General features: G+C 44.9%; 107 protein-coding genes, 20 tRNA genes and 2 pseudogenes (2 of these 129 cut by a window edge). 65 read left to right on the top strand and 64 right to left on the bottom strand.

Annotation, left to right across the window (positions count from 1 at the left end; translation table 11 throughout):
- The 5 genes from rlmH to leuS form a co-directional block, all read right to left on the bottom strand.
- Positions 1-143, bottom strand: the 5' portion of a protein-coding gene (rlmH, locus tag AACU28_RS21015; RefSeq protein WP_004735246.1) for a 23S rRNA (pseudouridine(1915)-N(3))-methyltransferase RlmH. 328 nt of this gene lie to the left of the window's left edge; the window shows 143 of its 471 coding nt (coding positions 1-143); it begins with the start codon at positions 141-143; its stop codon lies beyond the left edge, outside the window.
- A 3-nt stretch (positions 144-146) separates the two neighbouring features.
- Positions 147-464 carry a ribosome silencing factor gene (gene rsfS, locus AACU28_RS21010; RefSeq protein WP_017080327.1) on the bottom strand — a complete coding sequence of 106 codons (318 nt, stop codon included), beginning with the start codon at positions 462-464 and terminating at the stop codon, positions 147-149.
- A 64-nt stretch (positions 465-528) separates the two neighbouring features.
- Entirely contained in the window at positions 529-1,560 is a 1,032-nt protein-coding gene (holA, locus tag AACU28_RS21005; RefSeq protein WP_121603537.1) for a DNA polymerase III subunit delta, read from the bottom strand.
- A 9-nt stretch (positions 1,561-1,569) separates the two neighbouring features.
- Positions 1,570-2,211: an LPS-assembly lipoprotein LptE gene (locus AACU28_RS21000; protein WP_061024084.1), complete on the bottom strand. Its 642-nt coding sequence runs from the start codon at positions 2,209-2,211 to the stop codon at positions 1,570-1,572.
- Between the two features lie 180 nt (positions 2,212-2,391).
- Positions 2,392-4,968 carry a leucine--tRNA ligase gene (gene leuS / locus AACU28_RS20995; protein ID WP_121603536.1) on the bottom strand — a complete coding sequence of 859 codons (2,577 nt, stop codon included), beginning with the start codon at positions 4,966-4,968 and terminating at the stop codon, positions 2,392-2,394.
- A gap of 265 nt (positions 4,969-5,233) precedes the next feature.
- Here leuS and AACU28_RS20990 point away from each other — a divergent pair, with 265 nt between their 5' ends.
- Positions 5,234-5,704 (top strand): zinc ribbon-containing protein, encoded by a 471-nt coding sequence (locus tag AACU28_RS20990; protein ID WP_004735251.1) that lies wholly within the window; start codon positions 5,234-5,236, stop codon positions 5,702-5,704.
- 125 nt (positions 5,705-5,829) lie between these two features.
- Here the strand turns inward: AACU28_RS20990 and lnt are convergent, their stop codons facing one another.
- The 5 genes from lnt to miaB form a co-directional block, all read right to left on the bottom strand.
- A complete protein-coding gene (lnt, locus tag AACU28_RS20985) occupies positions 5,830-7,347 on the bottom strand; it encodes an apolipoprotein N-acyltransferase (RefSeq protein ID WP_102566090.1) in 1,518 nt (505 codons plus the stop codon).
- Between the two features lie 32 nt (positions 7,348-7,379).
- Entirely contained in the window at positions 7,380-8,270 is an 891-nt protein-coding gene (gene corC / locus AACU28_RS20980) for a CNNM family magnesium/cobalt transport protein CorC (protein ID WP_004735253.1), read from the bottom strand.
- Between the two features lie 120 nt (positions 8,271-8,390).
- Complete coding sequence (ybeY, locus tag AACU28_RS20975; protein ID WP_004735254.1) at positions 8,391-8,852, bottom strand: rRNA maturation RNase YbeY; 462 nt, start codon at positions 8,850-8,852, stop codon at positions 8,391-8,393.
- Positions 8,853-9,974, bottom strand: coding sequence for a PhoH family protein (locus AACU28_RS20970; RefSeq protein ID WP_004735255.1), 1,122 nt, complete (start codon positions 9,972-9,974; stop codon positions 8,853-8,855).
- A gap of 164 nt (positions 9,975-10,138) precedes the next feature.
- Complete coding sequence (gene miaB, locus AACU28_RS20965; protein WP_004735256.1) at positions 10,139-11,563, bottom strand: tRNA (N6-isopentenyl adenosine(37)-C2)-methylthiotransferase MiaB; 1,425 nt, start codon at positions 11,561-11,563, stop codon at positions 10,139-10,141.
- A gap of 308 nt (positions 11,564-11,871) precedes the next feature.
- On the opposite strand from miaB, the gene AACU28_RS20960 reads away from it, so the two are divergent.
- Positions 11,872-13,047: a 2-octaprenyl-3-methyl-6-methoxy-1,4-benzoquinol hydroxylase gene (locus AACU28_RS20960; RefSeq protein ID WP_102487423.1), complete on the top strand. Its 1,176-nt coding sequence runs from the start codon at positions 11,872-11,874 to the stop codon at positions 13,045-13,047.
- A gap of 71 nt (positions 13,048-13,118) precedes the next feature.
- Here the strand turns inward: AACU28_RS20960 and AACU28_RS20955 are convergent, their stop codons facing one another.
- From AACU28_RS20955 to lolB, 25 genes are all read right to left on the bottom strand, one after another.
- Positions 13,119-14,165 (bottom strand): lactonase family protein, encoded by a 1,047-nt coding sequence (locus AACU28_RS20955; RefSeq protein WP_102487424.1) that lies wholly within the window; start codon positions 14,163-14,165, stop codon positions 13,119-13,121.
- 157 nt (positions 14,166-14,322) lie between these two features.
- Positions 14,323-14,407, bottom strand: a tRNA-Leu gene (locus tag AACU28_RS20950).
- 108 nt (positions 14,408-14,515) lie between these two features.
- Positions 14,516-14,590: transfer RNA gene (locus AACU28_RS20945), tRNA-Gln, on the bottom strand.
- A 29-nt stretch (positions 14,591-14,619) separates the two neighbouring features.
- Positions 14,620-14,704, bottom strand: a tRNA-Leu gene (locus tag AACU28_RS20940).
- 77 nt (positions 14,705-14,781) lie between these two features.
- A tRNA-Met gene (locus tag AACU28_RS20935) sits at positions 14,782-14,858 on the bottom strand.
- Positions 14,859-14,909: 51 nt separating this feature from the next.
- Positions 14,910-14,994, bottom strand: a tRNA-Leu gene (locus tag AACU28_RS20930).
- Between the two features lie 87 nt (positions 14,995-15,081).
- A tRNA-Gln gene (locus AACU28_RS20925) sits at positions 15,082-15,156 on the bottom strand.
- Between the two features lie 29 nt (positions 15,157-15,185).
- Positions 15,186-15,270 (bottom strand) — tRNA-Leu (locus AACU28_RS20920).
- An 87-nt stretch (positions 15,271-15,357) separates the two neighbouring features.
- Positions 15,358-15,432 (bottom strand) — tRNA-Gln (locus AACU28_RS20915).
- Positions 15,433-15,461: 29 nt separating this feature from the next.
- Positions 15,462-15,546: transfer RNA gene (locus tag AACU28_RS20910), tRNA-Leu, on the bottom strand.
- Between the two features lie 91 nt (positions 15,547-15,637).
- A tRNA-Met gene (locus AACU28_RS20905) sits at positions 15,638-15,714 on the bottom strand.
- A 51-nt stretch (positions 15,715-15,765) separates the two neighbouring features.
- Positions 15,766-15,850: transfer RNA gene (locus AACU28_RS20900), tRNA-Leu, on the bottom strand.
- Between the two features lie 87 nt (positions 15,851-15,937).
- A tRNA-Gln gene (locus AACU28_RS20895) sits at positions 15,938-16,012 on the bottom strand.
- A gap of 29 nt (positions 16,013-16,041) precedes the next feature.
- Positions 16,042-16,126 (bottom strand) — tRNA-Leu (locus AACU28_RS20890).
- Positions 16,127-16,194: 68 nt separating this feature from the next.
- A tRNA-Gln gene (locus AACU28_RS20885) sits at positions 16,195-16,269 on the bottom strand.
- A gap of 29 nt (positions 16,270-16,298) precedes the next feature.
- Positions 16,299-16,383: transfer RNA gene (locus AACU28_RS20880), tRNA-Leu, on the bottom strand.
- Positions 16,384-16,460: 77 nt separating this feature from the next.
- A tRNA-Met gene (locus AACU28_RS20875) sits at positions 16,461-16,537 on the bottom strand.
- 77 nt (positions 16,538-16,614) lie between these two features.
- Positions 16,615-16,689, bottom strand: a tRNA-Gln gene (locus AACU28_RS20870).
- A gap of 29 nt (positions 16,690-16,718) precedes the next feature.
- Positions 16,719-16,803 (bottom strand) — tRNA-Leu (locus tag AACU28_RS20865).
- A 68-nt stretch (positions 16,804-16,871) separates the two neighbouring features.
- Positions 16,872-16,948 (bottom strand) — tRNA-Met (locus AACU28_RS20860).
- 280 nt (positions 16,949-17,228) lie between these two features.
- Positions 17,229-18,320 (bottom strand): redox-regulated ATPase YchF, encoded by a 1,092-nt coding sequence (ychF, locus tag AACU28_RS20855; RefSeq protein WP_026012356.1) that lies wholly within the window; start codon positions 18,318-18,320, stop codon positions 17,229-17,231.
- 10 nt (positions 18,321-18,330) lie between these two features.
- Positions 18,331-18,921 (bottom strand): aminoacyl-tRNA hydrolase, encoded by a 591-nt coding sequence (pth, locus tag AACU28_RS20850; protein WP_010439162.1) that lies wholly within the window; start codon positions 18,919-18,921, stop codon positions 18,331-18,333.
- 223 nt (positions 18,922-19,144) lie between these two features.
- The gene (locus AACU28_RS20845; RefSeq protein WP_012603389.1) at positions 19,145-20,089 is read right to left on the bottom strand and encodes a ribose-phosphate pyrophosphokinase; all 945 of its coding nucleotides are present in this window, start codon (positions 20,087-20,089) and stop codon (positions 19,145-19,147) included.
- A 27-nt stretch (positions 20,090-20,116) separates the two neighbouring features.
- Entirely contained in the window at positions 20,117-20,992 is an 876-nt protein-coding gene (gene ispE / locus AACU28_RS20840; RefSeq protein ID WP_004736233.1) for a 4-(cytidine 5'-diphospho)-2-C-methyl-D-erythritol kinase, read from the bottom strand.
- A complete protein-coding gene (gene lolB, locus AACU28_RS20835; RefSeq protein WP_121603535.1) occupies positions 20,989-21,636 on the bottom strand; it encodes a lipoprotein insertase outer membrane protein LolB in 648 nt (215 codons plus the stop codon). Before lolB ends, ispE begins: the two co-directional genes overlap by 4 nt.
- 160 nt (positions 21,637-21,796) lie before the next feature.
- Between lolB and hemA the strand changes: the two genes are divergently transcribed.
- From hemA to ybaK, 8 genes are all read left to right on the top strand, one after another.
- On the top strand, positions 21,797-23,056 hold the full coding sequence (hemA, locus tag AACU28_RS20830) for a glutamyl-tRNA reductase (RefSeq protein WP_004736235.1): 1,260 nt from the start codon (positions 21,797-21,799) through the stop codon (positions 23,054-23,056).
- 28 nt (positions 23,057-23,084) lie between these two features.
- A complete protein-coding gene (gene prfA, locus AACU28_RS20825; RefSeq protein WP_004736236.1) occupies positions 23,085-24,173 on the top strand; it encodes a peptide chain release factor 1 in 1,089 nt (362 codons plus the stop codon).
- Between the two features lie 5 nt (positions 24,174-24,178).
- Positions 24,179-25,051, top strand: coding sequence for a peptide chain release factor N(5)-glutamine methyltransferase (gene prmC / locus AACU28_RS20820; RefSeq protein WP_121603534.1), 873 nt, complete (start codon positions 24,179-24,181; stop codon positions 25,049-25,051).
- A gap of 191 nt (positions 25,052-25,242) precedes the next feature.
- Positions 25,243-25,626 carry a SirB2 family protein gene (locus AACU28_RS20815; protein ID WP_004736238.1) on the top strand — a complete coding sequence of 128 codons (384 nt, stop codon included), beginning with the start codon at positions 25,243-25,245 and terminating at the stop codon, positions 25,624-25,626.
- 27 nt (positions 25,627-25,653) lie between these two features.
- A complete protein-coding gene (locus AACU28_RS20810; protein ID WP_121603533.1) occupies positions 25,654-26,463 on the top strand; it encodes a SirB1 family protein in 810 nt (269 codons plus the stop codon).
- Positions 26,464-26,485: 22 nt separating this feature from the next.
- Positions 26,486-27,340, top strand: coding sequence for a 3-deoxy-8-phosphooctulonate synthase (gene kdsA / locus AACU28_RS20805; protein WP_175400146.1), 855 nt, complete (start codon positions 26,486-26,488; stop codon positions 27,338-27,340).
- Between the two features lie 614 nt (positions 27,341-27,954).
- Complete coding sequence (gene ushA, locus AACU28_RS20800; RefSeq protein ID WP_004736242.1) at positions 27,955-29,616, top strand: bifunctional UDP-sugar hydrolase/5'-nucleotidase UshA; 1,662 nt, start codon at positions 27,955-27,957, stop codon at positions 29,614-29,616.
- A gap of 118 nt (positions 29,617-29,734) precedes the next feature.
- Entirely contained in the window at positions 29,735-30,208 is a 474-nt protein-coding gene (gene ybaK / locus AACU28_RS20795; RefSeq protein WP_004736243.1) for a Cys-tRNA(Pro) deacylase, read from the top strand.
- 127 nt (positions 30,209-30,335) lie between these two features.
- Here ybaK and rluF read toward each other — a convergent pair whose 3' ends face one another.
- The 3 genes from rluF to AACU28_RS20780 all read right to left on the bottom strand — a co-directional run bounded on the left by rluF (position 30,336) and on the right by AACU28_RS20780 (position 32,496).
- A complete protein-coding gene (rluF, locus tag AACU28_RS20790; protein WP_004736244.1) occupies positions 30,336-31,430 on the bottom strand; it encodes a 23S rRNA pseudouridine(2604) synthase RluF in 1,095 nt (364 codons plus the stop codon).
- A gap of 176 nt (positions 31,431-31,606) precedes the next feature.
- Positions 31,607-32,188 (bottom strand): DNA endonuclease SmrA, encoded by a 582-nt coding sequence (gene smrA / locus AACU28_RS20785; protein ID WP_017076135.1) that lies wholly within the window; start codon positions 32,186-32,188, stop codon positions 31,607-31,609.
- A gap of 167 nt (positions 32,189-32,355) precedes the next feature.
- Positions 32,356-32,496 (bottom strand): DUF3149 domain-containing protein, encoded by a 141-nt coding sequence (locus AACU28_RS20780; protein ID WP_004736246.1) that lies wholly within the window; start codon positions 32,494-32,496, stop codon positions 32,356-32,358.
- A gap of 255 nt (positions 32,497-32,751) precedes the next feature.
- Here AACU28_RS20780 and AACU28_RS20775 point away from each other — a divergent pair.
- Positions 32,752-32,828: transfer RNA gene (locus tag AACU28_RS20775), tRNA-Pro, on the top strand.
- A gap of 395 nt (positions 32,829-33,223) precedes the next feature.
- Here AACU28_RS20775 and AACU28_RS20770 read toward each other — a convergent pair.
- On the bottom strand, positions 33,224-33,646 hold the full coding sequence (locus AACU28_RS20770; protein ID WP_108152069.1) for a hypothetical protein: 423 nt from the start codon (positions 33,644-33,646) through the stop codon (positions 33,224-33,226).
- Positions 33,647-33,768: 122 nt separating this feature from the next.
- The gene (locus AACU28_RS20765) at positions 33,769-34,656 is read right to left on the bottom strand and encodes a TraB/GumN family protein (protein ID WP_102456950.1); all 888 of its coding nucleotides are present in this window, start codon (positions 34,654-34,656) and stop codon (positions 33,769-33,771) included.
- Between the two features lie 406 nt (positions 34,657-35,062).
- Between AACU28_RS20765 and AACU28_RS20760 the strand changes: the two genes are divergently transcribed.
- Positions 35,063-37,717: a beta-N-acetylhexosaminidase gene (locus tag AACU28_RS20760; protein WP_121603532.1), complete on the top strand. Its 2,655-nt coding sequence runs from the start codon at positions 35,063-35,065 to the stop codon at positions 37,715-37,717.
- Between the two features lie 536 nt (positions 37,718-38,253).
- The gene (locus AACU28_RS20755) at positions 38,254-38,946 is read left to right on the top strand and encodes an oligogalacturonate-specific porin KdgM family protein (RefSeq protein ID WP_004736127.1); all 693 of its coding nucleotides are present in this window, start codon (positions 38,254-38,256) and stop codon (positions 38,944-38,946) included.
- A 274-nt stretch (positions 38,947-39,220) separates the two neighbouring features.
- Here the strand turns inward: AACU28_RS20755 and AACU28_RS20750 are convergent, their stop codons facing one another.
- Complete coding sequence (locus AACU28_RS20750) at positions 39,221-39,661, bottom strand: DUF411 domain-containing protein (RefSeq protein WP_121603531.1); 441 nt, start codon at positions 39,659-39,661, stop codon at positions 39,221-39,223.
- Entirely contained in the window at positions 39,651-42,476 is a 2,826-nt protein-coding gene (locus AACU28_RS20745) for a heavy metal translocating P-type ATPase (RefSeq protein ID WP_121603530.1), read from the bottom strand. Before AACU28_RS20745 ends, AACU28_RS20750 begins: the two co-directional genes overlap by 11 nt.
- A 300-nt stretch (positions 42,477-42,776) precedes the next feature.
- Here AACU28_RS20745 and gltX point away from each other — a divergent pair, with 300 nt between their 5' ends.
- Positions 42,777-44,204 carry a glutamate--tRNA ligase gene (gene gltX / locus AACU28_RS20740; protein WP_121603529.1) on the top strand — a complete coding sequence of 476 codons (1,428 nt, stop codon included), beginning with the start codon at positions 42,777-42,779 and terminating at the stop codon, positions 44,202-44,204.
- An 86-nt stretch (positions 44,205-44,290) separates the two neighbouring features.
- Here gltX and AACU28_RS20735 read toward each other — a convergent pair whose 3' ends face one another.
- The 17 genes from AACU28_RS20735 to AACU28_RS20655 form a co-directional block, all read right to left on the bottom strand.
- Positions 44,291-45,514, bottom strand: a complete 1,224-nt coding sequence (locus AACU28_RS20735; RefSeq protein WP_019350481.1) for a beta-ketoacyl-ACP synthase — start codon at positions 45,512-45,514, stop codon at positions 44,291-44,293.
- Positions 45,511-46,236 carry a 3-ketoacyl-ACP reductase FabG2 gene (locus AACU28_RS20730; protein WP_017095982.1) on the bottom strand — a complete coding sequence of 242 codons (726 nt, stop codon included), beginning with the start codon at positions 46,234-46,236 and terminating at the stop codon, positions 45,511-45,513. The genes AACU28_RS20735 and AACU28_RS20730 overlap by 4 nt, the downstream gene beginning before the upstream one ends.
- Positions 46,233-46,697, bottom strand: a complete 465-nt coding sequence (locus tag AACU28_RS20725; RefSeq protein ID WP_121603528.1) for a hotdog family protein — start codon at positions 46,695-46,697, stop codon at positions 46,233-46,235. Before AACU28_RS20725 ends, AACU28_RS20730 begins: the two co-directional genes overlap by 4 nt.
- Complete coding sequence (locus AACU28_RS20720; RefSeq protein WP_121603527.1) at positions 46,690-47,889, bottom strand: beta-ketoacyl-[acyl-carrier-protein] synthase family protein; 1,200 nt, start codon at positions 47,887-47,889, stop codon at positions 46,690-46,692. Before AACU28_RS20720 ends, AACU28_RS20725 begins: the two co-directional genes overlap by 8 nt.
- A 5-nt stretch (positions 47,890-47,894) precedes the next feature.
- Positions 47,895-48,518: a DUF3261 domain-containing protein gene (locus AACU28_RS20715; protein WP_054542520.1), complete on the bottom strand. Its 624-nt coding sequence runs from the start codon at positions 48,516-48,518 to the stop codon at positions 47,895-47,897.
- Positions 48,515-50,887 (bottom strand): MMPL family transporter, encoded by a 2,373-nt coding sequence (locus AACU28_RS20710; protein ID WP_121603526.1) that lies wholly within the window; start codon positions 50,885-50,887, stop codon positions 48,515-48,517. The genes AACU28_RS20715 and AACU28_RS20710 overlap by 4 nt, the downstream gene beginning before the upstream one ends.
- Positions 50,859-51,557: a LolA family protein gene (locus tag AACU28_RS20705; protein WP_121603525.1), complete on the bottom strand. Its 699-nt coding sequence runs from the start codon at positions 51,555-51,557 to the stop codon at positions 50,859-50,861. Before AACU28_RS20705 ends, AACU28_RS20710 begins: the two co-directional genes overlap by 29 nt.
- On the bottom strand, positions 51,544-52,074 hold the full coding sequence (locus AACU28_RS20700; RefSeq protein WP_017093402.1) for an acyl-CoA thioesterase: 531 nt from the start codon (positions 52,072-52,074) through the stop codon (positions 51,544-51,546). The genes AACU28_RS20705 and AACU28_RS20700 overlap by 14 nt, the downstream gene beginning before the upstream one ends.
- A gap of 73 nt (positions 52,075-52,147) precedes the next feature.
- Positions 52,148-53,695, bottom strand: a complete 1,548-nt coding sequence (locus AACU28_RS20695) for an HAL/PAL/TAL family ammonia-lyase (protein WP_054542517.1) — start codon at positions 53,693-53,695, stop codon at positions 52,148-52,150.
- On the bottom strand, positions 53,673-55,496 hold the full coding sequence (locus AACU28_RS20690; protein WP_121603524.1) for a glycosyltransferase family 2 protein: 1,824 nt from the start codon (positions 55,494-55,496) through the stop codon (positions 53,673-53,675). Before AACU28_RS20690 ends, AACU28_RS20695 begins: the two co-directional genes overlap by 23 nt.
- Positions 55,489-55,851, bottom strand: a complete 363-nt coding sequence (locus tag AACU28_RS20685; protein WP_102497698.1) for an ApeI family dehydratase — start codon at positions 55,849-55,851, stop codon at positions 55,489-55,491. The genes AACU28_RS20690 and AACU28_RS20685 overlap by 8 nt, the downstream gene beginning before the upstream one ends.
- An 89-nt stretch (positions 55,852-55,940) precedes the next feature.
- Complete coding sequence (locus AACU28_RS20680) at positions 55,941-57,329, bottom strand: AMP-binding protein (protein WP_121603523.1); 1,389 nt, start codon at positions 57,327-57,329, stop codon at positions 55,941-55,943.
- 6 nt (positions 57,330-57,335) lie between these two features.
- Positions 57,336-57,893, bottom strand: a complete 558-nt coding sequence (locus tag AACU28_RS20675; RefSeq protein WP_017084500.1) for a COG4648 family protein — start codon at positions 57,891-57,893, stop codon at positions 57,336-57,338.
- On the bottom strand, positions 57,893-58,150 hold the full coding sequence (locus tag AACU28_RS20670) for an acyl carrier protein (protein ID WP_004739745.1): 258 nt from the start codon (positions 58,148-58,150) through the stop codon (positions 57,893-57,895). Before AACU28_RS20670 ends, AACU28_RS20675 begins: the two co-directional genes overlap by 1 nt.
- A 10-nt stretch (positions 58,151-58,160) precedes the next feature.
- The gene (locus tag AACU28_RS20665; protein WP_004736154.1) at positions 58,161-58,421 is read right to left on the bottom strand and encodes a phosphopantetheine-binding protein; all 261 of its coding nucleotides are present in this window, start codon (positions 58,419-58,421) and stop codon (positions 58,161-58,163) included.
- Between the two features lie 105 nt (positions 58,422-58,526).
- The gene (locus tag AACU28_RS20660; protein WP_017088083.1) at positions 58,527-59,297 is read right to left on the bottom strand and encodes a lysophospholipid acyltransferase family protein; all 771 of its coding nucleotides are present in this window, start codon (positions 59,295-59,297) and stop codon (positions 58,527-58,529) included.
- The gene (locus AACU28_RS20655; protein WP_183091204.1) at positions 59,294-60,043 is read right to left on the bottom strand and encodes a beta-ketoacyl synthase chain length factor; all 750 of its coding nucleotides are present in this window, start codon (positions 60,041-60,043) and stop codon (positions 59,294-59,296) included. The genes AACU28_RS20660 and AACU28_RS20655 overlap by 4 nt, the downstream gene beginning before the upstream one ends.
- A 72-nt stretch (positions 60,044-60,115) precedes the next feature.
- Between AACU28_RS20655 and AACU28_RS20650 the strand changes: the two genes are divergently transcribed.
- Genes AACU28_RS20650 through AACU28_RS20640 form a run of 3 tightly spaced genes read left to right on the top strand, consistent with a single transcriptional unit; the run spans position 60,116 to position 62,872 of the window.
- Positions 60,116-60,505, top strand: coding sequence for a hypothetical protein (locus tag AACU28_RS20650; RefSeq protein WP_121603521.1), 390 nt, complete (start codon positions 60,116-60,118; stop codon positions 60,503-60,505).
- Between the two features lie 28 nt (positions 60,506-60,533).
- On the top strand, positions 60,534-61,607 hold the full coding sequence (locus AACU28_RS20645) for a methyltransferase (protein WP_017095992.1): 1,074 nt from the start codon (positions 60,534-60,536) through the stop codon (positions 61,605-61,607).
- Between the two features lie 23 nt (positions 61,608-61,630).
- A complete protein-coding gene (locus AACU28_RS20640; protein WP_121603520.1) occupies positions 61,631-62,872 on the top strand; it encodes an NAD(P)/FAD-dependent oxidoreductase in 1,242 nt (413 codons plus the stop codon).
- Between the two features lie 141 nt (positions 62,873-63,013).
- On the opposite strand, the gene AACU28_RS20635 is transcribed toward AACU28_RS20640, so the two are convergent.
- Entirely contained in the window at positions 63,014-63,520 is a 507-nt protein-coding gene (locus AACU28_RS20635; RefSeq protein ID WP_017084506.1) for a hypothetical protein, read from the bottom strand.
- A gap of 139 nt (positions 63,521-63,659) precedes the next feature.
- Positions 63,660-64,793, bottom strand: a complete 1,134-nt coding sequence (locus tag AACU28_RS20630) for a flagellar assembly protein FlgT (protein ID WP_121603519.1) — start codon at positions 64,791-64,793, stop codon at positions 63,660-63,662.
- A 192-nt stretch (positions 64,794-64,985) separates the two neighbouring features.
- On the opposite strand from AACU28_RS20630, the gene AACU28_RS20625 reads away from it, so the two are divergent.
- Positions 64,986-65,621, top strand: a complete 636-nt coding sequence (locus AACU28_RS20625; protein WP_004736167.1) for a FlgO family outer membrane protein — start codon at positions 64,986-64,988, stop codon at positions 65,619-65,621.
- A 9-nt stretch (positions 65,622-65,630) separates the two neighbouring features.
- The gene (gene flgP / locus AACU28_RS20620) at positions 65,631-66,062 is read left to right on the top strand and encodes a flagellar assembly lipoprotein FlgP (RefSeq protein WP_004736169.1); all 432 of its coding nucleotides are present in this window, start codon (positions 65,631-65,633) and stop codon (positions 66,060-66,062) included.
- Positions 66,063-66,325: 263 nt separating this feature from the next.
- Here flgP and AACU28_RS20615 read toward each other — a convergent pair whose 3' ends face one another.
- The 3 genes from AACU28_RS20615 to flgA form a co-directional block, all read right to left on the bottom strand.
- Positions 66,326-66,751: a flagella synthesis protein FlgN gene (locus AACU28_RS20615; RefSeq protein ID WP_004736170.1), complete on the bottom strand. Its 426-nt coding sequence runs from the start codon at positions 66,749-66,751 to the stop codon at positions 66,326-66,328.
- Positions 66,752-66,817: 66 nt separating this feature from the next.
- Complete coding sequence (flgM, locus tag AACU28_RS20610) at positions 66,818-67,135, bottom strand: flagellar biosynthesis anti-sigma factor FlgM (protein ID WP_004736171.1); 318 nt, start codon at positions 67,133-67,135, stop codon at positions 66,818-66,820.
- 179 nt (positions 67,136-67,314) lie between these two features.
- Positions 67,315-68,061, bottom strand: coding sequence for a flagellar basal body P-ring formation chaperone FlgA (gene flgA, locus AACU28_RS20605; protein ID WP_017085300.1), 747 nt, complete (start codon positions 68,059-68,061; stop codon positions 67,315-67,317).
- Positions 68,062-68,138: 77 nt separating this feature from the next.
- On the opposite strand from flgA, the gene AACU28_RS20600 reads away from it, so the two are divergent.
- The 46 genes and pseudogenes from AACU28_RS20600 to AACU28_RS20380 all read left to right on the top strand — a co-directional run.
- A complete protein-coding gene (locus AACU28_RS20600) occupies positions 68,139-69,065 on the top strand; it encodes a chemotaxis protein CheV (protein ID WP_004736173.1) in 927 nt (308 codons plus the stop codon).
- Between the two features lie 11 nt (positions 69,066-69,076).
- Positions 69,077-69,904, top strand: coding sequence for a protein-glutamate O-methyltransferase (locus AACU28_RS20595; RefSeq protein WP_004736174.1), 828 nt, complete (start codon positions 69,077-69,079; stop codon positions 69,902-69,904).
- 255 nt (positions 69,905-70,159) lie between these two features.
- Positions 70,160-70,555, top strand: a complete 396-nt coding sequence (gene flgB, locus AACU28_RS20590; RefSeq protein WP_004736175.1) for a flagellar basal body rod protein FlgB — start codon at positions 70,160-70,162, stop codon at positions 70,553-70,555.
- A 4-nt stretch (positions 70,556-70,559) separates the two neighbouring features.
- A complete protein-coding gene (gene flgC, locus AACU28_RS20585; protein WP_004736176.1) occupies positions 70,560-70,973 on the top strand; it encodes a flagellar basal body rod protein FlgC in 414 nt (137 codons plus the stop codon).
- A gap of 17 nt (positions 70,974-70,990) precedes the next feature.
- Positions 70,991-71,704 carry a flagellar hook assembly protein FlgD gene (gene flgD, locus AACU28_RS20580; protein ID WP_004736177.1) on the top strand — a complete coding sequence of 238 codons (714 nt, stop codon included), beginning with the start codon at positions 70,991-70,993 and terminating at the stop codon, positions 71,702-71,704.
- Between the two features lie 50 nt (positions 71,705-71,754).
- Positions 71,755-73,059, top strand: a complete 1,305-nt coding sequence (gene flgE, locus AACU28_RS20575; protein ID WP_017076830.1) for a flagellar hook protein FlgE — start codon at positions 71,755-71,757, stop codon at positions 73,057-73,059.
- A 269-nt stretch (positions 73,060-73,328) separates the two neighbouring features.
- Complete coding sequence (locus AACU28_RS20570; protein ID WP_004736179.1) at positions 73,329-74,078, top strand: flagellar basal body rod protein FlgF; 750 nt, start codon at positions 73,329-73,331, stop codon at positions 74,076-74,078.
- Positions 74,079-74,099: 21 nt separating this feature from the next.
- Positions 74,100-74,888 (top strand): flagellar basal-body rod protein FlgG, encoded by a 789-nt coding sequence (gene flgG, locus AACU28_RS20565; RefSeq protein ID WP_004736180.1) that lies wholly within the window; start codon positions 74,100-74,102, stop codon positions 74,886-74,888.
- A 107-nt stretch (positions 74,889-74,995) separates the two neighbouring features.
- Positions 74,996-75,772 (top strand): flagellar basal body L-ring protein FlgH, encoded by a 777-nt coding sequence (flgH, locus tag AACU28_RS20560; RefSeq protein ID WP_102474006.1) that lies wholly within the window; start codon positions 74,996-74,998, stop codon positions 75,770-75,772.
- Between the two features lie 94 nt (positions 75,773-75,866).
- Entirely contained in the window at positions 75,867-76,958 is a 1,092-nt protein-coding gene (locus tag AACU28_RS20555; RefSeq protein ID WP_017076828.1) for a flagellar basal body P-ring protein FlgI, read from the top strand.
- A gap of 10 nt (positions 76,959-76,968) precedes the next feature.
- Positions 76,969-77,904 carry a flagellar assembly peptidoglycan hydrolase FlgJ gene (flgJ, locus tag AACU28_RS20550; RefSeq protein WP_004736183.1) on the top strand — a complete coding sequence of 312 codons (936 nt, stop codon included), beginning with the start codon at positions 76,969-76,971 and terminating at the stop codon, positions 77,902-77,904.
- A gap of 220 nt (positions 77,905-78,124) precedes the next feature.
- Positions 78,125-80,005 (top strand): flagellar hook-associated protein FlgK, encoded by a 1,881-nt coding sequence (gene flgK / locus AACU28_RS20545; protein WP_017093267.1) that lies wholly within the window; start codon positions 78,125-78,127, stop codon positions 80,003-80,005.
- A gap of 9 nt (positions 80,006-80,014) precedes the next feature.
- Positions 80,015-81,205, top strand: a complete 1,191-nt coding sequence (gene flgL / locus AACU28_RS20540; RefSeq protein ID WP_004736186.1) for a flagellar hook-associated protein FlgL — start codon at positions 80,015-80,017, stop codon at positions 81,203-81,205.
- A 423-nt stretch (positions 81,206-81,628) separates the two neighbouring features.
- Positions 81,629-82,765 (top strand): flagellin, encoded by a 1,137-nt coding sequence (locus tag AACU28_RS20535; RefSeq protein WP_017076826.1) that lies wholly within the window; start codon positions 81,629-81,631, stop codon positions 82,763-82,765.
- A gap of 714 nt (positions 82,766-83,479) precedes the next feature.
- Entirely contained in the window at positions 83,480-84,613 is a 1,134-nt protein-coding gene (locus AACU28_RS20530) for a flagellin (protein ID WP_004736189.1), read from the top strand.
- 637 nt (positions 84,614-85,250) lie between these two features.
- Positions 85,251-86,381: a flagellin gene (locus tag AACU28_RS20525; protein WP_004736190.1), complete on the top strand. Its 1,131-nt coding sequence runs from the start codon at positions 85,251-85,253 to the stop codon at positions 86,379-86,381.
- Between the two features lie 81 nt (positions 86,382-86,462).
- Complete coding sequence (gene flaG, locus AACU28_RS20520; RefSeq protein ID WP_004736191.1) at positions 86,463-86,888, top strand: flagellar protein FlaG; 426 nt, start codon at positions 86,463-86,465, stop codon at positions 86,886-86,888.
- Positions 86,889-86,910: 22 nt separating this feature from the next.
- A complete protein-coding gene (gene fliD, locus AACU28_RS20515) occupies positions 86,911-88,938 on the top strand; it encodes a flagellar filament capping protein FliD (protein WP_102487455.1) in 2,028 nt (675 codons plus the stop codon).
- 3 nt (positions 88,939-88,941) lie between these two features.
- On the top strand, positions 88,942-89,247 hold the full coding sequence (locus tag AACU28_RS20510; protein ID WP_004736193.1) for a flagellar protein FliT: 306 nt from the start codon (positions 88,942-88,944) through the stop codon (positions 89,245-89,247).
- Positions 89,248-89,259: 12 nt separating this feature from the next.
- A complete protein-coding gene (gene fliS / locus AACU28_RS20505) occupies positions 89,260-89,670 on the top strand; it encodes a flagellar export chaperone FliS (RefSeq protein ID WP_004736194.1) in 411 nt (136 codons plus the stop codon).
- 228 nt (positions 89,671-89,898) lie between these two features.
- Positions 89,899-91,365 carry a sigma-54 dependent transcriptional regulator gene (locus AACU28_RS20500; RefSeq protein WP_004736195.1) on the top strand — a complete coding sequence of 489 codons (1,467 nt, stop codon included), beginning with the start codon at positions 89,899-89,901 and terminating at the stop codon, positions 91,363-91,365.
- A 185-nt stretch (positions 91,366-91,550) separates the two neighbouring features.
- Entirely contained in the window at positions 91,551-92,591 is a 1,041-nt protein-coding gene (locus AACU28_RS20495; RefSeq protein ID WP_017076823.1) for a sensor histidine kinase, read from the top strand.
- Between the two features lie 33 nt (positions 92,592-92,624).
- On the top strand, positions 92,625-94,034 hold the full coding sequence (locus tag AACU28_RS20490; protein WP_065206827.1) for a sigma-54-dependent transcriptional regulator: 1,410 nt from the start codon (positions 92,625-92,627) through the stop codon (positions 94,032-94,034).
- 132 nt (positions 94,035-94,166) lie between these two features.
- On the top strand, positions 94,167-94,478 hold the full coding sequence (fliE, locus tag AACU28_RS20485; RefSeq protein WP_004736198.1) for a flagellar hook-basal body complex protein FliE: 312 nt from the start codon (positions 94,167-94,169) through the stop codon (positions 94,476-94,478).
- Positions 94,479-94,494: 16 nt separating this feature from the next.
- The gene (gene fliF, locus AACU28_RS20480; RefSeq protein ID WP_017076821.1) at positions 94,495-96,237 is read left to right on the top strand and encodes a flagellar basal-body MS-ring/collar protein FliF; all 1,743 of its coding nucleotides are present in this window, start codon (positions 94,495-94,497) and stop codon (positions 96,235-96,237) included.
- Positions 96,230-97,291: a flagellar motor switch protein FliG gene (fliG, locus tag AACU28_RS20475; protein ID WP_017076820.1), complete on the top strand. Its 1,062-nt coding sequence runs from the start codon at positions 96,230-96,232 to the stop codon at positions 97,289-97,291. Before fliF ends, fliG begins: the two co-directional genes overlap by 8 nt.
- Positions 97,292-97,416: 125 nt before the next feature.
- On the top strand, positions 97,417-98,217 hold the full coding sequence (fliH, locus tag AACU28_RS20470; protein ID WP_121603518.1) for a flagellar assembly protein FliH: 801 nt from the start codon (positions 97,417-97,419) through the stop codon (positions 98,215-98,217).
- Complete coding sequence (gene fliI / locus AACU28_RS20465) at positions 98,217-99,536, top strand: flagellar protein export ATPase FliI (protein ID WP_010439337.1); 1,320 nt, start codon at positions 98,217-98,219, stop codon at positions 99,534-99,536. Before fliH ends, fliI begins: the two co-directional genes overlap by 1 nt.
- 19 nt (positions 99,537-99,555) lie before the next feature.
- On the top strand, positions 99,556-99,993 hold the full coding sequence (fliJ, locus tag AACU28_RS20460; RefSeq protein ID WP_121603517.1) for a flagellar export protein FliJ: 438 nt from the start codon (positions 99,556-99,558) through the stop codon (positions 99,991-99,993).
- A gap of 182 nt (positions 99,994-100,175) precedes the next feature.
- Positions 100,176-100,589: pseudogene (locus AACU28_RS24595) on the top strand (flagellar hook-length control protein FliK); the annotation flags it as partial.
- Positions 100,590-100,658: 69 nt separating this feature from the next.
- Positions 100,659-102,281, top strand: a pseudogene (locus AACU28_RS20455) (flagellar hook-length control protein FliK); the annotation flags it as partial.
- 113 nt (positions 102,282-102,394) lie between these two features.
- Complete coding sequence (gene fliL, locus AACU28_RS20450; RefSeq protein WP_004736206.1) at positions 102,395-102,883, top strand: flagellar basal body-associated protein FliL; 489 nt, start codon at positions 102,395-102,397, stop codon at positions 102,881-102,883.
- A gap of 7 nt (positions 102,884-102,890) precedes the next feature.
- Positions 102,891-103,934 (top strand): flagellar motor switch protein FliM, encoded by a 1,044-nt coding sequence (gene fliM / locus AACU28_RS20445; protein ID WP_004736207.1) that lies wholly within the window; start codon positions 102,891-102,893, stop codon positions 103,932-103,934.
- Between the two features lie 29 nt (positions 103,935-103,963).
- On the top strand, positions 103,964-104,374 hold the full coding sequence (fliN, locus tag AACU28_RS20440) for a flagellar motor switch protein FliN (protein ID WP_004736208.1): 411 nt from the start codon (positions 103,964-103,966) through the stop codon (positions 104,372-104,374).
- Positions 104,374-104,790 (top strand): flagellar biosynthetic protein FliO, encoded by a 417-nt coding sequence (gene fliO / locus AACU28_RS20435; protein WP_017091071.1) that lies wholly within the window; start codon positions 104,374-104,376, stop codon positions 104,788-104,790. The genes fliN and fliO overlap by 1 nt, the downstream gene beginning before the upstream one ends.
- A complete protein-coding gene (gene fliP / locus AACU28_RS20430) occupies positions 104,777-105,706 on the top strand; it encodes a flagellar type III secretion system pore protein FliP (RefSeq protein ID WP_183091203.1) in 930 nt (309 codons plus the stop codon). Before fliO ends, fliP begins: the two co-directional genes overlap by 14 nt.
- An 11-nt stretch (positions 105,707-105,717) precedes the next feature.
- A complete protein-coding gene (fliQ, locus tag AACU28_RS20425; protein ID WP_004736211.1) occupies positions 105,718-105,987 on the top strand; it encodes a flagellar biosynthesis protein FliQ in 270 nt (89 codons plus the stop codon).
- Between the two features lie 6 nt (positions 105,988-105,993).
- Entirely contained in the window at positions 105,994-106,776 is a 783-nt protein-coding gene (fliR, locus tag AACU28_RS20420) for a flagellar biosynthetic protein FliR (RefSeq protein WP_004736212.1), read from the top strand.
- 9 nt (positions 106,777-106,785) lie between these two features.
- A complete protein-coding gene (gene flhB, locus AACU28_RS20415) occupies positions 106,786-107,916 on the top strand; it encodes a flagellar biosynthesis protein FlhB (protein WP_102462783.1) in 1,131 nt (376 codons plus the stop codon).
- 212 nt (positions 107,917-108,128) lie between these two features.
- The gene (flhA, locus tag AACU28_RS20410; RefSeq protein WP_004736214.1) at positions 108,129-110,228 is read left to right on the top strand and encodes a flagellar biosynthesis protein FlhA; all 2,100 of its coding nucleotides are present in this window, start codon (positions 108,129-108,131) and stop codon (positions 110,226-110,228) included.
- A gap of 27 nt (positions 110,229-110,255) precedes the next feature.
- Positions 110,256-111,857, top strand: coding sequence for a flagellar biosynthesis protein FlhF (gene flhF / locus AACU28_RS20405; RefSeq protein WP_121603515.1), 1,602 nt, complete (start codon positions 110,256-110,258; stop codon positions 111,855-111,857).
- A gap of 13 nt (positions 111,858-111,870) precedes the next feature.
- Positions 111,871-112,758, top strand: coding sequence for a MinD/ParA family protein (locus AACU28_RS20400; RefSeq protein ID WP_004736216.1), 888 nt, complete (start codon positions 111,871-111,873; stop codon positions 112,756-112,758).
- Positions 112,751-113,485, top strand: coding sequence for an RNA polymerase sigma factor FliA (locus AACU28_RS20395; RefSeq protein WP_017076812.1), 735 nt, complete (start codon positions 112,751-112,753; stop codon positions 113,483-113,485). Before AACU28_RS20400 ends, AACU28_RS20395 begins: the two co-directional genes overlap by 8 nt.
- A 42-nt stretch (positions 113,486-113,527) precedes the next feature.
- Complete coding sequence (cheY, locus tag AACU28_RS20390; protein WP_016767062.1) at positions 113,528-113,896, top strand: chemotaxis response regulator CheY; 369 nt, start codon at positions 113,528-113,530, stop codon at positions 113,894-113,896.
- A gap of 106 nt (positions 113,897-114,002) precedes the next feature.
- Positions 114,003-114,734, top strand: coding sequence for a protein phosphatase CheZ (locus AACU28_RS20385; RefSeq protein ID WP_004736219.1), 732 nt, complete (start codon positions 114,003-114,005; stop codon positions 114,732-114,734).
- 9 nt (positions 114,735-114,743) lie between these two features.
- Positions 114,744-115,343: the start of a chemotaxis protein CheA gene (locus tag AACU28_RS20380; RefSeq protein ID WP_121603514.1), read on the top strand. Its footprint extends 1,581 nt past the window's final position; only the first 600 of its 2,181 coding nucleotides appear in the window; it begins with the start codon at positions 114,744-114,746; its stop codon lies off the right edge, out of view.

The raw sequence follows: 115,343 nt of genomic DNA, 5'->3' as shown, positions 1-115,343 counted from the left end.
TCAGCATTTTTACCACGTTTTCCCGCAGTGATCTCAATGAGTTCTAATGGCATATCATGAGGGAAGCGGCGTTTATATTCTTTAAAGCCTTCTTCAACCCACTTTGGCATTTTTGTACCAACTGCGATTAACTGGATCTTCAACGCTTAGCCCCAAAGTTTTTCTAGTTGGTACAGCTCACGATGTTCTTCTTGCATAACATGAAGCATACTTGTTCCCATATCTAGAACAACCCACTCACCTTCTTGCTGTCCGTCCATGCCTAGTGGTTGCATACCAACTTTACGCACTTCATCGGCAACGTGTTGTGCGATAGAAGCAACATGGCGCTTAGAGGTGCCAGTACAAACAATCATGTAATCAGTAACACTTGATTTGCCTTCTACATCGATAGTAACAATCGATTCTGCTTTCATGTCGTCGGCTTTGTCTGCAAGAAAATCTTTTAGTTCTTCACGTAACACGGGGTGTTCCTTTAATCTGAATTTAGCTTTTTAGGATCTGTTGACCCTAGAATATACCACGCTTTTATGCGTGAAATGGGATTGAAGCTGAAGGGATACAAAACTCTACGCTTAACTGATGAATTAGTGGCCAAGGCGACTGTTCATATTGAGTTTTTGTCATCAACTCAGCTTGAGTCAGCAACGCAAACAACGAATGTAATTGAGAAATCGAAACTCTTGTTAGCGCAGCGTTATAAAGAGGCTTTTTAGATTGCCAGATACGGTGTTTTTCGAATACTTGGCCTTGGCCGATCGGCATCTGTTTCATTTGTTGCTGCATTTGTAATAGCAAGGCAAGTTCACGTTGTATGCTACGCAGTAAAATGACTGGCTCTACACCTTCAGCTTCCAGTTGTCTTAGAATTCGTTGTGCACGATTACCTTTTCCAGCCAGTAACGCGTCACTCCAATGGAAGGGAGTAAAGTGGTTGTGGCGGCTTAGTGATTCTTCTAAGCGTACTAGGGTAAGTTTTCCGTCAGGGTATTGGAGCGCAAGCTTTTCTAGGCTTTGAGTGAGAGCAAATAGGTTACCCTCGTGCCACTGTGCCAGCATTTGAATCGCTTCAGGGTCTGGAGATAAGCCTATTTGACGGCAGCGCGCTTGGACAAACTGAGGTAAGCGACTGACATCTGGCGTTAGGCAACTGACCCAGTGACCCTGATTAGACAGTGCTTTAAACCATTTAGCACTTTCTTGAGCCTTGGTTAGCTTCGTGCCAATCAAGACCAACAGAATATCGCTGTGGATATGCTCTGAGATTGCCAGTAACTCTTTGGCTATCGCAGCATTAACTCCGGACTCTGGCAGTTCAAGTTCGATGATTTGACGGCTAGAGAACAGGCTTAATGCTTGAGTACAGTCATAGACTTGATTCCAGTCGAGACTGTTATCAATAGCAAAGCGGTGACGTTCATCAAAGCCTTGCTTTTTTGCAACCTTTTGAATCGCTTCTCGACTCTCTTGTAACAGCAGAGGCTCGTTACCGAAAATGAGGTAAACATTACTTAGCTGTTTAGCAAGTTGCTCTGTTAAGCGGTCAGCAAAAATGCGCATCAAATAAACCTATTGTTCAGCCGATTCGACGGGCTCTGCCGTTTCCGTAGAGCTTGGATCTATTTCGACGTTCTTGATGTTGTATTGTTTCTCAAGCTCTTTCACTTGAACATGTTCTAGCGCATCCAGATCCATGCTATCAGCTGCGATGTTCGCTTTTAGTCGAGCCATCTGACGAAGGATTTGACTTGTTGCAAGCTTACGCATTTCATCTTCGATCATGTCGCGCTCAACCGATTTTGCTAATGCAGTTAACGGGTTGTCTAGGTAACTACGGGTTACGCTAGTCGAGAATGTTTTTGAGCCGAGGTCTGGTATCGTTACGCGGTATGAAGCATAGAATGTAAGCTCAATTTCAGCAGCGCGAGTATTCTGGTAAAGAGACAGGGTACGTTCACCTACGCCCTCACTAATTATGTGCAGGTTAGGTGTGTTCTCAGCGGGTGGCACAATTTCTACATCATTCATACGTAGCTGACCTTTCATCATACGTGTAAACGTGCTGTATTGGTCGTAACTGGTCACAGAAATCTTGTTGAGTTCTTCTGGTACAGAATAGTCACCACGCAGGTGGAAACCACAGGCACTCAGTAGGCTAACGGTTAAAACAACAACAGTAACTTTCAATGAAGATAGTGAAATCAGGCGCATTATTTGATGGCTCTCATGAAGGTAGAATACTTATTTAAAGGCTTTAGAGCTTTCGAATCGTAGGGCTCTCGGTCTAAAGCACTTAAATAAGTAGACAGGACAATGTTGCACCCTGTCTAAAGACTGCTTTTGATGAATTAAGTTCGTTAATTCTTTAGCAATTGTACTGTGCTAACGAAATTAGTTAGCAACGATGTTTAGAAGCTTGCCTGGTACGAAGATAACTTTACGGATAGTTAAGCCATCTAGGAATTTCTTAGCGTTCTCATCGTTTAGACCAAGCTCACGAACTTGCTCTTCTGTTGCATCAGCAGCAACGGTTAGTTTCGCACGTAGCTTACCGTTGATCATGACAACGATAGTTTTCTCGTCTTCAACTAGCGCTTTCTCGTCAAACGTTGGCCATGTTGCTGAGTCTACGTTTGATTCACCAAGAGCAATCCACATTTCGTAAGAGATGTGTGGAGTCATTGGGTAAAGCATGCGAACTACTGCTTTTAGCGCTTCATCAAGGATTGCACGATCTTGTACAGATTCTTGAGGTGCTTTCGCTAGCTTGTTCATCAGTTCCATGATTGCAGCGATGGCTGTGTTGAACGTTTGGCGACGGCCGATATCGTCCGTTACTTTCGCGATAGTCTTGTGGATATCACGACGAAGTGCTTTCTGGTCACCAGATAGCGCAGAAGCGTCAACAGCTTCAGCTGCACCCTTAGCAGAGTGAGCGTGAACCAGTTTCCAAACACGCTTAAGGAAGCGGTTTGCGCCTTCAACGCCAGACTCTTGCCACTCAAGCGTCATGTCTGCAGGCGATGCAAACATCATGAATAGACGTACTGTATCAGCGCCGTACTTGTCTACCATCTCTTGTGGGTCGATACCGTTGTTCTTCGACTTAGACATTTTGATCATGCCTGAGTGCTCAACGTCGCGGCCTTGGTTGTCGACAGCTTTTTCAATGCGACCTTTTGCGTCACGGTCGATAGTCACGTCAGTTGGAGCAATCCACTCTTTCGTGCCTTTCTCGTTCGTGTGATAGAACGCGTCAGCCAGAACCATGCCTTGACATAGAAGCTGCTTGAACGGTTCATCAGATGTCACGTAACCCGCATCGCGAAGAAGCTTGTGGAAGAAACGAGAGTAAAGCAGGTGCATACAAGCGTGCTCGATACCACCAACGTATTGGTCAACTGGCAACCAGTAGTTTGCTTTCTCTGGATCTAGAATGTCATCAGCTTGTGGTGAACAGTAACGTGCGTAGTACCATGAAGACTCCATGAACGTATCGAACGTGTCAGTCTCACGTAGAGCTGGTTCGCCGTTGAATGTTGTTTCAGCCCAAGACTTATCTGCCTTGATTGGGCTAGTTACGCCATCCATTACCACGTCTTCTGGAAGAATGACTGGCAGTTGGTCTGCTGGTACTGGGTGAACTTCACCGTCTTCAGTGGTTACCATTGGGATTGGAGCACCCCAGTAACGTTGACGAGAAACGCCCCAGTCACGTAGACGGAAGTTTACAGTCTTCTTACCTTTGCCTTCAGCTTCAAGTTTCGCAGCGATTGCATCGAATGCTTCTTGGAACGCAAGACCATCGAATTCGCCAGAATCGAACAGTACACCTTTCTCAGTGTAAGCCGCTTCAGACACATCTAGCTCAGAACCGTCTTCAGGTTTGATTACTGGGATGATATCGATGCCGTACTTAGTTGCGAATTCGTAGTCACGTTGATCGTGAGCAGGAACCGCCATTACAGCTCCTGTGCCGTAATCCATAAGAACGAAGTTAGCTACGTAAACAGGAACAACACGACCGTTAAGAGGGTGGATAGCTGTTAGGCCAGTATCCATACCTTTCTTTTCCATCGTTGCGAGTTCAGCTTCAGCCACTTTGGTGTTACGACATTCTTCAACGAATGCTGCAAGCTCAGGGTTGTTCAGTGATGCTTTCTCTGCAAGAGGGTGACCTGCAGCGATACCAACGTAAGAAACACCCATTAGTGTGTCTGGACGTGTTGTGTACACTTCTAGCGGCGCATCTTCACCGTTAACAGCGAAAGATAGTTCAACACCTTCAGAGCGACCGATCCAGTTGCGCTGCATGGTCTTAACCATTTCAGGCCAACCTTCAAGGTTGTCTAGATCGTCTAGCAGCTCTTGAGCGTACTCAGTGATCTTAATGAACCATTGTGGGATTTTCTTTTGTTCTACCGGAGTGTCACAACGCCAGCAGCAACCGTCTTCTACTTGCTCGTTCGCTAGTACAGTTTGGTCGTTTGGACACCAGTTAACAGAAGATGTCTTCTTGTAAACTAGGCCTTGTTCGTAAAGCTTAGTGAAGAACTCTTGTTCCCAACGGTAGTACTCAGGCGTACACGTTGCGAATTCACGTTTCCAGTCGTAACCAAAGCCTAAAAGTTTAAGCTGGTTTTTCATGTATTCGATGTTTTCGTAAGTCCACGGAGCAGGCGCTGTGTTGTTTTTTACAGCTGCGTTTTCTGCAGGTAGGCCGAATGCATCCCAACCGATTGGCTGCATTACGTTTTTGCCTTGTAGACGTTGGAAACGAGATACCACATCACCGATGGTGTAGTTACGCACGTGACCCATATGCAGTCGACCACTTGGGTACGGGAACATAGAAAGACAGTAGAATTTTTCTTTATTTGGGTCTTCACTTACAACGAAAGTCTCGCTGTCATCCCAGTGTTGTTGAACCTTTTGTTCAATATCTTGCGGGTTATATTGTTCTTGCATCGATGGTATCCGGTTATCTTGGAATTTGTGAGTTCGGTTAGAACAGAATCTTACAGATCGTCATAGAATACCTAAAGGAGCTTAGTACAACAATAGTTATACCCTTCATACTTGCAGTTGCAGCACGGTTGATTGCGTAAATTCAACCAAATTACTTAGGACAGCTATACTTAAGGGTATGAATTGCATTTGTTTGTTAGGAACTGGTCGCTTAACTACGGCCCCGTTCACTAAGATAAAGCTTGGTCATCTTAAGGAGGTCGTTATGCCGAAGAAAAAAGCACTCTATGAAGAAGTCGTCGAAGAGGTGATAGAAACGCTGAAGCATAGTCCTGAAGAGCTTAACAACAAAATCGAAACGTCAGGTAAGTATGCGAAAGCAGCCAATGACATGACCAAAGATGAGCTCTCATTGATCTCGGCCTATGTGAAGTCGGACTTAAAAGAGTTTTCCGAAAGTTATGAAGAGAGTAAAGGTGGTCCATTTTATTTGATGATCACAGACTCTATTTGGCAAGGATTGCTGGATATCACTGATCGCACTAAAGTGGAATGGGTTGAATTGTTCCAAGACTTAGAACATCAAGGGTTGTATCAAGCGGATGAGGTTATCGGGCTCGGGACGCTTGTCTGTGATGAGTGTGGACATCAAACCGAATACAACCACCCGACCAATATCATTCCATGTATCAAGTGTGGGGCGACAGGGTTTAGCCGTAAAGCACTTAAGCCGTAAACACTTAAGTCGTAAACACTATAGCCATAGCACCATCAACTTTACACCGCAGTAATAAAAAGGGTTGACCCAATCAGCCAACCCTCAAATCACTTTCTTCGAATCTCGAATCTCGAATCTCGAATCTAGCTCTTTGGCTTTCTAATTACCCAGCCAATCACCAAGCTGAGCATTGCCCAGATATACAGTGGCCAAGTACCAACTGCGTGAAAAGGCGTTTGCCCATCAGTTGAAATGAGCTCAGCTTTTAATACGGCCGTTTCAAACTGAGGTATTTGCTTGATGATGTTGCCTTTGTAATCGGTTACTGCCGTCACACCATTGTTGGTCGAGCGAATAACGGGCTTACCAAGCTCCAGAGCACGCATCTGTGCGATTTCCATATGTTGCAGTGGACCAATCGAACGACCAAACCACGCATCGTTAGAGAGCGTTAAAATAAAGTCCGTCTCATCAGTCACGCTTTGTCTAACTTGATCATTAAAGACGATCTCATAACACAACGCAGGCGCTAAGTGACGGCCATTTGCCACGATGTTTGGTTGAACAAAATCGCCACGGCTAAATGATGACATCGGCAAGTTGAAGAACGGTGCCAATGGGCGCAAGATATCTTCAAACGGCACAAACTCACCAAATGGCAATAGGTGATGTTTATGGTAGCGTTCGTCTGGATCGTAGCTGTATTCGCCGTATGGATTGACACCTAGAGAAAGAACGCTGTTGTAGTACTTCTTATCTTCAGACTGATTGAGTACGCCAGTGATGATTGAGCTGTTGTTCATCTTCGCTGCGCTATCTAAGTTACGTAAGAAAGATGGAATCTCAACTTCGAATGCTGGAATAGCGGCTTCAGGCCAAATGATGATATCGGCATCCCAGTTTTCTCTACTTAGATCTGTGTACTTCATCATCGTAGGCCAGCGGTGGCTTGGTAGCCATTTACTGTCTTGATCGACGTTGCCTTGAATCAATACCACTGAGGTTGTTTTTTCAGGGTTCGGTGTCACCCAATCGATATTTCGAATGCCAAAACCTGCACTGAATACGATCGCAGGGATGATGCCAACACTCCATGCTTTGTTGATAACCATATAAGCGAGTGCAGATGCAGAGACAATGACTGCCAGAGTAATTAACTCGACACCGCCAATCGGTGCAAACGAGCCTAGTGGAGAATCGATTTGGCTGTAGCCAAGCCAAAGCCAAGGAAAGCCCGTCATTACCCAGCCACGCAGCCAATCACTGATTAACCACAATGCAGGAGCCGCGAGGAAAAAGCGGCTTAGGTTATTAGCAGGGAAGTACTTGTTTAAGCTCCAGGTAAATAGGCCTGAATAAACCGCTAGGTAGCCAATGAGCAATGCCATCAAAAACAGGTTGGCTGCCAGTGGCATGCCGCCAAAATGATCGATGCTGACGTATACCCAGCTGATACCTGTTGCGAATTGGCCTAAACCCCATCCGTAACCAATCCAAAGCGCACTTTTAGGAGAACGGTTGTGGATCAGTAACAGCAACAAAGCTGGGCTGATAATAGCAAGAGGCCATATTGAATATGGAGCGAATGAAAGGGTTGTTATAGCGCCAACAAAAACGGCCGCAAGCGGCCGTAATAGGCGATGAATAAAGGTCTTAGTCATCTAATTTCTGTCATCTCTTTAGAGAGAAGTTGTTATTCTTCGATAGTCGGAAGAGGCTGCTCGTCAGGGATGGTTACCTGTAGCTGAATCACACGACGGTTATCTGCGGATGTTATTTTGAAATGGTAGTTTCCGATTTCTACAATTTCGCCACGAACAGGCAGGTGACCGAGTGCTGTCATTACCATACCACCCACAGTATCAACTTCATCATCACTGAAGGAAGTGTTAAACGTATCGTTGAACTCTTCAATGGTGGTTAAAGCTTTAACCGAATAGGTATGCTTACTCAGCTTACGAATATCTAGCTCTTCTTCATCGTCGAACTCGTCTTCAATTTCACCAACGATTTCTTCGAGGATATCTTCAATGGTTACCAGGCCAGAAACACCGCCAAACTCATCGACAACGATAGACATGTGGTAACGCTCTTCTTGGAACTCCTTGAGCAGGCGATCAACTCGCTTACTTTCAGGAACAACCACGACAGGGCGAATCACTTGTTCGATATCAAATGGGGCACTTTCTGAACCCAAATACTTAAGTAGGTCCTTCGCTAATAGAATGCCTTCAACATGGTCTTTATCTTCACTGATCACTGGGTAGCGAGAGTGTTGAGCATCAGTAATAAGCGCAATCAATGTATCTAAATCATCGGTGCGTTCAACTGTAACCATTTGAGAGCGAGGCAGCATGATATCGCGTACTCGCATCTCTGAAATTTCCATAACACCCTCGAGCATATCGCGCGTGTCGTGGTCAATTAGGTCATTAATTTCTGAGTCGCGGATTACATCTACGAGCTCTTGGCGATCTTTTACTTCACCTTGAAATAGTTGGCCTAGGCGTTCAAAGAAGGACTTTCTACTCGGACCTTCAGATTTTTTACTTCCCTCAGAAGTGGGGGGGTTACCTTCGTTCATGATTTCTCAAAAAATAACGCTATCAGAAGTGTGATAGCACACGTTACAACTCAGATTCCTGCGAAAATCACAGGTTCGATGAGTTATTGTTTCTCTGCAACCTACTTTACTAGAATCAATTTACTTTTCTAGAATATACGGGTCTTCAAACCCCATAGTTTGCATGATTTCTGTCTCGAGTGACTCCATCTCTTCAGCTTCATCATCTTCGATATGATCATAACCTAGCAGATGCAGACTGCCATGTACAACCATATGAGCCCAGTGTGCTAGCAGAGGCTTATTTTGCTCTTCTGCTTCTTTTTCGACAACTTGGCGGCAGATAATGAGGTCACCCAGTAGATCTAATTCCATTCCTGGTGGTACTTCAAATGGGAAAGACAGCACGTTAGTTGGCTTATCTTTTCCACGGTAGTCATGATTGAGCTGGTGGCTCTCTTCTGTATCAACAATACGAACGGTGAGCTCGGCATTCTCTTGAAACTGAGGAATTGTTTTGTCCAACCAAAGCTGAATATCTTGCTCAGTTGGAAGCCCTTGCTCATTTTCGACCGCTATTTGCAGGTCTAGTTCAATAGACATCTATTTATCACCTTGTTCTGTAATTACAGAGCTATTTTGTGTTGCTAATTGTGTCGTAACGGCTTGCTGAGCTTCAAGAAGTTTGGCTTCACGCTCTTCACGTTTGCGCTTTTCAAACTCTTTGCGTTCTTTCTGGTCTTTTGCTTCCCACTTCTCGTACGCATTCACGATACGAGCAACGACAGGGTGGCGAACGACGTCTTCAGACATGAAAAAGTTAAAGCTAATGTCATCCACTTCGTTGAGTACTTCAGTTGCATGACGCAGACCTGACTTAGCTCCACGAGGTAAATCAATTTGCGTAATATCACCTGTGATCACAGCGCGTGAGTTAAAACCGATACGAGTTAAGAACATCTTCATCTGTTCTACCGTGGTGTTTTGGCTCTCATCAAGAATGATAAACGCATCATTTAATGTACGACCACGCATGTAAGCCAGTGGCGCAACTTCAATCACGTTGCGCTCAATCAGTTTCTCAACACGCTCGAAGCCAAGCATCTCAAATAGTGCATCGTAAAGTGGACGCAAATATGGGTCTACTTTTTGGCTTAAATCACCCGGTAGGAAACCAAGCTTCTCACCGGCTTCAACAGCAGGGCGAGTCAGTAGGATTCGGCGAACCTCTTGGCGTTCAAGTGCATCAACCGCAGCCGCAACAGCTAAGTACGTTTTACCAGTACCAGCAGGTCCAATACCAAAGGTGATGTCATGAGTGACCATGTTCATTAGGTATTGAGCTTGATTTGGTGTGCGTGGTTTGATGACGCCTTTTTTAGTCTTAATGGTCACTTCTTTGCCGTAGTCGATTTCAGACTCGACCTGTTGCTCCAAAATACCAGACTCAGTGACCGCCAGATGCACTTGCTCTGGTTCGATATCGATTATGTTGCCTTTAACTGGAGCCGTTTCAACATAGAGGTGTTTGATGATATCTAAAGCTGCGGCAGTTGTGTGAGGCTTACCGACAATGGTGAAAAAGTTGCTACGGTAATTAATCTCTACACCAAGGCGACGCTCAAGGTGCTTGATGTTGTCGTCGAATGGTCCGCATAAACTTGCCAAGCGCTTGTTGTCTGCTGGCTCTAGATTTATCTCTAAGGTAACGATTTTATTGCTCAAATTAGCCTCTCATTTTGTGCCACTCACTCTTAAATAAAAAAAAGAGCAAGAAGCCCGATTTAGACCGGGCTTCTGGATGGTGATATCCCTATTTCTAAGATGGTCACTTAGTTAGGTAATTTCAAGCTTTGTGTTTGCGCTTTGTGCTCAAACAGTTGTATTGGCTATGGCGTAAATGTTGCTACACCTAGCTCGTCTTCACGTTTTGTTTTTTCCATCATTTCTGCTGGAGTCATTACAACGCGTAGACCCATGTCTTTTTCTGTGCGAACTAGCTCACCACGTAGTGAGTTGGTGTAAACCTCAGTGATCTTCACATCTACGAACTGTCCGATAAGATCAGCAGAACCTTCGAAGTTCACAACACGGCTGTTTTCAGTACGGCCACGCAGTTCCATTAGATTCTTTCTTGATGGACCTTCAACAAGGATACGCTGCTCTGTACCTAGCATTAGGCGAGAGAAACGCATAGCTTGTGTGTTTACTGTCTGTTGCAGCTCCCACAGGCGATCTTTCTTCTCTTGTGCTGGCACATCACATGGATAATCTGCGGCAGGTGTACCTGGACGAGGAGAGAAAACAAAGCTGAAGCTCATATCGAAATCAACTTCTTTAATTAGCTTCATTGTATCTTGGAAGTCTTGCTTAGATTCACCAGGGAAACCAACAATAAAGTCAGAGCTGATTTGAATATCAGGACGAGCTTTACGCAGTTTGCGGATAATAGACTTGTACTCGATTGCCGTATGCGGGCGTTTCATCATCGTAAGAATACGGTCACTACCACTTTGTACAGGCAAGTGTAAGAAGCTCACTAGCTCTGGCGTATCTTTGTAAACTTCAATGATGTCATCACCAAATTCAAGCGGGTGGCTTGTAGTGAAACGAATACGGTCGATACCATCGATAGACGCAACTAGGCGAAGTAGTTCTGCAAATGTGCAGATGTCGCCTTCGTAAGTAGGGCCACGGAATGCGTTTACGTTTTGGCCTAGTAGGTTTACTTCGCGTACGCCTTGCTCTGCCAGTTGTGCAACTTCGTAGAGTACATCATCCATTGGACGGCTAACTTCTTCACCACGAGTATATGGCACAACACAGTAAGTACAGTACTTAGAGCAACCTTCCATGATAGAAACGTAGGCTGTTGCGCCGTCTGCTTTAGGTTCCGGCAAGTTATCGAACTTTTCGATCTCAGGGAATGAGATATCCATTACTGGCTTTTCGTTAGACAGTGATGACTTAATCATCTCTGGCAGACGGTGTAATGTTTGTGGGCCAAAGATAACGTCTACGTACGGTGCTCGTTGACGAATGTGATCACCTTCCTGAGTTGCTACACAGCCACCCACACCGATCACCACACCTTCTTTTTTATCTTTAAGCGTTTTCCAACGACCAAGCTGGTGGAATACTTTTTCTTGCGCTTTTTCGCGGATAGAACAAGTATTCAATAGTAGTACGTCTGCTTCCTCAGGTACTTCAGTTAGCTCGTAGCCATTTGCAGCGTTAAGCAGGTCGGCCATTTTTGATGAATCGTATTCATTCATCTGACAGCCCCAAGTTTTAATTAGCAGTTTCTTACTCATTATATGTTCGCTCGATCGTTAGTTTAATTTAAGGGAGCAAATCGCCCATTATTCATCCGCCAGTATTATTTGTCATAATTCGGTATTCAATTTTATGACTGGCTCTAGCGGCAAGCGGCGTATTGTACTGGTTTCAAAACCGACTGACTAGTAGTCTGAACAAATCTCTTATGTAGTGGTTTTTATTATTGTTAACGCCATATACCATAAGGGATAACCCTTTTTTCGAATAAGGTTTTTGGTTACAAGTTAGTTATGAAAAAGTACAATCAAAAACAGTCAAAGAATCAAACTGATAAGTACAAAATATGAACAGTTACGATATTGTGGTAGTCGGTGGCGGCATGGTTGGCGCAGCAACAGCGGTCGGCTTTGCAAAGCAAGGGCTGAGTGTTGCGGTGATCGAAGGTTTTGCCCCACAAGCTTTTGATGAGTCACAAGCGATGGATACTCGTGTGTCTGCGATTTCTCAAGCATCGGTCGATTTACTTGAAGATCTTGGTGCGTGGCAAAGTATCGCAGCGATGCGCGTGTGTTCTTACAAGCGTTTAGAAACGTGGGAGCATCCTGAGTGTCGTACTCGATTTGATGCTGCATCACTGGATCTGCCTCGTCTAGGCTATATCGTTGAGAATAGGCTCATTCAACTAGGATTATGGTCTCAATTCGATGCCTACGACAATCTCGAACTGTTATGCCCAGAAAAGCTGGATGAGATTGAGTTTGGTGAAACCAATATCGTTAAGCTTCAATCAGGAGCTGAGTTATCAGCGAAGTGGGTGGTTGGTGCTGATGGCGCGAATTCAGCCGTTCGTCAGCAAGCTGGGATTGGTATTACCGCTTGGGATTACCGACAGCACTGCATGCTTATCAATGTCGAAACCGAGCAGCCTCAACAAGATATTACTTGGCAGCAATTCCTACCAAGTGGTCCTCGTTCATTTTTGCCATTATGTTCTCTAACCTCTGACGGTCAAGAAGTCGGGCAGGGATCGTTGGTCTGGTATGACTCCCCATCTCGCATTAAGCAATTATCATCGATGACCCCTGAAAAATTGCGAAATGAAGTACTTGCTAACTTTCCTAAAGAGCTAGGTGATATCAAGGTATTGAATTCTGGATCTTTTCCTCTGACACGACGTCATGCTCAATCATACTCGAAGAATAATTGCATTTTAGTCGGTGATTCAGCGCATACGATTAACCCTTTAGCAGGGCAGGGCGTCAACTTGGGCTTTAAAGATGTTTCAGTACTATTGGATGTCACCAATGAAAAAGGCGAATTGAATCAATCTGTAGCAAGACGCTATGAAGTGATGAGAAGAAGTGACAACTTAATGATGCAGAGTGGAATGGACTTCTTCTATAAAACTTTCAGTAATGACATTGGCCCTCTAAAGTTTGTACGCAATGCTGCACTAAAATTAGCGGAAAGCTCAGGGCCGATTAAAGCTCAAGTATTGAAATACGCCTTGGGCCTTTAAAACGGCTAGATCAGGTTATTTATATAGAGAAGGAGAGCTGATGCTCTCCTTTTTTGTTTTTGTTGTAATGCTTATTGTTGCTGAGTGACACAAACTGGTGCATCAAGATCTAACGAGTAACCGGTATAGGTCAGAGAGCCATCTTCAATGTTACGCTTGAATGAGGTGATGTTGTTGGAGTGCTGGTTGGCGGCGATAAGCCATTTCCCATCGTCAGTTATATGGAAGTCTCTTGGGAATTTACCTTCAGTGTCGTAGCTATCAATGAAAGTCAGTTTTTGAGCCTCAGAGTCGACACTGAAGCTGCTGATTCTTGATTGGTGTCGACATGACACATAAAGGAATTGCTCATCGGGCGATAGCTTAATGGCGGCTGTAGCCCCTCCCTTCTCCATATTAGGTAAGGCATCAACCTCATCCACTATATTCCAAATACCTAAAGACTTTTCCAAAATCAATATCGTTTCAGAGAGCTCACAGATTACATAGGCTTTGTCTTCAGCTTTGTTGAAGATTAGGTGACGAGTTCCATTTCCTGCGGGCGCTTTAATAGACTGCATTGGCTCATCAAGGAACTCTTCTTGCTCTTCGTCAAAGCAATAGAAGTTGATTCGATCGGTGCCGAGATCGACAGTCACAAACTGTGGTGAGTTTTGTAAGAACAAACATTGATGGGCGTGTGGGCTAGTTTGTCTCTCTTTGTTCGGCCCTGAGCCAACCATTTTGATTGTTTTGAGTCGTTTATCGACGTTGCCATTGATACTTAAGCTAAAGATATCAAATGTACCTGACGAGTATTGGGAAGTGATAGCAAATTTATTGTGTGGATCTATCGCAACGTGGCAGGGGTGATCTCCCGAGATTAGGCCTGTATTGGACGCGATTTGTGAATCAACATTAGGTATATGAATGAGTTTCGGCAGTTTCTTTTGCTCAACCTCAGATGCTGTATAGATTCCAGACTTTGTCGCGGTGATAAAAGAGGGGTTATGACATTTGGCAATAAGCTCTAGAGGTAATAGTTTTCCTGTTTCTAGATCTAACTGAGTTTGATAGACACCTTGGCTTTTACTTGGCGTATCCGTGTAGCAACCGATCGTTAATGGGAGGGTTTTCATAGGTAGTCATACTCAATTAGAAAGTGGAGCAGACATTGTCTTATAAAATCGTATTAAAAGTGAGGTTATAGAAGAGAATACTTGGTGACTTGGCTAGCAGAATTGCATATTCCAGATAAAACAAAACCCAGCTAAAAAGCTGGGTTCTATTCAATGATGGTGCGGTCGGAGAGACTTGAACTCTCACACCTCTCGGCGCCAGAACCTAAATCTGGTGCGTCTACCAATTCCGCCACGACCGCAGCAAATCTTTATAGTTATATCGACATTGGTGATTCGATGTAACGTTGTGCTCTTGGTTTGCTATTTAGCTTAAAAACAAGCTAAGTAAAAACAAAGAGTTTAAATAGTGGCTGGGCTACCTGGATTCGAACCAGGGAATGCTGGCATCAAAAGCCAGTGCCTTACCGCTTGGCGATAGCCCAACAGGATATCAATTAAGATATCTAAATAATGGTGCGGTCGGAGAGACTTGAACTCTCACACCTCTCGGCGCCAGAACCTAAATCTGGTGCGTCTACCAATTCCGCCACGACCGCAGCAAATCTTTATAGTTATATCGACATTGGTAATTCAATATAACGTTGTTTGTACTTTTTCTTTCATAAAGAAAGAATGGTGGCTACTGCGGGATTCGAACCTGCGACCCCATCATTATGAGTGATGTGCTCTAACCAACTGAGCTAAGTAGCCAATAATGAATTTTATGTATTCACTATTTTATCTCTAATTAAAGAGAAATAATGGTGCGGTCGGAGAGACTTGAACTCTCACACCTCTCGGCGCCAGAACCTAAATCTGGTGCGTCTACCAATTCCGCCACGACCGCAGCAAAGCTTTCCTCTCAACTAAGCAAAGAGCTTAGCGAAGAGTATATAGTTAAGAAGACTTATGGTTTGTCTAAGTAACGTTGTAATGGCTGGGCTACCTGGATTCGAACCAGGGAATGCTGGCATCAAAAGCCAGTGCCTTACCGCTTGGCGATAGCCCAACAGGATATCAATTAAGATATCTAAATAATGGTGCGGTCGGAGAGACTTGAACTCTCACACCTCTCGGCGCCAGAACCTAAATCTGGTGCGTCTACCAATTCCGCCACGACCGCAGCAAAGCTTTCCTCTCAACTAAGCAAAGAGCCTAGCGAAGAGTATATAGTTAAGAAGACTTATGGTTTGTCTAAGTAACGTTGTAATGGCTGGGCTACCTGGATTCGAACCAGGGAATGCTGGCATCAAAAGCCAGTGCCTTACCGCTTGGCGATAGCCCAACAGGATATCAATTAAGATATCTAAATAATGGTGCGGTCGGAGAGACTTGAACTCTCACACCTCTCGGCGCCAGAACCTAAATCTGGTGCGTCTACCAATTCCGCCACGACCGCAGCAAAGCTTTTACTCTAGCGAAGAGTATAGTTAAGAAGACTTATGGTTTGTCTAAGTAACGTTGTTTGTTCTTCTTTCATAAAGAAAGAATGGTGGCTACTGCGGGATTCGAACCTGCGACCCCATCATTATGAGTGATGTGCTCTAACCAACTGAGCTAAGTAGCCAATAATGAATTTTATGTATTCACTATTTTATCTCTAATTAAAGAGAAATAATGGTGCGGTCGGAGAGACTTGAACTCTCACACCTCTCGGCGCCAGAACCTAAATCTGGTGCGTCTACCAATTCCGCCACGACCGCAGCAAAGCTTTCCTCTCAACTAAGCAAAGAGCTTAGCGAAGAGTATATAGTTAAGAAGACTTATGGTTTGTCTAAGTAACGTTGTAATGGCTGGGCTACCTGGATTCGAACCAGGGAATGCTGGCATCAAAAGCCAGTGCCTTACCGCTTGGCGATAGCCCAACAGGATATCAATTAAGATATCTAAATAATGGTGCGGTCGGAGAGACTTGAACTCTCACACCTCTCGGCGCCAGAACCTAAATCTGGTGCGTCTACCAATTCCGCCACGACCGCAGCAAAGCTTTTACTCTAGCAAAGAGTATAGTTAAGAAGACTTATGGTTTGTCTAAGTAACGTTGTAATGGCTGGGCTACCTGGATTCGAACCAGGGAATGCTGGCATCAAAAGCCAGTGCCTTACCGCTTGGCGATAGCCCAACAGGATATCAGTTAAGATATCTAAATAATGGTGCGGTCGGAGAGACTTGAACTCTCACACCTCTCGGCGCCAGAACCTAAATCTGGTGCGTCTACCAATTCCGCCACGACCGCAGCAAATCTTTATAGTTATATCGACATTGGTAATTCAATATAACGTTGTTTGTACTTTTTCTTTCATAAAGAAAGAATGGTGGCTACTGCGGGATTCGAACCTGCGACCCCATCATTATGAGTGATGTGCTCTAACCAACTGAGCTAAGTAGCCATCTGAGAGCGAAGTAATATAATATAATCTCGCTTCCAATGCCATTATCTTTTTAAAGATAATTACACTTTAAATTGTGGCTGGGCTACCTGGATTCGAACCAGGGAATGCTGGCATCAAAAGCCAGTGCCTTACCGCTTGGCGATAGCCCAACAATGATATCAATTAAGATATCTCAATATGGTGCGGTCGGAGAGACTTGAACTCTCACACCTCTCGGCGCCAGAACCTAAATCTGGTGCGTCTACCAATTCCGCCACGACCGCTTTACTTTCCTAAAAACTCTTTGTTGTTAAGAGACAGATGTTTAATAACAAACAGAGTGCTTAGGAAATGGTGGCTACTGCGGGATTCGAACCTGCGACCCCATCATTATGAGTGATGTGCTCTAACCAACTGAGCTAAGTAGCCATTTCCAAATTGTTGCTCATTTCGAGACGTTGCCGCTTCGTTGTGAACGGGGCGCATTATGCGGAGTTGAGCGAAACCCGTCAACTTTTTTTTTGAATAAATCGCGAATAAACATCTGTTCGGTTTCTTTTTAGGCAAAGAGGTGTATTTGTCGACAAAAAACAGGTCTAAAAGGCGATATATATAGGAAGTTAAGTTTTGGATGTGGGGCTATTTCTAAAGGGGGAAAACAAAAAGGCCAGTGAATTCACTGGCCTTTTTTCTAGATGTTTAATCAGAATTATACGTTGAAGCGGAAGTGAACTACGTCACCATCTTTAACGATGTATTCTTTGCCTTCAAGACGCCATTTACCTGCATCTTTTGCTCCACTTTCACCGCCAAATTCGATGAAATGTTCGTAGCCAACTACTTCTGCACGGATGAAACCTTTCTCGAAGTCGGTGTGGATCTTACCAGCTGCTTGCGGTGCTGTTGCACCAATAGGAATAGTCCAAGCACGAACTTCTTTAACACCGGCAGTAAAGTAAGTTTGAAGAGTCAGTAGCTCGTAACCAGAGCGGATCACTCGGTTAAGGCCTGGTTCTTCAATACCCATGTCAGCTAGAAACTCTTCACGATCTTCATCGTCAAGCTCAGAAAGTTCAGATTCGATTGCAGCACACACAGCAACAACAACGTTGTTCTCTTTTTCTGCATATTCGCGAACGGCGTCTAGGTAAGGGTTGTTTTCAAAACCATCTTCAGCAACGTTTGCAATGTACATTGTTGGCTTAAGCGTTAGGAAGTTAAGGTAGTCGATTGCTGCTACTTCTTCTTTGCCAAGTTCAACAGTACGAGCCATACCACCTTCAGTCAGGATAGGTAGAAGCTTTTCAAGAACTGTAGTTTCAAATTTAGCGTCTTTATCTCCGCCTTTTGCTTTTTTAGCATTACGGAAGATTGCACGTTCACAGCTATCTAGATCGGCAAGAGCAAGCTCAAGGTTGATCACTTCGATATCTTCGATTGGAGATACTTTGCCTGAAACGTGAACGATGTTTTCGTTTTCAAAGCAGCGTACAACGTGACCGATAGCATCAGTTTCGCGGATGTTAGCTAGGAATTTGTTACCTAGACCTTCACCTTTAGATGCGCCAGCAACTAGGCCTGCGATATCTACGAATTCCATTGTCGTTGGAAGGATCTTCTGTGGATTAACAATTTTTGCTAATGCATCTAAGCGTAGATCTGGAACCGGAACGATACCTGTGTTTGGTTCGATTGTACAAAATGGAAAGTTTGCTGCTTCGATGCCTGCTTTAGTCAGTGCGTTAAACAGAGTTGACTTACCAACGTTTGGTAGACCAACGATGCCACATTTAAAACCCATGATATAAACCTTATTCTGCTTTGAACGTATGTAAGCGATTTTGTGCTTTTGGTAGGCCATCTTTTAATAAGATGTCTAGGCTACGAACCGATTCGTCAACGACAGCCTCGATACACTCTTGCTCTTTCGCAGGAGCTTTGCCTAATACATAACCTGCAACTTTATCTTTGTGTCCTGGATGGCCAATGCCTAATCTAAGACGATAGAATTCTTTATTGTTACCCTGCTTGCTGATGATGTCTTTCAGACCATTATGTCCACCATGACCACCACCTTTTTTAAACTTTCCAATACCAGGAGGAAGATCTAACTCATCGTGAGCGACCATGATCTCTTCTGGTTTAATTTGGTAGAACTTTGCTAAGGCAGCAACAGCTTTGCCTGACAAGTTCATAAAAGTCGTTGGGATCAGCAAGCGAAGATCTTCACCATGAACCATGATACGACCCGTTAGGCCAAAGAACTTTGGTTCGTTCTTTAGTGTCACGTTATGTACACGCGCTAATTCTTCAACTACCCAAGCACCCGCATTGTGGCGAGTTTTGGCGTATTCTGGACCTGGATTAGCCAGTCCAACGAGAAGTTTTATTTGTTGGCTCAAGGTATGGATCTCTCTTGGGATTTCAAAAAGCGCCGTATGATATCACAGTTTATGAAAAAGGTGCGAGCTAGCTGATAGCAACACGATGATTCCTGACTGTGGTGAATTGCGGCTTAATATTGGTTAGACATAAAAAAAGCACTTCATTCAATGAAGTGCTTAATATGTATCTCTCACGAGTTCTAAAACAAAGCTTTTCTACAACAAAGCTATAGAGCTTTGATTAGTTAAACATCGCTGAGATTGATTCTTCGTTGCTGATGCGGCGAATTGCTTCAGCAAGCATGCGAGAAAGGCTTAGCTCAGTAACTTTGCCTGTCGCAGCCATCTCTGGAGAAAGCTTGATTGAATCTGTAACAATAACTTGGTCTAGAACTGAGTTACGGATGTTTTCTGCAGCAGTACCAGAGAATACAGCGTGAGTAGCGTAAGCGAATACACGCTTAGCACCGCGCTCTTTAAGCGCTTCAGCTGCTTTACACAGTGTGCCACCAGTATCGATCATGTCATCAACGATAACACAGTCACGACCTTCAACATCACCGATCAGGTTCATTACTTCAGAAACGTTAGCACGTGGACGACGCTTATCAACGATAGCGATGTCAACATCACCTAGCGCTTTAGCGGTTGCACGAGCACGTACAACACCACCAAGGTCTGGAGAAACCACTACTGGGTTTTCTAGGCCACGGTTAGCCATGTCTTCTAGAAGAACTGGAGTGCCGAAGATGTTATCAACAGGTACATCGAAGAAGCCTTGGATTTGCTCTGCGTGTAGGTCGATAGTAAGAACGCGGTCAACACCAACGTTAGAAAGGAAATCTGCAACAACTTTTGCAGTAATAGGCACACGAGCAGAACGTACACGACGATCTTGACGGGCATAACCGAAGTAAGGGATTACAGCAGTAATACGGCCAGCAGAAGCACGGCGCATTGCGTCAATCATTACCACCAATTCCATAAGGTTGTCATTGGTTGGTGCACAAGTTGATTGAATCAGGAATACATCGCTACCACGAACGTTTTCATTGATTTGAACAGCGACTTCGCCATCAGAAAAACGGTCTACAGTAGCATCGCCAAGAGAGATGTATAGACGATCAGCAATACGTTGGGCTAGTTCAGGTGTTGCGTTACCAGCAAATAGCTTCATATCAGGCACGGTGGAAACCTCGGGTTGCGTCCAGTTTTAAATAGATTGTGGGTGGGCTGATTGGTATTCAGCCAAAGTTTCTTTCAAAGGCGAAATGTTTCGTCCTCTCGCGACAAACGCGGAAACTGTGTCAGGCAGTTGCTCTAGCACCGATTCGGCTTCTTTTTTGCTGCTAAATTCAGCAAAAACGCATGAACCCGTACCAGTCAATCTCGACGGCGCGTATTGTAGCAGCCATGAAAGTTGCTTATCAACCTCTGGGTACAGCATTCGCACAATTTTTTCGCAATCGTTTACGTATTCTTGCTCTAGAAGCGTTGCTAGTGCTCGCTTCGGCGTATTTCGAGTTAATTCTGAATGTGTGAATATGTCTACAGTTGCTATGCTCACTTGAGGTTTGACGACGAGATACCATTTTTCATCCGGATTAGCCGGCTGTAGCTGTTCTCCAACCCCTTCTGCAAAGGCGGCGTGGCCTCGAACGAAGACAGGAACGTCTGCGCCAAGCTGCAAACCGATTTCGGCAAGTTGATCATCAGAGAGATTGAGTTGCCATAAATAATTAAGCGCGACTAGCACGGTTGCTGCATTTGAAGAGCCTCCACCAATGCCACCTCCCATTGGCAACACTTTCTTGAGTTCAATATCCGCACCGAAAGACGTTGAGGTATATTGCTGCAGCGCAGTAGCGGCTTTCCAGATCAAGTTGTCTTCAAGTGCTACCCCAGGAATTTCTGGTGTGATTGTTATCGAGCTAGTTTCTGAGTTTGCACTAACCGTCAGTTCATCGCCAAACTCGACAAACTGAAATAAGGTCTGAAGTTCGTGATAACCATTATCGCGTCGGCCAGTGATATAGAGAAATAAATTCAGTTTAGCCGGAGAAGGCCAGTGGGTTGGCGTTGTTATCATTTTTTCAGTGTCCACTTCGAAACTACAATGTTGATTTTGTTCTCGTCTTGCTTGAATGACAATCGAGTAGGGAGTGGAATTGTCTCTACCTTAGTGTTGTCTTCACCAGATAATAGTGTACTCGGCATCTCTGTATTTCGATAGTTATCAAAATTCAGTGTCCATAGTTGGTTGCTAACTTGTTTGGTGAGAGATTCAAGCGTGTTGGTGGTGTTCAATTGGTAGTTATCGGCTTGGTCTGGAATGCCAAGGAACCATTGTGGTAGATGGTCAATGGGAATCTGTAATCCAGTAAGTTGTTCCACAAGAACGGAAGCACTTGCATGAGTAAAAACTTGGTCATCATAAGTGACTACCTTGGCACCCGATGGGTCAATGGTGAGGTTCAAGGCGGTTTGACCAAGGAAAGTGGTCAGTCTTAATTGACTCTGATTTGGGGAATGCTTCCAAATGAAATTTAGGCTTTGGCGTTGCTCTGGAGAAATGTAAGCGAGCTTGCCTGAGGCTTGATAGTTTTCTATCTGTAAAAGCCGATCTTGATGACTTTGCCACTCGACGCTGGTCGGTTGTTCTGGGATAGACGAGCAACCCACCATAATTATGGTTATAAAAATAAGAGACGTGATTTTACGAAGCTTGCTCATATTTGCTCACAACTTGTTCAAATTTATCTAAAAAACGTCTCAACTATAGCATTGAATTCACGAAGTCAGGAAAACAAATCCCGCTTGCTCTTTAAATAGAGCCATGCATCAAGTAAAATTCGCCCCTTGTTTCCATTCCCTGATCGAGAACTTCTGATACATGTCTTTGCTTGCCGTAGGTATCAATCACAATACAGCGTCGGTTGAATTGCGAGAAAAAGTCGCTTTTGGTCCAGATAAATTATCTGAGGCACTCAAGCAACTTAACGCAAATGCACACGTAAATGGAAGTGTCATACTTTCTACCTGTAATCGAACTGAAGTGTATTGTGACGTCAAAGGCGTGGCAAAAAACAAGCTCATCGATTGGTTGTCAGTTTTCCATCAAGTTAGCCCTGAAGAGCTAAAACCCAGCATTTATATCCATGAAGAGCAGGCTGCGATTAAACATTTAATGCGCGTAGCTTGTGGTTTGGACTCCTTGGTATTGGGTGAGCCGCAGATCTTAGGTCAGGTGAAGCAAGCTTATACGGACTCGCGAGAGAACAAATCTGTTGATGCTTCAATGGAAAAACTGTTCCAGAAATCATTTTCTGTCGCCAAGCGTGTTCGAACTGAAACTGAAATTGGCGGAAGCGCGGTGTCTGTTGCTTACGCAGCCTGTACGTTAGCTAAACACATCTTTGAGTCGATTGCCGATTCAACCGTGTTATTGGTTGGTGCGGGTGAGACGATTGAATTGGTGGCTAAACACCTTTCTGCGAATGGCTGCACTAAGATGATAGTGGCTAACCGAACTCGTGAGCGTGCTTTAGGGCTAGCTGAAGAGTTTGGTGCTGAAGTGATCAGCCTGAATGAGATTCCTGACCATTTGCATAGAGCGGATATCGTGATCAGCTCAACTGCAAGCCCGCTGCCTATTATTGGTAAGGGCATGGTAGAGACCGCACTTAAGACAAGAAAACATCAACCTATGTTGTTGGTTGATATTGCCGTTCCTCGTGATGTGGAATCTCAGGTCGGCGATCTGAATGATGCTTACCTATATTCCGTTGACGATTTGCAGTCGATCGTTGATGGCAATATTGAACAACGAAAAGTAGAAGCGATTCAAGCTGAAGCAATAGTTAGTGAAGAAAGCGCCGCGTTTATGAGTTGGATGCGTTCACTGCAAGCGGTAGACAGTATTCGTGATTACCGTAAATCGGCCAATGAAATCCGAGAAGATTTATTAAGTAAGAGTTTACAATCACTTGCCGCTGGCGGTGACCCTGAGAAAGTCTTACTTGAGCTAAGTAATAAGCTCACAAACAAATTGATCCATGCTCCAACGCGTGCACTTCAAAGTGCAGCTGAGCAAGGAGAACCTGCAAAATTAATGGTCATTAGACAGAGTTTGGGCTTAGAAAACCCTCAATAATATTCGACCTCCAACAGAATAAGACATTATGAAAGCCTCGATTCTAATAAAGCTTGAAACACTTGTTGAACGCTATGAAGAAGTTCAACATCTACTTGGTGATCCCGGTGTACTTGGGAATCAAGACAAATTCCGTGCCTTGTCAAAAGAGTATTCTCAATTAGAAGAGGTGACGGGGTGCTTCAAATCATACCAGCAAGCTCAAGAAGATTTAGAAGCTGCTGAAGAGATGGCAAATGAAGACGACGCAGAAATGCGCGAAATGGCTCAAGAAGAGATCAAAGATGCGAAAGCGAACATTGAACGTCTGACTGATGAGCTGCAAATTCTTCTGATTCCAAAAGATCCAAACGATGAGCGTAACTGTTTCTTAGAGATTCGTGCCGGTGCTGGTGGTGATGAAGCGGGTATTTTTGCGGGTAACCTTTTCCGTATGTACTCTAGATTTGCCGAGAAAAAAGGTTGGCGCGTTGAGGTGATGAGCAGCAATGTTTCAGAGCAGGGCGGCTTTAAAGAGATGATCGCTAAAATCAGTGGCGACGCTGTTTACGGCACAATGAAGTTCGAGTCTGGCGGTCACCGTGTACAACGTGTACCTGAGACTGAGTCTCAAGGTCGTGTTCATACATCAGCATGTACCGTTGCGGTTATGCCTGAGATCCCAGAAGCAGATCTTCCAGAGATCAAAGCTGGCGATCTTAAGATTGATACTTTCCGTGCATCTGGCGCGGGTGGTCAGCACGTTAACACCACGGATTCAGCAATCCGTATTACTCACTTACCAACAGGTACCGTAGTAGAGTGTCAAGACGAGCGTTCTCAGCATAAAAACAAAGCGAAAGCGATGGCTGTTCTTGCGGCTCGTATCGTTCAAGCTGAAGAAGAGCGTCGTGCTGCTGCGATTTCAGATACACGTCGTAACCTATTAGGCTCTGGTGACCGTAGTGACCGTATTCGTACGTACAACTACCCTCAAGGTCGTGTTTCTGATCACCGCATCAACTTAACTATCTACCGCCTGAACGAAGTTCTGGAAGGTGATATGCAAAGCCTGCTTGATCCTGTTCTACAAGAGCACCAAGCCGATCAACTAGCAGCACTTGCTGAGCACAACTAATTACTATGCAGTCAGCATATACGGTTGAAAGTGCTTTAAAGTCAGCAATCGTACAGCTTCAAGAGGGCGATAACACATCGCCCTCGATTGATGCTGCGGTACTGCTTTGTCACGCTTTAGATAAACCTAGATCTTACCTACTGACTTGGCCTGAGAAGCATCTCACTTCAGAACAAGAATCCGAATTCCATACCCTTCTAAAACGTCGCTTAACCGGTGAGCCTGTGGCTTATATTGTTGGTGAACGTGAGTTTTGGTCGCTGCCGTTAAAAGTTTCTCCTTCTACTTTAATCCCGCGCCCGGATACCGAGCGTTTGGTTGAAGTCGCTTTGGATAAAACCTATGGCAAGCAAGGTGCGATTCTCGATTTAGGAACTGGTACTGGTGCGATTGCTTTGGCATTGGCGTCTGAGATGCCGAATCGACCAGTGACGGGTATTGATCTTCGCCCTGAAGCGCAACAACTTGCTACAGAAAACGCTCAGCGATTAAATCTCACTAACGCCACTTTTTTACATGGCAGTTGGTTTGAGCCTTTGAACTCTGCGAGCTGTGAAGAAGAAGCTGTGAAGTTCTCGTTGATTGTTTCTAACCCACCTTACATTGAGAAGAACGATCCTCACTTATCTCAAGGTGACGTGCGTTTTGAACCGATTACCGCGTTAGTTGCTGAAGAGAAAGGTTTAGCTGATATTCGATACATCTCTGAAAACGCACGCGGTTTTTTAGAAAACGAAGGCTGGCTAGCATTTGAACACGGCTATGACCAAGGCTTGGCGGTACGTGAGATAATGCAACAACTGGGCTACTTGGATGTGGTTACAGAAAAAGATTACGGTGGTAATGACCGAGTGACATTGGGTCGTTACTGTTCATAGGCTGCTGTTAATCATCTTGTGAGCAATAGATGATGAACTTGCTAAATTGATACCTTTAACTCGACAATACACTTAACTCGATAATGCATTTAACGCGGAAATACAGAGAATTAACGCAGAAATACAGGGCATTAACGGGTATTGTTTGGCTCGTGTTAACGAAAGCACATATAAAAATATAAAGGAATACCATGTACGAAGGTTTAAAACATTTTCACCTACTAACGATTGCTATCAGCGCGCTACTTCTTTCGATTCGTTTCGCTCTGATGATGGTTAACTCACCAAAGCTTAAGCATCCTTTCTTGCAGCGTTTCCCTCATATCAATGACTCGTTGCTACTGCTATCGGGTATTGGTTTGATTTTTATCACTGGCTTTATTCCATTTACACCAGCAGCGCCATGGTTAACCGAAAAACTAACTTGTGTTATGGCTTACATCGCACTGGGCTTCTTTGCACTTAAGTTGGGTAAAAACAAGCTATTGAGAGTTTTCTCTTTCTTTGGTGCACTTGGCTGGTTAGCGATGGCAGGCAAAATTGCAATGACGAAGACACCAACATTTTTCGGTTAATTATCTCCTTATTTCGGTTAGTTACGTATGTACGAATTTTTTGATGAAGACTTTGACCAGCTAGAGTTAGCTGAAGGTGCATTGATCTTAAATAAAGCGATTAACCCAGAAACTCAAGACAGCTGGGCTGAGCAAGAACTGGCGAGATTGTTAAAAGACGCTGAGTTTGCTTTGGTTAATGAAACCGACGAGCAACAGAAGTTTGAATCTTTTATTCGACTATTCTTTTATGAGTGGGGCTTCGCAGGCGATAAAGACGCTTACTTCTCATCGGAAAACGCGTTTATCGATAAAGTGCTCGAGAGAAAGAAAGGCATCCCTGTCAGTCTTGGGGCAATCTTCCTTTTTCTTGGTCGCAAGCTAGGCTTCCCTGTAGAGGGTGTCTCTTTTCCGACTCAGTTTCTGCTTAAAGTGAGTTGGTACGGGCAAGCAGCCGTCTATATTAATCCTTACAACGGTGAGTATGTTGGCGTGCAAACTTTACGAGCTTGGTTAATCGGACATGATGGCCCACTCGCTAGGGTGAAAGCGGAGCACTTAGAGGTTGCCGACCACCCAACGATTATTGGTAAGTGGCTAGCGTTGCTTAAGAGTGCATTACTGCGAGAAGAGCGTTATACGCTTGCATTGAAGTGTACCGATCTTGCGTTAACGTTTGTGCCGGATGATCCGTACGAAATCCGTGACCGTGGCTTTATTTATCAGCAGCTAGACTGTCATCAAGTTGCAGCAACGGATTACCAATACTTTATCGACCAATGCCCAGATGACCCTGCATCTGAGTTACTGAAATCTCAAGTGAACGTCATGAACGAAAAGACAGTGGTTGTTCACTAATTAATAATTATTTAGAGAGAATATGATGGAACAGAAAACAGTTCACATTGGTGACATGCCAATTGCTAACGACAAGCCATTTACGCTATTTGCAGGCATGAACGTTCTTGAATCTCGCGATCTAGCTATGCAGATCTGTGAGCATTACGTGAAAGTCACAGAGAAGTTGGGCATCCCTTACGTATTTAAGGCGTCTTTCGATAAAGCAAACCGCAGCTCAGTTCACTCATACCGTGGTCCAGGTATGGAAGAAGGTCTTAAAATCTTCCAAGAACTGAAAGATACCTTTGGCGTGAAAATTATCACGGATATCCACACAGAAGCACAAGCTCAGCCTGTTGCAGATGTGGTTGATGTAATCCAGCTTCCAGCGTTTCTTGCTCGTCAAACTGACCTTGTTGAAGCGATGGCTAAGACCGGTGCTGTAATCAACGTGAAGAAGCCTCAGTTCATGAGCCCAGATCAAGTGGGTAATATCGTTGATAAGTTTGCTGAGTGTGGCAACGACAATATCATTCTTTGTGAACGTGGTTCTTGCATGGGTTATGACAACTTAGTTGTTGATATGCTTGGTTTCGGTGTAATGAAAAAATCATCAAACGGCAGCCCAATCATCTTTGATGTGACTCACGCGCTTCAAATGCGTGATCCATCAGGTGCTGCCTCTGGCGGTCGTCGTGAGCAAACGGTTGAACTAGCTAAAGCTGGCATTGCGACGGGTATTGCTGGTCTGTTTCTTGAGGCTCACCCTAACCCAGATCAAGCACGCTGTGATGGCCCATCGGCGCTACCTCTAGATAAACTAGAGCCGTTCTTGAAGCAGATGAAAGCACTTGATGACCTTATCAAAGGCTTCGACCACATCGATATCAAATAGCTTTGGCTGATGCTAAATAACGAGCATTAAATCGCTAATGTTAGTGAGTTTAAGTGGTTATTTAACAGCATAAGATAAACGCCCAACTCTTAGAGTTGGGCGTTTTTTTTAACGGGACATCCGTTCAGTTCACTGAAGCCTCGGCCTATTTTGACGATGACCAAGTTGTTTTTCGATGACTAAGTTGTTTTGACTATGACTAAGCTATTTTTCGATGACTAAGCTGTGTAGTCGTTAGCTAACCTGTTTTTCAAAGTACTAATCAACGGCAGATGATTAAATCTTTGTTAACAGAACCTTTGATTCCCTAAGAAAGTGGTATGGGTGTGTGAGGTCTGTCCTGTTTATAGTAAATTACTGATGTTCATCACACTTTATAAGTAAACGATTGCCTGTGATGCAGGGGAAGTTTGAGTGTAATCTCATAATTTTGTTACACTTAACTGCCGATCTATGCGTGACCAATTCGACATAAATATGAAATCGTCGTGTTACATCTAGAATGTTAATTTAAGATTAGTCATGTTGAAGTCTTATTGTTCGAACTCCAGGAAAGGGGTCGCAATAGATTATAAAAAGCAGTGGATTCCCCTAAAAAGTTCAAAGGTATGACAATGAAGCAACGCCTTATTCTAAAGACAGCACTAAGTGCTGCAATCCTAGCTACTCTAGCTGGATGTGCGTCTCAATCAACTCAAGATTGGAACCAAGACGAAACTTACAAGCTAACGGTTCTACACACTAACGACAACCATGGTCGCTTTTGGCAGAACAAATACGGTGAATACGGCATGTCTGCGCGTAAAACGCTTGTTGACCAACTTCGAGCTGAAGTTGAAGCAGAAGGCGGTAGCGTGTTGCTTCTATCTGGTGGTGACATCAACACCGGTGTGCCAGAGTCAGATCTTCAGGATGCAGAACCTGATTTCAAAGGTATGAATAAAATTGGTTACGATGCAATGGCATTGGGTAACCACGAGTTTGACAACTCTTTAGACGTACTACAAAAGCAGATCGACTGGGCTAACTTCCCAATGCTATCTGCAAACATCTACGACAAAGCAACAGGTGAACGCAAGTTCCAAGCTTACGAGATGTTTGAAAAGCAAGGTATCAAGATTGCTGTTATCGGTCTAACCACTGAAGATACGGCAAAAATCGGTAACCCTGAGTTCATCGCGAGCATTGACTTCCGTGACCCTAAAGAAGAAGCGAAGAAGCTAATCGCTGAACTTAAAGAAACAGAGAAGCCAGATTTAATCTTCGCTGTGACTCACATGGGTCACTACGAAAACGGCCAACGTGGTGTTAACGCACCGGGTGATGTAGCACTTGCTCGTTACCTAAACGAAGGCGACCTAGACATGATCGTTGGTGGTCACTCTCAAGAGCCTGTATGTATGGAAGGCCCTAACGTTGCGAAGAAAAACTTCAAGCCGGGTGATGAGTGTAAACCAGACGTACAGAACGGTACTTACATTGTTCAAGCTCACGAGTGGGGCAAGTACGTAGGTCGTGCTGATTACGAATTCCGTAACGGCGAGCTAGAGATGGTGAGCTACGATCTGGTTCCAGTTAACCTTAAGAAGAAAGTTAAGATTGACGGTAAGAAGCAACGTGTTCTTATTCAAGATGAGATCGCACAAGATCCAGAGTTGCTTGAATTCCTACGTCCTTTCCAAGAGCAAGGTCAAGCACAGCTAGAAGTTCAAATTGCTGAGACAAATGGCAAGCTTGAAGGCGATCGTAACGTGGTGCGTTTCCAACAAACTAACCTAGGTCGTTTGATTGCGACTTCTCATATGGAGCGTGCACAAGCAGACTTCGCTGTGATGAACTCTGGTGGCGTTCGTGACTCAATTGAAGCGGGCAATGTCACTTACAAAGATGTACTGAAGGTACAACCTTTTGCAAACATCCTGACTTACACAGACATGACAGGTAAAGAAGTTCTAGATTACCTAAACGTTGTGGCTACGAAACCAATCGATTCTGGTGCTTACGCGCAGTTCGCTGGCATTTCAATGACAGTAGCAAACGGTGAAGTATCGAATGTATTCATCGGTGGCAAACAGCTTCGTTTAGACGAAACATACCGTTTCACAGTGCCAAGCTTCAACGCGGCTGGTGGCGACGGTTACCCTAAACTGTCAGATCACCCTGGTTACGTGAACACAGGTTTTGTTGATGCTGAAGTACTGAAAGAGTACCTAGAAGCGAACAGCCCAGTTGACGTGAACAAGTACGCACCTTCTGGTCAAATGGTTTACAAGTAATTAAACCCAGTTGCTAGAGTTAATAGGTGCTAAATTAGATTGACTCTAGCACCATGATAAATTTAACTAAAGCGACGCCTCGGCGTCGCTTTTTGTTTATCTATCGTTTGGATTTGTTATGACCCCTGCAATCAATCTCGCCAAGAAAAAGAAAATCGCTCATAGCGTGCATCAATATCACCACGATACGAATAACACGAATTATGGATTAGAGGCTGTCGAAGCGCTTGGTCAAGATCCCAAACGTGTATTTAAAACGCTTTTGTTCTGTTTGAATGGCGTCGCTAAAGATTTAGCTGTTGCCGTTATTCCCGTTGATCAGAAGCTAAACCTGAAGCTTGCGGCAAAAGCGGCAAAAGGCAAAAAAGCAGAGATGGCGAATCCTGATATTGCTCAGAAAACCACGGGTTATGTGGTGGGTGGGATCAGCCCTCTTGGTCAGAAAAAAGCCTTGCCTACCTTTGTTCATTCCAGCGCGACAGATTTTGAAACGATATGCGTGAGTGCAGGGAAGCGCGGGCTAGAAATTGAGCTCGACCCGAAAGACTTAGCGCTACTGACTCGCGGTCAGTTTGCTGATCTATGTTTATAGATTGTCGTCGTCATGATGATACAACTACCGAATGACAAACAAAAACGCCCGCTAGATTAACCTAGTGGGCGCTTTTATATTGAGTGTCTATCCTGAAATGTGCTTGTACATTGAGAACGAATTATGACTACTTCTTCAGACCTAAAGTACCACCAACACGCTTCGGTGCAGGCTTACCGCTTCGACGATCGTTATTGTTGCGATCTGTGCGGGTGCGATCCGAACTGTTTCGATCAGAATTAGAACGCTCTGAACGAGAGTTCGATTTCCAGTTTTCGGTATTGCCACCGCTTTCACCATTCGATGAGTTACGGCCACGTTTCGAGTTAGGCGCATGACGGAATTCATCCGCATTATTACCGCGATAGGTGCGAGTACGGTTCTCGTTTTGATTACGGCGCGCTGTGGAAGTTTGGTTTTCTTCACGGCTATCAAAAAGTTTTGCGTCTGTCGCTTTGCGAATGCGTTGACCTTTCGCGTTCATTTTTGATGCATCTTCAGTACTTACAGAGCCTTCACACATCGCTAAAATTTCAGTGATCTCTTCGTCGCTCAGGTAGCGCCATTTCCCGTTAGGAATGCCGTCTAGTGAGATGTTCATAATACGAACACGGCGCAGCTTAAATACCTCGTAACCCAATGCTTCACACATACGGCGAATTTGGCGGTTAAGGCCTTGCGTTAGTGTGATTCGGAACGAAAATTTGGTTTCTTTCTCGACCTTACATGGCAAGGTAACAGTATCGAGAATATGAACGCCAGCCCCCATTTGCTTCAAGAACTCAGTCGTAATCGGCTTATCTACACGCACCACGTATTCTTTCTCGTGGTTGTTACCGGCACGTAGGATTTTGTTTACGATGTCGCCATCGTTGGTCAAGAAGATAAGACCATCAGAAGGCTTATCTAGACGACCAATAGGGAAAATACGTTTGTGATGGCCGATAAAGTCGACGATGTTGCCCGGAATATCACGTTCAGTAGTACAGGTGATGCCTGTTGGTTTATTAAGAGCAATGTAGATCGGCTTCTCTTTTGAGCGAACAGGTTTATTGTCGATCTCAACATCATCACCGGGCAAGACTTTAGTACCCATTTCAGGGATCTTACCGTTAATAGTAACTCGGCCTGCATCAATGAGTTTGTCGGCTTCGCGGCGTGAGCAAAAACCAGTTTCACTGATGTATTTATTAAGGCGTTTAGCTTGGGATTCTTGTGACATGATATTCTCTTAGCGTTTCACAACGGAAATATAGATAAACAAAAAGCAACCTTTGGATAGTTGCTTTGAGTTGGGATTCGTTAACTGAGGACAATTTTAGCACTTGGTGTGAGTCTAGGCACGAAATATCGATCTTGATGCAACTCGCTATCAGTGTACTTATCTGTTTCAACCAGTTAACTGGTGCGTTTTTGATGGCGCTCTCTGTTCTCTAGCTTTTTCTCATTACTCTTTCTGAGCATAACGTAGACTGCGCCAGTACCACCATGAAATTGCTGAGCAGAATGAACACATTGAACGTCGTTAATTTGCGTGAGCCAATTCGCCACGTAGCTTTTCATCATTGCTGGTGGGTTCGAGCGCTCACCTTTACCGTGAACAATGATAACGGTGCGAACATCCATTCTTAAACACTGGCGTAAAAATGAGAGTACTTCGTTACGAGCGTCTTTCAGTGTTTTCCTATGAAGGTCGAGTTTGGCCTGAATAGGGTATTTGCCTAAGCGCAGCTTTTTATATACGCCTTCTTGTACACCATCTTTCTTGTAAGCAATGACGTCGTCTGGCTTGATCATTGGTGAGTAGTCTAATGATAAGTAGTCTTTCTCGTCGTCAGACAGCCACATAGCGGCTTCACGCTTAGCAAGGTGAGATTCTGTGACTCGGTGTACTTTCTGGTGTTCGGCGGTGTCATGGTCGATACGTTTAACATCGCCCATCATTTCTTGGAATAGATCTAAGTCGTCATCATGAGACATAGTGTGTATCTCAAGTTGGAGAAGGATAGGGTAAGTATACCTAAGTTGAGGCCGGGTTTAAAAATGAAAAAACCGGAGAAGACAATAAGTCTGCTCCGGTGCAAAGCGTTTTTACATCCACCCAAAGAAAATGATACTTAAAAGTAGATGACTTAGGCTGAGCGATTCTAGTGAGGAGATTTTTCAGTCATAACTTTGTAGATGAAGAAGCCTCCATAGAACATCATGAGACCCAGAGCCCCGAATATTACTATCATTGAAGATAGCCCCACTGCATTACCAAATAGGAGTTCTAGCCAAAAGTCCATGTGTATACCTCAAAGTTATATGACATGGCTTAGTGTATTAAGTAGCGTTATCAATTCACTGATCTGGATCAATCCTGTTTCATAAGTTAAATACTTGTTGTTGAGTGTGTGTTTTTCGTCACATTAGCCGTTAGGTTGTACGTCTTTTGTTCGAACGATTCGATATTGTAAAAAAGAGTGAAAAAAGCTCTTGCGCATAAATTCAGAATCCGTATTATACGCTTCATCGACAGGCAATCAGCCAGTTAGATATCTCGGTGAATAGCGCAGCTTGGTAGCGCATCTGGTTTGGGACCAGAGGGTCGGGGGTTCGAATCCCTCTTCACCGACCACATTAAGAAAAAGGCTTCTCAGAAATGAGAAGCCTTTTTTGCATTTCAGGATAAAGATAATCACTTGGTCAACGGGTTCGCCTGATGTTCAAAATAATCTCTTCACTGACCGTATTAAAGAAAGCCTGCTCATTGAGCAGGCTTTCGTCGTTTCAGGGTATGGGAAATAGGGTTTGAACCTAAGTGGGGTTCGCCTGATGTTCAAAATAAGCTCTTTACCGCCACATAAAATAAAGCCGTAGCACTCTCTGTAATAGAGGGGACTACGGCTTTTTTGCGTTCTGGTATATGTGTCATTGCCTAGAGTGACGAATGAGCGAGTAGAGAATTTATTGTTGTTCTAAACACCTTGCTTAGAGACAAGGACTGACCCAATAAGCCAGTCCCAAAACTATTTACTTCACATCGCATGTAATGTCTTTTATTGGTGTTTCCGAGGTAACAAAGCAAACATAAGCTTCAACAGGGTTATTTGGACCAATTCGAATGTAGCCTGCCTGTACTTCATCTTCGTTAAAAGTCACCGAGTGAGAGTTACCCGTCTTGCCATCGTAAAAGCTTGCTTCAAAATTACCATTCATTTGGCTTGCGATACGGTTGCGTGTCGTAGACGTCGTGAACGTAATATTCGCGCATCGCATGGGTGGCTTTTCAGTAATCAAAAACTGTCCGCTTTCTTTATCTAGCACGCCGCCTTTTGTATCTGGCTGAATGTCGATGGCTTGAAATTGTTCGATGGTACAAGTTTCTCTGGCAGAGGCTGTCGTGGGCATCAGGATCAAGAGAGCTAAAGGTAAAGCGAAGAGAACTGGTTTCATGAGAACAACACCGTGTATAAAAAGAGCGAAAGATAATAGCACCGCAATGGTGCTATTAAATGTAAAAATTCTGTTATTAAGGAAATGCTTTTATAACGAGAATACAATAAGGTTGAGCATCGTTAGCTTTTTTGGCTAGCCTCAAATTGACACTGAGCCTGCTGGCTTTGTGATTGTTGAGTGACATTAAAACCTTTCTCTTTTAACAACTGTAAAAGGTTACCTTCGCCAACTAGGTGCAAGGCGCCAACCACGATCAAATAATTCCCATTTGAATCGAGTTTCCAATCATTGGCGGATAGCTTGTTTGCCCAGTCGATATTGCGATCAGTTAAGAATGCTTTCTCGAGTTCAGGCGACATCTCAGACAGCTCTGCGAAGGCTTCCAGCTTCGCTAAATCACCCGCTTTCCAGCTTTCAATTAGGCAGTGAACCACACGATCAGTTTGGTCAAATTCCTCAAGGCTACTGACTAACCATTCCTTACCGTCATCCTTTTGTTTTGTCATCAGGTCTATTTGGAATTGTAGTGGTTCTAAACTGATAACCGGAACATCTTGGATAGTCGCTTTGTAAGCTAGCGTCGCATCAACGCCGCCGGCGGAGCCATAACCAAGGTTTTTTAGCTGCTGCATCTGTATGGAGAGAGAAGTCGCCCAAGGCGGTGAGCTGAGCAGTTGTTGCGTCGGCATCTCCAACGATTTTGATATGTCGGTTAATAATTGCAGTTGTTCTTCATTGAGCACATCGGCTGTGGTGAGTTTGTTGTGGGGATATACAACGCCATCAGACTTTCTGATATCCGTTTCGATAACTAACCCATCACTGTTTTTTAGCGCGTCGGTGATCGCTGAAGGAAGTGGGTACATACTCTCGTCCCCAACGTGCACGGAACCTAAGATAGTGAGTGTCAGTTCATCCTTTTTTGCTTGCCAATAAAGGGGCTCGGCGACCGCTTGCCTAGCTGAAAAAGCGAGAACGAATAAAACCATGTATAAGAATGGGCGCAAAGGGAGCTCCTTTAGGAAGTCTTAAACTCGTTAAAATCGATTTTGACGGTGTTTTTTAACGGTTTTTTTTGAGAACGATGTCACGTTGTTTGTACGAAAAGTATAACAACACCAACAAACTCTTAAACCTTTCTCAGTAACAACGACACGATTTTATGAAATCCTTTCAAAAGATTGTGATTCAATTCTCAAATATTACGTCAAAATAAAACTGACGGAACTGTCGATGTCGGTAACTTTATGATTTTAATAAGGTTAATTTTATCAATATTTTTTGGATTTGAAGTCGATCACTTTATTAACTTGATTTAATTCACGGCGAAAAATAAGACCATATAGTTAATCTAACTTTTGAAGCGTTCTATTTTGCTTCTGACTCAATTTTTTAAATTTATGGGTGAATACGATGTTGAAGAGAAACTTACTATCTGTAGCGGTACTTGCTGGTTTAACGGGTTGTGCGGTAACACAAGCACCAGAACAAAAGGTGGTTAATGCACTGGCTGACAACCTTGATGTGCAATACGAAATCTTGACGAACCACGGCGCAAACGAAGGCATGGCTTGTCAGGATTTAGGCGCAGAGTGGGCATCATGTAACAAAGTGAACATGACTCTGACCAATGACGGTGAAGCGATCGATTCGAAAGATTGGACTATCTACTTCCACAGTATTCGCCTTATCTTAGATGTTGATAATGAGCAGTTTAAAATCACTCGTGTAACAGGCGACCTACACAAACTAGAACCTACAGATAAGTTCGATGGTTTTGCCGCTGGTGAAGAAGTGATTCTTCCACTAACAAGTGAATACTGGCAACTGTTTGAAACCGACTTTATGCCGGGTGCATTTGTAACGGCGCCAAATGCTGAACCTAAGATGATTGCTTCATTGAATACGGAAGATGTCGCGTCGTTCGTAACCGGTTTGGAAGGAAACAACCTTAAGCGTACACCTGATGACAACAATGTCATGGCAACAGCGGTTACTCGCTTTGAAAAGAATGCTGATCTGGCAACGCAAGATGTATCAACCACTTTACTACCAACGCCAATGTCGGTAGAAGCGGGCGAAGGTTCAGTGAGCATTGCTGGTGGTATTGCCCTACCTAAAGACGCATTCGATGCTGAGCAGTTCGCTGCAATTGAAGAACGTGCAGATGTGGTAAACGTAGATGTGAGTGGCGACCTACCTGTTAGTGTTGCTGTTGTTCCTACTCAGTTTACGGGTGATTTAGCGAAATCTGGCGCTTATGAACTAAGCATCTCGGAAGAGGAGATTGCGATTAAAGCGTTTGATAAAACAGGTGCTTTCTACGCAGTTCAGTCTATTTTTGGCCTAATAGACAGTCAGAACGCTGAATCATTACCACAACTGTCGATCCAAGATGCGCCACGCTTTGATTACCGTGGTGTGATGGTGGATGTTGCTCGAAACTTCCATTCAAAAGATGCCATCCTAGCCACGCTAGATCAAATGGCAGCCTACAAGATGAATAAACTGCACCTTCACTTAACGGATGATGAAGGCTGGCGTTTAGAAATTCCGGGTTTACCAGAGCTAACGGATGTAGGGTCTAATCGTTGTTTCGATTTGGAAGAGCAAAGCTGTTTACTGCCTCAGCTAGGTTCGGGTCCAACAACAGACAACTTTGGTTCTGGTTTCTTTAGTAAAGCGGATTACGTCGAGATCTTAAGCTACGCAAAAGCGCGCAGCATCGAAGTGATTCCAGAAATTGATATGCCGGCACACGCTCGTTCTGCTGTGGTATCAATGGAAGCGCGTTACACTCGCCTAATGGCGGAAGGCAAAGAAGCTGAAGCAAGTGAATATCGCTTGATGGATCCACAAGATACTTCAAACGTGACGACGATTCAGTTCTACGATAAGCACAGCTTCATTAACCCATGTATGGAATCATCGACTCGCTTTGTTGATAAAGTGATTACTGAAATTGCAGCAATGCACAATGAAGCGGGCATGCCGCTAACGACTTGGCACTTTGGTGGTGATGAAGCTAAAAACATCAAGCTAGGCGCAGGCTTTCAAGATGTTGATGCTCAAGATAAAGTGGCATGGAAAGGTAACATTGAGCTAGACAAGCAAGACAAACCATTCCAACAGTCTCCACAATGTCAGTCTTTGATTGCTGATGGTTCAGTGAGTGATTTCGGTCACCTACCAGGCTACTTTGCAAAAGAAGTATCAAAAATTGTTGCAGACAAAGGAATTCCTCACTTCCAAGCTTGGCAAGATGGCTTGAAGTATGTGGAAGAGGGTGAATCTGGCTTCGCTACTGAAACGACTCGCGTTAACTTCTGGGACGTTCTTTACTGGGGCGGTACTTCATCAGTGTACGACTGGTCTGCGAAAGGCTATGACGTAATTGTTTCTAATCCAGATTACGTATACATGGATATGCCATACGAAGTAGATGCAGCAGAACGCGGTTACTACTGGGCAACGCGTGCAACCGATACTCGTAAGATGTTTGGCTTTGCTCCAGAGAACATGCCACAAAATGCAGAAACGTCATTAGACCGTGACGGTAATGGCTTCAGTGGTAAAGGTGAGATTGAAGCGAAACCTTTCTACGGTTTGTCAGCGCAGCTTTGGTCTGAAACTGTACGTACTGACGAGCAGTATGAATACATGGTGTTCCCTCGTGTTCTTGCTGCAGCAGAGCGTGCATGGCACCGAGCAGATTGGGAAAACGACTACAAAGTGGGCGTTGAGTACTCTCAAGATACTGACTTAGTGGATAAGCAGGCTCTAAACAGCGACTTTAATCGCTTCGCGAATATTGTTGGTCAACGTGAGCTGGCTAAGCTCGAGAAAGCGGGTATTGATTACCGACTACCAGTTCCAGGTGCTCAGGTTGTTGATGGTAAGCTAGCGATGAACGTTCAATTCCCAGGCGTAGAGCTTCAATACTCTGCTGATGGTGAAAACTGGCTGACTTATGATGAGCAGCAACGTCCTTCGGTTTCTGGTGAAACGTATATCCGCTCTATCTCTGAAAGTGGCGAGAAAGTAAGTCGAGTAACTTTGGTAAAATAATCGACAAGCAACATTAACAGAAGAGCTCCCTAGCTTTTATCTGATTCAGATAAGAGTGGGAGCTTTTTTTTCGTCCAAATCAAGTTAGCCACTTCTCTTAAACTGAAACATATAGAAATAGCCTTTATGTATATCGTCAACAATGTACATAAGGTGAGTTACATCGCAAAAGTGACGCGCTTCTCATTATTCTCTTCAAAAAATAAGTCCCTCATCAAAAACTCTAAATCAGGTGTGATTCAACCAACTAAATCTAATTTCGCACCGTAAAATAATGTGATCCTGATCTGTACTATTTTTAATCTTGAGTTTTTTATCAATTTTTATGTTTTTAAGTAACTGATTTTAATGTGTTAAATAACTTGTTCTTTTTTGATAGTGAGAGGGATCACTCTGCTCATTCTTTTATTTTGAAACGCAAATTAATTCGAGCAACATAGATTTCATGCCAGGGAGGCAACTAACTACTCAAGCGGTGAAGGTGAATGATGTACCGAAGATGTGCCGCTGAAAAAATCAAACTAAGGCAGTTTACTATGAAAAAAATTATCGCTCTAAGTGCACTTTCTCTTGCTTTTGCTTCTAGTGCTTTTGCTGGTTCTTCTTACGTTACAGGTAACATCCAAATTCATGACGATGGCCGTATCCACGGTTCTGATATGACTTCTACGCTAGAAGCTGGTCACACGTTTGACAACTCTCTAGGCGGCTTCACGGTTTATTCTGAGTTTGATGGCATCCAACTTGGCAAACTTGAATCTGAAAATGGCGGTGCAGGTAATACTACTCCAGGCATCACTGTCGGTGGTGAGCAATCTTTCAACATTACTGACAAATTATGGGTTGCTGCTGGTTACCAACACCTATTCTCTGCAGGTGAGAGCATTCAGTTCCGCCCATTAGTTAAGATCGGTTACAACTTCGATAACGGTATCTCTATTAGCAACCGTACTCGTGCACACATCGATGATACTTCGGCTAATGCTGACACAGACTACCGCATGGATAACCGCATTGGTTACACAGTGAATGCTGACCTAGCACTTAGCTACAACAACGTATACATGATTGATGCTGAAGCGATGGACCATGAGTTACGTGCTACATGGACTCGTCAAGGTGTTCAACCTTACTTTGAGTTCCGTAGCCAAGCTAACGGCGTAGATTTCGCAAACGGCGATTCTAAGCAGAACAACGCATTCGTATTCGGTGCTTCTTACGGCTTCTAAGCCGATTCACTTGGCTGCTTAGTCGATTAGATTATTAGCCGAGTGAGCTTCTTCGCTAAATAGCTTTTTTGTTAAATAGCTTTTTGCTCAATAGCTTCTTAGCCAATTAGCGAGAAATATAGCGGCACTAACAGCCCGGTTGGTACCGCGACAAGATTTGCTTTACTGTCCAAAAGCAAAGAGCCTAGCAAGTAAACCACAGTCTTGGGTTTACTCATGCTAGGCTCTATTTTTATGACTTCTTTTAATTGCTTGGCGTTGGTCTAGTTAAGCTTTATTTTCCGTTGTAATGACGGTACTCAAACACCTGACCTTCTTCATTAAACGCATACACAGAATACTCGTCTTTCTTATCGCCATATTCCATGCCCGGAGAGCCCATTGGCATGCCTGGAACTGCCAAGCCAATCGCATTACGTGGTGGATTTTCTAAAAAGGCTTTCACGTCCTCTGCTGGAATGTGCCCTTCAAATACGTAACCGTCGATCTCTGCAGTGTGGCAAGAGGTTAGTTTTTGCGTTATCCCTAACTTCTGCTTTATTGGATTCATATCATCGTGGAGCTTCTCTATAACATCGAACCCAGCATCTCGCATATGTTCTGTCCATTCTGTGCAGCAGCCACAGTATGGAGACTTATGGTTTAGAACATCAGTCGCGAGAGCTTGTCCTGAAATTGCAGCGAGTGCTGTAAGAGTCATAATTTTACGAATCATGGTTAACCTCATGAATATGGTTTTTGTTGATATTAGAATGTGTGGGTTTGAAAAGTCTTAATCTGTTGGCATTGCTTACTACCGTAATTGACGACATCGCCATCGCAGCGCCTGCAACTACAGGACTAAGCAGAAATCCGAAAAATGGGTAGAGCACACCGGCTGCGATAGGAATACCAAGCGAGTTATAGATGAAGGCACCAAACAGGTTTTGCTTCATATTTCTTACGGTCGCTTGGGACAACTCGATCGCATTGCTTACTGATAATGGCGATGAGTTGAGTAGTGTCATTTGCGCACTTTCAATCGCGACATCACTGCCACTGCCCATTGCGATTCCTATATCTGCTTGAGCAAGAGCTGGTGCATCGTTAATACCGTCTCCGACCATAGCAACACTCTTATATTGTTGTTGAAGCTGAACAATATGCTGAGCTTTCTGCTCTGGAAGCACCTCCGAGATAACCTCGTCGATACCGACACTTTTACCAATCGCTTGAGCAACAGAATCGTTGTCGCCTGTTAATAGCACGGTGTGAATTCCGGCGGATTTTAGTTGAGCAATGGCTTGTTTGCTATCTATTTTTAATGCGTCTGAAATGCCCAATATGCCTTCGAGTTTTTGGTCAATAACAATGAAAATAGGCGTCCACGCTTGCGAGCGGCAAAGTTCGATAAAATCCGCGCCAATCTCAGTATTGATGCCTAACTGGGTTAGGTATTTAAGCGAGCCAACTTGCACGTTCTTGCCGTTAATTGTTGCCTGTACGCCAAGCCCTCGTTGGTTTTCGAACTCGCTATGAGGTAGTGCTGAAACTTGTAGGCTCTCTGCATATTGGCAAACGGCTTTGGCGAGTGGGTGCTCAGATCCCACTTCTACTGAATAAGCATAAGCCAGTAACTCTTGCTCCGTTAGATTAGAGTAAAAGGCCTGTTGAACGGTTGGTTTTCCTTGGGTCAACGTACCTGTTTTATCAAACACAACAGCATCGATCTTGCTGGCAGACTGCAATACATCCGCATCTTTAATTAGAACGCCAAACTCAGCCGCTTTACCTACGCCAACAGTAATCGAAAGCGGTGTGGCTAGGCCTAAGGCACATGGACAAGCGATGATCAGCACTGTGGTTGATACCACTAACATGTAACTGGCACTTGGTTGTGGGCCAACAAAAAACCAAACTAAGGCGGCAGCAACTGCGATTGCGACCACAACCGGAACAAAAACGGCTGAGATAGAGTCAGCAAGCTTAGCAATCGCAGGCTTGCTGCTTTGTGCTTGGCGAACCATCTGAATGATTCGAGCCAGCATGGTGCTTGAGCCAATTCCAGTCGCTTCAATGATCAGGCTGCCATCACCATTAATGGTACCTGCTGAAACGCCATCATTAATCGATTTAACGTTGGGCAGTGGTTCACCGGTCAGCATCGACTCATCGATATAAGATTCACCCGCTGCCACGATACCATCAACCGGGACTTTTTCTCCGGGTTTTACTCGTACCTGCATACCGACTTGAATCGCCTCTACGGCGATGGTTTGTTCTTTACCATCGACGATAACCACGGCTTTTTGAGGTTGTAAATTAATCAGTGCCTGCAAAGATTTGGTGGTGCGTGCTTTGGCTTTAGCTTCAATGTAGTGCCCTAAAGAGATAAGGCCGACAATCATTGCACTTGCTTCAAAATAGACATGACGCGATGGTTCTGGGAACCATGATGGAATCAGCACAACCAGCATAGAGTAGAACCACGCTGCGCCCGTACCTAAAGCAACTAACGTATCCATGGTCGCACGTTTATGCATGAGTGATTGCCAAGCGTTAGTGAAGAAGCTGCGTCCTGAAGTCGCAAGCAGTATCAAACAGACCACACCAACTAATCCCCAAGCTAATTGGTCGTTAAATGTAGCAATGGTCATGCTGCCACCGAACAGACCCCACGCCATCAGCGGAGCACCGATAAACAGCGCGCTTACTGAATTCTTTAGGAAAGCTTTTTGGGTACGAAGTTGTTGTTCTCGCTGTTTTTGTTGTTGAGTTGCTGCGTCATCAACGAACTCGGCGCCGTAACCTGCGGTTTTCACCGACTCTATTAGAGTTGTTTCGATGACGTCACGTGTTTTAGAGGTGAATACCAAGGCTGTCTGTTCAGCGAGGTTGATCTGAGCTTGGTCGACGAACTCATTCTTTTTCAGCGCTTTCTCTACCGAAGAAACACAACTTGCACACGTCATTCCCTCAAGAACAAGGTGATAAGTATATTGGCTAGCTGCAGGTTTAGCTTGTGTCGGTTCAGCCGTCGTTGGTTTTTTATTTTCTTCTGAATCTGAATCTGAACCTGAATTAGATAAAAGGTTATTGGCTTCAGAGTAGGGAGCTGCGTGATAACCCACACTTTCGACTAGCTCAATAATCTCGGATTCTTCAAGCAGAGTAACCAACGACAATTCATGTTTGGTGACGTTTAGATTTGAGGCTTGCTCAGTTTGTTGAATCGCCTGAGTCAGTTTGCTCACGCACTTACCGCAGCTAAGACCAGATAGCGAAAGGTGCAGTTTATTACCCATGCTATAACCAAGCGTCGCTAGTTGTTCGTTGAGTTCAACGTAACTAAAAGGAGTGGAAATATCGATGTATGTCGGCGATATGTCGTTGATCTTCGTATTATCGAGACCATCAAACAGTGTGCGGACTTTCTTCGCACATCCCATGCAATTTAGGCCGTTGAGCGCGGTGGTGTAATGCTTCATATCGATACTCCAATTCTCATCTACGCCTAACATAAACCTTACCGTAAGGGTAAGGTCAAACATAAATTCAAGAATTTGATCTTAGTAGCATATGAATGGTGGGTTAAGTTTGTGGGATAGGCGAGAGTTAAAGAAAAGTATGGCTATAATTTACTGGCTCAGGCTATAGATTTGCTACATCGAAGCTGGATTTGGCCTTTCTACAGTCGCTTTCGCACAAGATCCGCGCATTAATCATTCACTACTGATTGTAGATTTAAGCGGTGGTGATAAAATAGCGCCCAAAATTTAGTGATATTTTTCTGTTGCAGGCTTTGTAATGGCAATCACTAAAAGAATCACCTACATAATCAAGGTATTTAAATGACGGTTAAAACTCGTTTTGCTCCTAGCCCAACTGGCTATCTTCACGTTGGTGGTGCACGTACTGCACTTTACTCTTGGCTATTCGCTAAGAATCAAGGTGGTGAATTCGTTCTGCGTATCGAAGACACGGACCTTGAGCGTAACTCTCAAGAAGCGGTTGATGCAATTCTAGAAGGCATGCAATGGATGGGTATGGAATGGGATGAAGGTCCTTACTACCAATCTAAGCGTTTTGACCGTTACAACGAAATGGTTGATAAGCTACTTGCTGAAGACAAAGCATTCAAATGTTACGCGTCTAAAGAACTGCTTGATGAGATTCGTGCAGTACAAGAAGAAAACAAAGAAATGGCTCGTTACGATGCGAACCACCCTAAAATTGTTGCAGCAAACGAAGCAGCAAAAGAAGGTGATGCATGCGTTATCCGTTTCCGTAACCCTAAAGAAGGTAGCGTAGTATTTGATGACCAAATCCGTGGTCGCATTGAAATCGCAAACAGCCAACTTGATGACCTAATCATTCGTCGTACAGACGGTGCTCCAACTTACAACTTCGTGGTTGTAGTGGATGATTGGGATATGGGTATTACACACGTTGTTCGTGGTGAAGACCACATCAACAACACACCTCGTCAAATCAACATCTACGAAGCACTAGGCGCGCCAGTTCCAACTTTCGCTCACTGTGCAATGATTCTTGGTGATGATGGTGCGAAACTTTCTAAGCGTCACGGTGCCGTTTCTGTAATGCAATACCGCGACGAAGGTTACCTACCAAATGCACTAAACAACTACCTAGTTCGTTTAGGCTGGTCTCACGGTGACCAAGAGATCTTCTCTCAAGAAGAGATGATTGAATTCTTCAGCCTGAACGCAATCAGCAAGTCTGCATCTGCATTCAACACTGAAAAGCTACTTTGGTTGAACAACCACTACATCAAGACTTCTGAGCCTGAGTACGTTGCAGAATACCTGCAATGGCACCTAGACGCACAGAAGATCGATACAACAAACGGCCCGGCTATCACTGAAGTGATCAAGCTAGTTGGCGAGCGTTGTAACACCCTTATCGAACTTGCTGAGCAATCTCGCTACTTCTACGAAGATTTCTCTGAGTTTGAAGCTGGCGCAGCGAAGAAGCACCTACGTGGTGTTGCTAAAGGCCCACTAGAGCTTGCTCTTGCTAAGGTTGAAGCACTTGAAGAGTTCACTACTGCAAACATCAAAGATGGTGTGATTGCAGCTGTATGTGAAGAGCTAGAGATCGGCATGGGTAAAATCGGCATGCCACTTCGCGTAGCAGTAACGGGTGGCGGTCAGTCTCCTTCTGTTGATGCAGTGATGGAGCTTGTTGGTAAAGAGCGCGTAATCGCTCGTATCAAGATGGCTCTTGAGTTTATCGCTGAGCGTGAAGCTAACGCTTAATTGAGCTTTTGCTAGATTCAAAAAAGGGTCAGTAACTTGGTTACTGACCCTTTTTATTTGTCTCGAGTTTTAGCTAACAAATAAGCTTAAATCTTTTTGAAGATGATTGAGGTGTTAATTCCGCCAAAGGCAAAGTTGTTGCTCATCAGATATTCAACATCCAATTCGCGACCTGAGCCCGTGATGTAATCAAGCTTGCCGCAGCGTTCGTCGATGTTCTCAAGGTTTAAGGTTGGGCTGAACCAGCCTGAATGCATCATCTCTAGGCTTAACCAAGCTTCGATCGCACCACACGCACCAAGCGTATGACCAAAGTAGCTTTTCAATGAACTGATTGGCACTTCACCGAAAATGTTCGCGGTCGCATTACTTTCCGCAATATCGCCTTTTTCAGTCGCCGTTCCGTGCGCAGAAACATAGCCAATTTTCTCAGCAGGAAGTTGTGCGTCTTTCAGTGCTTTCTCCATACAAATTTGCATGGTTTCCATTTGAGGTTGGGTCACATGAGCGGCATCGCAGTTGCTGGCAAAGCCGATGATCTCAGCGTAGATTTTTGCGCCACGAGCAACGGCATGTTCATATTCTTCAAGAACAAGCGTGCCGGCACCTTCACCGATAACGAGGCCATCGCGCTCGCTGTCGTAAGGGCTAGGGGATTTTTCTGGCGTGTCGTTTTTTAAACTGGTAGCAAAAAGGGTATCGAAAACGGCAGACTCAGTTGGGCATAGCTCTTCACCGCCGCCGGCAACCATTACGGTTTGGTAGCCGTGTTTGATCGCTTCATAGGCGTAACCAATCGCTTGGCTTCCTGAAGTGCAGGCACTGCTGGTGGGAATTACACGACCGCGTAGGCCAAAGAACAATCCTACGTTGACCGCAGCGGTGTGTGGCATCATTTGAACATAGGTGGTTGCTGTAATTGCTCGTGTCGATTTCTCGTTAAGCATTACGCCGAATGCGCCAACTGCATCGGTACTGCCGGTTGAAGACCCGTAGGCAATGCCAGTTTCGCCGTTAGTCAGAACATCATGTCCAATCAACCCGGCTTGTGTTAAAGCATCTTCAGTCGCGACAGTGGCTAAGCGAGAAACCCGACCCATGCCTCGAACCTGTTTGCGTTTGTAGTGTTTTGGCAACTGGAATTCATCAATAGGCGCAGCTAGCTTAGTGTTGAGGCCATCATACTGCTCAAAGCTTGGCATATATTGAGTGGCGTTTTCACACGCTTTCAGTTTCGGCTCGATTTGCTGCCAGTCATTACCAAAGGCAGTAACACCAGACATGCCAGTTACAACAACGCGGCGGGTCATACTAAGCCTCCATTAACTGAAATCACTTGGCGAGTGACGTAGCCTGCAATATCAGACATTAGGTAGCTGACTAGGCCTGCGACTTCTTCTGGCTCGCCCATGCGGCGCAGTGGCACTTGAGGGAGTGCATGATCTTTTACGTGCTCATCAACCATGCCGGTATCAATTAAACCTGGAGCGACACAGTTTACTGTGATTTTACGTTTCGCGAGCTCTAAAGCCAGAGATTTAGTTGCGCCAATCACGCCCGCTTTTGCTGCGGCATAGTTGGTTTGACCGCGGTTACCCATGATGCCGGATACAGAAGCCAAAGTAACGATTCGACCGCCTTTGCGTTTTTGAACCATTGGCATCACGCACGGGTGAAGTACGTTGTAGAAGCTGTCGAGATTGGTATGGATCACGCCATCCCACTCTTCTTCCGTCATGGCTGGGAATGCTGTGTCACGAGTAATACCCGCATTGTTCACCACACCATAGTAAGCGCCATGCTCGGCAATATCTGACTCAAGCGTTTCGCGACATTCGCTGCGATTGCTGATATCAAACTGGATGAGACGTCCTGCGCCACCCAGTTCGGTGATCGACTTTAACGTGTATTCAGCACCTTGCTTGTCACCCATGTAATGAACGGCAATTTCAAATCCGTCTTTCGCGAGTTGAATAGCGATCGCTTTACCAATGCCTTTGCTGGCACCTGTGACTAAAACCTGACGGCTCATGATGGGCTCCTAGTTTTCATTTCTTGTAATTTTTGTTCGGTCGGCACGTAGACGTTGAGTTGGCATTGAGCCACTAACTGACCTTGGTCTTCGACTCTGGCGGTAAACACTGCCATCCCACTGTCTTCCATCAATTGCTCGGCGTAGATATCAAGAGTTTGACCTTGAGTAAACTCATCACACAGTGACTTGTAACGGCGAGAACCGAGTAAGAAGCCGATTGGGGGAGTGGTACCGTTTTTCAGTGCATGATATCCAGACCATGCAGCCACAGATTGCGCCATAAATTCGATACCGACATAAGCCGGTACGGTTTGATATTCAGCATTAAAGAACAGATTATGAGCTCCAATATCGACCTGACAGTGAATCGACAACGCCTCTACACTGATAGCACGATCGATTAATATCATCGGATCATCGTGTGGAAGAAGTTGGTCTACAGAAGGGATATCAGTCATTTACTACACCAAAGATCAGGCTAATGTTGTTGCCACCAAAAGCGAACGAGTTGCTTAAGATGTTCTTTACTTTAAGTTTCTGGGAACAGTTTACCAAATCAATCTCAATATCTTCAGCTTTATCCTGACATTTTTGTAAGGGAAGCGGTAAGTCATATTTTAAAATATGCCATGCTATTGCAGCCTCTATCGCACTTGCGGCTCCAAGAGTATGCCCGGTCAGAGGCTTGGTGGAACTGACGGGAACCTTGTTTGCAAAAATACGATGAATGGCTTTGCTTTCCATTGAATCATTGAGTGGGGTTGCGGTGCCATGAGCATTGATATAACCGATGTCTTCAGCTTGTAACTGTGCAGAATCTAACGCTTTTATCATCGCTTGCTCAGCGCCGTTCCCTTCAGGGTGGGGCGCTGAAATATGGTGTGCGTCAGAGCTATCGCCACAGCCTAACAAGGCAATGTTCGACGTGTCTTGCGTTGTATTAACATCGACTCGCTTTGTCTTGCTGAGCAACATAAACGCCGCCGCTTCACCGATGTTGATGCCATTTCGAGAGGCACTAAATGGCTGGCAATGTGTGGTCGAAAGTGCTTCCAGGCCATGAAAGCCATTGAGCGTCAGCTTACATAAGGTGTCTACACCTCCAACCAACACAGCATCAGCCATTCCAGAATCTAACAAGCGTTGAGCGGTAAGAAAAACACGGCCGCTTGATGAGCAGGCGGTCGAGATTGCGTAGCTTGGGCCTGTCAACGAGCAATATTGACTAACAAACTCTGAGGTATTCCCTAGCTCTTGTTTGGAGTAGTGATAATGCTCAGGAAACTCACCGTTTGCCAATTTATGTTTGAAAGCGACTTCACCATCAGAAATCCCCGAGGTGCTTGTGCCGATAACCACAGCAATTCTATCTGCGCCAAATTGTGACTTTGCTTGCTCGATAGAGTCTTGGATTTGATTTAGAGCTGATAACGCCAGTTGATTGTTACGAGTGGCGTATTGTGCGAGATTGGATGGAACATCAGGCAGTTCGCCCGCGACCTTACCCACGATAGTGTGCTTACCATCATTCAGCATATCGCTTACTTCGACCATGTTTGATTCACGCGCACCTTTGAGGCAGCCATGAATGTCAGCAACGCGTGAGCCTAATGCGGAGTGGAAACCACAGTCTTGGATATAAATAGGCATAGTATTCAGCTCTTACTTGGGTTATCGACAATCGTTGAGTTCAACGTTTGTATGGTGATGGTGTAGCCTTGAATCAAATGCTTGAAAACAATGTCTCCAGAGAGCTTCGGTTCATTAGCTTTTGCTTGATACTCGATACGAATAATGGCTTGTTGGTCGTCGTCAAACACGGTTCTTGTATTGTCAGTATCGACTAGGTGCCAACCTATGGTTTGCAAAGGCTGAGTCCAGGCTTCAGTCGGCCATAAGGTCAGCATCAAATTAAACAGCACCTGTTCAGGTTGTGGCAAAGTTGCGCCAAGCCCAGACAAAACCTGCGTATCAATCACTTGATTTTGATATTGCAGCGATAGGATGCGAGTACCCCAAGAAGAAAACCCCGCCAAAACCACTTTATCCGCTGTCACTTCGACTTGAACCGGAAGTTGCTGCGTATCGGTTTCCCACGTAGCGCTGATGAGCTGACTGGCCGTGAGGGAGTATCCCAGTTCAGCTGGCAATGGTAGTGCTAGCTCGGTGTCATTGTTGATAGACACACTTGCACCAGTTGGCTGCTGAGAAACCATCGAGCAGGCACTGAGCATTACACCCACTAGCGTGACGAAGGTGATTTTTAATGTCCTGATCATCTAAAAACCTCTCGAGAAGTTGGTCTTTCTACGTTTTTGCTATTGTTGATTGCGAGTGGCGAAAGTAGCCACGCGACAAAGATCCCTGTCAGAACAGTAACACCGAAGCTATGAATGGCATGAGTCTGACTTAGTGACAATAAGCCAAATGAAAGCAACGTTGTGAGACCCGATAGGGTAATCGCTAATAAGGTGCTTAGCGATTTTTTCTGCTCAGCAAAGAACAGGGTATAGTCGATACCAATCCCTAAAATTAGAATCAGCCCAAGCAGGTTAAACAGATTCAGTGTCGAGCCTAAAATGCCCGTGACCGCTAAACCTGCGACTCCGGCAATCAATGAAGGCAACAGCATTAATAGGCTTTGCTTCACACCGTAGCGCCAACCTAAAACCATCCCAATAGCGGCCAAAGCTATCAATAATAGCTCGGTGATCTTGACTCTGTATTCCGCAAAGAGAGCGGAGATTTCATCGGCTTTATTAAGGTATTTAACACCTTGTTGCTGAGCAAAGCTTGAATCGAGCCATTGAGAGAACAGTGCTGAGTTTGTAACGTCTTTGATCAAAATGACTGACGCCGCTTGTCCATCGATAGGTTTTAACCAAAGTGGCCGAACAGGTTCTGACACCGGTGATTCTAAAAATCCAGATACCGTGATTGCTTCGAACTTAGGTAATTCTGGAAAGCTAGGCCAACCAAGAGTGTTCTGTAAGATATGGCTTTGCTGGCGATAGAGTTGTTCAACCAATTGATAGTTATCATGCTGGTCTTGTTTACTTAACAACTGCTGATTGATGCTGCGATATCCTGAGATACCTTGGCTATCGATTAAAGAGTCTAAGCTCGCGGTGATTTTTGCCAGTTTTTTGAGTAGCTTCTGGTCGCTCTTAGCGGTCACCAGCAGCATATTTTGACCACTGCCTAACCCTGAGATTTCCGTAATGGCTTGCTCTTGCTGTTTGAGTTGCTCTGGCATCGCCTGAAGTTGGCGAATATCGTCGTCGTAGCGAATTTGACTGAGTGATATCAAGCTAACGACAGTCACTATTAATGGTAAGCCAATTCTAAACTTTTGGTTGCTCCAGAGACTTAACCAAGTATGCCAAAGCTTCGACAAGGGAAGCGGGCGTTCTTGACTTGGTTTTGCAGCTAAAACTGGGTACCAACACACCACGCTGGCGTAAGCCGCAATAAGCCCAATCGACGAAAACAGAGCCAGTTGCTGTAAACCCGGGAAAGGTGCCACCAACAGACCTAGGTAGCCAATCAAGCTGGTGATCAGACCCAAGGTGATCGCAACGATAATATGTTTCAACCCTTTGTCGCTTTGCCATTGATTACCCGCCGCCAAACGATCGGTTAGGTAATGGAAAGAGTAGTCGATGGATACGCCAATCAAGCTGGCACCGAACACCAAACTAAATAGGTGAACCTTGCCGAAGATAGCGACGGTGCTTGCCAGCGCAACCAACAACCCAGTGCTGATGGAAAGCAAGGATAAGGCAAGTGGTAGGGCACTACGAAACGTCAGCCACACCAATAAAATAACACCGGCTAATGAGCCCAAACCAATAGTACTGATTTCTGATTTCGCGCTTTCGGTGCCGTAATTTGCGTAGAACACCACACCGGTATGCTGCACTTTGACGCCAAACTGCTTTTCGACCTCGCGCTCAATTGAATCAAGATCGGGAAGTTGCTCTTGAATGGCCAAGCTATAAGGTGAACCCGCCAGAGTCGCCGTGACCAAAATATGAGTTTGGTCATTAGATTGAGCGGTGAGGTAGCCCTCTTTCAGAACAAAGTTACTTGATTGAACGCCAACTGCGCTGATGTAGTCGCGAAATAGTAGAAATGGGTCCATCGACAGTTCGGCTGCAGTGACGCCTGAGAACGGATTGTACAGAGACTGAATCACATATTGAGATCGTGAATCAGGCGAGTGTGTCAGTGTCTCTTTTTGTTGTTGGGTCAGCAGTTGAGATCGGTGACGAAAATAGAAATCGCTCCACTGGCTTTGAGTGCTGGCGTTGATTTTTCCTTGAACTTGTTTAAACAGAGTTGGCTGGCTTGAGAAGGTTCTTTGATTGAGCTTTTTTTCAAAAGCGTCAGTCGCTGTCATGGCTTTTTCGATGTCGGGAGCGCTGATGATAAATACGACTTGCTCGCTCATCGAGCTGGATATTTGCTGAAAGGCTTGCTCTACCATTGGGTCTTGCTGGTTTTCTGGCAGCAATTTTAGGATGTTGCTTTCAATCGGTACCGACGAAGAAAAAGTGAATTGTTTTATTAATAATCCGCTAAATAGCATGACGACAACAAGCCAAACAAGGGCCAGACTAGAGTTGGAATTGTTGCGCTTCAGCATCTGATAATACTTCCGGTAGATGGTTTAACTGACTAAATTCGATCACAGTGCTGTCTCCACGAATCTCTCTCAGTTCAATGCGTTCAATATCATTTTGACCTTGCAGCGTAATGGCTTCAAATACCGCGTTCATCGGAGCACTTTTCGGCTTTAGAGTGAGTGTCCATCGTGTGTCTTCTGAACTTGAGTTTGCACTTGCATTAGAGCTTTGCTCAATCGCTGGTTCAAATGACAGTGAGAATTGCTCTTGAAGTTTTTGCGTATCTCCGTGAAACACTGACAAGAATATATGGCTGAAATAAAACGCCATTGGGTTTTCTTTGTCGGTAATGATCTTAGCGGGTTGATCGGCAAACCTTTGGCTCAGTTTGTTATCGGTTAGCACCAAGCTAACAGGGAAGGGGGTAGTTTGTGTCCAAAGCAAACCATTCGACTTGTCTAACAGGAAAGTACCTTGTGATGTTAGAGGCTGGGCGAACATTTCCATGTTGCGCGTTTGGGTGAACTCACCACGCACTATGTTGTTTGCGCTTAATACTGTTTGCAGATCTGAAATAGAACCAACCGTAGTTGTACTTTCATTAGCAATAACAAAACTACTCGCCATCATTGAGGCAAGCCCTAGTAGTGCGATGCTGATGTGTTTGCGACTGCGTTTAAACAGACTCATGTTTCACCTGCTGCTGTGTGTTAGATACTTGAGGTTGATCTGATTGTTGGTCGCTTGGTTGCTGCTCAGTTGATTGGGGTAAGCAGCCAAACTGGTGCCAGTGCTCGACTTTATCGGTAAACACTTTCGGTGAAGCGAAGCACATCTCTTGTTCTTCAATGGTCACCGCAACCTGCATTGTGTGGGCGCGTGTCATGCGAGCACCTGTGTTGGCATCGTGAATTTCGTAGTCAACACGCAGGCGGTTTTCCCATTCAGTCAACTTAGCCGATACCTTGATCTGATGATTGAACGGTATCGCCTTAATGTACTTTACACGCGTGTCGATGATCGGCCACATGTAGCCTGAGTCCTTCATCTCATGGTAGTTGTACTCAATCTTATCCATCATGATGCGCCTTACTTCTTCAAAAAATCGGAAGTAATTACCGTGATAGATCACGCCCATCGGGTCGGCATCTTGGAATGAGGTAATCAGAGTCACCTCAGATTGTAATGGATGAAGGATTTCAGACATAAATCGCTCTCAACAATATTGCGTAAAAGGTTAGCTACTTCATGAGGTTCGCTACTTTATGAAGTTAGCTACTCTATGAGTAAAGTGACCAGTGCTGACTTTGAATACGAGCAATGAAGTGGCGTAGATCGCCTTCAAGTGGTCGATCTTCTACGATAAATTCAAACTCTTTAAGCACTTCGTCGCGAATGTACTTTAGGTTTTCACTCATGTGGTGCTCATCAAGTTCATTGTGGCGTTTACGAAGCTCAAGCGCTTGTGTACCCGCCAGAAGAGATGCTGCCGCAACTTGTTCAGTCAGTTCAAGAACACGTAGACAATCACGAGCCGCAATGGTGCCCATGCTGACTTTGTCTTGGTTGTGACACTCTGTTGAACGAGAGAACACGCTTGCTGGCATGGTGTGTTTCAATGCCTCTGCTGTCCAAGCTGAAACGCCAATCTGCACCGCCTTGAAGCCGTGGTTGATTGGCTTACGTTCGCCTTCTGCGCCTGTTAGGTTAAATGGCAGACCGTTATTGAACTTGTAGTCCATCAACTGCGCCATTTGACGGTCAAGTAGGTCTGCAAGGTTGGCTACCGCTGTTTTTAGTGTATCCATTGCCATTGCGATATGGCCACCGTAGAAGTGTCCACCGTGCAGTACGCGCTCATTGTCGCCATCGATAATTGGGTTATCGTTAGCGCTGTTCAGTTCGTTCTCAATCATTTGGCGTAGCCAAGGTAGAGAGTCTTGAACCACACCAATAACATGTGGAGCACAACGCAGTGAATAACGATCTTGTAGGCGATCACTGTTGCGTGGCGGGCGATCGGCTTGCAGGTCATCGCGCAGCCATGCAGCAACTTGTTGTTGACCTGGGTGAGGTTTCACTGCGAACAAGGCTTCATCGAAGTGGAAGTCGTTGCCTTGCATACCCACAGACACCATTGCCGTGATCTTAGTCGACAGCTGAGCTAGGTATTCTGCACGTTTGTAGGCGATACAAGCCAAAGCCGTCATTACTGACGTGCCATTCATCAATGCTAAGCCTTCTTTTGGCTTAAGCTTGATAGGGTTAATCCCTAGCTCTTTGTAAACGTCACTAGTAGGGCGAACTTCACCTTTGTAGATGACATCGCGCTCACCAATCAGTGCAGCTGCCAGATAAGACAGCGGCGTTAAATCGCCACTGGCACCCACCGATCCTTCTTGAGGAATACGTGGTGAGATATCTTGGTTGATCAGAGTAACGATCTGGTTGAGCAAATCGTGAGTCACCCCAGATACACCTTGTGACAATGAACAAAGGCGCGTTGCTAATACTGCACGAGATTGCTCGTGAGACAGTATTTCGCCTAAACCACAGCCGTGAAAACGTGTTAAATGCAGCGGTAGCTCGTCAACTAGGTTCGGCGGAATCGCAACGGTACATGAGTCACCGTAGCCCGTTGTCACACCATAGATCACGCCTTCTTCTTTCAATAGGCGTTCTAAAAAAGCGACACCGCGGTCGATTTTTGATGTGAACTGGTTACTTGAGTTCATCGAGGCTTTTGCGCCTTGTGAGATAGCGACAACGTCCTCGATAGTGAGGCGTTCGGCACCAAAGGTGATGCTATTTGGGTTCTTTTTCGTCATGGTGCTTGCTCAATGTCCAAAAATTAAAAAAGTTGTACCACTGAAGCGGTGCTTTCAGTGTGTAGTGCTGAAGTCGGTTCGCATATTTTTGCACGACTTGCTGTAAAGATTGTTCACGTGTCTTTCTTGGTAGCTCGATCTTGTCGCTAAAATGCTCGAAATAGACATTAAAGTGCGGCTTAACTCGTGAGTCATCACGTAGCCCAAACAATAGGAACACGGGTGCTTTGAGAACAGAGGCTAACATAAATGGCCCTTGAGGGAAGGGCGCTTCCTTACCCAAGAACTCTGCCCATACTGAACGGCTCTCTTTGCTGGTGGAGGTTCTATCGCCAACAATCACAATCCACTCACCTTGTTCCAGTTTCTGTTGCAATAAGATAGCCGTATCAGGCCCCATCGAGGTCACTTGAATCAAGTTTAAGTCAGACTGCGGGTTGACCGCTTTCATCACTGAATTGAAACGCTCAGCGTGCTCGGTGAAAACCAGCGCATTGATTTTGATGTTCGAGTGTCTGCGGCCTAAAGCGCGGCATAATTCGATATTGCCAAGATGAGAACCCAGAATCAGCACACCTTGTTGGTTTGCCACCATGCTCTCAAATTGTTCTTGACCATGAATGCTCAGGTTATCGACTGAAAAATCCCCTTTCCATGCCGCCAACTTGTCTAGCATGGTATGGCCAAACGAGAGTAGATGGTTATAACTGGTTAATTCAGCGGGTAACTCTATATTCTGTTGTTCAGCGTATGCCTTAAGCTGAAATAGGTACTGTTCTGAGGCGTTTCGTGCACGTTTGCCCGTTAGATGGTAGTAACGCATCACACCGCGTAAAATCAGATTAAATACGCCTCGGCCTAACAAGGTATAAACGGCCAATAACAGTTTGATTCCCAGCACAGTGCCGCGTTCTTGAGTACGTGACCAATGGGGTTGTTCTGAACCTATCTGTTCGGAATTTACCTGTCTTGAATCTGCCGAGGAATCTTGGCTATTTTCAGCCGATAACTTCTTCGCTGAATCCGACTTGAAATGACGCGCGATCAGTTTTGGTGCTCTTGGCAGCATGCCGAAGAACAGTCGCGTGTGCATCCAACTGATTTTTACGTTGTCCCACAGTGCATCGAAATGAGAGATACCATTCTCTGGGTAGATAACACGCGTTTCAACGAAGTCGATATCGCAGCCTTCCCAATACAGGCGAACCAGAATCTCGATATCAAAGTCCATTCTCGAACCGACATCGTATTTATTCAGTACGGTTTGCGTCTTATCGATTGGATACGCTCTAAAGCCACACATGCTGTCTTTAATTGATAAAGAAAGGGTTTCTATCCATACCCAGATATGTGTCGCGTAGCGTCCGTAGAGCCTTGCCTTAGGCACGCTCTCGTCATAGACCGGCTGACCCGAGATAAGTTGCTGGGGCTTAGTTTGTGAAGCTTGGATTAATGCGGGTAGGGCGTCTAGGTCATGTTGCCCATCAGCATCAATCTGAATGGCATGACTAAAGCCGAGCTCTTGCGCTCGCTTAATGCCCGCCTTTACTGCGCCGCCTTTGCCTTGGTTCTGATGAAGTGTTACCAAAGTCACGCTTGGGCTATCGGCAAGTGGAGTCAGAAACTGTTTGGTCTCGAGTTCACTGCCATCATCAACAATAATGATCGGAATTTCGAAATTAAGAAGTGATGAGACCACCGAGGGCATGGTTGCGCCGTGGTTAAAGCACGGAATTAGGAAGCAAGCCTTGTAGTTGCTTTCTTCAAGTGCGTGTTGAGAAACCGCCTCAGCGCTATTCACTTTTCTCTCCCAGCTTCATTTTGCCTGAAGAGTGAGTTTGTTCGCCATTGTTCGACGTGTAACTAAAGCTCAATTTATCTTTGTCAGCATCCCACTTGAGTGACAGCTGAATGGTCGAATCAGGCAGGATCGGCTCTTGGAACTTGATGACTTCCATGCCTTTAAAGTAACCAGGGACATTCAGCTCTTGAACTGCATAGTGAAGTGCCCAATCGATCTGTGTAACACCCGGAAGAATAGGGAAGCTCTTGAAGTGCCCCTTAAAATCGGTGATGTCCCCAGTAACATGGAGTGTCAAAGTCGATTCTTTCTCTACAGAGTCAACAGCAATGACGTTTGGTTTTCTCTTATCCATAGCGCGTGCTTAGAATCCTTGGGCTGAAAATGGGTGTTGTGACAAAAATATAAAAAGACAGTCTCAGTGTAAAACACGATAAGCGATTTCTATGATTTTACGAGCTGCTCTATGTGAGAGGTTAACCGCTTACCTTGGCTGTTGAGGGGAATTTCGTCAACAACACGATATTTTCTTGGGATAGCGATCGGTTCTAACCACTTTCTCAACTCTGAACGCAGCATCAACCAGAATTTACCTTTACTCATGGTTGCGAGTTTCGCTTGGCCTTGATCTGATAATACCAAAACCGATGCTAAGATTAAGCGCTCAGGTTCTTCAAATGGAATCACCACGCACTCACTGATCCAAGGAAGTTGCTCTAGTCGCTTTTCGACTTCAACCAGTGATACTCGTTTTTCTTCTATCTTGATCACTCGATCGGTTCGGCCTTTCAATATGAATTGATTGCTCGAGACCATTTCGCACTCATCAGCGGTTTGATACCAGTTGTTTTTGTCGATGTACGGCGACAATAACTTAATGCAATTCTCACTGTTGAGACTAGCCTCAATACAGTCAAAAAGCTGCCAAGGTGTTTGAGCGCTCTCTTGCTGACGAAATGCGATACCGCCGGTTTCTGTGCTACCAAAAACTTCGATGGGCAAATGTCCTAACAAGTTAAGAGCTTGGTGGGCCGATTCGGTTGGTAAAGGGCCACCAGAAGAAAACACACCAGCTAGCTGTGCAGACGCTGTCTCGTGTTTTAATCGTTTGAGTAGCGCAGGACTACTGATCAGCACGCTCTGTTTGTTAGCGTGAGATAGGATTTGTTCAGGGTACTCAAGATTGTGTCGAGCAAATGGAACACCAGAACAAAGTGGCCATAAAATTCGGAACAACAGACCATAGATATGTTGGTGTGAGACCGTACTGTGGACTCGGTTGCCCTTAAGTAAATCGCCCCAGTTTTTATCTAACTGAGCAGTTTCAATATCTAGGTGTTCTAATGTTTTATCTATCGCTTTTGGTGTGCCACTTGAACCTGAAGTAAACAGGGTCAATTGGATGGCTGCCAAATCCATGGTCGCGAGATTATCGATTAGAGGTTGTTGTGCTTTGGGGTTTGAGTCCAATAAGTTTTGGATATTGCGAACGTTACTAACCTCAACTTCACCAATCGAGTCATCAACTAACAGGCAGTCAAAATGTTCACTCAGCTCGGCAAGTGCACAAGGTTGATAGTTACCCGGTAAGATGATGTGTTTTTTGCTGACAGCACATGCCAAAAAGGCCACCGAAAATAGGCAGCTGTCTTGGGTACAAATCGCAACTCGTTGAAAATGGGATGAAGATAAAAGGTTCACGAGTTGAGATAAGTCGTCGTTAAATGTTTGCCAAGTAATCTCACTATTGTCGTCAAAGCAGACAATAGATTCAGGAGCTCGGTTTTGACTGAGGAGTTCAGACAATGAGATGTAAGAGACGGTTTGGGTCATAACAATTTAACTCTGACGAATGCGCTGTCTTACCACCCACTCTCCTGCAAAGAGTAACCCGGCGAACAAATAGCTGAGTAAGCCATTGTATAGGGTCCAGATTTCAAGAGACTGGAAGCAGGTGTAAAGGGCGATAGAGCCATTGATAACAAAGAATAAACACCAAACCTTGGTGACTTTTCGTGTGTAATCAACGCCACTTTGCGGAAGTTCAGGCTCTTGGAGTCGAGCAAGACGCTCGATAATCGTTTGCGGTTGCCATAGGCTTGAAGCGAATACAGCCAACATACAAACATTAACGATGACGGGATAATAGGTTAACCAGCCATGCTGTTTGAAGGCTAACCCTAATGCCAGTAGAACAATTCCGGCACTTCCACTGATCCAAGCTAGGTGTTTTAGCTCTTTGATCTTAGCCTGACCGCCGGTGAAAATGCGGACAGCAAAGATAGCGGCTAAGACGATACCAACGGTTTGTAGGCCAAACTTGTTGAGTCCAAAGTAAACCGCTATTGGATAAGTGAAAAGTATGATTGCCGACAATAAAGTCAGCAGAGGACGCATTAGGCGTCCTTCAATAGTTCAACCACAGACTCCACAACGTCATTAACGGTGCGTACTGCTTTGAACTCTTCAGGTTTGATCTTCTTACCCGTTACGTTCTGTAAATGAACGACCAAATCAACCGCATCAATACTGTCTAGGTCTAGGTCGAGATAAAGGTGTGCTTCAGGCGTGATATCTTCGGCATCAAGCTCAAACAGCTCAATAAGCGCATCTTTAACCTGATTGTATACTTCTTGTTGGTTCGCTTGTGTCATAAAGATCTGTCTAGTTGTTTGTTTGAGAAGAGATGTAGTTCGCTAGATTTTCAACTGACGCAAAGTGCTGTCGAGTGTTTGAATCGTCGGCATCGATAACAATGTTGTACTTTTTCTTGATAGCAAGACCAAGCTCAAGTGCATCGATAGAATCTAGTCCAAGTCCATCACCAAATAGTGGAGCTTCTGTTTCAATCTCATCAATGCTCATGTCTTCAAGGTTCAATGCGTCGATGATCAGTTGTTTCAGTTCGTTGTGTAATGTTTCCACTTTGGCCTACTTAATGCTTTATCTGAATGCTGCTTTAAGGGGGCGATTCTACATTATGCGATGTATTTTCGAAATGCCGATATCGCCGGTTGTTTTATTGATTAGCTAAATGTTTTCTTCGGAAGGGAATATAGTATGTGCAAGATGATGATTAAGGCGTCTTGCTGCCGAAGTTAAGTTATTTGCATTCTCAATAAATGGTGCGACTTCTATTTTACCTTTCACCGCGATATGAAAAAAGGGTTTCGTAGCAGGAACTTGATACCATTTTTTCTCTTTCGTTAAGAATGTCGGAGAAACCGTAATATGAATCACGCGTAAATCGGTTTGTGTTCGAGTAGCAATTTGCGCCGCACCACGTTGTAAGGATGGTTCAATTCCTGGCGTTGTGCGAGTTCCTTCGGGAAAAACCAGCAGTACATTGCCACGTGAAAAGCGTTCTTCACAACGTTCTAAAAGATCATCAGGTGCTTGATTGGGTATGTAACCCGCCGCTTTAACAATCCTCTTCATAAATGGGTTTTCCCATATAGCTGCTTTAACTAGGCAATCACATTGAGGAAGTTGAGAGGCGATCAGCACATAGTCGATTAAGCTCGGATGGTTGGCAACGATGATGCAGTTGCGATCTTCGCGTAGCAGTTCGGCACCATCAATTCTGTAATCAATTGCGCCGGTGAACTTCATGATTTGGCAAAAGGCGTTGAATGAGAAACGAATCAATCGCTGAACTTTGAGCTCTCTTTCAATGGTATTGGGTGTCGTTATCGCAATAGAAGGTAAGATTATGAAGCTTAATACTAAGCCTCCCAGCCCAAAGGTGGTAAAGCAGAATCCTGTCGCAAACACTCGCCAATATTGGTCTAACTTGCTCATTGCTGTGTTCCTGCCTTGGCGTTATTTATCCACGACCAAGCTCGGTGCTTGCCAGCAACAGTCCACTTATTTGTACCCAATAAGATATGCTGGAGCGTTTGTAGCCCTTGTGGTAACCCGGAAGATGCTTGGTTGGCTTCTACTGTTCTAGTAATAGAGTATTCACCGCCAGTCGTGAGCACTAAGCCCAGAGCATAATCAGCATAGTGTTGTGTTTCGTATTCTTGGTAAAGCTCAGGCAAAGGCTGGTCGAAATCAATGACGAGCACACGATGTGACGGATACTGATGTAGGTAAAGATAAGCTTCGATCAGAGCATTGTGGAAAGTATCTTGCCCAGCAGCGATAGAGGTCAGTGGAATCGGCGCTTTTGCGGCAATCGTTGTGAGACCAGCAGCGGTATTGTGCACCGACTGCGAGAACGCCATTGGTGAGGCGTCATCACCTTCTAAGATTGATTGAATCAATGTGGCAGTTCGGTGCAGCTCACCATGTCGGCTGGCAAAAACCAGAAAATCAACCGAGGTGTCTTTTAATAGAGTCAATGCAGTTTGGACGGCAAGCTTACTTTGCAGGCTCATTCGGCGACGCATCATCGGCGGGATGGCTTTAAATTCAGTTGAGCCATCTTGTGACCAATCTAAATTTGTGCTCCATGTTTGCCATTCGGCAACGGAATTGAGCCCCGCAGAATTTGCAGACCATTTCTCAATATTAAACGACATTAATTGGGATTGATTTGACATAGAGTATTGATTTGCTTTGGGTCTAACTAAATACTATGCGTGCTTATAAATAAACACAGGTAAGGAATTTAAATGAAATTACTAAAAATAGCCGTTTCAATGTTATTCATATTCGTTCTTGCAGGGTGTGGACGTGTCCAACCTGTAATGAATGTTGAGGATACTCCAGTTGCACTTAATCTTCAAAGTAAACAGGTGAAATCAGCTATTTATGAGTCTGCTGAAAACCGAGGCTGGTTGGTTTCAGAAATAAAGCCTAGCTTGATCCGTGCAGAACTGTATGTTCGTTCACACCATGCTGTGATTGAAATTCCTTATAGTGACAAGTTTTACTCTATTCTTTACGTTGAATCAGAGAATTTGAAGTACGACGATGGTGAAATACACCGTAATTACAACCGTTGGGTTAATAACTTAAACGTTGATATTAAACGTAAGCTTGCACAAATGGCAGCTGAGTAATCCTCTATTATTTAAAGTTAGGTTTTTCGTGTCGGAATATAAATTAGATCCATTCAACGCATTAGAAGCAAAAACAGAAGCGCAGAAATTGTCTTTCGCTCCCATTGTTTTTCATACTGCCCGTACACTTCGTGATTTAGGTATCTTGAAAGCGTTAGATGACGCGGGTAATGATGGTTTACCTGCAGAGACTCTTTCGGAAATAACGGGCGTATCTGAGTACGGCGTAAAAGTTCTGCTTGATATGGCGTTAAGTGCTCATATTGTTACTTGGGACAAACCTAACTATAAAATGGCCAACCTTGGTTTTTACCTTCTGCACGATGGTATGACCAACGCAAACATGGATTTCACAGCCGATGTTTGTTACGCAGCGATGATGCATCTAACCGAAGCGATTGAAGAAGGCACACCTGCCGGCCTGAAAGAACTGGGTGATTGGGAAACCATTTACCAAGGCTTGTCTCAATTGCCAGAAAAAGCCAAAGAGAGTTGGTTTAAGTTCGATCACTTCTATTCGGACCGTTCGTTCCCTGTTTTGCTTGAGAAAGTCTTCAGCAAGAAACCTAAATCGCTGGTGGATATCGGTGGTAACACCGGTAAGTGGGCAATGCAGTGCTGCAACCATGACTCCGACGTTGAGGTTACGATTGTTGATTTGCCACAGCAACTAGAAATGGCAATGGCAAACGCGACACAACATGGCCATCGAGACCGAGTGACTCCATTCCCAGCCAACATGCTCGACAAACAACAAGCGTTGCCGACAGGCGCGGATGTGTGGTGGATGAGCCAGTTCCTTGATTGCTTCTCGCCAATGGAAATTCTGAGCATATTAAAGCGTGTTCGCTCTCATATGTCAGAAGACGCGACTGTCTATATCCTTGAACTGTTTTGGGATGCACAGAAATACGATGCGGCTTCTTATAGCTTAAACGCGACGTCTCTCTACTTTACCTGCTTGGCAAATGGCAACAGCCGTTTTTACCGTAGTGAAGATTTCCTAGAGATCGTTGAAGAAGCGGGCTTTGAAGTGGTAACTCGTACCGACGACATCGGTCTTGGTCACACGCTTCTTGAATTGAAAGCTGGCGCGCAATAAAAATAACAAACATGGCTTAAATAATGAAAAAACTGTCAACTCAAGTAGTGATCATCGGAGCTGGGCCATCAGGGTCTATTGCCGCGTCTTTGCTTCACAAAAAAGGCATCGATGTTCGAGTGATTGAAAAGAGCCTTTTCCCGCGCTTTTCTATTGGTGAAAGCTTGTTACCGGCTTGCATGGAAGTGATTGAACAAGCTGGCATGAGCGAAGCGGTGGCTGACGCTAACTTCCAATTCAAAGATGGTGCCGCTTTTCGTAAAAATGGCGTGTACACCGCGTTTAATTTTGAAGATAAGTTCTCTGCTGGGCCGGGAACCACGTTTCAGGTTCAGCGAGGTGCCTTTGATAAGGTGTTAGCAGACACGGCTGAAGCGCAAGGTGTGACCATCGATTATCAACATGAGTTGATGGGTATTAACTTCACTGAAGACAGCACCATTTTAGACGTACAAGTGCTTGATGGAGAACGCTATCAGCTAGAAGCTCAATACGTGCTGGATGGCAGTGGTTTTGGTCGCGTGTTACCGAAGATGCTCGATTTAGAAGAGCCATCATCGCTTCCTCCACGCAAAGCTATTTTTACGCACATTAACGATCATATTGCAGAAATTGATACCAATCTAGAATATGACCGTAACAAAATCCTGATCTCGGTGCATCCAACCAACCCTGATGTTTGGTACTGGTTGATTCCATTTAGCAACGGTGTTTCTTCGTTTGGTATTGTCGGGGAGCCTAAGTTCTTTGAATCATACCCACAAGATAAGATTGCCGCGATTAAGCAACTGGCAACAGAAGAGCCGGGTTTGGCTGAGATACTGGCAAATGCAGAGTACCCGAACCCTGCGGGCGAAATTGGTGGTTATTCTGCCAACGTAAAACACCTTGCAACAGACAAGTATGCGCTCTTGGGCAATGCCGGTGAGTTCCTTGACCCTGTGTTTTCATCAGGCGTGACAATTGCGATGAAATCGGCTCAGTTTGCGGTTGAGTGCGTAGAAAAGCAGTTCAATGGTGAGAAGGTTGATTGGGATCGTGATTATGCAGATCCATTGATGACCGGAGTCAACACCTTTAGAACTTATGTTGAGGGATGGTACTCAGGTACTTTGCAGGATGTGATTTTCTATCAAGATCCCAACCCGAAGATTAAGCAAATGGTGTGTTCTATTTTGGCTGGTTACGCATGGGATCAAAGTAACCCCTATGTGAAAGAATCAAAACGCCGACTGACGACACTGTCGGAGATATGCCGAAGCTAGGTGGTCGATTAAGGTGTAGCAATCTGCTAAAGCACCATAATGATAAAGCCTATAAATCAAAACAGCCGCAATGCGGCTGTTTCTGTATCTGTTAAATATGGGAAGCTGATTCTTAGCTTACTCGCTTTACTGAAGTTGATGCTACTTCAGGTCGATGCTGTTCAATCGTCCCATAAAGATAAGTAACTCAATCACATCTTTGTGGGCTTCAAGCAGCGCTCGTTTGGTTTGGCTGTAGGCGGCGAGTCGCCCGTGCTTCCTTATAGAGCATACTTTGGTTCTGTATTTGTATTCACCACTTTCAGAGAATACGCGCCACTTAGCGATGTAGCATTCATCTCGATGTTCGGGATCTGTCTGAGTCGGGTTTGGTTTGAATACTATTTTAGGTTCTAAACTGTGCGGTAAACGCGTCATCAGATAGGGCTCTCTAAGGACTTTTGGCCAAAACTTTCCCCAGAGCTTTCTGCCAAGCTCATCTCTTAACTTGATGGTTTTCTTTAGTGCTTTGTCTTCACCCATACGAACAAAACCGACAGAACGATGTAACACCGTATCTTCGGGAGTATGGATGTGGATTTTAAAAGCGGTTTGGCCTTTCGATATAAATCGATAACCGGTCGCACCAATTAGATTATTCTGGCTCATAGTTTGCTAAATGATGATTATGTTATTAATAAGGTTACGACAAATACGTTAAAACCGAAACTAATCATCATGAAAAAAATAAAGCCTTAACAAAAGTGCTAAGGCTATATTAGAAACTATGAAGTGAGCTTGTCGCTAACTACATGATTTTCTGCATTACATCACCAATTTGAATGCTTCCAGCAAGGCTAGGTTGATCAATCGTGAGTTCAGCTTCGTTCTCATAAACGCGAGAAACCGTTAGCGTGATATCACTTTGAGATACCTTGTTACGCGGTAAACCTCGTTGGTCGATAAACGAACCGGTGTGCCACAGTTGCAGTTTGTCACCTTGTTGAACGCCATGCATTCGACCTAAATCAATGGTCACCGTGTTACCAAATACTGCAGCCACCTCTGGAAGCGTGATTTTACATGATACTTCTGATTCTAAGTCCAACATAATATTGCGGCTGACGCGAAGCATCATACTGCCGTAGGTTGATGCCCAGAAACGAGCACTGCGCGTATCAACCTCACTGGTCTTAGCAAAAGGCCATTTTGCCACTTCACGATAGCTACGGTTATAAACCTGATGACCTGTTTTGCCATCGAAGACTTGCATTTCTAAGGCAAACTGGCGGTTTATAATGTCGTCTTTAAGAAGCTTGGATTCAATGGTCGCAGTTAAATCGGTGATATCACCACCAATGATGTACTGTGCTCCCGTGTCTTGTGCGATCATTTTGATCACTTCCGGTCGACGCTTGTCGATGTCGTAATTGGTTGTGCCAACTGAAACAAAGCTGCGAGATTCTTGCGCCAGTTGTCGGTCAACGACATGGCTAAAATCATCACCAATATTATAGATTCTGCCCATTACAGCTTGCTGAGGGGAGGTCACATCAATGTTGCCGACCAAAAATGTCTTCTTATATTGGCTCTCATGGCAAGCATTTGCCGAAGGATAGATGTCGATCCTTGCGGTGATCATTATATTGCCACTGCGTTTTTTCTCTTTTTCTACCAAGATGTAGCGCACTTCATGGTTGGTAAATTGAAACTCTTTCTTGTTTGCGTCGAGGTAGGGCGTGAGGTTGGCAATGCTACCAATGTCGGCTCCTGAGAACTGGATCGCTTTATATACCGCGTCTTCCAGCGCATGGACTCTTGCGGCTTCTTCTGACGATACGATGGTTGCTGTACCGGTAACTTCATACCAAGAGGCATGAGCACTGAAGCTTATGGTTATCAGTGAACTTATTGAAAATAAGTAAGAAATTATTTTTTTCATCTATTTGTTACCAGTTGGGTATAAATATTGCTTAACAAATAACTATAAGCTTGAAGCTGACTTAAGTGCGTTTTTCTTAATCTGAACCATTAATGAAAAGCAAAGACTGTTCCAACATTGTAATCCATTGAAAAGAATAATGGTGAGAACATATTGGAATAGGTAGCACTAAACATATCTGGAGATTAGAGAATGAAAAAATGGCTCGTAGTAATGAGTGTCATGTTACTGACATCATGCGCTTATTCGCCGATCTATAACGGCAAGTCTGAATATTCAGGCAGTCAGTTTATGTTGATGGACAGCCCTCGTCATACCATGGACTTTTTCGTGGAAAGTATGACTGAAGATTTGATCATTTCGAATACGAGTATTTCAGCAAGAACCCCAATTGCGATTACTTCGTTTGTTGACCTGCAACACATGGACACAACAAACTGGCTAGGTAATTCAGTTTCAGAAGGTTTTATTCATCAGTTTCAGCGTCGTGGCTTCAAGGTGGTTGATTTTAAAACAACCGGTTCGATCCAAGTGACTCACCAAGGTGATTTTGCATTAAGCCGTGATTGGAAAGACTTAGCTCAAGAGCAAGATGTCCAGTACGTGCTGACAGGCACTATGCTTCGTCAAGAGGGCGGTGTTCTAGTTAATGCTCGTGTGGTAGGCATGCAAACTCGTATTGTGGTTGCTTCCGCGCAAGGCTTTTTGCCAGCGGATCGTATTGGTCGAGATCTAGATACTCTGAACAGCATTCGAACTCAAGATGGTGTCATTATTCGTTCTGATCCAACGATGACTCAGCCTTACACCGTTATTCTTCGCCCCTAGGAGTTCGAGATGAAGAAGTTAATATTTGTTGTTGCCGCTTTGCTGCTTGTTGGATGTCAGCCTCTGCAAAACATGAGGCCAGACGATTACTTAGTTGCCGTTGGTTACGCGAGTATCAGTGAGCAAAAGGGACGTAACGACGAGGAAAGGCGCATTCGTGCGATGAGAGCTTCCAAGATCGATGCTTATCGTGAACTTGCTGAACAAGTGTATGGCATGAGAGTGAGCGGCCGAGCAGAGCTTGAAGATCAACGCCTTGGCACTGAACGTACTTCTGGTGCAGTTGATGGCGTAATCCGTGGCGCAGAAGTAGTGCGCAGCTACCCAGTGGGTGATAGCTATGTAACAGAGCTCCAATTAGATATCCGTAAGATGGAACAGCTACGTAATTACGGTGAAGTTCAGGCAGTGCCTGAGAAGAGACAACAAACGTTGTTCTAGTTTTAGGAGCATCCAGTTATAGCTTACCTAATTATATTGGCTGCCACTCGCTTTCCAGATGGCGTATCGGCAACCAATAACGGTTATGACTAAGAAAGCGGCAAGTATGAAAATACTTGCCGCTTTTTTGTGTTTATCGTTTATTAGGAGCATTTACAGGTTTAGAGAGACTTTGACGGTGTAGCGAGAAGGGTAGGCTGAGATACAGATACAGATACAGATACAAGCAAGAAGGGTGTTGTGGCGAAGAAGATTAAGACCAATTAGGCTTTTACATTGGTTCCCAGCGTAGAAATCGTATGCGTTTGGCCACCGGCATTGTAAGTCATACCAATTTTACCATGGCTTTGCTGCATCATATTGCTGAGTTTTTTGAAACTGAGGTGTGCTCGATTCAAGGCTTCGCCATTGACTAGGTTCGCTTGGTGGCAGTCGTGCACTATGGACTTGATGGTCGCGACTAATTGAGCAAGTTCAGGGTTCTCGGTCAATTCTGAGATATTGGTATGGGTAGCAATTCGTTGATCGGTTGATCTTAGCTGTTCAACAAGGACCACTTTTTCTTTGGCGATTCGCTCAATATCGTTTGATTGTCGGCTCGTAATAGCGGTTTTCTCTGAACTTAGTAATTCAGATAAGGCTTTGGCATTTTGAAGTTGAAAATTAACTAAATCTGCTAGTGCCGCCATAACGTAAACCTATTCATAACCTCGTGTACTTTAAGACAATAACTTCAATGAAAAGTTAGTGTTTTCTTAAAGGCCTTTTAATTCATCTTCGAACTTGATCATGTTGTCAGCCAGTTTCTCTGGATCGACAGTGTATGAACCATTCGCAATTGCTTCTTTTATTGCAGCAACTTTTACAGAGTCAAAGCTTGGTTGTGCTGCCATGTCTTGATGGAGCTGACCAATCGCTTTGCCTTGTTGGCTTAGTGAAACCGCGTCTTTGCTTGCTGGTGATTTAGTTGACACATCAGAACGTGATGCCTCAGAGCTAGAATCAGAGCGTACTGTTGGTCGGTTAGTGGTCGTTAGGGTTTGCCCTGAACGAATATTATCAATGCCTGCCATAGTTAAGCCTTTTTCTTCAAAAATGGGAACCTGTACAGTCAATATCGACCAAGGGTTCGAATACTTTAGCAATTTTTAGCTCAATAGTCGAAAAGGGACAAAACACCGCAGCCGTTATATTTTGGCGTTAAAGTTGAGAGCAAAATAACTAACGATACCGTCAATTTAGAAGTAAAGAGTTAAAAGTAAACCGTGACTTCAGACATGCTGGTAACAATACCTTCAATTATACGCTGTGATTTATCATTTTTCACTCTTACTTGATCACCCATTGAGCCATCCGTAAGCGCAGTCCCTTTGGTGGTAATGGTCATGCCACCTTTTACTGCCTGTATGATAACTTTCTCGTTTCGGCATACGACACAGATATCGCCTCTTTCGACAACATCACCTGGCCTCAGGTTCTTTTTTACCTTAGCGCCGATCACTTGTTGGGGAGCGGTGAAACCTTGGCGACGAAACTTGTTAAGCGAAATCATAGCGGTGGTGACATCGTATTGACCTACGATTTCGCCTCTTGCTAATGAGCGTGTTGTTGTGACTAGTGGTACTGACATTGAAAGACGTACCGGCACGTAAACTCGCCATTCATCAGGAACACATTGCACTAAAACCGTAATACTACTGCGGGTATTGCTGGTGGTTGAGGCGCTGGTATCTAGAGGAATAGGGCAATCTGTTGCTTTGATTCTAGAGTCCACATTTGCTGAGTTAACAAAGAGTTCGCCGCCTTGTGGCTGCTCAACTGTCTCTAGGATGTGTTGTTCCGCCGCAGACTGAATCATTTCAATTTGCTCTGGAGTCGCAGCTTGTACAAAAAAACTAAACAATATTGATAAAATGCCGATAAACTTAGCGACAGTTTTAAAAGTAGCTCTACACATTGCTATGGAAAAAAGCGGCAGATTTGTTTTATGATATATCATTCCGTTTCTCTAGTGGTTCGTAGCCTGCAGTAGACTAACACTTTTTATACAAAAAAGTTTGATATGGAGATGAGCTCATGACGGGTATTCTTGATTCGGTGAATCAGCGTACGCAACTCGTCGGTCAAAACCGATTAGAATTACTAACCTTTCGCCTAATGGGGCGTCAGCGTTACGGCATTAATGTTTTTAAAGTAAAAGAAGTACTTCAGTGCCCTAAACTGACAAAAATGCCAAACTTGAACCCACTGGTTAAAGGTGTAGCACACATTCGTGGCCAAACGATCTCTGTAATCGATTTGAGCTTAGCGATTGGTGGCCGTCCTACAACGGATGTTGAAAAGTGTTTTGTGGTTATTTCTGAGTTTAACCGAACCATTCAAGGTTTCTTGGTCAGTTCAGTAGAACGCATTATTAACATGCACTGGGAATCGATTCTTCCGCCGCCAGATGGTGCAGGCAAAGCCCATTACCTGACTGCAGTCACCAACATTGATAATGAGCTGGTAGAAATTCTTGATGTGGAAAAAATTCTAGCGGAGATTTCTCCTGTTGATGAAACAATGGACAGCAAAATTGCTGAAGAAATCGCAGAAGTAGAACAAGGTAAAGAATTGGTTCGTCGTATCTTGATTGCTGATGATTCAACGGTTGCTCGTAAGCAGGTTCAGCGTGCGATTGAGTCGATTGGTTTTGAAGTGATTTCGGTGAAAGATGGTAAAGAAGCCTATGAGAAGCTGGTGGAGATGTCATCAGAAGGCAGTATTTATGATCAGATTTCATTGGTGATTTCAGATATCGAAATGCCAGAAATGGATGGCTATACGCTGACTGCTGAGATTCGTCGTCACGCCGAACTTAAAGATCTATACGTAATTTTACACTCATCATTGAGTGGTGTATTTAACCAAGCCATGGTTGAGCGTGTAGGAGCTAACTCCTTTATCGCGAAGTTCAACCCCGATGAGCTTGGTGCAGCGGTAAAAGCTGCGTTAACTAACTAAAAGAGACATTAATGACTGCTATAACAATAAGTGATCAAGAGTATCGCGATTTCAGCCGTTTCTTAGAATCTCAATGTGGCATTGTATTAGGTGACAGCAAACAGTACTTAGTGCGCAGCCGTCTAAGCCCATTAGTAACGAAGTTTAAGTTAGCTTCGTTGTCTGATTTGTTGAGAGATGTAGTAACAGGTCGAAACCGTGAGCTGCGCGTGGCTGCAGTCGATGCCATGACGACGAACGAGACACTTTGGTTCCGTGATACTTACCCGTTTGCTGTGCTTGCGGATAAACTTCTACCGGAAATAGCGGCAAATAAACGTCCTATTAAGATTTGGTCTGCGGCAAGCTCTTCAGGCCAAGAAGCATACTCAATGGCAATGACGATTCTTGAGACTCAAGCTCGTAAGCCAGGTATGTTGCCAAATGTATCGATTACCGCAACTGACATCTCAGCAAGTATGTTGGATATGTGCCGCACTGGCGCGTACGACAACCTTGCATTGGGACGTGGACTTTCTCCTGAGCGTCGTCGTACTTTCTTTGAAGATGCGGGCGATGGCCGCATGAAAGTGAAAGATAACGTTAAGCGCATGGTGAATTTCCGCCCTCAGAACCTGATGGACAGCTATGCATTGTTAGGTAAGTTCGACATCATCTTTTGTCGTAACGTGCTGATTTACTTCTCGCCTGATATGAAATCAAAGGTACTTAACCAGATGGCAAACAGCCTGAATCCTGGTGGTTACCTATTATTGGGTGCGTCTGAATCGTTAACAGGCTTAACGGATCGTTTTGAAATGGTTCGCTGTAATCCAGGCATCATCTACAAATTAAAGTAATGAGTGGCACCAGTACTAGGTGCAACGTTACTGTCTAACTTCAAAACCCAGCCAAGTGCTGGGTTTTCTTTTTCCGGCTTAACCTATATCTTTAAGTCAGAGTGACATTCCAATTTACTCTATTTTTTGGCTTGTATATTGCAAGTTTACCCACGAGTAACCTGTAAAAGTATTGATAGCCCGCTTTGTTTAAAAAGTTGGTATATATATTGCTTTGGTTATCTCATAACAGTCAGTTCTTGAGTTGAGGTTTACATGGCTATTTCTTTTGACAATGCTTTAGGCATTCACCAGCACACAGTTGGTGTACGTGAGCGTAACGCTGAGGTGCTTTCCACCAATATCGCGCAAGCAAACACGCCTGGGTATAAAGCAAAAGGATTAGACTTTAAGAAATCGCTGCAAGCGGCAAGTTCTGGGGCAAGCATTGGTCTTAGCCGTACAGATGGTCGGCACATTTCTGCCTCAACAACGGTGAACGGGGAAACGAAGTATCGAATTCCTACCCAACCTGATACAGGAGATGGCAACACGGTTGATTTGGATTTGGAAAGAAACCTTTTCATGCAAAACCAAATTAGGCATCAAGCCTCTCTCGACTTCCTAGGAAGTAAGTTCAAGAATTTAACTAAAGCGATTAAAGGGGAATAATTAGATGAGTTTATTCAATGTATTCAATGTGACTGGTTCTGCGATGAGTGCTGAATCTGTTCGTCTAAATACGACCTCGAGCAACCTTGCGAACGCGGACAGTGTAAGTAGTTCTGCTGAAGAAACTTACAAGGCTCGCCACGCAGTGTTCGGCGCTGAGTTAAATAAAGCACGCAACAGTGGTCACACTGTGCCTGTGAAAGTATTAGGTATTGTGGAAAGCGATAAGCCGTTGAGCGCGGAGTACAACCCAGATCACCCATTAGCGAATAACGAAGGCTATATCTACAAGCCTAACGTGAACGTTATGGAAGAAATGGCAAACATGATTTCGGCATCACGCGCGTACCAAACAAACGTGCAGGTTGCTGACTCGAGTAAACAAATGCTGCTGCGTACGCTGCAGATGGGTCAATAAGGATAAGGAGGTAGCACATGGCTGGAATCAACAACAATGTTGGTCAAAGCGGCTTGTCCTATGTTGACCAGCTGAAGAGTCTTCAAGATGGCGCGAAAAAGCCCGACGAAACAACAGGTAAGCAGGATCTTAAACAAGAAGACTTCTTATCTTTGTTGACTAAGCAATTAGCCCAACAAGACCCTTTTAAGCCGGTTAGCAATGACCAGATGATTGCGCAAATGGCTTCATTTGCGACCGTAGATGGCATTGGCAAAATGAATACACAGTTTGAAAGCTTGAATTCATCAATGACTTCTAACCAAGCATTACAGGCATCCTCTTTGGTTGGCCGCGATGTATTGGTTCCTGGTGCGGCAGGTGTGAAACCCGGTGATGGCGGTATGGCGTCCATGGTTAAGCTTCCTCAGGCAATGGACAATGTAATCGTCCGTGTTGAGAACGAAGTTGGACAATTGGTTCGCACTTTTGATATCGGCTCTAAACCATCAGGCGACACACGTGTTGAATGGGACGGAAAAGACGAAGACGGTAACCCATTGCCGGCTGGTAAATACAACGTGAAAGCGTCGGGTTTACTGGATGGCGAGAACACAGAGTTCCAAGTTTCCAGTTATGCGAACGTGAACAGTGTGCTTCTTGGTAAGGGCGATGGCAACGTACTACTCAATCTGGCTGGTTTCACATCGCCAGTACGACTTGCTGAAGTACTAGAAGTTGGTAAAGCGTAATGCTTTAAAAGAGTGATTATGCTAGCTAGAGAGATTAGGAGAATATTGGAATGTCATATGTAGCTTTAAGCGGTCTATCCGCTGCACAACTAGACCTGAATACAACCAGTAACAACATTGCGAACGCAAACACATTCGGCTTTAAAGAGTCACGTGCGGAGTTTGGCGATGTTTACTCAAGTTCGTTATTCACTAACGCAAAAACGACGGCAGGTGGCGGTGCGCAAGCTAGCCAAGTGGCGCAACAGTTCCATGAAGGTTCAAGTATTTATACAAACAACCCAATGGACTTACGTGTAAGTGGTACAGGTTTCTTTGCAGTATCGAAAGACCGTATGGTACCGGAGATCAATGAACTAACGCGTAATGGTGCATTTCACCTAAACAAAGACAACTACATGGTTACCGCTAACGATGAGTTTCTTTTAGGTTACGATGTTGATCCAAACTCGGGTGAAGTTCTTTCTTACGCGCCAAAGCCTCTCGACATTCCTGCTGAGTTTGGTAAGCCAAAACAGACAGAAAACATTGAAGTAGGGGTTAACCTTCCTGCAAACGGTGATCTTAAAGACCCGGCTGCATTTAACTTCAAAGATGCTGATACCTATAACCGTGCAACGTCTTCGACGGTATACGATTCTATGGGGCAGTCTTACAAGTTAACGACTTACTACCTCAAAGATCAGACTCAACCAAACACTTGGCAGACGTACTACACCATGTCAGATGAGAACGGTGAAAAGCCGGTCAACATCACGGGTGGTGATGCGACAAATGCACAAGGTCACGTTGGTCATACAATGAAGTTCAACAATGACGGTACGTTGGCGAGCCTTAACAATGGCCAGCCAATTAACTCTGAAGCACTAGGTGCAGGAGCTAACCCAATTGATTTGAACGGTGCTGATCCAACGCAGGTGCTTAAGTTTGGTCTAGATTCGTCAACTCAGTTTGCCGCTCCATTTGAACTCACTAAGTTCGATGAAGATGGCGCGACAACAGGTTTCTTAACCAAAATCGATTTCGATGAGTACGGTAGTGTTTTAGGTACTTACTCAAATGGTGAAAACGTGATGCTTGGCCGTGTAGGCTTGGTTCGTGTACCTAATGAGCAAGGCCTAGATAAGAAAGGCGGCACTCAGTGGGATTCTACTAATGACTCAGGTTCTAAAATCTGGGGTGAATCGAACAAAGGTTCATTTGGTAGCATCAACAACGGCTCGCTAGAGCAGTCGAACATCGATATGACTCAAGAACTGGTTGATTTGATTTCTGCTCAACGTAACTTCCAAGCGAACTCACGTTCTCTAGAAGTACACAACCAACTGCAACAGAATATTCTTCAGATTCGTTAATCGTTTCGAGCGTTTGAATCATCTGCGAATACCCAATTCAATATTATTGAATTGGGTATTGTTGCTGAATTTGATATGGCAGTTTGCTTTTCTATTTGCCGCCCCTATTGCCGCACGGTAATGCCACTGGCAACAATTCTTCCTCAATGATCCTTTTGTGATCCCTCTTTTTAGTTTTTTCTATTTAAATTATTGATAAGTAACGGTTAAAAATATTGGCACAGTGTTTGCTTTGTTAGCCCCAGAAGATGATTTTTTGGAGCAAAATTATGGATCGCGCACTGTTTCTTGCCATGAGTGGCGCTAAGCAAAATATGCAAGCTTTGCAGCTACGTGCTAACAACCTTGCCAACGTAAGTACAACGGGTTTCCGTGCTGATTTAGCACAAGCACGTTCAATGCAAGCGTACGGTGAAGGCATGCCTACTCGTGTTTTCAGCATGACAGAACGTCCGGGTCATAATTTCGCACAAGGTAGTGTGGTCACCACTGGGCGAGATCTTGATGTCACTATTCAAGGTGATGGTTGGATTTCAGTGATGGATAACACAGGCCGTGAAGGTTTAACGCGTAATGGTAATCTAAAGGTAGACCAAAACGGTTTGTTAACCAACGCAAGCGGTCACTTGGTGTTAGGTGAGAATGACGCGCCAATCACGCTCCCAATCCCGATCAGCAAAGTAGAAATTGGTACAGATGGTACGATTTCGGTGATTCCTCAAGGCGCTCCAGCTGAAGAATTAGCGATTGTTGACCGTATTAAACTTGTACGCCCAGACAACCAAAGTTTGTTTAAAGATACGAATGGTCTATTCCGTTCGAAAAACCCAGATCAGGCATACGAAGCGGATGCAGCGGTAACGTTGCTTAAAGGTGCTATCGAAGGCAGTAACGTAAATGCTGTAGGTGAAATGACCAGCCTAATTGACTTGCAACGTCAGTTTGAAATGCAGGTCAAGATGATGAGCACGGCAGAGGAAATGGACAAGTCGTCTGATTCACTGCTTCGTATGAGCTAATAGAATTTAAAGGAATTTACTATGCATCCAGCATTATGGGTAAGTAAAACAGGTTTAGACGCACAACAAACCAATATCTCAACAATTTCGAACAACCTTGCCAACGCCTCGACCATTGGTTTTAAAAAGAGCCGTGCGGTATTTGAAGATCTGTTCTATCAGAATATCAACCAGCCAGGTGGCCAATCGTCTCAAAATACTGAGCTGCCTAGTGGCTTGATGTTAGGTGCAGGTTCAAAAGTAGTCGCAACTCAAAAAGTGCACACTCACGGTAACGCGCAAACAACGTCGAACAGCTTAGATATGATGATTGAAGGCGACGGCTTCTTCCAAGTTGAAATGCCAGACGGTGAAACAGGTTACAGCCGAAATGGTCAGTTCACTCTGAACGGTGACGGCGCGATCGTTACATCAGGTCAAGGTTATGCTCTGCAACCAGAAATCGTGATTCCTGAAGATGCGATTTCGGTAACTGTTGGTAACGATGGTGAAGTATCAGTACGTCTACGTGGTGAGCAAAACAACGTCGTGGTTGGCCAAATCACTATCACTGACTTCGTAAACCCAGGTGGTTTAGAGCCTGTAGGTCAAAACCTTTACTTACCAACCGGTGCTAGTGGCGACCCGCAAGAGGGGGTTCCTGGCTTTGATGGCTTAGGTAATATTCGTCAGTCGATGCTCGAAACATCGAACGTCAACGTAACCGAAGAGCTGGTGAATATGATTGAAGCTCAACGTGTCTACGAAATGAATTCGAAAGTTATCTCGTCGGTAGACAAGATGATGAGCTTTGTTAACCAACAGCTGTAATTGGTTTATTAGCCATTTAATTATTGATAATTAATAGATTTTTCCAATTAACTGACGTGTTTCTACCAATTGATCTATTTACCATTGCCTGCTGAGAGTATATCGCCATGAAACGTATTTTTTGTTTAGCTCTGTTTATGTCTATGACGGGGTGTTCTGTCTTGGATCCTATTGAGACTCCGGCAGAAGAAAACGCAACCACAGTGGTTGATGCTGTGGAAGGTGATAAGTCAGCGCAAGAGAGCTCAGGCATTATTGATACACTTCGTGGTCGAACCGATCCAGTTGCTGGTGACCCAGCATGGGCGCCAATCAATCCAAAGCAAAAACCAGAACACTACGCAGCAGCAACGGGCTCACTGTTCAATGTTAACCACATTGGCAGCATGTATGATGACTCAAAACCTCGTGGTATTGGTGACATCATTACCGTGGCGTTAGACGAGAATACTCGAGCGACCAAGAAAGCCAACGCAGACATGTCTAAGTCGAATGATGCAACGATGGAGCCGCTGGCAGTCGGTGGTCAAGAGCTGACTATCGACAAGTACAACTTTTCTTATGATCTGAGCAACACCAACACCTTTGCGGGTGATGCGTCAGCCAACCAAAGTAACAGTATCAGCGGTTACATTACCGTTGAAGTTATCGAAGTATTAGCCAATGGTAACCTAGTGGTCCGTGGTGAAAAGTGGATGACACTGAACACGGGCGATGAGTACATCCGCTTAAGCGGCACCATCCGTCCTGATGATATAGACTTCGAAAATACCATCGCTTCAAACCGTGTTTCTAACGCACGAATTCAGTATTCAGGTACGGGCGTGCAGAAAGATATGCAAGAGCCTGGATTCTTGGCACGATTCTTTAATGTATCTCTGTAGAGCTTGATAGGGCGTCGAGATACTGACAGCCCTCATCAATCACAAATATTTCGCTAAGTTATTATAAACTAAAGCAATACAGACAGGTTACTCAATGAAAAAACTCACACTCGTACTATTCGGCATGCTATTTCTTGCCACCAGTGCCCATGCTGCGCGTATTAAAGACGTGGCAAAAGTGGCGGGTGTTCGTAGTAACCAACTTGTCGGTTATGGTTTGGTTACAGGTTTGCCGGGGACAGGTGAGACAACTCCCTTTACCGATCAAACGTTTAACGCAATGCTGCAAAACTTTGGCATCCAATTGCCGCCCGGCACCAAGCCAAAAACTAAAAACGTCGCCGCGGTAATTGTTACCGCTGAACTCCCGGCATTCTCTAAGCAAGGTCAGGAAGTTGACGTAACCGTTTCTTCTATCGGTTCAGCAAAAAGCCTTCGTGGTGGTACTTTGTTGCAGACTTTCCTGAAAGGTCTAGACGGTCAGGTGTATGCGGTCGCGCAAGGTAACTTGGTAGTAAGTGGCTTTAGTGCACAAGGTAACGACGGTTCTAAGATTGTCGGTAACAACCCTAACGTCGGTATCATCTCTAGCGGTGCGACGGTTGAACAAGAAATCCCAACTCCATTTGGCCGTGGTGACTACATCACTTTCAACCTAATCCAATCCGATTTTACAACGGCTCAGCGTTTGGCTGATGCGGTAAATAATTTCCTAGGCCCACAAATGGCTTCAGCGGTCGACGCGACGTCTGTAAAAGTTCGCGCACCTCGTGAAATCAGCCAACGTGTGGCTTTCTTATCGGCAATCGAAAACATCGAATTTGATCCTGCAGAGGGCTCTGCAAAAATCATTGTTAACTCTCGTACCGGTACCATTGTGGTTGGTAAGCACGTTCGCCTAAGAGCGGCGGCGGTAACCCACGGTGGTATGACGGTTGCAATCAAAGAAAATCTAAACGTAAGCCAACCGAACGCATTCTCTGGTGGCCAAACGGTAGTGGTTCCTGATTCTGATATCGAAATCACGGAAGGCGATGGCAAGATGTTCAAATTTGAACCTGGCCTAACGCTGGATGATTTGGTACGCGCAGTCAATGAAGTAGGCGCTGCACCTTCTGATTTAATGGCAATCCTTCAAGCACTGAAACAAGCCGGTGCAATTGAAGGCCAATTGATCATTATCTAAGGAATAAAGCATGATTAAGAATAACAATGACATCGGCTTTATTCACGACATCGGTAGTTTAGACCGTCTTCGTCAACAAGCCGTAAACGGTGAAGAAGGCAGCGAAAAAGAGGCGCTAACTGCGGCGGCAAAACAGTTTGAATCGATTTTTACTTCAATGCTGTTTAAGTCGATGCGTGATGCTAACTCTAGCTTTAAGTCGGATATGCTGAACAGCCAGAACGAGCAGTTTTATCGTCAGATGCAAGATGACCAAATGGCGAGTGAGTTGAGTGCTTCAGGTTCATTAGGCCTTGCGGACATGATTGTTGCTCAGCTAAGTGCAGGTCAAGCAAGTGATGCGACAGAAGACAAGGTTCGCAGTGAAGGTTTTGATACCTCACTGGAAAGACCTCAGTATTCAGGTCGTTCAGAAGAGAAAGTCTCTGAAGTTCAATCTGCTAAGTCAACAACAGACGTGTCAGCAGCAAAACAACCCGCTTCATTTGATTCGCCAGAATCTTTTGTTACCTCAATGAAGCCTTACGCTGAAAAAGCGGCGAGTGCACTTGGCGTTGATTCGTCACTGCTATTAGCACAAGCGGCACTTGAAACAGGTTGGGGCTCTAAGATGATTAAGAACTCTTTGGGCAACAGCAATAACTTATTTAACATCAAAGCAGATAGAAGTTGGAAGGGCGATAAGGTCGCGACTCAAACTCTTGAGTTCCATGGCAAAACCGCCGTTAAAGAGTCAGCTTCCTTCCGTTCTTACTCTAATTTCGAAGATAGCTTTAATGATTACGTGAAGTTCTTGAACGAAAATCCAAGATACGAAACGGCGCTACAGCATCAAGGCAATTCAGAGAATTTCATCAAAGGTATTCATCAGGCTGGTTACGCAACTGACCCTAACTATGCAGACAAGGTTTTACGAGTTAAAGCCAAGATTGATGAGATGAACTAGCGTCATAAATCAACATCGAGAGCTTGCTACTGGCAGGCTCTTTTCTTCTCCGCCCCTTCAGTTCTTACGCGTCATCCATAGTTATCTCCTTACACTTCAATAAATTATCGTCTTTTAACTCTCCATTTATTGTATTGGCACATATATTGCTTTTATCTTAGTAATATACGGTTGTAGTTAATCAGTTCATTCTGGTTTTGTTAAGTTTTTTGGGGGCATTATGGCGTCGGATCTTCTGAATGTAGGGGCACAAAGTGTTCTTACGGCTCAGAGACAGCTCAACACCACAGGTCATAACATTTCTAACGCCAACACAGAGGGCTATAGCCGCCAGTCTGTGATTCAAGGTGTGAATGACCCGCGCCAGTACGGTGGGCAATCCTACGGTATGGGTGTGCATGTGGAAAATGTTCGCCGCTCTTGGGATCAGTTTGCCGTCAAAGAACTTAACTTATCGACAACCAATGCCGCCAACAAAGGCGATACCGAAGCCAACCTCGATATGCTGTCGAGCATGTTGTCGTCGGTCGCTTCAAAGAAGATTCCAGAAAACCTCAACGAATGGTTTGATTCCGTTAAGACTCTCGCCGATACCCCGAATGATGTGGGTGCGCGTAAGGTCGTGCTAGAGAAAGCAGGGCTTGTCACTAAAACCTTGAATGAATTCCATGAAACGGTACGTCAACAGTCTGATTCTACGAATAAAAAGTTAGAAGTCGGCATTGAACGTGTTAACCAAATTGCGGTTGAGATTCGTGATGTTCAGCGTTTGATGATGCGAACACCAGGGCCTCACAATGATTTACGAGATCAGCACGAAAAGCTGATCAATGAGTTATCTGGCTACACCAAAGTGACAGTAACGCCACGCTCTAATGCGGAAGGGTTTAACGTCCATATTGGTAATGGTCATACCTTGGTTTCTGGTAGCGAAGCAAGTCAACTGAAGTTGGTTGATGGTTTACCTGATACGCATCAGCGTCGACTGGCGATTGTGGAAGGTAAGTCTTTGAAGCCGATCACCAGTAATGATATCGATGGAAAAATCGGTGCCATGCTCGATATGCGAGACGAACACATTCCCGACATCATGGATGAACTTGGACGTTTGGCAACGGCTTTCTCTGAGAAAGTAAACTCACTTCAATCACAAGGTTTGGATCTCAATGGCAATGTTGGCCAAGATATCTTCACCGATGTGAACTCTGAGCGCGTGGCGAAATCACGCGTGACGGCTGGTAGCCAATCAAAGGCTGATGTTGCCGTATATATTGATGACACCTCTGCCTTAAAAGGCGGCGAGTACGGTCTTAAATATGACGGCAGTGACTATGTCGTGACCAAGCCTGACGGTGAAACCGTAAAAGTCAGCACCAATGCAGCAGGCAATGCTTTTTACCTAGATGGTATGCGAGTCGAAGTTCGAAACCCGCCGGAATTGGGTGAGAAGCTGTTATTGCGTCCAACTCGCAACTTTGCTGCTCAGATTCAGATGGAAACCAAAGACCCTAGAGATATTGCCGCACAAAGTTATGAGGCATCGACCACGTTTGCGAAAGGCTCGGCGGGGTTCAAAATCCTAGCGGCCGGTCAATTGCGTGAGTTTGAAGTGATTGTTTCACCAAAAGGTGAGCAGTTTGCCGTGACTGACCCGAAAGGCAATATTTTAATGCAGCCGCAGCCGTACCCACCTGAAGGTCCGGTTACGATTAATGGCACGACTTTCGAGTTGACCGCTGGGGCTGTGGCAAACGATAAATTTACGGCAAACCTTGTCCCATCAGAGGGTGACAACGGTAACTTGCGTAAGCTGCAAGATCTCCAAACCGGTAAGATCTTGAATGATGGTGAGTCTACGATTTTGGACCTTTACCATAACTTGAATACCAATACGGGTCTGAAAGCGTCGACGGCAAATCGCTTAAGCGACATTGCCACCTTAGAAAAGGAATCAGCTCAGGAACGTATTGCTTCAGTGTCGGGGGTTAACCTCGATGAAGAAGCGGCAAATATGATGAAATTTCAGCAAGCGTACATGGCTTCTTCACGCATCATGCAAGCAGCCAATGATACGTTCAATACTATTTTGGCTCTGAGGTAGGAAGTATAAATGTTGAATCGTATTTCTAGCTTCCACAACTACCAATCTGTTCAGAACGACTTACGTCGTCAAGAGAACAAGATACATCACAACCAAGCACAACTTGCTTCCGGTAAGAAGTTGCAGTCGCCAAGTGATGATCCTCTTGCGACCCACTATTTACAAAATATTGGTCAGCAATCAGAGCAGCTTAAGCAATATAGTGACGCAATCGTCTTGGTTCGTAATCGATTGGAGCATCACGAAGTATTGGTCTCCAACACCGAAGGTTTTGCTGATGAGGCAAAACGAACCGTGATGGAAATGATTAACGGTGCGCTTTCTCCAGAGGACCGTTTAGCGAAGAAACGCGAGATCCAAGAGCTATCGAATAACTTTCTGCATTTAGCTAACTCTCAAGATGAGTCGGGTAACTACACGTTTGCGGGTACTAAGCCGAAGAATCAACCCTTCTTTAGAGATAACCAAGGTAACGTCAGCTATCAGGGTGATGACTATCAGCGAAAGATGCGTGTAGCGAGTAGCTTCGAGATGGCGATGAATGATCCGGGCAGCAAGTTATTTATGGAAATAGATAACCCGTTTGGTGATTACGAACCTCAGTACGAGCTTGAGCCCGCTTCTGAATTACTTTTGGAACGTGCGACGAACTCAGCTGAAGATGGGTCAACGTATAAAGTGACGTTCGTTGATATGCAGACAGGAAATTATGCTTATCAACTTGAAAAAGATGGCGCAGTGGTGGCCGCGGAAGACTTTGATCCTTCGACTGGCATTGTCTATGAAGGTCTGAATATCCAAATCAAAGGCCAAATCACTAAAGGTGATTCGATCACCTTAGAACCACGAGAGACTTTCTCTATCTTTGATACGTTCAAAGAGGCGGCTGAGCAGGCTGAAAACCCGGTATCGGATGCATCAGCAACAGCGAAATTGCACCAAGTGACCGAAGAATTTCATGCTGCGTTTATTCATCTAACGAAGGCTAGAACCGATGTCGGTGCGCGTTTAAGTACGCTGGATATTCAAGAGCAGCAACATGAAGATTTTAAGTTGTCTTTAGCGAAAGCGAAAAGCAACTTTGAAGACTTGGATTACTCGAAAGCCATCATTGAGTTCAATGAAAACTCTCGAGCATTGCAAGCTTCTCAACAAGCGTTTGGTAAAACCAAAGACCTGACCTTGTTTAACTATATTTAATGATCAATCGGTATTTAGTGGTGAACTAACACTCACCATTGAAGTTAGATTCTTTGCCATATGTGCTATGCCGTATGCGCGAATCACTTCAACCTTTGCCGTTTTTTTATACAGGATATCATCTGTTTGAGAATAGCGGCAAAAAGCGGCAATGGGCGAATAAAGGTACTTTTTGTTCCCCAAGCCAGTTAAACCAAATCGAGTTAAGTTTTAATTTAAGTGATTGATTTTATGTATATTAAAAATTAATCAAAACAGTATTAAACTTGGCATATAACTTGTATCTGTGTTGGTCATAAAATGATTTATACAGATCTTAAACCTTGCATAGGGTTTAGCGAGTAATACACGGTCAGTGCTTATCCATATGAGAGTAAAGCTGGCCGCTTCGCAGAAAGTTTGCGAACTCATAAGGAGAGCAAAATGGCTATTAATGTAAGCACTAACGTTTCTGCTATGACAGCACAGCGTTACCTAAATAAAGCGTCTAATGATTTAGCGACCTCTATGGAGCGTTTGTCATCAGGGCATAAAATCAACAGCGCGAAAGACGATGCAGCCGGTCTGCAAATCTCTAACCGTTTAACGGCGCAATCACGTGGTTTAGACGTGGCGATGCGTAATGCCAACGATGGTATTTCAATTGCACAAACCGCTGAAGGCGCGATGAACGAATCAACCAACGTACTACAACGTATGCGTGATCTGGCGATTCAATCATCAAACGGTACGAACTCGGCAGCGGAACGTACAGCGCTTAATGAAGAGTCTTCGGCACTTCAAGATGAGCTAAACCGTATCGCGGAAACGACCTCGTTTGGTGGCCGTCGTCTGTTGAATGGTTCATTTGGTGAAGCATCTTTCCAGATAGGTTCTAGCTCTGGTGAAGCAATGATTATGGGACTCACTAGTGTTCGTGCTGATGATTTCCGTATGGGCGGTACTACGTTCGATTCTGAAAATGGTAAAGATAAAAGCTGGGAAGTGCCGCCAACGGCGAGCGATCTTAAGTTTGAATTCAGAACCAAAGCAGGTGAAGACATCGTTTTAGATATCAATACCAAAGCGGGTGATGATATCGAAGAGCTTGCTACTTACATTAATGGTCAATCGGATCTTGTGAACGCATCGGTGACCGATGATGGTCGCATTCAACTATTTGTTGCTGAACCTGACCTTGAAGGTGCAATGTCGATCTCTGGTGGCCTAGCATCTGAGCTAGGTATTAAGAGTGAAGGCCGTGCAACATCGGTTCAAGATATCAGCCTGACTAGCGTTGCAGGTTCACAAAACGCAATCAGCGTAATTGATTCTGCAATGAAGTACGTAGATTCACAGCGTGCTGATTTGGGTGCTAAACAGAACCGTCTAAGCCACAGTATTAATAACTTGGCAAACGTTCAAGAGAACGTAGACGCTTCTAACAGCCGAATCAAAGATACGGACTTTGCGAAAGAGACGACGCAAATGACCAAATCACAAATTCTGCAACAAGCAGGTACTTCGATACTTGCTCAAGCAAAACAGTTGCCTAACTCTGCAATGACACTATTGCAATAGTTATTGGTTGAACTTGCTGCTCGTGTTCAGACGTGAGCCATGCAGCAAGGGAAACTGGCAAGCATACTTACTATGAGTGTTTAGCTCTCTCATCTCTCACCTGCTATTCATTTTTACGGTAAGAATGCAACGGCGAGTCAGAAATGTGTTCATTTCTCGATGATCTCCACACAGGCTCTGACCTGCCAACTAGCCCCGGTTCTCTCAAAGGAAAAGGGGCTTTTTCCTTTCTGTTATTTATTTCTCTGTTTCTTATTTTCTTATTTCTATCTTTTTGCTTTCTACCTTTTTGTTTTCTTGTCTTTTGCGTTTCCCACTGGTTTCTAACTTTAGTTTTCTGATTCTTAAGTTTCCATTCAACCCATTTTCTTCGTTACAAATGCTCTCCTTGGCTAGATAAATTGCACAATCTTTATTCCCATCAATGATCTTTGGTGATTGATCATTTCTGAGCGTTGAGCAACTTGAACGGCAGTTAGCGTGTTTTTTGAACAGATTAAGATTTATACCCGATTAAACCCTATCGCCTTTTTAGAAAAGTGTGAAAATTAACTTGATGATAAATAACGATTTAATATTTTATTTGTGGTTTTTTTAAAGTTTTTCTAAAGCTTCGGGATTTTGAGCCGTTATTAAATGTAACTTTGAGAGAACTACTTGGTTTTCCGAGACGTCGGAAACCGCTATACCGGAAAATCAATTGGAGAAATCACCATGGCAGTGAATGTAAATACAAACGTTTCAGCGATGACAGCGCAACGTTACCTAAACAACGCAAACAGCGCACAACAAACATCAATGGAGCGTCTAGCTTCAGGCTCTAAAATCAACAGCGCGAAAGATGACGCTGCGGGCCTACAAATCTCTAACCGTTTGAACGTTCAGAGCCGCGGCCTTGATGTTGCTGTTCGTAACGCGAACGACGGTATCTCTATTGCACAAACTGCTGAAGGTGCAATGAACGAGACAACGAACATCCTGCAACGTATGCGTGATTTGTCTCTACAATCTTCAAACGGCTCAAACTCAAAATCAGAGCGTGTAGCGATTCAAGAAGAAGTAACAGCACTGAACGACGAACTGAACCGTATTGCGGAAACAACGTCTTTCGGTGGCAATAAGCTGCTTAACGGTACTCACGGTACTAAATCATTCCAAATCGGTGCGGATAACGGTGAAGCGGTAATGCTTCAACTGAAAGACATGCGCTCTGATAACGCTCAGATGGGTGGTAAAAGCTACCAAACTGAGAACGCGAAAGACAAAGACTGGAACGTTCAAGCTGGCGCAAACGACCTAAAAATGTCGTTCACTGATAACTTCGGCCAAGCACAAGAAATCGATGTGTCTGCGAAAGCGGGCGACGACATCGAAGAGCTAGCAACGTACATCAACGGTCAACAAGATTCTGTTAAAGCGTCTGTAACTGAAGACGGTAAGCTGCAAATGTTTACTGGCAACAACAAAGTTGAAGGCGAAGTGGCATTCTCTGGCAGCCTTGCTGGTGAACTAGGCATGCAACCTGGCAAAGATGTAACGGTTGATACTATCGACGTAACATCAGTTGGCGGCGCACAAGAATCGGTTGCAGTTATCGATGCGGCACTTAAGTATGTAGATAGCCACCGTGCTGAACTGGGTGCTTTCCAAAACCGTTTCGACCACGCTATCAGCAACTTAGACAACATTAACGAGAACGTTAACGCATCTAAGAGCCGCATTAAAGATACCGACTTCGCGAAAGAAACGACTCAGATGACTAAGTCTCAGATCCTTTCTCAAGCTTCAAGCTCGATTCTTGCTCAAGCGAAGCAAGCTCCGAACTCGGCACTTAGCCTACTAGGTTAATCGATTAAAAAGCCACGTTGCCACGTTGGTTATAAGCGCTGTTGATCATAAGCGTTGTTGATCATAAACGTTAACGTTAGGCTTCCACAAATTAGCTCGTGGTGAGAGATGAGCGCTAAACAGACCCAGCTTCGGCTGGGTTTTTTATTGCCTGCAATTTGGCGAAGGTGTATTTGGAAAAGTGTAATGTTGGTAAGCAGGAGCAAAAGCGAGATTCCCTATCACGTTCGTTCCTTACTGTAGGGAATGACGACTATAGAGAGGTAGCCATCCATTGTTTACTTGAATCGAAGTCGTTGGTCGTCATCCCAGAATCGAGTAGAACGAGATATCAGGGATCTGCTTTGGTTTTTATGTGCAAGGCGACACTTATAAATGAGCGAAGATACGAAACTTTAGCGAATGTCGCCCTATTAATTGAAGCCCGATCACACTTTTCCTTGTTGTTGAAAATAATACGAAAAAACTCGCAATTTTTATTAAAGCTTCTAATTAAGGGGCCGTTAAAGGGATTGAGAGAAATGATATGTACCAATGTAAGGTGAGAGAGACACTGGTGCATAAACAAAATTGACATGTATTTGTGTGAGGTGAGAGTCACATAAGTACATTAAAAAATGCCTAAAGGAGATCAACTATGGCGATTAATGTAAGCACAAATGTGTCTGCAATGACGGCTCAGCGCTACCTAAATAGCGCGGCTGAAGGTACTCAAAAATCAATGGAGCGTTTGTCTTCTGGCTATAAAATCAATAGCGCAAAAGATGATGCTGCAGGCCTACAAATCTCTAACCGCTTAACGTCGCAAAGCCGTGGCCTAGATATGGCTGTGAAAAACGCGAATGATGGTATCTCTATTGCACAGACAGCTGAAGGTGCAATGAATGAGTCAACCAACATTCTGCAACGTATGCGTGACCTTTCTCTTCAATCTTCAAATGGTTCAAACAGCAAATCTGAACGTGTTGCGATCCAAGAAGAAGTCTCTGCTCTAAACACAGAACTTAACCGTATTGCTGAAACGACCTCTTTTGGTGGTAATAAGCTTCTTAACGGTACTTACGGCAGCCAATCTTTCCAAATCGGTGCAGATTCTGGTGAAGCAGTAATGCTGACTATGAATAACATGCGTACTGACACTCAAGACATGGGTGGCAAGAGCTACGGCGTTACAGAAGGCAAAGATGCTTCTTGGCGTGTAGCTGCAGGTTCTGATCTGACTATCAAATACAACGATAAGTTTGGTGAAGCACAAGAGTTGTCTATTTCTGCGAAGGAAGGCAACGATATGGAAGAACTAGCAACTTACATCAATGGTCAGAGCCAAGACGTTAAAGCGTCAGTTGGTGAAGGCGGCAAACTGCAACTTTTCGCTTCAAGCCAAAAAGTTGAAGGTGATGTTGAGTTCGGCGGCAGCCTTGCTGGTGAACTTGGTATTGGTGCTGCTAAAGACGTGACTGTTAACGATATCGATGTAACTTCGGTTGCTGGCGCGAACGAAGCGGTATCTATCATTGATGGCGCACTAAAATCTGTAGATAGTAACCGTGCTTCTCTTGGTGCTTTCCAAAACCGTTTTGACCACGCAATCAGCAACTTAGATAACATCAACGAAAACGTTAATGCATCTAAGAGCCGTATCAAAGATACCGATTACGCGAAAGAAACGACAGCAATGACGAAGTCTCAAATCCTACAACAGGCGAGTACTTCTATCCTAGCTCAAGCAAAACAATCACCATCAGCAGCTCTAAGCTTATTGGGCTAAACTTACCTCGGTAAGTAGCGGTAAACTCTACTCTGGGTAGAGTTTTACTGTATGGCTCACAAAGGAGGGAGGGAGACTGTTATGGAAATACCATCCAACGCATCGAACATCCAGCCTTATGGCTCACCTAATGGCATTAAATTTGCAAGCGATGAAGGTAGTAGTGCGTCGAGCACTTCACGACTGAAAGAAGCAACATCTTATGGCAAGGTAGAAAAATCGAAAGAGCAAGCTACCGAAGCGGCGATTCAATTAGCTCAACATCGACAAGAGTTAAACGATGAAGAGCGAGTCAAGATGGTAGAGAAGGTAAACGAGTTTATCTCCTCTCTCAACAAGGGTGTTGCCTTTAAAGTCGATGAAGAGTCGGGGAGAGATGTGGTTACCATTTATGAGACCACAACCGGTGATATTATTCGCCAGATCCCTGACGAAGAAATGCTTGAAATTCTAAGACGCCTAGCAGCCCAAAATTCAAATAGTAGAATATTTGAGGTGAAGGTTTAAGTCGTATTATTGAGGTGGTTTAATGAGTTTTGGCCCAATGGGGATTTCGTCTGGCATGGATATCAATTCCATGGTCAGCAAAATTGTTGATTCGGAGCGTGTACCTAAACAGCAACGAATTGATAATGAACGAACGCGAATCGATACCAGCATTAGTGCCTATGGAAGACTCAGAGAATCCCTTGATTCGATGAAAAACCTGATGACAAACTTTCGTCAGGAAAAAGCTTTTGCTGTGCGAACAGTTGAAAGTACCGATGAAGGTCTTGTCTCTGCAACCGCGACTACCGAAGCGATCGCTGGCAAATATGCCATCGATGTGTTGCAGCTTGCCCAGAGTCATAAAGTGGCTTCTGATGTACTGTCAGAGGACATGAAATTTGGCCCAGGTAAGCTGCAGGTTTCGCTTGGTGATGACAGCTTTGATGTGCAAGTTGGCGACAGATCGAAACTTATCGATGTCGTTCGAAGTATAAACGGCGCAGATAGCAATCCAGGCGTTCGTGCATCTATTATCAATGATGTCGAAGGCCCACGACTTATTGTCGCCTCGAACCAGTCTGGTTCAGATCAGCAGATCAGCATTAATGTAGAGTCTGATGCTGCTAATCCTCTAAAAAAACTCGAATACAAAACTCTAGAAGAGCGTGTGAAGGCGCTTGAGAAAGCGCGTCTTGCTGCACAAGATGTTCTTGCTCTAACCCCTGCAGGAAAAGCCGTTGAACTCATCGATGAAGCGATCGCTAACGATGACCCAAATGCGAGTGAAAAACTCGATGAAGACGGAAATGTTATCCCAGCAACCCAAACCGATTCTGCCTCAGATGTTGACGGAGACTCTCAAAGTCTTAGCTACGGCGAACAAGCTGCAGCCGATGGTCAAGCTGCCCTAGACGCAGCTCAGGCGTCAAAGTCTGTGATGCCCGAAGACAATATCCCAGGTTGGACTGAGACAGCCTCAGGAACTCTTTTAGATTCTTACTATACACCAGAACTTGAGCTCGATGAAAAAGCGATAGAGAAAGCGCCTGACGTGCCGGGGTGGTCAAATGCTGCCTCGGGTACTCTGACCGATTCCTACGTGACACCGAAAGAAGCTCAGCAAAAGCTGGAAGCTGAACAAGCGCGAATCGAAGATAAAATTTCACAAGAAAAAGCCGATTTGGCTGAGAAAGTTCAAAAAGGCGAATTGACCGCGGAACAAGCCAAAAAAATTGAGCGTGCGAAATTAGAACCCGAAGAGCGTGAGCTTTTAGAGAAAGTCGATAAAGTGCAAGCTGACCTCGAACAGGCACAACAGTCTTTTGATACCTATAGCGGTATGGCTGAAGTTCAGGCGGGGCAAGATTCAATGGTCGTTCTAGACGGCGTTGCACAGCTTTCGAGTAATAACAATGTGATTGAAGATGCCGTAGAAGGTATCGATATTACGGTGAAAGGCAAAACGCCAAAAGATAAGCCGCCGGCCGAAATCGGTGTTGAGTACGACCGTAATAGTGTGCGCCAAGACATTGAATCTTTCGTTAACTCTTACAATCAGTTTTATCAAGTGTCTAAGAACTTGGCGGGTGTTGATCCAACGACTGGCCAAAAAGGGCCGCTTTCTGGCGACAGTACTGTACGTAATGCCGACTCGCGATTGAAAGGGGTGTTCTCATCAAGTATTGAAGGCGCGCCTGATAATCTCAAGTCATTAACTGAATTTGGTATCACGACCACTAGGCAAGGCTCGCTAGAAATTAACTACGATATGCTTGATCGTCAACTTAATAATAACTTCGATAAGTTGGGTGAGTTCTTTGGCGGCAACAACGGTTTCGCCAAAAAAGTGGAAGATGCGATTCAAGGTATCACTGGTATCACAGGTTCGATTCGTACTAGAGAAAAGAGCTTAGTCGAGCAAAACTACCGCTTGGTTGATGACCAAAGCGCACTCGATCGCCGCATGGACAGCCTAGAAAACCGTACACATTCTAAGTTTACTGCCATGCAAGATGCGACTAGCAAGATGCAATCCCAGCTGGGCAGTATGATGAATGCGTTGGGCTAATAGATGAACAGTCAGCTGCAAGAGCTTTGTGAACTCGATCAATTAATTATCTCTAAGCTTGAATTTAGTGAAATTAATGCTGAAGAAATAACGCGGCTTGTCGATAACAGAGAACAGTTATTGCAAAACGTGCTTCAAATAATCGACTCACACCCCGACGTTAAGCAAAGTTCTGAATGGTTTGAAGCCATTACCAGAACCAGAAAATTAGTCGAATTGATGCAGTCTGAGACAAGTCGAGTAGGTAAGACCCTACACAAGTACCGTCACGGCGCTAAATCAGTTCAACAATACAAAAAGTTTTTATAAAAGAGGTTTACTATGCGCGGTTCTTTACAGGCATATAAAAAGGTATCAGTGGATAGTCAGCTAACAGCTGCCTCACCGCATAAGATTGTACAAATGCTAATGGCAGGTGCTATCGAGCGCTTGATTCAAGGTAAAGCGGCAATGCAAGCGGGCAACATCCCAGTGAAAGGCGAGCGACTTGGTAAGGCTCTGGATATCATTATTAGCCTACGTAGTTGCCTGTCTATGGACGATGGTGGCGATATTGCGAAAAACCTAGATCAACTTTATGAGTTCATGATCACGCAAATTTCTGCGGCAAATCACAAAAATGACCCACAGCCTATTGATGATGTTATCGATATTATCCGCGAAATTAAGAGCGCTTGGGACCAAATTCCGAACGAATATCACAACTTGACGTCTGCTGACGTAGGTATTTAAAGAAAAACTGCAGTTTTAACCAATCTCATATCCCTTAATTGGTTGGTTGCCTTATTTTTTTAATCAAATAAAATAGAAGCCATTAGATAGCCTAATGGCTTTTTTCGTTGCTGATTTCCTAAATTTGTCCACGTAGACCATAATCATTGATACTTTTCTCTGTTTTATCGATTACGTCGCTCACCGTTTTTCTGCATCGCACCAAAATAAAGGCAATAATTCCTACTTATGCAAGGTTTGGCAAAACTGCTTGTCGTCGACGATAGCGCTCAAGATCGTCACAATTTAAGCACAATATTAGAGTTTGTAGGAGAGAGCTGCGAAGTAATCAGCTCTGAACAAGCACGTAAAGTTGACTGGTCACTACAGTGGGCCGGCTGCATTATTGGTACCATTAAAGGTAAAGGCTTCAACGCATTACTGAATGAAAAGCTTGTTCACGCCAATCACATCCCTTTACTGGTGATTGGTAAAAACAATCACCCGGTTGACGAGCTAACTAACTATGTTGGCGAGCTTGAACTTCCCCTTAACTACCCGCAATTAAGTGATGCATTAAGGCACTGTAAAGATTTCTTAGGCCGCAAGGGTGTTCAAGTGGTGTCTTCGGCACGCAAGAACACACTGTTTCGCAGCCTCGTAGGGCAAAGTGCTGGCATTCAAGAAGTACGTCACTTAATTGAACAAGTTTCTTCTACGGAAGCGAACGTGCTGATTCTTGGTGAATCTGGTACCGGTAAAGAAGTCGTAGCGCGTAATATTCACTATCACTCTAAGCGCCGTTCTGGGCCTTTTGTGCCTGTGAATTGTGGTGCTATTCCACCAGACTTACTCGAAAGTGAGTTGTTTGGTCATGAGAAGGGCGCATTTACTGGTGCGATTACCGCACGAAAAGGTCGCTTTGAATTGGCTGAAGGTGGCACACTGTTTCTTGATGAAATTGGCGATATGCCAATGGCAATGCAAGTTAAGTTGTTGCGTGTACTGCAAGAGCGCTGTTTTGAACGCGTAGGTGGCAACAGCACCATAAAAGCTGACGTTCGTGTGATTGCAGCAACACACCGCAATCTTGAAGACATGATCGACGATGACTCGTTCCGTGAAGATCTTTATTACCGCTTGAATGTATTCCCGATTGAAATGCCGGCGCTTCAAGATCGTAAAGAAGATATTCCACTGTTGCTTCAAGAACTAATGACTCGAATGGAAGCGGAAGGCAGTATGCCTATCTGCTTCACGGCTCGTGCTATCAATTCTTTGATGGAGCACTACTGGCCAGGTAACGTTCGTGAGCTAGCGAACCTCGTTGAGCGAATGGTTATCCTGTATCCGAATAGCTTGGTTGATGTGAATCATCTACCCACTAAATATAGATACAGTGATATCCCTGAGTTCCAGCCTGAATTTAATCGCTTTGTGTCGGAAGAAGAGCAAGAACGTGATGCACTTTCTGATTTGTTCTCAGAAGATTTCAGCTTTGACCAGCAAGATGATCTTGCCGATAACGCGAATGCGCCTCAAGAGTTACCACCAGAAGGTGTTAATTTGAAAGAGCTGTTGGCGGATATGGAAGTGAACATGATTAACCAAGCCTTGGAAGCGCAGGGTGGCATTGTTGCCCGTGCTGCAGACATGCTTGGAATGCGCAGAACCACTCTGGTTGAAAAAATGCGGAAGTACAATCTACAGCGATAGAGCTCAGATTCGTGTTCAGCGATATCAAATTAAGACGGGTGTTGAGTTAAAGCATCGTTTTGGTTGAGAGAATAGAGAGGGCATAGTTGAGTTGTTGCTTGCTTAACTATGTGATAAATATAGCAAATAGCCTGACGCGTGTTTTACGTGTCAGGCTGTTTTAGTATTTGAGGCAAATTTTTGACATGCACGGATCTAACGAATCAGAAAATCAGTCACACCTAGATTCAGTTGAACAGCAGGTTGAGCGCTATAAGCAAGTGCTTGATGTGATGCCAGCAGGTGTCATCTTGTTAGATACTCATGGTGAAGTAAGGGAAGCGAACCCAGAAGCGCATCGAATTTTAGGTGTGGAACTGGTGGGCGAGAAGTGGTTTTCTGTGATTCAAAGTGCCTTTGATCCTAAAGACGATGATGGGCATGAGATCTCACTGAAGAATGGGCGTAAGGTTCGTTTGGCTATTTCAGCTTCTACCACGGGTCAACTTATCTTGATTACCGACCTGACAGAAACTCGTCTTCTACAGTCTCGCGTGAGTGATCTTCAGCGCTTGTCGTCGTTAGGCAGAATGGTAGCCTCGTTGGCACACCAGGTTCGTACGCCACTTTCTAGTGCGATGTTGTATGCATCCAACCTTGCCGCGCCGAACCTGCCGCCAGCAACAAAAACGCGCTTTCAATCTAAGCTTATGGATAGGCTCCATGACTTAGAGAAGCAAGTGAATGATATGCTGTTGTTTGCTAAAGGTGGCGACAACAAGGTTGTGAAGCCATTTACCGTTGCTGAACTGATCACTGAATTTCACCCAATGGTGGAAGCGGCATTAAAATCGAACCAGATTGATTATTGCCAGGAAGTGGAAGGCGAAGAAACTCAGATGTTTGGCAATGCTAATGCTATAGCTTCTGCTCTAAGTAACCTAGTTTTGAACGCAGTGCAAATTGCGGGTAAAGAATCGCAGATTGATGTTTTTTTTAGGCCCGTAAACGGCGAGCTTAAGATATCAGTGCAAGACAGTGGCCCCGGCGTACCGAAAGAGCTTCAAGGTAAAATTATGGAACCCTTCTTTACCACTCGTTCGCAAGGTACAGGTCTAGGTTTAGCCGTTGTACAAATGGTCTGTCGAGCACATGAAGGCCGACTGGAATTGATATCAGAAGAAGGGGACGGCGCATGCTTTACCATGTGTCTACCGCTGGAAAGAAGCGCTTCTTCTGAAGACTAATAAGTTTTAACTGAATTTACACTGGAGAATCCTATGGCTCAAAGCAAAGTGTTAATCGTCGAAGATGATGAAGGTCTACGCGAAGCCCTTGTCGACACTCTCGCGCTTGCTGGCTATGAATGGCTGGAAGCGGATTGTGCGGAAGATGCTCTGGTAAAATTGAAATCGAACTCCGTTGATATTGTTGTCTCTGATGTGCAGATGGCAGGTATGGGCGGCTTAGCACTGCTAAGAAATATCAAGCAGCATTGGCCAAATCTACCAGTATTGTTGATGACAGCGTATGCCAACATTGAAGACGCCGTTGCCGCAATGAAAGAGGGCGCTATAGACTATATGGCAAAGCCATTTGCGCCTGAAGTACTGCTCAATATGGTGAGCCGTTATGCTCCGGTAAAATCGGATGATAATGGCGATGCCATCGTTGCCGATGAGAAAAGCATCAAGCTAATGATGTTGGCTGATAAGGTGGCTAAAACCGATGCTAACGTCATGGTGTTGGGGCCAAGTGGCTCTGGTAAAGAGGTCATGTCTCGCTATATTCACAACGCTTCGAGCCGTAAAGATGGTCCATTTGTTGCGATTAACTGCGCCGCGATTCCAGATAACATGTTGGAAGCAACACTGTTTGGCTACGATAAAGGCGCATTTACTGGTGCTATTCAAGCTTGTCCTGGTAAATTTGAGCAAGCTCAAGGTGGTACTATTTTGTTGGATGAGATCAGTGAAATGGATCTTAGCCTACAAGCGAAACTACTGCGCGTGTTGCAAGAGCGCGAAGTTGAACGTCTTGGTAGCCGTAAGAGCATCAAACTGGATGTTCGTGTTCTGGCAACCAGTAACCGCGACCTAAAGCAGTATGTTTCTGAAGGGAATTTCCGTGAGGATTTATACTACCGCCTGAATGTATTTCCAATTACTTGGCCAGCACTGTGTGAACGTAAAGGCGATATTGAGCCGCTTGCGAAGCACTTGGTTGAGCGCCATTGCACCAAACTTGGTATGCCCGTTCCTGTTTTGTCCGAGCAAGCCATCAGTAAGCTCGTCAATTATCCGTGGCCGGGTAATGTGCGTGAACTGGATAATGTCGTGCAGCGCGCTCTAATTCTGAGTGAGCAAGAAAATATTTCAGGTGAGCACATCTTGCTTGAAGGTGTCGATTGGCAAGACGCAAGTGGTCTACAGCAAATTGTTGAAGGCAACAGTGTTGCAGCGCCAGACATCAAGCCGATTGCTGAAGCGAACCCTATTGGTAAAGTCGTGGCTGCCAGCGAAGGGCTTGGAAATGAGCTTCGAGATCAAGAGTATGCAATTATTCTTGAGACGCTGATCGCTTGTAATGGCCGACGTAAAGAAATGGCAGAAAAGTTGGGCATTAGCCCTCGCACATTGCGTTATAAGTTGGCGAAAATGCGCGATGCTGGAATAGATATCCCAAACTGAGGATAGATTAGTAGTGTCAGCTTTCTGACTAGTGTAATACGATATCTAGTCAATTTAATGTGTGGCACGCTAATTGCTCTGTCAATAATACAGCTAAATAGATAGTCATAATTTTGACTCCTGAGGTAGTAGATGAGAATAGATGGTTTACAAGGCGAAATGCAGGCAATGATGGTTGAAGCTGCTAGCGCGCGTCCTGCTGCAACGGGGCAAGCGGTCGGTGCAGATTTTGGCAATATGCTAACGCAGGCCATTAATAACGTGAACTCATTACAAAAGACCTCAGGTGATCTTCAAGCTCGTTTTGATAGTGGCGACCAAAGCGTGTCTCTATCGGACGTGATGATTGCTCGTAATAAATCTAGTGTGGCTTTTGAGGCGACGATCCAAATTAGAAATAGATTGGTCGAATCGTACAAAGAGCTGATGAATATGCCGGTATAAGTTGGGTAATTAAATAGTGGCAGATAATAGTCAAACAACAGATTTAACCGTAAGCGATAGCAATGACCATGCACTCATTGCAGGTTCGGAGCTTGACGGAGAAGGGCAAAATCCCGATCTAGGTGAACGCAGTTCCTCTAAGTTCGATATGGCCGTCGGTGATCTCGATTTACTTCGTCAGGTCGTCTTAGTCCTATCTATTTCTATCTGTGTAGCGCTGATTGTGATGCTGTTTTTCTGGGTGAAAGAGCCAGAAATGCGTCCATTAGGGGCTTATGAAACAGAAGAGTTGATTCCCGTTCTTGATTACTTGGATCTACAAAAGATCGAATACACTCTTGAAGGTAACACTATCTCGGTACCCGCTAGTGAGTACAACTCATTAAAGCTTAATATGGTACGAGCGGGTTTGAACCAAGAGCGAAACGCTGGTGATGACATCCTCATGCAAGACATGGGTTTTGGTGTATCACAACGTTTAGAGCAAGAGCGCCTTAAGTTAAGTCGTGAAAGACAGCTTGCGAAAGCCATTGAGCAGATGAAACAGGTACGTAAAGCTCAGGTTTTATTAGCCTTGCCAAAGCAGAGTGTCTTTGTTCGTCACAATCAAGAAGCCTCAGCTTCCGTATTTCTGACTCTGAAAACTGGCAGTAACCTCAAGCAGCAAGAAGTTGATTCTGTTGTCGACATGGTGGCAAGTGCCGTTCCGGGAATGAAAACCTCACGTATCACGGTGACCGATCAGCATGGCCGACTGTTGAACTCAGGTTCTCAAGACCCTATGTCAGCTGCGCGTCGTAAAGAACATGAGTTAGAGCGCAATCAAGAGCAAGCGCTGCGTGAAAAAATTGACTCTATCCTAATTCCTATTCTTGGGTTTGGTAACTATACCGCTCAGGTTGATATTCAGCTTGATTTTAGTGCTGTGGAACAAACGAGAAAACGTTTTGATCCGAATACGCCAGCGACTCGAAGTGAATACACCTTAGAAGATTACAACAACGGTAACACTGTGGCTGGTATTCCTGGTGCTTTGAGTAACCAGCCCCCAGCAGATGCTTCAATTCCTCAAGATGTCGCTCAGATGAAAGACGGTGCGATGACGGGGCAAGGCTCGGTTCACAAAGAAGCGACCCGAAACTTTGAGCTAGACACAACCATCAGCCATGAACGTAAACAGAGCGGCACGGTTAACCGTCAGACGGTATCGGTAGCGATCAAAGACCGTCAATCACTGAACCCTGATACGGGCGAAGTGGTTCATACGCCAATCCCTGCCAGTGAAATTAATGCGATTCGTCAGGTACTGATTGGTACTGTCGGCTTTGATGAAAATCGTGGCGATTTACTCAATGTGTTAAGCATGCAGTTCGCACCACAAGTGACGGATGTTGTCGCTGATGTACCAATTTGGGAACATCCAAACTTCAATGATTGGGTACGTTGGTTTGCGAGCGCGTTGGTTATTATCGTCGTGGTATTGGTACTTGTTCGCCCAGCAATGAAGAAACTGCTTAACCCAGCAGCTGACGATGATGATCAAATGTACGGCCCTGATGGTATGCCAATTGGCGCCGACGGCGAAACCAGCTTAATTGGTGGTGATATTGAAGGTGGTGAGCTGTTTGAATTTGGTTCAAGCATCGACTTACCTAACCTTCATAAAGACGAAGACGTGCTGAAAGCAGTACGTGCTCTTGTAGCGAATGAACCAGAGCTAGCAGCTCAAGTAGTTAAGAATTGGATGGTAGATGGCTAACGAAATAGTTCCACAACAAACGGAAGGTGGTGAAGTACTTGATGTCTCTGGCGTGGATATCGGATCTATCTCAGGCGACGAACGCGCTGCGATCTTGCTGCTAAGTCTAAATGAAGAAGACGCTGCTGGTATTATTCGTCACCTAGAGCCAAAGCAGGTTCAGCGTGTGGGTAGTGCAATGGCGCGAGCTACTGACCTATCCCAAGAAAAAGTGGGAGCGGTTCACCGTGCTTTCTTAGATGATATTCAGAAGTACACCAACATTGGTATGGGCAGTGAAGACTTCATGCGTAATGCGCTGGTCGCTGCGTTGGGTGAAGACAAGGCGAATAACCTTGTTGATCAAATTCTTCTTGGTACTGGCTCGAAAGGTTTGGACTCACTTAAGTGGATGGATCCTCGTCAGGTGGCGAGTATCATCATCAACGAGCACCCTCAGATTCAAACCATTGTGTTGTCGTACCTCGATTCTGATCAGTCGGCTGAGATTCTGTCTCAATTCCCAGAAAGAGTTCGTCTGGATCTGATGATGCGGATTGCCAACCTTGAAGAAGTTCAACCTTCGGCTCTTGCTGAATTGAACGAAATCATGGAGAAACAGTTTGCGGGTCAAGCGGGTGCTCAAGCTGCCAAAATTGGTGGCCTGAAAGCCGCGGCTGAGATCATGAACTACATGGACAATAATGTGGAAGGTGTCTTGATGGATCAAATCCGTGATCAAGACGAAGATATGGCAACGCAGATTCAAGATCTTATGTTTGTCTTTGAAAACCTTATTGAAGTTGATGACCAAGGTGTTCAACGACTGCTGCGTGATGTTCCACAAGACGTTCTACAAAAAGCGCTTAAAGGTGCTGATGACGGTCTACGTGAGAAGATCTTCAAGAACATGTCTAAACGTGCTGCCGATATGATGAGAGACGACATTGAGGCGATGCCGCCAGTAAAAGTCTCCGACGTGGAAGCGGCTCAAAAAGAGATATTGGGTATTGCGAGGAAGATGGCAGACAGTGGCGAGATTATGCTGTCTGGTGGCGCCGACGAGTTCCTTTAATACAGAAACCTCAAGAGCCCCACACTGTTGGGGCTTTTCTTTATCCAACCTCGAACCCAAGATTAACTCCGTTCAACGGCTTGAATTTACAATGCAGCTGGACGCATTCATAGATAGGTACTGATATGTCAGGTGATAGAAAACGCGGCTTCCTTCGCCCTGAAGAAGATAATACGGTTGCCCAACCTCAGAAATGGGGGTTGCCTGACTACACCTCTGATGTGAATAAACAAGCCAAAGAAACGGCCTTTAATTACGATCCTAGTTGGATGCCGACGGTTGAAGAAGCCATTGAAGACGAAGAGCTTGTTCTGACTGAAGAGCAAATCGAACTGATTAAGCAAGGTGCTTATCAAGAAGGGCTTCATCTAGGCCAAGAAGCTGGCTTTAAACAAGGTTACGAAAAAGGTAAAGAAGAAGGGTTTGCTGCAGGCCACGAAGAAGGCAACCAAGCCGGCAAGCTTGAAGGCGTGACTGCTGGCCAAGAGTATATTCAGCAGCAAGTTGCCATCTTTATGGGGCTAGCGAACCAGTTTGCTCAACCGTTAGAGCTGATGAACGCTCAGGTAGAGAAGCAATTGGTGGACATGGTACTGACCATGGTCAAAGAAGTGGTTCATGTTGAAGTGCAAACCAACCCACAAATCATATTAGATACCGTCAAAGAGTCGGTCGAGTCGTTGCCGATCTCAGGTCATGCGATCACATTGAAGCTTAATCCCGAAGACGTCGCGATTATTCGTTCTGCGTATGGCGAAACTGAATTGGATTGCCGCAATTGGACGTTAGTTGCAGAGCCCGCACTCAACCGTGGGGACGTACAAATCGAAGCGGGTGAGTCGAGCGTTAACTACCGCATGGAAGACCGTGTGAAAAACGTCATTCAAAACTTCTGCGGCGCAAACCGTCATCAGGGCCATGAGTAATGCTCGAATTAGCAAATCGTCTTAGCCAATACAAAGTCGAAGGGCTAAAATCGCGACCAATTGCCTCTGGTAAGTTAGTACGCGTTGTTGGCTTAACGCTTGAAGCGACCGGCTGCAAAGCACCCATCGGCAGCCTGTGTTTAGTAGAAACCATGTCTGGTCAGATGGAGGCCGAAGTCGTCGGCTTCTCTGGCGATAACTTGTTTTTAATGCCGAGTGAACAAATCACTGGGATACTACCTGGCGCTCGTGTGACCCCCGTGACCACTGAAAGCGGTATCCCTGTCGGAATGGAATTGCTTGGCCGAGTGATCGACGGGGTGGGTAATCCACTTGATGGGCTAGGTCCAATCTATACCGAACAACGCGCTTCATTTAACGCTGAGCCAATCAACCCTTTAGCTCGAAAACCGATTTCTGAACCGCTCGATGTTGGCTTGAAGGCCATAAACGGCTTGCTAACGGTAGGTAAAGGTCAGCGTATTGGTCTGTTTGCTGGTTCCGGTGTTGGTAAGTCGGTCACGCTCGGGATGATGACTCGAGGCACAACCGCGCAAGTGGTGGTGGTAGGTCTAATCGGTGAGCGTGGACGAGAAGTTAAAGAATTTATTGAAGAGATTCTTGGCGAAGATGGACGCAAACGATCTGTGGTGGTCGCTGCTCCTGCGGATTCATCGCCACTGATGCGATTGAAAGGTTGCCAAACTGCACTGGCTGTAGCTGAGTACTTCCGCGACCAAGGTTTAGATGTTCTTTTATTAATGGATTCATTAACCCGTTTTGCTCAGGCTCAGCGTGAAATTGCTCTGTCTGTGGGTGAGCCGCCAGCAACCAAAGGTTATCCGCCATCAGTATTCGCCAAGCTTCCTGCGCTGGTGGAACGTGCGGGTAACGGCAACGATGAACAAGGTTCTATCACGGCTTTCTTTACCGTTTTAACGGAAGGTGATGACTTACAAGACCCGATTGCCGATGCGTCACGAGCGATTCTTGATGGTCACATTGTTTTATCTCGTGAGATGGCCGATGCCGGACATTATCCTGCGATTGATGTCGAGAAATCCGTCAGTCGTGTTATGCCGCAAATCACCACCGAAGAACATGTATTGATGTCGAAAGCGGTGCGCCAAGTACTCTCTATCTGTCGTAAAAACCAAGATTTGGTATCGATTGGTGCTTACAAACCGGGGACTGACCCTGCAATTGATAGTGCCTTCACCTTGAAACCGAGGTTGGACGAGTACTTACAGCAAAAAATGAAAGAAACGGTTCCCTATGACATGTGTGTCAACATGTTGAAACATGTATTGGGTGGCTAACGAGTGAATAAGGTTAGTCATGGATAACGCATTAGAATTTTTGCTCGATCAAGCCAAGGATCAAGAGAACCAAGCCGTACTCGCGCTCAACAAAGCGAATGCGGAGCTTCAAGGTTACTATGAGCAGGTCGCTCAGATTGAAAAGTACCGACTTGATTACTGTCAGCAACTTATTGATCGCGGAAAAGCTGGACTCACAGCGAGTCAGTATGGTCACTTGAACCGTTTCTTAACTCAACTAGATGAAACATTATCTAAACAGAGAGAAGCGGAGCGCCATTTTAAAAACCAAGTCGACAACTGCCAAAACTACTGGATGGAGCTACGTAAAAAGCGTAAATCCTACGAGTGGTTGATGGAGAAAAAACAGAAAGAGAAGGCAAAGCTGCAAGATCAAAGAGAACAAAAGCAAATGGATGAGTTCTCGACGCTGATGTATGGCCGAAAGAAGATGTGATCCTAAGCCCTGAATGACGCAGGTGTTGCCGTTCAGATTGTGAGAACAGAACTAATAGGCATGTTTCTTGCTCCGTTTTATATAAAATTGCGCGTTATGCCCAGCAAAGGCATGAAAAGCACCCGACTTTCTTTTTGTTGTCCGATTTATGGCAGCAAAGCTAGTAGATAGAGCTTGTATATATGAATGTTAGCCTTTCCTCAAATTCAGCGACCAACAAAACGTCATCGTTGTTGGACACCGGTTCTGCCTCTTCAAAGGTAGAAGAGACCGGCGACTCTAAAGGTTTCTTAGAGTCTTTTAAAGAAGCGCTAGGCTTTGAAGAAAGTGACAGCAAAGCGGCAGTAAAAGACACTAATGACGCCTCAAAATCAGACGAAAAACAGACCTCTGCGGAAGACGAAGTATCGGCTGAAAAGACTAAAGGTGATTCAACTGAGTCTAAGATCGCTGATGAGGCTAGCGAAGCTCAAACCAAGCAGGCTAAAGCAGCGACGGATGCTGAAAATACGGCTACTAGCAACGCAGCTACTGAACATACGTCTGAACTAAATTCACCGTCGGGCGATAAAGCCTCGTCGAAACCGTCTGATGACGATGCCTTGGCTGCGGCTCAGCCCAATAGTGATTCTGATACACAATCCGCAGAGCTGAATGCTCAGGGGGCATCTCAAGCTAGTGCTGCGATGAGTGAAGGCAATAAATTGCTTGGTCAGTTGGACGAGGCAAACAAAACACTGAATCAACCTGACAACGGCAAAGGCTTGCCTCAGCAAGTGAAGGCTGATGAAGCTCAAGGCAAGATTGTAGGTGCGACTGCTGTGGGCGTTCTTGCGACCGACACCGTGAGTAAATCAGCACAACAAACCAATGCAACAAATCAAGAAGACGGTCTTGAGGTCGATTCTGAAATTGCCGTGCTTACCGGAGGTAAGGGTGTTTCACAGTTGACTGATGATGAAATTCGACAGTTGATGGATAAAGGCGTCACCCCAGAACAAATTGAAGCGAGTATGAGCCGAGAGTTGCGCCAAAAGAACGCGGCCAGTGCGGTTGCTGCCGATCAGAGTCAAGCACTCTCAGCAGCGGATATGGAACTTGCAAAACAGGTTGATGCCCATACCAAAGCGTTAATCCAATTGAATGGACAGATCGAATCAGAACAGTCTGTTGTCGATGGTCTGGTTCAAAAGCAACAAAGTGGCGCTAAGTTGACGGTCGATGAGCAAGCCGCGCTGGCTCAAGCAACCTCTAACTTAGAAGTATTGAATCAACAGCTAACCAATGTTCAACAGCAAGCAACGGCTTTACTAAGCCAAGCTCCGAACGTGAACAGTACACCCGGTGAACCCGCCGCTATTGATTGGGACAACACTGATTCAAATGAAGCCAAAGCCTTAGCCGCGGTGGCATCAACAACGGCAGTAGCGACGGCTGCACAACAAGTATCAGCGCAGGCCGCTTCTCAATCGGCAAATAATGCTCTTACGGATAAGGCGGCAATGCTGCACGCCAATAATGCGCATGCGGCTCAACAGGCAGCGGCTCAGCAATTGGCTTCTCAACAAGGGAATGCCGTTCCAATGCAGCAGCAAGCGGCTTTAGACCCAAGCTTAACGGCACAAAGCTTAGCGATGAATGCAACGCCAGCGGCCACAAAAGCAAGCTCGACTGACGCGCTTCTTAAAGCGGGCGCTGGTGCCGCTGCATTGTCTGGTTTGGGTAAAGCGGGTGCTAAAGAAGATTCTAAAGACTCGACCTTTGCTCAGCAGATCGCTTCTGCGGCTGGCGCACAAGGCACAGCAACGGTTGGCTCAGCACCTACACGAGCTGAAATTCAAGCTGCTCAACAAGCGCCTTTACAGCTCACCAAAGAGCTAGCCAATGAGCAGGTCGCGGAAAAAGTCCAAATGATGATGTCTAAGAACCTCAAGAACTTGGACATTCGTCTCGACCCACCAGAATTGGGTCAGATGAAAATCCGCATGACCATGAATAATGATGTGGCGAACGTGCACTTTACGGTTAGTAATCAACAGGCAAGAGATGTGATTGAACAAACCTTACCTCGCTTGAGGGAGATGCTTGCTCAACAAGGCCTACAACTAGCCGATTCGTCAGTTCAGCAACAGAGCTCTGGTCAGGGACAGGATAGATACAACAATGGTGAGCAACAATCCGGCACTAACCGCACAAATGATGGCCAAGGTGATGAAAACCTTGATAGTGGCAGCAATCTTGAATTGAATGTCGCATCAAAGCGTGATGGAATTAGTTATTATGCCTAATATCAGGCTAAGAACGCTTGGTTGATAGAAAGAACCATCAGTTAATAGAAAGTAATGTTAGTTAATAGAAAGAACCGTCAGTTAATCGAAAGAACAGGAAGTTAGAGTAAAGTATGGCAGAAGAACAAGATGCACCTAAAGGGAAGAGCAAGCTCCTTATCATCATTATAGCGGTAGTCGTTTTGCTGCTTGGCATAGGTGGTGCGCTGTTCTTTTTCTTAGGCTCCGATGATAGTGCCTCTGAATCTCAGTCTCAGCCAGCCACCGCAGTGGTCGCAGCAGAGCCTGTCATGTATGTTAATATTCCTCAGCCTTTCTTGTTTAATGTGACGGGGGATAAAAAAGATCGCCTAGTTCAGATAAAAGCACAGCTGATGGTACGTGGCAGTAAGAATGAAGACCTCGCACGTTACCACTCTCCACTCGTAGAAAGTACGCTACTGGCCACGTTCGCTTCGGCAACGGTCGATCAATTACGCTCACCCACTGGGCGAATTGAACTGCGTGACAAGGCAACTGAAGATATTAAAGCAAGTCTGGCTCAAGCTGTTGGCCAGCCTGTGATTGAAAAAGTGTTATTCACTGACTTCGTAATTCAATAGGTAATTTGTGACCGATTTATTAAGCCAAGACGAAATCGATGCGCTATTACATGGCGTTGATGATGTTGAAGAAGTTGAAGATGTCTTAGAAACCGAGAATGACAGTGCGGTCAATTTCGACTTCTCATCTCAAGATCGAATCGTCCGTGGTCGAATGCCGACCCTTGAACTCATTAACGAGCGCTTCGCACGTCATATGCGGATCAGTTTGTTCAATATGTTACGTAAAACGGCTGAAGTGTCGATCAATGGCGTACAAATGATGAAGTTTGGTGAGTACCAAAACACATTGTATGTACCCACCAGTTTAAACATGGTTCGTTTCCGCCCGTTGAAAGGCACGGCGCTGATCACTATGGAAGCACGCCTTGTATTTATTCTTGTAGAAAACTTTTTCGGTGGTGACGGCCGTTTCCACGCCAAGATTGAAGGCCGTGAATTCACGCCAACAGAAAGACGAATTATTCAGTTACTGCTGAAAATTGTTTTTGAAGATTACAAAGAAGCTTGGTCTCCAGTGATGGGGGTTGAGTTTGAATACTTGGATTCTGAAGTGAACCCAAGCATGGCGAACATTGTGAGCCCAACCGAAGTGATTGTTGTGAGTTCATTCCACATTGAAGTGGATGGCGGTGGTGGTGATTTCCACGTCGTGATGCCTTATTCCATGGTTGAGCCGATTCGAGAATTGCTTGATGCCGGTGTTCAATCAGACAAAATGGAAACCGACGTTCGTTGGAGCACCGCGCTGCGTGATGAAATCATGGATGTGCCAGTCAATTTTCGCGTGAACTTGTTAGAGCAAGATATTTCCCTGCGTGATTTGATGGAGCTGCGCCCAGGGGATGTCATTCCCATGAATATGCCTGAACACGCGACGATGTTTGTCGAAGAACTGCCGACTTATCGTGTGAAAATGGGGCGTTCTGGTGAGAAGCTCGCGGTACAGATTTCGGAAAAAATTCAAAGACCGCATGTGGTCAAAACTGATCTCGCTTTTCTAGGCAAAGACCTAATGTCTGAGCTCGAAAATAGCGATGATGACGAATAGCAAAATAGATAAAAGTATAGGAATTGGTAATGGAACCTAGTGAAGATCAAAAGCTAGCAGACGAATGGGCTGCAGCACTTGGTGAAGACCCTTTAGCACCGTCAATTGATGTTGATGATGTGCTTGCGGCACCACTTGATGAACTAACCGATTCATCGTCTCCGATTTCTGAAGATGAGCGTCGTAAACTGGATACCATCATGGATATCCCAGTGACTATCTCGATGGAAGTTGGCCGTTCACAGATCAGTATCCGTAACTTACTTCAATTGAACCAAGGTTCGGTAGTAGAGCTCGATAGAATTGCTGGTGAGTCACTAGACGTGATGGTTAACGGTACTCTGATTGCTCACGGAGAAGTGGTTGTGGTGAACGACAAATTTGGTATTCGTCTGACTGACGTAATTAGCCAAACAGAACGAATTAAGAAGCTACGTTAATGCGCTTTTCGCCAAAAAGATTGGTGGGTTCGTCTCGCGGAACATTGGGAATAGGGCTGTTGTCTACGCCTTCTATTGCCTTTGCTGCGCCTCCTTCTCTAGATTTAGCGACCACTTTTGGGTCGCTAATTTTCGTTATCGCCTTCATCTTATTTATTGCTTGGTTACTCAAGCGAATGCAAGTGCCTGCGATGTCGAATCAACAAGGTTTGGCTATTGTTAGGCAAATTCCTGTTGGTACTAAAGAACGCATTGCGATTGTGCAAGCAGGTGATGAACAGTTCTTAGTCGGCATTACCACACAGTCGATTCAGCTGATCTCTAAGCTCGATAAACCTCTTACTCAGGAGATGCTGGAAAAAAGTACATTTTCAAGTCAGCTTTCCCAGCTAATTAAAAAAGATGCAAACAAGTAACGGACTTTTTACCTCATCTTACTTTTGCCAAATCGGATCTTTTCGAGCGGTAAAAGCGTTGTTGGTTCAGCTCATTCTCCTCTGTTCTTTAGTGTTCAGTATGTCGGTATTTGCACAGGCTGAAGATGGCACCGTCATTCCAGCGAATACAGCAGGCTCAGAGTCAGTTACCATCAGCACGATGGAACAAGACCAAGCTAAATCGCAAACTATGACCACTGGTAGTTTAACGGGTAATGGTGGTGGCATTCCTGCCTTTACCATGACCACCAACGCCAATGGCGGTGAAGACTACTCGATCAATTTACAAATATTGGCCCTAATGACCATGCTTGGCTTCTTGCCGGCAATGGTAATTTTGATGACGTCGTTCACCCGTATTGTGGTGGTGATGTCGATTTTGCGTCAGGCAATGGGTCTCCAACAAACGCCTTCAAACCAAGTGATTATTGGTATCGCGATATTTTTGACCTTTTTCATCATGTCACCAGTGATCAATCAAGTGAATGAGCAAGCGGTTCAGCCTTATCTCAATGAACAAATATCGGCACGACAGGCGTTCGACGTTGCCCAAGGCCCGATCAAGTCTTTCATGCTCAAACAAACTCGAATCAAAGATCTAGAAACCTTTGTTGAGATCTCGGGTGCGGAAGTGACTAACCCTGAAGATGTTTCCATGGCGGTTCTGATTCCAGCGTTTATCACATCGGAGTTGAAAACGGCTTTCCAAATCGGCTTCATGCTGTTCTTACCTTTCTTAATCATCGACTTGGTGGTCGCCTCGGTATTGATGGCTATGGGTATGATGATGTTGTCACCGATGATTGTATCGTTACCATTTAAGTTGATGCTGTTCGTTCTTGTTGATGGTTGGAACTTGATACTCTCCACTCTCGCCGGCAGTTTTGCCTTGTAGCTGGGGGAATAATGAATCCTGAAATATTCGTAGAGTTGTTCCGAGATGCACTTTGGATGGTACTGATAATGGTATGTGCCATTATTATTCCTAGCCTATTGATTGGTTTAGTCGTAGCGGTTTTCCAAGCTGCGACGTCTATCAACGAACAAACATTGAGTTTCCTACCGCGTTTGATCGTGACGTTATTGGCGTTGATGATGTTTGCCCACTGGATGACTCAGATGATGATGGAGTTTTTTTTCGAACTCATCGAACGCTTGCCGCAAGTTCTGTATTAAACCAATATGGAATACCCAACGAGCCTTGTACTAGAGTGGTTAGCCAATTATTTTTGGCCATACACTCGCATCTCAGCCATGCTGATGGTGATGACGGTAACAGGGGCACGCTTTGTGTCGCCGCGTATCCGTCTGTATTTAGGTTTGGCTATCACCTTTGCTGTGATGCCCGCAATCCCAGCAGTTCCTAAAGAGATTGAGCTGCTGTCCTTCCAAGGATTCTTGACGGTATTTGAACAAATCGTGATTGGTGTCGCCATGGGGTTTGTTACTCAGTTTTTGATTCAAACTTTTGTTATGCTCGGTCAGATTTTAGGTATGCAATCGAGTTTGGGTTTTGCCTCTATGGTTGACCCAGCTAACGGTCAAAATACGCCAGTACTTGGCCAACTGTTCATGCTGTTGGCGACCATGTTTTTCTTGGCGACCGATGGTCACTTGAAAATGTTGCAACTGGTGGTGTTCAGTTTTAAAACCTTGCCGATTGGCAGTGGGTCTTTAACCGCTGTCGATTTCAGAGAGCTGGCATTGTGGCTTGGAATCATGTTCAAAACAGCATTAGCGATGTCGTTATCAGGTATTATTGCGCTGCTGACGATTAACCTTTCATTTGGTGTAATGACACGTGCGGCACCTCAACTAAACATATTTTCTTTGGGTTTTGCATTTGCGCTACTCGTGGGTCTGTTACTTTGTTGGTACATCCTTGGCGGCTTGTTTAGCCACTATGAGCTATTTTGGATACAAGGCGAGCAACAGATATGTCGTCTAATCCGGTTAGATTGCTAGGAGACTGAAATGGCAGAGTCAGACGGTCAAGAACGCACAGAAGACGCCACGCCCAAACGCTTGCAACAGGCCAAAGAGAAAGGGCAGGTTGCAAGGTCAAAAGAGCTAGCGTCAGCATCGGTATTGATAGTCGGTGCGATTTCTTTAATGTGGTTTGGCGAATCGATGGCGAAGGCTTTGTTCGAGGCCATGCAACGCCTGTTTTCACTCAGTCGTGACGAGATTTTTGATACTAACAAGCTACTGGAAATAGCGGGTGGCGCATTAGTAAACCTATTGTTCCCACTGTTTTTGATTCTCATCACTTTGTTCGTTGCTGCTGTGATTGGCGCTGCGGGTGTTGGTGGGGTCAATTTCTCAATGCAAGCCGCTATGCCAAAGGCATCTAAACTCAATCCTTTGAGTGGTATCAAGCGTATGTTTGGCTTACAAAGCTGGGTTGAACTGCTGAAATCTATCTTGAAGGTGGCTTTGGTATCGGGCATGGCCATTTATCTGATTCAAGCTTCTCAACATGACTTGATGCAGTTGAGTATGGATGTGTACCCACAGAATATATTCCATGCTTTAGATATTTTGCTCAACTTTATCCTATTGATCAGTTGTTCTCTACTCATCGTGGTCGCCATTGATATCCCATTCCAGATCTGGCAACACGCTGATCAGCTGAAGATGACCAAGCAAGAAGTCAAAGACGAATTCAAAGACACTGAGGGTAAGCCCGAAGTGAAAGGTCGTATTCGTATGCTGCAGAGAGAAGCGGCTCAGCGACGTATGATGGCTGATGTCCCTCAGGCAGATGTGATTGTTACCAACCCGGAGCACTTTTCGGTCGCTCTACGCTACAAACAGAATCAAGATAAAGCACCGATAGTCGTTGCCAAAGGTGTCGATCATATGGCGATGAAGATTCGTGAAATTGCACGTGCAAACGACATTTATATTATTCCAGCGCCTCCGTTAGCTAGGGCGCTTTATCACACCACAGAGCTTGAACAACAAATTCCTGACGGTCTGTTTGCAGCAGTTGCACAAGTGCTTGCATATGTTTTCCAGCTTAAGCAATACCGAAAAAAAGGTGGAGAGAGGCCAAAACTGCAAGATTCTAATATGCCGATCCCACCTGATTTACGACATTAGATCAATTGCTTGAGCTCAGCTTGATGAACCCTGATAATAGCAACTTAGCTACCCCTCTTGTTTCCGAGGTGATGGCGATAATTTGACGTGAGATGTTGGTACAGTGTTTGCTATATCAATTCCGAACATATTAGCCCATAGCAACATAGCTTAGACCTAGGCCTCAATCTGCTTAGTGAGATAGCTACAACATAGCGAAACTGCCTAGATTTATGAAATTCACCCTGCCTTTTGCGGACAAGCTACCTAAAATTCCTAACCGCGCCATGCCTGCGATTGGCGCGCCTGTTATGGTGCTTGCAACGCTTGCTATGGTGGTGTTGCCCATTCCAGCTTTCTTGTTGGATATGTTCTTCACCTTCAACATTGCACTGTCTATGGTTGTGCTATTGGTTTCGGTTTATACCCGTCGGCCTTTAGACTTCGCTGCATTCCCGACCGTACTCCTGATTGCGACTCTGCTCCGCTTGGCCTTGAACGTTGCTTCGACACGTGTGGTATTGCTCCATGGCCATGAGGGTGGTGATGCTGCCGGTAACGTTATTGAAGCCTTTGGTAACGTGGTTATCGGTGGTAACTATGCGGTTGGTTTGGTGGTGTTCTTGATCCTGATGATCATCAACTTCATGGTTGTCACCAAAGGTGCGGGTCGTATCTCGGAAGTAAGTGCACGTTTTACCCTTGATGCTTTACCGGGTAAGCAGATGGCAATCGATGCCGACTTAAATGCAGGTTTGATCGACCAAGATCAGGCTCGTACTCGACGTTTTGAAGTGACCAAAGAAGCCGATTTCTACGGTTCAATGGACGGTGCATCTAAGTTTGTTAAAGGTGATGCGATCGCCGGTATCTTGATCTTGTTCATCAACATTATTGGTGGCTTGAGTATTGGTATGGTTCAGTTTGACCTTGGTTTTGGTGAAGCAATCGAAATCTATACACTACTGACTATCGGTGATGGTCTGGTTGCTCAAATTCCGTCTCTACTCCTTTCTATCGCTGCTGCGATGATGGTAACGCGTCAAAATACTGATGAAGATATGGGGCAACAGCTCTTCTTCCAATTGTTCGATAACCCTAAATCCTTGATGATCACCGCCGCTATCCTTGGCATCATGGGTATTGTGCCAGGTATGCCTCATTTCTCGTTCTTGAGCCTTGCTGTCGTTGCAGGTGCCGGTGCCTATTACATTGATAAAAAGAACAAGAAAAAAGCTGAACAACCCAACCTTCCAGCTACGGTTGAAGCGAGTGGGGAGACGGGTTCTCAGAAAGAACTTTCGTGGGATGATGTTCAGCCTGTTGATATTATTGGCTTAGAAGTTGGCTACCGCTTGATTCCTCTAGTTGACAGAGATCAAGGTGGTGAACTGCTTGAACGCGTTAAAGGGGTGCGTAAGAAGCTGTCTCAAGATTTTGGTTTCTTGATCCCAGCAGTACACATCCGCGATAACCTAGAATTGACCCCAAACAGTTACCGACTCACCTTAATGGGGGTTGCGGTTGGTGAGGCTGAGATTAAGCCGGATATGGAATTAGCCATTAACCCAGGCCAAGTGTATGGAATGATCGATGGTGAGCCGACGATTGACCCTGCCTTTGGTCTAGAAGCCGTGTGGATTCGTGAAGAGCAGCGTGAACATGCGCAAGCCTTAGGTTACACGGTTGTTGATTCATCAACCGTGTTGGCCACTCACCTCAGTCAGCAGCTAACGAATAACGCATCACAACTGATTGGTCACGAAGAAGTACAAAACTTACTTGAGATGCTTAGCCGTTCAACGCCTAAGCTGGTGGAAGGCTTTGTACCGGACCAATTACAGCTTGGCGTCGTTGTGAAAGTGCTGCAGAACCTGTTGAATGAAGCCATTCCAATTCGTGATATTCGAACAATAGTCCAAACTTTGTCGGAGTACTCAAGTAAGAGTCAAGAACCTGACATACTTACGGCGGCTGTTCGTATCTCTTTGAAACGACTAATTGTTCAAGAAATCAATGGTATAGAGCCAGAGTTGCCCGTGATAACCTTGATTCCAGAGCTGGAACAAATCTTGCATCAAACCATGCAGGCATCCGGCGGAGAATCTGCTGGTATTGAACCTGGTTTAGCCGAACGTTTACAGACCTCACTCAGCCATGCCACACAAGAGCAAGAGCTGAAAGGTGAGCCAGCAGTGCTACTGACCTCTGGTGTATTGCGTTCAACTCTGGCTAAGTTCGTGAAGAACACGATCCCAAGCTTGAGAGTGTTATCTTACCAAGAGATACCGGACGAAAAGCAGATACGTATAGTACAAGCTGTTGGTAATTAAGCCGCCTAATTAGAACGGACGATCGAATTGAAAATTAAACGATTTTTTGCAAAAGATATGCGAACCGCACTGCTCCAAGTTAAAGAAGAACTTGGCTCAGAAGCGGTGATCATGTCTAACAAAAAGGTCGCGGGTGGCGTGGAAATTGTTGCCGCTATTGATGGCGAATCTAGCCCGTCGACAGCGAGCCAGAGATTAAATAAACCTCAGCAGCCTGCGCAAAGCCAGTATACGCAAATGGCCGCACCCGCAGCACCGGCAGGGCGTCGTCAATTAGACGATGACAAGGTTAGCCTACAGACGAATGCTGAAGGTGGACGCTCAATGACCAAACGCTTTGCGAATATGCTAAAGCAATACAGTCATGGCGCCGATGATGAGCCACAACACCGTGCTGAAAACGAAGACTCATTGTCAGCATTGCTAAATCGCCAATCCAGCACGGGTCATAAGCCGCATAGCAATCAGCAGCCACATAGTAATCGTCAATCTCTCGGCAACCAGCCGTCTCTTGGCAACCAACACTCTTCTGGCAACCAACAGTCTTCCGGTAACCAGCAATCTCACGGGAGCCTCGATTCAGCATTTGCTCGTGAAACCGGCTTATCTAAATTGATTGCCGAAGACCGCAGAGTAGAGCGTCCAGCACCTCGTTTGGATCCTACCCGTTATGATCGTGGTCGTGAAAACCCTCAGTCGAAAGGTTCAGATGCAGAAATGGAGACGATGCGTGAAGAGATGACCTCAATTCGTCGTCTATTAGAGCATCAAGTATCAGGGCTAATGTGGCAAGAAGTTGAGCGTCGTGAACCGCTCAGAGCAATGCTTATCAAACGCCTTGAGCGTATGGGTGTATCTGCCGAGCTTGCCGATCAAATGGCCTGTTACATTCCTGAAGATACCAAGCCTGCTCGTGCATGGAAGGCCTTGTTAGCACTGGTTGCTGACCAGATCTCTGTCACGCAAAAAGATATTTTAAAACGCGGTGGTATTGTGGCCTTGTTGGGCCCGACCGGCGTAGGTAAAACAACGACGGTTGCTAAGCTAGCAGCACGCGCCGCCATGGAATATGGCGCCGACAACGTCGCACTAGTGACAACGGACACATATCGTATAGGTGCACATGAGCAGTTATCGATTTATGGTCGAATTATGGGTTGCCCTGTAAGAGTTGCTAAAGATTCTAGTGAATTGGCCGATGTAATATATCAGTTACGTAATCGTCGCCTGATTCTGGTCGATACTGCAGGCATGGGACAACGAGATGTTCGCCTATCTGAGCAGTTAGACACATTGATGCAAGAGAGTGGTTCCGTTATCAATAGTTACCTTGTGTTGCCTGCTACCGCACAACGCAAAGTACTACAAGAAACCATTGAACACTTTAGAAGAATCCCGTTGTCGGGATGTATCCTGACTAAGCTGGATGAATCCCTTAGCTTGGGTGAGTTCATCAGTGTGGTAATACAAAATGCATTACCAGTTGCTTACATAGCAAATGGTCAACGAGTTCCTGAAGATATCGTCATAGCTCAGCCAAAGTATATGATTGCTAAGGCCAATGAGTTATTAGAAAAATCTACAGAGAATGAACCTCATTACTGGAATAGCGATTCTGAAGGGCTCTAGGCGGCGGATAAATATGAATGAGAATATGATACACGATCAAGCTAGCGGCCTCCGTCGCTTAACCAAGCCTTCACTCACAAAAGTTATCGCTGTAACCGGTGGTAAGGGAGGCGTCGGTAAATCGAATGTGACGTTAGGTATGGCTATTTGTATGGCTCGCCAAGGCAAGAAAGTCATGGTACTGGATGCCGACTTAGGGCTGGCTAACGTAGACATCATGCTGGGCATTCGTTCTAAACGAAACCTGGGTCATGTGTTGGCTGGCGAATGTGAACTTAAGGATGCGATTGTCGAAGGGCCGCACGGAATTAGAATTATTCCAGCGACATCTGGCACGCAAAGCATGACTGAACTTTCACACGCTCAACACGCTGGGTTGATTCGTGCATTTGGTTCGCTTGAAGACGAGATGGATATCTTGTTGGTTGATACCGCTGCGGGTATTTCAGACATGGTAATTAGCTTCTCAAGAGCGGCGCAAGACGTGGTTGTTGTGGTCTGTGATGAGCCTACCTCAATCACAGATGCATATGCACTGATCAAGCTTTTGAGCCGAGAGCACCAAGTTCAGCGATTCAAAATTGTTGCAAATATGGTCAGAAGCTACCGCGAAGGCCGAGAATTATTTGCAAAGTTGACTTTGGTCACAGAGCGCTTCTTGAATGTGAGCCTCGAACTCGTAGCATGTATTCCTTTAGATGATAAAGTACGTCAATCAGTCAAGAGACAGAAAATCGTAGTAGATGCGTACCCTCGCTCTCCAGCTGCATTGGCAATCAGCTCTTTGGCTAATAAAGCATTGACCTGGCCAATACCAAAAACGCCAAGTGGACACTTGGAGTTCTTTGTTGAAAGGCTGCTGAATCGTACTGAATTTATAGAGGAACCATTTGGTGAATAAAGCGCTTACTTACGATCAACATGCTAATCACAATAGCCAACAGGCTTTTTTTGAGAAGTATTCTGTGTTGGTTAAACGTATCGCTCATCACTTGTTGGGGCGATTACCGCCTAATGTCTTGGTTGATGACTTAATTCAAGCTGGCATGATTGGCTTGATTGAAGCGCAACAAAACTATGATGGTACCAAAGGCGCAAGCTTTGAGACGTATGCAGGTATTCGGATTCGCGGAGCTATGTTGGATGACATTCGCCGTGGTGACTGGGTGCCGAGATCGGTTCATAAAAACAATCGAGAAATCAGCAGTGCAATCGCGGAATTAGAGGGTACCCTCAATCGCGACCCAAGTGATGCCGAAGTGGCAAAGCACATGGGGCTGAGTTTAGACCAGTACCACAACGCTTTAACTGATATTAATTGCTCAAGACTTGTCGGAATCGAAGATTTAGGCGTCTCAGATGATGTAATATCTCCGAATGAAGACTCTCAAGATAACACGCCTTTTCAAGGGGTTGCTGATGAGTCATTTCGTCAAGCTTTGATCGATTCGATAAAACAACTTCCGGAAAGGGAAGGCCTCGTGCTTTCGCTTTATTACGACGAAGAACTCAATTTAAAAGAGATTGGGGAAGTACTAGGTGTCAGCGAATCTCGTGTCAGCCAAATACTGAGCCAATCTATGCAGCGTTTACGCACTAAGTTAAGTGCTTGGACACAGAACGACTAACAACACTGATTCTATTCAGTGGAGGCTAATTTGAACAAAAACATGAAAATTCTCATTGTTGATGATTTTTCAACGATGCGCCGAATTGTTAAAAACCTACTTCGCGATTTGGGTTTCAACAACACTCAAGAAGCAGACGATGGCTTAACCGCGTTACCTATGCTGAAAAAAGGCGAATTTGATTTCGTGGTAACTGACTGGAACATGCCAGGCATGCAAGGTATTGACCTGCTTAAACACATTCGCGCAGATGCAGAACTTAAGCACCTTCCAGTGCTTATGATCACTGCGGAAGCGAAGCGTGAGCAGATCATCGAAGCAGCGCAAGCGGGTGTTAATGGTTACATTGTGAAGCCTTTCACTGCTGCAACGCTGAAAGAGAAACTTGATAAGATTTTTGATCGCTTATAAGCATCAATAAGTTTTAGGCACTTCTAGGCAAACACTGACCGATAAGATCTCTGTTTATCTCGATAGCCTAAGCGCACAAAGTATGCGGAGTAAGGCCGAACTCAGGATGATTTCATTAGAACAAGCAAAAAAATTAGTAGAGCTGCTTGAGAACGATAAGCAGCAAGATGCTGATTCTCTTGTTAGAAGCATTTATGAAGACAATTTTAGTCTTCAAGACAATCCAATGCTTCAAGAAATAGGAAGTTTGACTCGCGACCTCCATGACTCTTTGACTCAATTCAATTTCGATGAGCGCATCAGCGTTATCGCAAATGATGAAATCCCTGACGCAAGGGATCGCCTTCAGTATGTCATTGATAAAACGGAAGTTGCGGCAAATAAGACGATGGACGCTGTCGATCGTTGTATGCCAATTGCAGACAACCTACACGAGTGTTTACTTCAAGTAAGGCCTCAATGGAATGAACTGATGCATGGCCGCATTGAGCTGGCACAATTTAAAGCTTTATGTCACCGCATTGATGGATTGCTTGTCCAAGTAGAAGGCGATAGTACTGAACTACGTGGACAATTGACTGAAATCTTGATGGCTCAGGATTTCCAAGATTTAACTGGGCAGATAATTAGCAAAGTTATTACCTTGGTGAATGAGGTTGAAGGACGTTTGGTCGAGATTCTCACCGTATTCGGTGCGAATCAAACAGAGCCAACTCCAGAGTCAGAGAAGAAAGCATCTATTGCGCCTGAAGGTCCAATTCTGAACCCAGAAGAGCGTGAAGATGCTGTTGCATCTCAAGATGAAGTCGACGATTTGTTATCCAGTCTTGGATTTTAAAGGTAACGTATGAGCTACGATTTAGACGAAGATATTCTTCAGGACTTTTTAGTCGAAGCAGGAGAGATCCTTGAACTCCTATCAGAACAACTGGTAGAGCTTGAGAATAACCCTGACGACAAAGACCTATTAAATGCTATTTTCCGTGGTTTCCATACAGTAAAAGGTGGTGCTGGTTTCCTAGCATTGACTGAGCTGGTGGATACTTGTCATGGTGCTGAGAATGTGTTCGACATTCTACGAAACGGCCAGCGCAGCGTAACATCAGGTTTGATGGATACGATGCTGCAGGCTCTAGATACAGTTAATGTACAGTTTCAAGCCGTGCAAGATCAGGAACCTTTAGTGCCTGCTGATCAAGCTTTATTGGATGAACTTCACCGCCTCTGTAAACCACAGTCTGCCGATGAAGCTGCTCCAGTAGAAGCCCCTGCACCAGTAATCGCTGAGCCCGTTTTTGAAGCGCCTGCTGAACCGATCGTCGAAAGCGCAAGCATTAGTGCATCTTCAGTGGATGATATCTCTGAAGATGAGTTTGAGCGTCTGCTTGATGAGCTTCATGGTAAAGGTGGTTCACCAACAGCATCTTCTGTACCAACACCGCCGCCA

Origin of the sequence: Vibrio sp. SBT000027 (assembly GCF_963894355.1) — a bacterium.
Lineage (GTDB): Bacteria > Pseudomonadota > Gammaproteobacteria > Enterobacterales > Vibrionaceae > Vibrio > Vibrio splendidus.
This window is presented reverse-complemented; position numbering and strand designations above follow the sequence as displayed.

Excerpts from the sequence above, each read along its gene's own strand:
- fliL (WP_004736206.1), top strand. The coding sequence starts at position 102,395 with ATGGCAGAAGAACAAGATGCACCTAAAGGGAAGAGCAAGCTCCTTATC.
- AACU28_RS20640 (WP_121603520.1), top strand. The coding sequence starts at position 61,631 with ATGAAAAAACTGTCAACTCAAGTAGTGATCATCGGAGCTGGGCCATCA.
- flgC (WP_004736176.1), top strand. The coding sequence starts at position 70,560 with ATGAGTTTATTCAATGTATTCAATGTGACTGGTTCTGCGATGAGTGCT.
- fliI (WP_010439337.1), top strand. The coding sequence starts at position 98,217 with ATGCTCGAATTAGCAAATCGTCTTAGCCAATACAAAGTCGAAGGGCTA.
- hemA (WP_004736235.1), top strand. The coding sequence starts at position 21,797 with ATGTCTTTGCTTGCCGTAGGTATCAATCACAATACAGCGTCGGTTGAA.
- AACU28_RS20770 (WP_108152069.1), bottom strand. The coding sequence starts at position 33,646 with ATGAAACCAGTTCTCTTCGCTTTACCTTTAGCTCTCTTGATCCTGATG.
- AACU28_RS20490 (WP_065206827.1), top strand. The coding sequence starts at position 92,625 with ATGGCTCAAAGCAAAGTGTTAATCGTCGAAGATGATGAAGGTCTACGC.
- fliD (WP_102487455.1), top strand. The coding sequence starts at position 86,911 with ATGAGTTTTGGCCCAATGGGGATTTCGTCTGGCATGGATATCAATTCC.
- ybaK (WP_004736243.1), top strand. The coding sequence starts at position 29,735 with ATGACCCCTGCAATCAATCTCGCCAAGAAAAAGAAAATCGCTCATAGC.
- AACU28_RS20500 (WP_004736195.1), top strand. The coding sequence starts at position 89,899 with ATGCAAGGTTTGGCAAAACTGCTTGTCGTCGACGATAGCGCTCAAGAT.
- leuS (WP_121603536.1), bottom strand. The coding sequence starts at position 4,968 with ATGCAAGAACAATATAACCCGCAAGATATTGAACAAAAGGTTCAACAA.
- AACU28_RS20745 (WP_121603530.1), bottom strand. The coding sequence starts at position 42,476 with ATGTTTGACCTTACCCTTACGGTAAGGTTTATGTTAGGCGTAGATGAG.
- AACU28_RS20705 (WP_121603525.1), bottom strand. The coding sequence starts at position 51,557 with ATGAGTCTGTTTAAACGCAGTCGCAAACACATCAGCATCGCACTACTA.
- AACU28_RS20670 (WP_004739745.1), bottom strand. The coding sequence starts at position 58,150 with ATGACACAAGCGAACCAACAAGAAGTATACAATCAGGTTAAAGATGCG.
- AACU28_RS20625 (WP_004736167.1), top strand. The coding sequence starts at position 64,986 with ATGAAAAAATGGCTCGTAGTAATGAGTGTCATGTTACTGACATCATGC.
- flgH (WP_102474006.1), top strand. The coding sequence starts at position 74,996 with ATGAAACGTATTTTTTGTTTAGCTCTGTTTATGTCTATGACGGGGTGT.
- lnt (WP_102566090.1), bottom strand. The coding sequence starts at position 7,347 with ATGACTAAGACCTTTATTCATCGCCTATTACGGCCGCTTGCGGCCGTT.
- AACU28_RS20960 (WP_102487423.1), top strand. The coding sequence starts at position 11,872 with ATGAACAGTTACGATATTGTGGTAGTCGGTGGCGGCATGGTTGGCGCA.
- AACU28_RS20730 (WP_017095982.1), bottom strand. The coding sequence starts at position 46,236 with ATGAGCCGTCAGGTTTTAGTCACAGGTGCCAGCAAAGGCATTGGTAAA.
- flgD (WP_004736177.1), top strand. The coding sequence starts at position 70,991 with ATGGCTGGAATCAACAACAATGTTGGTCAAAGCGGCTTGTCCTATGTT.
- AACU28_RS20750 (WP_121603531.1), bottom strand. The coding sequence starts at position 39,661 with ATGATTCGTAAAATTATGACTCTTACAGCACTCGCTGCAATTTCAGGA.
- rluF (WP_004736244.1), bottom strand. The coding sequence starts at position 31,430 with ATGTCACAAGAATCCCAAGCTAAACGCCTTAATAAATACATCAGTGAA.
- fliG (WP_017076820.1), top strand. The coding sequence starts at position 96,230 with ATGGCTAACGAAATAGTTCCACAACAAACGGAAGGTGGTGAAGTACTT.
- AACU28_RS20630 (WP_121603519.1), bottom strand. The coding sequence starts at position 64,793 with ATGAAAAAAATAATTTCTTACTTATTTTCAATAAGTTCACTGATAACC.
- AACU28_RS20685 (WP_102497698.1), bottom strand. The coding sequence starts at position 55,851 with ATGGATAAGAGAAAACCAAACGTCATTGCTGTTGACTCTGTAGAGAAA.
- AACU28_RS20655 (WP_183091204.1), bottom strand. The coding sequence starts at position 60,043 with ATGTCAAATCAATCCCAATTAATGTCGTTTAATATTGAGAAATGGTCT.
- ushA (WP_004736242.1), top strand. The coding sequence starts at position 27,955 with ATGAAGCAACGCCTTATTCTAAAGACAGCACTAAGTGCTGCAATCCTA.
- flaG (WP_004736191.1), top strand. The coding sequence starts at position 86,463 with ATGGAAATACCATCCAACGCATCGAACATCCAGCCTTATGGCTCACCT.
- miaB (WP_004735256.1), bottom strand. The coding sequence starts at position 11,563 with ATGAGTAAGAAACTGCTAATTAAAACTTGGGGCTGTCAGATGAATGAA.
- fliO (WP_017091071.1), top strand. The coding sequence starts at position 104,374 with ATGCGCTTTTCGCCAAAAAGATTGGTGGGTTCGTCTCGCGGAACATTG.
- AACU28_RS20780 (WP_004736246.1), bottom strand. The coding sequence starts at position 32,496 with ATGGACTTTTGGCTAGAACTCCTATTTGGTAATGCAGTGGGGCTATCT.
- ybeY (WP_004735254.1), bottom strand. The coding sequence starts at position 8,852 with ATGTCTATTGAACTAGACCTGCAAATAGCGGTCGAAAATGAGCAAGGG.
- fliH (WP_121603518.1), top strand. The coding sequence starts at position 97,417 with ATGTCAGGTGATAGAAAACGCGGCTTCCTTCGCCCTGAAGAAGATAAT.
- flhA (WP_004736214.1), top strand. The coding sequence starts at position 108,129 with ATGAAATTCACCCTGCCTTTTGCGGACAAGCTACCTAAAATTCCTAAC.
- AACU28_RS20680 (WP_121603523.1), bottom strand. The coding sequence starts at position 57,329 with ATGACCCAAACCGTCTCTTACATCTCATTGTCTGAACTCCTCAGTCAA.
- AACU28_RS20815 (WP_004736238.1), top strand. The coding sequence starts at position 25,243 with ATGTACGAAGGTTTAAAACATTTTCACCTACTAACGATTGCTATCAGC.
- AACU28_RS20525 (WP_004736190.1), top strand. The coding sequence starts at position 85,251 with ATGGCGATTAATGTAAGCACAAATGTGTCTGCAATGACGGCTCAGCGC.
- AACU28_RS20695 (WP_054542517.1), bottom strand. The coding sequence starts at position 53,695 with ATGACGAAAAAGAACCCAAATAGCATCACCTTTGGTGCCGAACGCCTC.
- AACU28_RS20700 (WP_017093402.1), bottom strand. The coding sequence starts at position 52,074 with ATGTCTGAAATCCTTCATCCATTACAATCTGAGGTGACTCTGATTACC.
- corC (WP_004735253.1), bottom strand. The coding sequence starts at position 8,270 with ATGAACGAAGGTAACCCCCCCACTTCTGAGGGAAGTAAAAAATCTGAA.
- AACU28_RS20535 (WP_017076826.1), top strand. The coding sequence starts at position 81,629 with ATGGCTATTAATGTAAGCACTAACGTTTCTGCTATGACAGCACAGCGT.
- ychF (WP_026012356.1), bottom strand. The coding sequence starts at position 18,320 with ATGGGTTTTAAATGTGGCATCGTTGGTCTACCAAACGTTGGTAAGTCA.
- AACU28_RS20755 (WP_004736127.1), top strand. The coding sequence starts at position 38,254 with ATGAAAAAAATTATCGCTCTAAGTGCACTTTCTCTTGCTTTTGCTTCT.
- AACU28_RS20710 (WP_121603526.1), bottom strand. The coding sequence starts at position 50,887 with ATGCTGAAGCGCAACAATTCCAACTCTAGTCTGGCCCTTGTTTGGCTT.
- AACU28_RS20735 (WP_019350481.1), bottom strand. The coding sequence starts at position 45,514 with ATGACCCGCCGCGTTGTTGTAACTGGCATGTCTGGTGTTACTGCCTTT.
- AACU28_RS20990 (WP_004735251.1), top strand. The coding sequence starts at position 5,234 with ATGCCGAAGAAAAAAGCACTCTATGAAGAAGTCGTCGAAGAGGTGATA.
- gltX (WP_121603529.1), top strand. The coding sequence starts at position 42,777 with ATGACGGTTAAAACTCGTTTTGCTCCTAGCCCAACTGGCTATCTTCAC.
- fliN (WP_004736208.1), top strand. The coding sequence starts at position 103,964 with ATGGAACCTAGTGAAGATCAAAAGCTAGCAGACGAATGGGCTGCAGCA.
- flgG (WP_004736180.1), top strand. The coding sequence starts at position 74,100 with ATGCATCCAGCATTATGGGTAAGTAAAACAGGTTTAGACGCACAACAA.
- AACU28_RS20510 (WP_004736193.1), top strand. The coding sequence starts at position 88,942 with ATGAACAGTCAGCTGCAAGAGCTTTGTGAACTCGATCAATTAATTATC.
- AACU28_RS21000 (WP_061024084.1), bottom strand. The coding sequence starts at position 2,211 with ATGCGCCTGATTTCACTATCTTCATTGAAAGTTACTGTTGTTGTTTTA.
- flgJ (WP_004736183.1), top strand. The coding sequence starts at position 76,969 with ATGATTAAGAATAACAATGACATCGGCTTTATTCACGACATCGGTAGT.
- flgM (WP_004736171.1), bottom strand. The coding sequence starts at position 67,135 with ATGGCAGGCATTGATAATATTCGTTCAGGGCAAACCCTAACGACCACT.
- AACU28_RS20555 (WP_017076828.1), top strand. The coding sequence starts at position 75,867 with ATGAAAAAACTCACACTCGTACTATTCGGCATGCTATTTCTTGCCACC.
- flgA (WP_017085300.1), bottom strand. The coding sequence starts at position 68,061 with ATGATATATCATAAAACAAATCTGCCGCTTTTTTCCATAGCAATGTGT.
- cheY (WP_016767062.1), top strand. The coding sequence starts at position 113,528 with ATGAAAATTCTCATTGTTGATGATTTTTCAACGATGCGCCGAATTGTT.
- fliQ (WP_004736211.1), top strand. The coding sequence starts at position 105,718 with ATGAATCCTGAAATATTCGTAGAGTTGTTCCGAGATGCACTTTGGATG.
- flgB (WP_004736175.1), top strand. The coding sequence starts at position 70,160 with ATGGCTATTTCTTTTGACAATGCTTTAGGCATTCACCAGCACACAGTT.
- AACU28_RS20635 (WP_017084506.1), bottom strand. The coding sequence starts at position 63,520 with ATGAGCCAGAATAATCTAATTGGTGCGACCGGTTATCGATTTATATCG.
- AACU28_RS20615 (WP_004736170.1), bottom strand. The coding sequence starts at position 66,751 with ATGGCGGCACTAGCAGATTTAGTTAATTTTCAACTTCAAAATGCCAAA.
- AACU28_RS20595 (WP_004736174.1), top strand. The coding sequence starts at position 69,077 with ATGACTGCTATAACAATAAGTGATCAAGAGTATCGCGATTTCAGCCGT.
- smrA (WP_017076135.1), bottom strand. The coding sequence starts at position 32,188 with ATGTCTCATGATGACGACTTAGATCTATTCCAAGAAATGATGGGCGAT.
- AACU28_RS20955 (WP_102487424.1), bottom strand. The coding sequence starts at position 14,165 with ATGAAAACCCTCCCATTAACGATCGGTTGCTACACGGATACGCCAAGT.
- lolB (WP_121603535.1), bottom strand. The coding sequence starts at position 21,636 with ATGAGCAAGCTTCGTAAAATCACGTCTCTTATTTTTATAACCATAATT.
- kdsA (WP_175400146.1), top strand. The coding sequence starts at position 26,486 with ATGATGGAACAGAAAACAGTTCACATTGGTGACATGCCAATTGCTAAC.
- AACU28_RS20720 (WP_121603527.1), bottom strand. The coding sequence starts at position 47,889 with ATGCCTATTTATATCCAAGACTGTGGTTTCCACTCCGCATTAGGCTCA.
- fliR (WP_004736212.1), top strand. The coding sequence starts at position 105,994 with ATGGAATACCCAACGAGCCTTGTACTAGAGTGGTTAGCCAATTATTTT.
- flgL (WP_004736186.1), top strand. The coding sequence starts at position 80,015 with ATGTTGAATCGTATTTCTAGCTTCCACAACTACCAATCTGTTCAGAAC.
- AACU28_RS20760 (WP_121603532.1), top strand. The coding sequence starts at position 35,063 with ATGTTGAAGAGAAACTTACTATCTGTAGCGGTACTTGCTGGTTTAACG.
- AACU28_RS20810 (WP_121603533.1), top strand. The coding sequence starts at position 25,654 with ATGTACGAATTTTTTGATGAAGACTTTGACCAGCTAGAGTTAGCTGAA.
- holA (WP_121603537.1), bottom strand. The coding sequence starts at position 1,560 with ATGCGCATTTTTGCTGACCGCTTAACAGAGCAACTTGCTAAACAGCTA.
- ispE (WP_004736233.1), bottom strand. The coding sequence starts at position 20,992 with ATGATAACAACGCCAACCCACTGGCCTTCTCCGGCTAAACTGAATTTA.
- fliE (WP_004736198.1), top strand. The coding sequence starts at position 94,167 with ATGAGAATAGATGGTTTACAAGGCGAAATGCAGGCAATGATGGTTGAA.
- prmC (WP_121603534.1), top strand. The coding sequence starts at position 24,179 with ATGCAGTCAGCATATACGGTTGAAAGTGCTTTAAAGTCAGCAATCGTA.
- AACU28_RS20400 (WP_004736216.1), top strand. The coding sequence starts at position 111,871 with ATGAATGAGAATATGATACACGATCAAGCTAGCGGCCTCCGTCGCTTA.
- fliJ (WP_121603517.1), top strand. The coding sequence starts at position 99,556 with ATGGATAACGCATTAGAATTTTTGCTCGATCAAGCCAAGGATCAAGAG.
- AACU28_RS20715 (WP_054542520.1), bottom strand. The coding sequence starts at position 48,518 with ATGATCAGGACATTAAAAATCACCTTCGTCACGCTAGTGGGTGTAATG.
- fliS (WP_004736194.1), top strand. The coding sequence starts at position 89,260 with ATGCGCGGTTCTTTACAGGCATATAAAAAGGTATCAGTGGATAGTCAG.
- flgK (WP_017093267.1), top strand. The coding sequence starts at position 78,125 with ATGGCGTCGGATCTTCTGAATGTAGGGGCACAAAGTGTTCTTACGGCT.
- fliP (WP_183091203.1), top strand. The coding sequence starts at position 104,777 with ATGCAAACAAGTAACGGACTTTTTACCTCATCTTACTTTTGCCAAATC.
- flhB (WP_102462783.1), top strand. The coding sequence starts at position 106,786 with ATGGCAGAGTCAGACGGTCAAGAACGCACAGAAGACGCCACGCCCAAA.
- flgE (WP_017076830.1), top strand. The coding sequence starts at position 71,755 with ATGTCATATGTAGCTTTAAGCGGTCTATCCGCTGCACAACTAGACCTG.
- AACU28_RS20660 (WP_017088083.1), bottom strand. The coding sequence starts at position 59,297 with ATGAGCAAGTTAGACCAATATTGGCGAGTGTTTGCGACAGGATTCTGC.
- AACU28_RS20385 (WP_004736219.1), top strand. The coding sequence starts at position 114,003 with ATGATTTCATTAGAACAAGCAAAAAAATTAGTAGAGCTGCTTGAGAAC.
- AACU28_RS20495 (WP_017076823.1), top strand. The coding sequence starts at position 91,551 with ATGCACGGATCTAACGAATCAGAAAATCAGTCACACCTAGATTCAGTT.
- AACU28_RS20675 (WP_017084500.1), bottom strand. The coding sequence starts at position 57,893 with ATGCGTCCTCTGCTGACTTTATTGTCGGCAATCATACTTTTCACTTAT.
- flgP (WP_004736169.1), top strand. The coding sequence starts at position 65,631 with ATGAAGAAGTTAATATTTGTTGTTGCCGCTTTGCTGCTTGTTGGATGT.
- AACU28_RS20530 (WP_004736189.1), top strand. The coding sequence starts at position 83,480 with ATGGCAGTGAATGTAAATACAAACGTTTCAGCGATGACAGCGCAACGT.
- AACU28_RS20570 (WP_004736179.1), top strand. The coding sequence starts at position 73,329 with ATGGATCGCGCACTGTTTCTTGCCATGAGTGGCGCTAAGCAAAATATG.
- AACU28_RS20725 (WP_121603528.1), bottom strand. The coding sequence starts at position 46,697 with ATGACTGATATCCCTTCTGTAGACCAACTTCTTCCACACGATGATCCG.
- AACU28_RS20600 (WP_004736173.1), top strand. The coding sequence starts at position 68,139 with ATGACGGGTATTCTTGATTCGGTGAATCAGCGTACGCAACTCGTCGGT.
- AACU28_RS20650 (WP_121603521.1), top strand. The coding sequence starts at position 60,116 with ATGAAATTACTAAAAATAGCCGTTTCAATGTTATTCATATTCGTTCTT.
- prfA (WP_004736236.1), top strand. The coding sequence starts at position 23,085 with ATGAAAGCCTCGATTCTAATAAAGCTTGAAACACTTGTTGAACGCTAT.